The organism is Cupriavidus sp. MPR-AND1C (assembly GCF_058809705.1).
On sequence record NZ_JBXASU010000026.1, the window covers coordinates 1 to 88425 of the forward strand.

At 66.2% G+C, this 88425-nt stretch carries 70 protein-coding genes, 2 tRNA genes and 1 pseudogene; 31 read left to right on the plus strand and 42 right to left on the minus strand.

Annotated elements, in window-relative coordinates; genetic code table 11:
• Nucleotides 1–338: 338 nt before the first annotated feature.
• The 13 genes from AC1RWI_RS16075 to AC1RWI_RS16135 all read right to left on the minus strand — a co-directional run bounded on the left by AC1RWI_RS16075 (nucleotide 339) and on the right by AC1RWI_RS16135 (nucleotide 14961).
• The gene (locus AC1RWI_RS16075) at nucleotides 339–1175 is read right to left on the minus strand and encodes a shikimate dehydrogenase family protein (RefSeq protein ID WP_043352931.1); all 837 of its coding nucleotides are present in this window, start codon (nucleotides 1173–1175) and stop codon (nucleotides 339–341) included.
• A 105-nt stretch (nucleotides 1176–1280) separates the two neighbouring features.
• The gene (gabD, locus tag AC1RWI_RS16080) at nucleotides 1281–2729 is read right to left on the minus strand and encodes an NADP-dependent succinate-semialdehyde dehydrogenase (protein WP_043352934.1); all 1449 of its coding nucleotides are present in this window, start codon (nucleotides 2727–2729) and stop codon (nucleotides 1281–1283) included.
• A 139-nt stretch (nucleotides 2730–2868) separates the two neighbouring features.
• The gene (locus AC1RWI_RS16085; protein WP_043352936.1) at nucleotides 2869–3609 is read right to left on the minus strand and encodes an SDR family NAD(P)-dependent oxidoreductase; all 741 of its coding nucleotides are present in this window, start codon (nucleotides 3607–3609) and stop codon (nucleotides 2869–2871) included.
• 14 nt (nucleotides 3610–3623) lie between these two features.
• Nucleotides 3624–5024 carry a dihydrolipoyl dehydrogenase gene (lpdA, locus tag AC1RWI_RS16090; protein WP_043352937.1) on the minus strand — a complete coding sequence of 467 codons (1401 nt, stop codon included), beginning with the start codon at nucleotides 5022–5024 and terminating at the stop codon, nucleotides 3624–3626.
• A 10-nt stretch (nucleotides 5025–5034) separates the two neighbouring features.
• Entirely contained in the window at nucleotides 5035–6267 is a 1233-nt protein-coding gene (locus AC1RWI_RS16095) for a pyruvate dehydrogenase complex dihydrolipoamide acetyltransferase (RefSeq protein ID WP_492867413.1), read from the minus strand.
• A gap of 1 nt (nucleotide 6268) precedes the next feature.
• Nucleotides 6269–6757, minus strand: a complete 489-nt coding sequence (locus AC1RWI_RS16100; protein ID WP_492867415.1) for a VOC family protein — start codon at nucleotides 6755–6757, stop codon at nucleotides 6269–6271.
• Between the two features lie 45 nt (nucleotides 6758–6802).
• Nucleotides 6803–8992 carry an alpha-ketoacid dehydrogenase subunit alpha/beta gene (locus AC1RWI_RS16105; protein ID WP_492867417.1) on the minus strand — a complete coding sequence of 730 codons (2190 nt, stop codon included), beginning with the start codon at nucleotides 8990–8992 and terminating at the stop codon, nucleotides 6803–6805.
• A 58-nt stretch (nucleotides 8993–9050) separates the two neighbouring features.
• Nucleotides 9051–9875, minus strand: coding sequence for an SDR family NAD(P)-dependent oxidoreductase (locus tag AC1RWI_RS16110; protein WP_492867419.1), 825 nt, complete (start codon nucleotides 9873–9875; stop codon nucleotides 9051–9053).
• Complete coding sequence (locus AC1RWI_RS16115; RefSeq protein WP_043352949.1) at nucleotides 9872–10606, minus strand: ABC transporter ATP-binding protein; 735 nt, start codon at nucleotides 10604–10606, stop codon at nucleotides 9872–9874. The genes AC1RWI_RS16110 and AC1RWI_RS16115 overlap by 4 nt, the downstream gene beginning before the upstream one ends.
• Nucleotides 10603–11361: an ABC transporter ATP-binding protein gene (locus AC1RWI_RS16120; protein WP_043352950.1), complete on the minus strand. Its 759-nt coding sequence runs from the start codon at nucleotides 11359–11361 to the stop codon at nucleotides 10603–10605. The genes AC1RWI_RS16115 and AC1RWI_RS16120 overlap by 4 nt, the downstream gene beginning before the upstream one ends.
• A complete protein-coding gene (locus AC1RWI_RS16125; RefSeq protein ID WP_492867422.1) occupies nucleotides 11358–12653 on the minus strand; it encodes a branched-chain amino acid ABC transporter permease in 1296 nt (431 codons plus the stop codon). The genes AC1RWI_RS16120 and AC1RWI_RS16125 overlap by 4 nt, the downstream gene beginning before the upstream one ends.
• A 2-nt stretch (nucleotides 12654–12655) precedes the next feature.
• Nucleotides 12656–13597: a branched-chain amino acid ABC transporter permease gene (locus tag AC1RWI_RS16130; protein WP_492867424.1), complete on the minus strand. Its 942-nt coding sequence runs from the start codon at nucleotides 13595–13597 to the stop codon at nucleotides 12656–12658.
• 116 nt (nucleotides 13598–13713) lie between these two features.
• Nucleotides 13714–14961 carry a branched-chain amino acid ABC transporter substrate-binding protein gene (locus AC1RWI_RS16135; protein ID WP_492867426.1) on the minus strand — a complete coding sequence of 416 codons (1248 nt, stop codon included), beginning with the start codon at nucleotides 14959–14961 and terminating at the stop codon, nucleotides 13714–13716.
• 426 nt (nucleotides 14962–15387) lie between these two features.
• Here AC1RWI_RS16135 and AC1RWI_RS16140 point away from each other — a divergent pair, with 426 nt between their 5' ends.
• Entirely contained in the window at nucleotides 15388–16092 is a 705-nt protein-coding gene (locus AC1RWI_RS16140) for a FadR/GntR family transcriptional regulator (RefSeq protein ID WP_492867504.1), read from the plus strand.
• Nucleotides 16093–16170: 78 nt separating this feature from the next.
• On the opposite strand, the gene AC1RWI_RS16145 is transcribed toward AC1RWI_RS16140, so the two are convergent.
• A complete protein-coding gene (locus AC1RWI_RS16145; RefSeq protein WP_144409918.1) occupies nucleotides 16171–16728 on the minus strand; it encodes a hypothetical protein in 558 nt (185 codons plus the stop codon).
• 87 nt (nucleotides 16729–16815) lie between these two features.
• Nucleotides 16816–17730, minus strand: a complete 915-nt coding sequence (locus AC1RWI_RS16150; protein ID WP_043352959.1) for a LysR family transcriptional regulator — start codon at nucleotides 17728–17730, stop codon at nucleotides 16816–16818.
• Between the two features lie 116 nt (nucleotides 17731–17846).
• Between AC1RWI_RS16150 and AC1RWI_RS16155 the strand changes: the two genes are divergently transcribed.
• The 6 genes and pseudogenes from AC1RWI_RS16155 to AC1RWI_RS16180 all read left to right on the plus strand — a co-directional run.
• Nucleotides 17847–18968 (plus strand): muconate/chloromuconate family cycloisomerase, encoded by a 1122-nt coding sequence (locus AC1RWI_RS16155; RefSeq protein ID WP_043352961.1) that lies wholly within the window; start codon nucleotides 17847–17849, stop codon nucleotides 18966–18968.
• 37 nt (nucleotides 18969–19005) lie between these two features.
• On the plus strand, nucleotides 19006–19284 hold the full coding sequence (gene catC, locus AC1RWI_RS16160; protein ID WP_043352963.1) for a muconolactone Delta-isomerase: 279 nt from the start codon (nucleotides 19006–19008) through the stop codon (nucleotides 19282–19284).
• 103 nt (nucleotides 19285–19387) lie between these two features.
• The gene (locus AC1RWI_RS16165) at nucleotides 19388–20374 is read left to right on the plus strand and encodes a tripartite tricarboxylate transporter substrate binding protein (RefSeq protein WP_492867429.1); all 987 of its coding nucleotides are present in this window, start codon (nucleotides 19388–19390) and stop codon (nucleotides 20372–20374) included.
• Nucleotides 20375–20381: 7 nt separating this feature from the next.
• Nucleotides 20382–21170, plus strand: a complete 789-nt coding sequence (pcaD, locus tag AC1RWI_RS16170; protein WP_492867431.1) for a 3-oxoadipate enol-lactonase — start codon at nucleotides 20382–20384, stop codon at nucleotides 21168–21170.
• A 117-nt stretch (nucleotides 21171–21287) separates the two neighbouring features.
• Nucleotides 21288–21554 (plus strand): FitA-like ribbon-helix-helix domain-containing protein, encoded by a 267-nt coding sequence (locus AC1RWI_RS16175; protein WP_492867433.1) that lies wholly within the window; start codon nucleotides 21288–21290, stop codon nucleotides 21552–21554.
• A 9-nt stretch (nucleotides 21555–21563) separates the two neighbouring features.
• A pseudogene (locus AC1RWI_RS16180) lies at nucleotides 21564–21683 on the plus strand (VapC toxin family PIN domain ribonuclease); the annotation flags it as partial.
• 13 nt (nucleotides 21684–21696) lie between these two features.
• Here AC1RWI_RS16180 and AC1RWI_RS16185 read toward each other — a convergent pair.
• Together AC1RWI_RS16185 and AC1RWI_RS16190 are read right to left on the minus strand one after the other, a co-directional pair.
• Nucleotides 21697–22542, minus strand: a complete 846-nt coding sequence (locus AC1RWI_RS16185) for a DUF3047 domain-containing protein (protein WP_236702146.1) — start codon at nucleotides 22540–22542, stop codon at nucleotides 21697–21699.
• 119 nt (nucleotides 22543–22661) lie between these two features.
• Nucleotides 22662–23405 carry an SDR family oxidoreductase gene (locus AC1RWI_RS16190; protein WP_492867435.1) on the minus strand — a complete coding sequence of 248 codons (744 nt, stop codon included), beginning with the start codon at nucleotides 23403–23405 and terminating at the stop codon, nucleotides 22662–22664.
• Between the two features lie 177 nt (nucleotides 23406–23582).
• On the opposite strand from AC1RWI_RS16190, the gene AC1RWI_RS16195 reads away from it, so the two are divergent.
• A complete protein-coding gene (locus tag AC1RWI_RS16195) occupies nucleotides 23583–24506 on the plus strand; it encodes a LysR family transcriptional regulator (RefSeq protein WP_492867437.1) in 924 nt (307 codons plus the stop codon).
• A 14-nt stretch (nucleotides 24507–24520) separates the two neighbouring features.
• Here AC1RWI_RS16195 and AC1RWI_RS16200 read toward each other — a convergent pair whose 3' ends face one another.
• The 6 genes from AC1RWI_RS16200 to AC1RWI_RS16225 form a co-directional block, all read right to left on the minus strand.
• A complete protein-coding gene (locus tag AC1RWI_RS16200; protein WP_492867439.1) occupies nucleotides 24521–24703 on the minus strand; it encodes a hypothetical protein in 183 nt (60 codons plus the stop codon).
• A gap of 79 nt (nucleotides 24704–24782) precedes the next feature.
• Entirely contained in the window at nucleotides 24783–27878 is a 3096-nt protein-coding gene (locus AC1RWI_RS16205; protein WP_492867441.1) for an efflux RND transporter permease subunit, read from the minus strand.
• A gap of 1 nt (nucleotide 27879) precedes the next feature.
• A complete protein-coding gene (locus AC1RWI_RS16210; protein WP_052494851.1) occupies nucleotides 27880–29061 on the minus strand; it encodes an efflux RND transporter periplasmic adaptor subunit in 1182 nt (393 codons plus the stop codon).
• A 21-nt stretch (nucleotides 29062–29082) separates the two neighbouring features.
• On the minus strand, nucleotides 29083–30333 hold the full coding sequence (locus AC1RWI_RS16215; RefSeq protein WP_236702147.1) for a TolC family protein: 1251 nt from the start codon (nucleotides 30331–30333) through the stop codon (nucleotides 29083–29085).
• 624 nt (nucleotides 30334–30957) lie between these two features.
• Nucleotides 30958–31644, minus strand: coding sequence for a DUF746 domain-containing protein (locus AC1RWI_RS16220; RefSeq protein ID WP_492867443.1), 687 nt, complete (start codon nucleotides 31642–31644; stop codon nucleotides 30958–30960).
• A gap of 158 nt (nucleotides 31645–31802) precedes the next feature.
• On the minus strand, nucleotides 31803–32408 hold the full coding sequence (locus AC1RWI_RS16225) for a response regulator transcription factor (protein WP_492867445.1): 606 nt from the start codon (nucleotides 32406–32408) through the stop codon (nucleotides 31803–31805).
• A gap of 80 nt (nucleotides 32409–32488) precedes the next feature.
• Between AC1RWI_RS16225 and AC1RWI_RS16230 the strand changes: the two genes are divergently transcribed.
• Complete coding sequence (locus AC1RWI_RS16230; RefSeq protein WP_082055040.1) at nucleotides 32489–34126, plus strand: sensor histidine kinase; 1638 nt, start codon at nucleotides 32489–32491, stop codon at nucleotides 34124–34126.
• A 193-nt stretch (nucleotides 34127–34319) separates the two neighbouring features.
• On the opposite strand, the gene AC1RWI_RS16235 is transcribed toward AC1RWI_RS16230, so the two are convergent.
• From AC1RWI_RS16235 to AC1RWI_RS16245, 3 genes are all read right to left on the minus strand, one after another.
• A tRNA-Asp gene (locus AC1RWI_RS16235) sits at nucleotides 34320–34396 on the minus strand.
• Between the two features lie 78 nt (nucleotides 34397–34474).
• Nucleotides 34475–34550 (minus strand) — tRNA-Glu (locus tag AC1RWI_RS16240).
• Nucleotides 34551–34759: 209 nt separating this feature from the next.
• A complete protein-coding gene (locus AC1RWI_RS16245) occupies nucleotides 34760–35161 on the minus strand; it encodes a hypothetical protein (RefSeq protein ID WP_043352981.1) in 402 nt (133 codons plus the stop codon).
• A 168-nt stretch (nucleotides 35162–35329) separates the two neighbouring features.
• Here AC1RWI_RS16245 and AC1RWI_RS16250 point away from each other — a divergent pair, with 168 nt between their 5' ends.
• A complete protein-coding gene (locus AC1RWI_RS16250) occupies nucleotides 35330–35857 on the plus strand; it encodes a metal-dependent hydrolase (RefSeq protein WP_492867448.1) in 528 nt (175 codons plus the stop codon).
• A 170-nt stretch (nucleotides 35858–36027) separates the two neighbouring features.
• Here the strand turns inward: AC1RWI_RS16250 and AC1RWI_RS16255 are convergent, their stop codons facing one another.
• The 4 genes from AC1RWI_RS16255 to AC1RWI_RS16270 form a co-directional block, all read right to left on the minus strand.
• Entirely contained in the window at nucleotides 36028–36861 is an 834-nt protein-coding gene (locus AC1RWI_RS16255) for a hypothetical protein (protein WP_492867450.1), read from the minus strand.
• A 253-nt stretch (nucleotides 36862–37114) separates the two neighbouring features.
• Nucleotides 37115–38521: an MFS transporter gene (locus AC1RWI_RS16260; protein ID WP_052494852.1), complete on the minus strand. Its 1407-nt coding sequence runs from the start codon at nucleotides 38519–38521 to the stop codon at nucleotides 37115–37117.
• A 98-nt stretch (nucleotides 38522–38619) separates the two neighbouring features.
• Complete coding sequence (gene pobA / locus AC1RWI_RS16265; protein WP_043352988.1) at nucleotides 38620–39789, minus strand: 4-hydroxybenzoate 3-monooxygenase; 1170 nt, start codon at nucleotides 39787–39789, stop codon at nucleotides 38620–38622.
• 290 nt (nucleotides 39790–40079) lie between these two features.
• The gene (locus AC1RWI_RS16270) at nucleotides 40080–40370 is read right to left on the minus strand and encodes a hypothetical protein (RefSeq protein ID WP_043352991.1); all 291 of its coding nucleotides are present in this window, start codon (nucleotides 40368–40370) and stop codon (nucleotides 40080–40082) included.
• A gap of 627 nt (nucleotides 40371–40997) precedes the next feature.
• Here AC1RWI_RS16270 and AC1RWI_RS16275 point away from each other — a divergent pair.
• Nucleotides 40998–42731, plus strand: coding sequence for a M14 family metallopeptidase (locus AC1RWI_RS16275; protein ID WP_492867454.1), 1734 nt, complete (start codon nucleotides 40998–41000; stop codon nucleotides 42729–42731).
• Nucleotides 42732–42750: 19 nt separating this feature from the next.
• Here the strand turns inward: AC1RWI_RS16275 and AC1RWI_RS16280 are convergent, their stop codons facing one another.
• The 3 genes from AC1RWI_RS16280 to AC1RWI_RS16290 form a co-directional block, all read right to left on the minus strand.
• A complete protein-coding gene (locus tag AC1RWI_RS16280) occupies nucleotides 42751–42951 on the minus strand; it encodes a hypothetical protein (protein ID WP_043352996.1) in 201 nt (66 codons plus the stop codon).
• A 195-nt stretch (nucleotides 42952–43146) separates the two neighbouring features.
• Nucleotides 43147–44064: a cysteine synthase A gene (cysK, locus tag AC1RWI_RS16285; protein WP_043352998.1), complete on the minus strand. Its 918-nt coding sequence runs from the start codon at nucleotides 44062–44064 to the stop codon at nucleotides 43147–43149.
• A gap of 126 nt (nucleotides 44065–44190) precedes the next feature.
• Nucleotides 44191–45402 carry a GGDEF domain-containing protein gene (locus AC1RWI_RS16290; RefSeq protein ID WP_492867457.1) on the minus strand — a complete coding sequence of 404 codons (1212 nt, stop codon included), beginning with the start codon at nucleotides 45400–45402 and terminating at the stop codon, nucleotides 44191–44193.
• Nucleotides 45403–46337: 935 nt separating this feature from the next.
• Here AC1RWI_RS16290 and AC1RWI_RS16295 point away from each other — a divergent pair.
• From AC1RWI_RS16295 to AC1RWI_RS16340, 10 genes are all read left to right on the plus strand, one after another.
• Nucleotides 46338–49211 (plus strand): bifunctional glycoside hydrolase/polysaccharide deacetylase family protein, encoded by a 2874-nt coding sequence (locus AC1RWI_RS16295; RefSeq protein ID WP_492867459.1) that lies wholly within the window; start codon nucleotides 46338–46340, stop codon nucleotides 49209–49211.
• The gene (locus tag AC1RWI_RS16300; protein WP_492867461.1) at nucleotides 49174–53394 is read left to right on the plus strand and encodes a tetratricopeptide repeat protein; all 4221 of its coding nucleotides are present in this window, start codon (nucleotides 49174–49176) and stop codon (nucleotides 53392–53394) included. Before AC1RWI_RS16295 ends, AC1RWI_RS16300 begins: the two co-directional genes overlap by 38 nt.
• Before the next feature lie 59 nt (nucleotides 53395–53453).
• On the plus strand, nucleotides 53454–54011 hold the full coding sequence (locus tag AC1RWI_RS16305; RefSeq protein ID WP_043353005.1) for a transporter: 558 nt from the start codon (nucleotides 53454–53456) through the stop codon (nucleotides 54009–54011).
• 13 nt (nucleotides 54012–54024) lie between these two features.
• Nucleotides 54025–55470 carry a PelD GGDEF domain-containing protein gene (locus AC1RWI_RS16310; protein ID WP_043353008.1) on the plus strand — a complete coding sequence of 482 codons (1446 nt, stop codon included), beginning with the start codon at nucleotides 54025–54027 and terminating at the stop codon, nucleotides 55468–55470.
• Nucleotides 55463–56449, plus strand: a complete 987-nt coding sequence (locus AC1RWI_RS16315) for a tetratricopeptide repeat protein (RefSeq protein ID WP_043357583.1) — start codon at nucleotides 55463–55465, stop codon at nucleotides 56447–56449. The genes AC1RWI_RS16310 and AC1RWI_RS16315 overlap by 8 nt, the downstream gene beginning before the upstream one ends.
• Nucleotides 56446–58047: a GT4 family glycosyltransferase PelF gene (gene pelF, locus AC1RWI_RS16320; protein WP_492867464.1), complete on the plus strand. Its 1602-nt coding sequence runs from the start codon at nucleotides 56446–56448 to the stop codon at nucleotides 58045–58047. Before AC1RWI_RS16315 ends, pelF begins: the two co-directional genes overlap by 4 nt.
• A 1-nt stretch (nucleotide 58048) precedes the next feature.
• On the plus strand, nucleotides 58049–59419 hold the full coding sequence (gene pelG, locus AC1RWI_RS16325) for an exopolysaccharide Pel transporter PelG (protein ID WP_492867466.1): 1371 nt from the start codon (nucleotides 58049–58051) through the stop codon (nucleotides 59417–59419).
• Nucleotides 59420–59620: 201 nt separating this feature from the next.
• Nucleotides 59621–60385 carry a response regulator transcription factor gene (locus AC1RWI_RS16330; RefSeq protein WP_492867468.1) on the plus strand — a complete coding sequence of 255 codons (765 nt, stop codon included), beginning with the start codon at nucleotides 59621–59623 and terminating at the stop codon, nucleotides 60383–60385.
• A 43-nt stretch (nucleotides 60386–60428) separates the two neighbouring features.
• Entirely contained in the window at nucleotides 60429–62105 is a 1677-nt protein-coding gene (locus tag AC1RWI_RS16335) for a FecR domain-containing protein (protein WP_492867470.1), read from the plus strand.
• A gap of 46 nt (nucleotides 62106–62151) precedes the next feature.
• A complete protein-coding gene (locus tag AC1RWI_RS16340; RefSeq protein ID WP_492867506.1) occupies nucleotides 62152–64515 on the plus strand; it encodes a CHASE2 domain-containing protein in 2364 nt (787 codons plus the stop codon).
• Nucleotides 64516–64530: 15 nt separating this feature from the next.
• Here the strand turns inward: AC1RWI_RS16340 and AC1RWI_RS16345 are convergent, their stop codons facing one another.
• Nucleotides 64531–64743, minus strand: coding sequence for a hypothetical protein (locus AC1RWI_RS16345; protein ID WP_236702151.1), 213 nt, complete (start codon nucleotides 64741–64743; stop codon nucleotides 64531–64533).
• A gap of 229 nt (nucleotides 64744–64972) precedes the next feature.
• On the opposite strand from AC1RWI_RS16345, the gene AC1RWI_RS16350 reads away from it, so the two are divergent.
• Nucleotides 64973–65950 (plus strand): helix-turn-helix domain-containing protein, encoded by a 978-nt coding sequence (locus AC1RWI_RS16350; RefSeq protein WP_492867472.1) that lies wholly within the window; start codon nucleotides 64973–64975, stop codon nucleotides 65948–65950.
• 170 nt (nucleotides 65951–66120) lie between these two features.
• On the opposite strand, the gene tssE is transcribed toward AC1RWI_RS16350, so the two are convergent.
• The 8 genes from tssE to tssB all read right to left on the minus strand — a co-directional run bounded on the left by tssE (nucleotide 66121) and on the right by tssB (nucleotide 75808).
• Nucleotides 66121–66555, minus strand: coding sequence for a type VI secretion system baseplate subunit TssE (gene tssE / locus AC1RWI_RS16355; protein ID WP_492867474.1), 435 nt, complete (start codon nucleotides 66553–66555; stop codon nucleotides 66121–66123).
• Nucleotides 66552–69275 (minus strand): type VI secretion system ATPase TssH, encoded by a 2724-nt coding sequence (gene tssH / locus AC1RWI_RS16360; RefSeq protein ID WP_492867476.1) that lies wholly within the window; start codon nucleotides 69273–69275, stop codon nucleotides 66552–66554. The genes tssE and tssH overlap by 4 nt, the downstream gene beginning before the upstream one ends.
• Before the next feature lie 100 nt (nucleotides 69276–69375).
• On the minus strand, nucleotides 69376–69861 hold the full coding sequence (locus tag AC1RWI_RS16365; protein ID WP_043353024.1) for an Hcp family type VI secretion system effector: 486 nt from the start codon (nucleotides 69859–69861) through the stop codon (nucleotides 69376–69378).
• Nucleotides 69862–69876: 15 nt separating this feature from the next.
• The gene (locus AC1RWI_RS16370) at nucleotides 69877–71592 is read right to left on the minus strand and encodes an OmpA family protein (RefSeq protein ID WP_492867478.1); all 1716 of its coding nucleotides are present in this window, start codon (nucleotides 71590–71592) and stop codon (nucleotides 69877–69879) included.
• 11 nt (nucleotides 71593–71603) lie between these two features.
• Nucleotides 71604–72257, minus strand: coding sequence for a DotU family type IV/VI secretion system protein (locus tag AC1RWI_RS16375; protein ID WP_492867480.1), 654 nt, complete (start codon nucleotides 72255–72257; stop codon nucleotides 71604–71606).
• A complete protein-coding gene (tssK, locus tag AC1RWI_RS16380; protein ID WP_492867508.1) occupies nucleotides 72254–73600 on the minus strand; it encodes a type VI secretion system baseplate subunit TssK in 1347 nt (448 codons plus the stop codon). Before tssK ends, AC1RWI_RS16375 begins: the two co-directional genes overlap by 4 nt.
• Nucleotides 73601–73719: 119 nt before the next feature.
• Nucleotides 73720–75267, minus strand: coding sequence for a type VI secretion system contractile sheath large subunit (tssC, locus tag AC1RWI_RS16385; RefSeq protein ID WP_492867482.1), 1548 nt, complete (start codon nucleotides 75265–75267; stop codon nucleotides 73720–73722).
• A 25-nt stretch (nucleotides 75268–75292) separates the two neighbouring features.
• The gene (tssB, locus tag AC1RWI_RS16390) at nucleotides 75293–75808 is read right to left on the minus strand and encodes a type VI secretion system contractile sheath small subunit (RefSeq protein WP_492867484.1); all 516 of its coding nucleotides are present in this window, start codon (nucleotides 75806–75808) and stop codon (nucleotides 75293–75295) included.
• Between the two features lie 233 nt (nucleotides 75809–76041).
• Between tssB and AC1RWI_RS16395 the strand changes: the two genes are divergently transcribed.
• From AC1RWI_RS16395 to AC1RWI_RS16435, 9 genes are all read left to right on the plus strand, one after another.
• Nucleotides 76042–78522: a type VI secretion system Vgr family protein gene (locus AC1RWI_RS16395; protein ID WP_492867486.1), complete on the plus strand. Its 2481-nt coding sequence runs from the start codon at nucleotides 76042–76044 to the stop codon at nucleotides 78520–78522.
• A 93-nt stretch (nucleotides 78523–78615) separates the two neighbouring features.
• On the plus strand, nucleotides 78616–79884 hold the full coding sequence (locus tag AC1RWI_RS16400) for a hypothetical protein (protein ID WP_492867488.1): 1269 nt from the start codon (nucleotides 78616–78618) through the stop codon (nucleotides 79882–79884).
• A gap of 86 nt (nucleotides 79885–79970) precedes the next feature.
• Nucleotides 79971–81851, plus strand: coding sequence for an esterase/lipase family protein (locus AC1RWI_RS16405; protein ID WP_492867490.1), 1881 nt, complete (start codon nucleotides 79971–79973; stop codon nucleotides 81849–81851).
• Complete coding sequence (locus tag AC1RWI_RS16410) at nucleotides 81848–82954, plus strand: T6SS immunity protein Tli4 family protein (RefSeq protein ID WP_492867492.1); 1107 nt, start codon at nucleotides 81848–81850, stop codon at nucleotides 82952–82954. Before AC1RWI_RS16405 ends, AC1RWI_RS16410 begins: the two co-directional genes overlap by 4 nt.
• A gap of 110 nt (nucleotides 82955–83064) precedes the next feature.
• Nucleotides 83065–84072, plus strand: coding sequence for a T6SS immunity protein Tli4 family protein (locus tag AC1RWI_RS16415; RefSeq protein ID WP_492867494.1), 1008 nt, complete (start codon nucleotides 83065–83067; stop codon nucleotides 84070–84072).
• 110 nt (nucleotides 84073–84182) lie between these two features.
• Nucleotides 84183–85187, plus strand: coding sequence for a T6SS immunity protein Tli4 family protein (locus tag AC1RWI_RS16420; RefSeq protein WP_492867496.1), 1005 nt, complete (start codon nucleotides 84183–84185; stop codon nucleotides 85185–85187).
• A 110-nt stretch (nucleotides 85188–85297) separates the two neighbouring features.
• Complete coding sequence (locus AC1RWI_RS16425) at nucleotides 85298–86299, plus strand: T6SS immunity protein Tli4 family protein (RefSeq protein ID WP_492867498.1); 1002 nt, start codon at nucleotides 85298–85300, stop codon at nucleotides 86297–86299.
• Between the two features lie 117 nt (nucleotides 86300–86416).
• Nucleotides 86417–86704, plus strand: coding sequence for a PAAR domain-containing protein (locus AC1RWI_RS16430; protein ID WP_492867500.1), 288 nt, complete (start codon nucleotides 86417–86419; stop codon nucleotides 86702–86704).
• A 105-nt stretch (nucleotides 86705–86809) separates the two neighbouring features.
• A partial coding sequence (locus AC1RWI_RS16435) for an ImcF-related family protein (RefSeq protein ID WP_492867502.1) occupies nucleotides 86810–88425 on the plus strand: 1616 nt, incomplete at its 3' end.

Below are 88425 nucleotides of genomic sequence, written 5' to 3' on the forward strand. Positions count from 1 at the left end.
CGCATCGCCTTAAGGCGATACTCAGACATGGGTCCCTCTTTTCCGCTCTTTTTGGCTGCCGACGAGGCGCCCCATACGGCCTGTACACCTTGACGGCTCGCTTCGCATCGCGGGTTGGTGTGGCCCGCCCCTCGGGCGCTCCGCACGGCTACACCGAATCGGCGTCTGGCGGCAGCGCTCTTGCTTTCGTCCTCGGATATCGCGCGTTTGGGCTTTCGCGCGGGGCGGTATCTGCCGGCGCGCCACCGTTTGCTATCCACCGGCTTGCTCCCCTCTCCCGCTTGCGGGAGAGGGGCGGGGGGAGAGGGCGGGCGTTCGTTATGCCGCCGTGCTCGTGCTCAGTCCGCCGGCCCCAGGATCCGTTCGACAAACTCCGGTGCCAGCGCAACGCCAAGGAAGCGCGCGATCTCCACGATCTGCCCATACAGCATCCATTGACCGTGATGCACCGCGCAGCCGCGTTCGCGCGCGGCCTTCAGCAGCGGGGTATCGCCATCGCGGATCACCGCCTCGCAGACCAGCGTGCCTGCGCCTAGTTGCTCGGCGGGGAGCGGTGTGGCGTCGGTATCGCGCAAGCCGAGCGCGGTGGCGTTGACGACCACGTCGAAGCCGGCGGGGTTGTTATCGCCGGCGCGGATCGAGACGGTCGGCAGCACGGCTTTCAGGCTCGCGGCCAGTTCTTCGGCCTTGTCGGCGGAGCGGTTGTAGATGACCAGTTCGGCCGGCTGCTCGCGCGCCATGGCGTAGGCCATCGACTTGCCGGCGCCGCCGGCGCCAAGCTGCAGCACGCGCTTGCCAGACAGGCTGTGGCCGCGTTCACGCAGGCCGGCGACGAAGCCGTCGCCATCAAAGTTGCCGCCGACCCAAAAGCCTTTCTGGCGGTCGAAGCGCATCGCATTGACGGAGCCGAGCAGGCGCGCGGCATCGGTCAGTTCGCCACAGATGGCCACCACCGCCTCCTTGTGCGGCATGGTGACGACGAGGCCTTGCAGGTTTTGCGCGGCCGGCGCGCCGGCGAGGAATGTCTGCAATTGCGCCGCATCCACATGAAAGGGCACGCACACGGCGTTCAGGCCCTGGCGGGCGACCGAGGCATTGAAGAGTTGCGGCGTGCGCACGTGCGCGATGGGGGCGGCGATGATGCCGACAAGCTGGGTATTGCCATCGATCTGCATTGCGGGATTCCGGGTGACGTGGAAGTGGGCGAGGGAGAGGCGAGACGGAGAAAAGGAAGCGGGAGGCGGGACGGATGCGCGCCGTCCCGCGGGCATGGCGATGGCTCAGATGCCGGCCATGCAGGTGTATTTGATGACCAGATAGTCCTCGATGCCGTAGTGCGAGCCTTCGCGGCCCACGCCCGATTGCTTGACGCCGCCGAAGGGCGCCACCTCGTTCGAGATCAGGCCGGTGTTGACGCCGACCATGCCGTACTCCAGCCGCTCGGAAACGCGCCACACGCGGCCGAGATCGCGGGCGTAGAAATAGCTCGCCAGGCCGAATTCCGTGTCGTTGGCCATGGCGACGACTTCGTCCTCGGTCTCGAAGCGGAACAGCGGCGCGAGCGGGCCGAAGGTTTCTTCACGCGCGACCAGCATGCCGGGCGTCACGTCGGCCAGCACGGTAGGCTCGAAGAACGATTGCCCGAGCGCGTGACGCTTGCCGCCTTGCAGCACGCGCGCGCCCTTGGAGATCGCGTCGGTGATATGTTCCTCGACCTTGGTCACGGCCTTGCCGTCGATCAGCGGTCCGATGCGCACGCCGTCTTCCATGCCGTTGCCCACCTTCAGCGCGCGTACCGCCGCGACCAGCTTTTCGGCGAAGGCGTCATAGACCTTGCTGTGCACGTAGAGGCGGTTGGCGCAGACGCAGGTCTGTCCCGCGTTGCGGTACTTGGACACGATGGCGCCTTCGACGGCGGCATCCAGGTCGGCATCCTCGAACACGATGAAGGGCGCGTTGCCGCCCAGCTCCATCGAGACCTTCTTGATGGTGGACGCCGTCTGCGCCATCAGGGTACGGCCGACTTCCGTCGAGCCGGTAAAGGTGAGCTTGCGCACCAGCGGGTTGCTGCTGAGCTCGCCGCCGATGGCGGCGGCCGAGCCGGTGACGACCGACAGCACGCCTGCGGGAATGCCGGCGCGTTCCGCCAGCGCCACCATCGCCAGCGCGGTCAGCGGGGTTTGCGAGGCGGGCTTGACCACCATCGTGCAACCTGCCGCCAGCGCCGGGCCGGCCTTGCGCGTGATCATGGCCGCGGGAAAATTCCACGGCGTGATGGCCGCGCACACGCCCACCGGTTCCTTGGTGACGACGATGCGCTGGTTGCTGACCGGTGCGGGGATGGTCTCGCCGTAGACGCGTTTGCCTTCTTCGGCGAACCACTCGATGAACGAGGCCGCGTAGCCGATCTCGCCGCGGGCTTCGGCAAAGGGCTTGCCTTGCTCGGCGGTCATGATGCGGGCGAGGTCGTCCTGGTTCGCCAGCAGCAGTTCGAACCACTTGCGCAGCAGCGCGGAGCGTTCCTTGGCGGTACGCGCGCGCCAGGCCGGCAGGGCGCGGTTGGCGGCCTCGATGGCCTGGCGCGTTTCGTCGGCGCCCAGCAGCGGCACCTGGCCGACGCGCTCACCGGTGGCGGGATTGGTCACGTCGATATGACGCTGCGCATCGGTCCAGCGGCCATCGATATAGCACTGCTGGCGCAGCAAGGAGGGGTCTTGGAGTTGCAACATGGTCTGGTTCCGGTTCCGTAGCGATGTTGGGGGGATTCGGCGCAGCGCCGCTGACGGCAGGTTAGCAGGATCCGGCGATCTCGTTTGGCCGCCGGAGGGATGATCAAGCCGCGATTCAAGCCGCGATTCAACCTGCGATTCAACCCGCGATATACAGCCCGCCATTGACGTGCAGCACCTCGCCGGTGACAAAGCTGGCCGCATCGCTGCACAGGAAGCCGATGGCGGTGGCGATCTCGCGGGGGTGGCCGAGGCGCTTGAGCGGTGTCTGCTCGACGGAGTCGGCGCCGCGTTTCTGGATCAGCTCGGTGGTCATCGGTGTCTCGATCACGCCCGGCGATACAGCATTGACGCGGGTGCGCGGCCCGAGTTCCCGCGCCAGGCTGCGGGTGAGGCTGAGCAGGCCACCCTTGGAGGCCGAATAGTGCGCATTGTAGTAAGCGCCCCGGTGCGCCGCCACCGACGTCAGGTTGACGATGGCGCTGTTCTCGCGCAGCGCGGGAATGGCGCGGCGCACAAGATAGAACACGCCATCGAGATTGATCGACAGCGTCTGCCGCCATTGCGCGTCGCTCATCTCGGCCACTGGCTGGGCCTGGTACAAGCCTGCCGACGGCACCAGGAAATCGATGCCGCCGAAGCGCGCCTGCGCGAGCGCCACGGCGCGCTCGCAATCGTCGGGGCTGGCGGCGTCCATGCGCATCGTGGCGATGCGCTCACCGCTCGGGTCCAGCTCGCGGGCAAATCCGGCGACGCCGGCTTCGTCCAGATCCGTCAGTACCAGGTTGGCGCCTTGCGCCAGGAACAGTTTGGCCGTCTCACGGCCGATGCCGCCGTTGGCCCCGGTCAGCAGCAGCGTGCGTTGATCGAAGTTGTACATGTTGTCTCCCGTGTTCAGATATGCAGTGCGCGCCCGTAGGCCGCGAGCACGGCTTCGTGCATGGCCTCGGACATGGTCGGGTGCGGCAGGACAGCGGCCATCAGGTCGGCCTCGGTGGTCTCCAGCGTCTGCGCGATGGCGTAGCCCTGGATCATCTCGGTGACCTCGTCGCCCACCATATGGGCGCCGAGCAGTTCGCCGCTGCCTGCGTCGAACACTACCTTCACCAGGCCGGCAGTGCTGCCCATGGCAATGGCCTTGCCGTTGCCGGCGAAAGGGAACTTGCCGACCTTGACGGGATGGCCGCGCTCCCTGGCCTGTGCCTCGGTGAGTCCCACGCTCGCCACTTGTGGATGGCTGTAGGTGCAGGCCGGAATTCGTGTGGCATCGAGCGCATGCGGATGCAGCCCGGCAATCCGCTCCACGCAGATCACGCCTTCGTGGCTGGCCTTGTGCGCCAGCCACGGCGGGCCCGCCACGTCGCCGATGGCATACACGCCGGGCTCATCGGTGCGGCCGAAGCCGTCGGTGACGATATGCGTCTTCTCGACCTTGACGGCGGTCCGCTCCAGGCCGAGGTCTTCCACGTTGCCGACAATGCCTGCGGCCACCAGCACGACGTCGACGTCGACTCTCGCGCCGCCGGACTTGCCGCCTTGCAGCTCGATGGACCAGCCCTGCCCCTTGCGCTCAGCGCTCTGGATGCCGGTGCCCGTATGCAGCACGATGCCTTCCCGGGTCAGGCTGCTTGCCACCTGCGCGCAGATGTCGGCATCTTCCACCGGCAGGATGCGCTGCGCCATCTCCACCACCGTCACCTCGGCACCCACCGCGCGATAGAAGCTGGCGAACTCGATGCCGATGGCACCGGCGCCAACGATCAGCATGCGCTTTGGCACCACGGGCGGCGCCAGCGCGTCGCGATAGGTCCAGACCGTCTTGCCGTCCGCCGGCAGCGCGGGCAGCTGGCGGGCGCGTGCGCCGGTGGCGAGCAGGATGTGGGCGGACGACACGATGCGCGTCTTGCCATCCGTCGCGGTGACTTCTAGCTTGCCCTTGCCCGCCAGCCGTCCGTGGCCGTTGAGCACGGTCACGCCGTTCTTCTTCATCAGGTGGGCCACGCCCTTGTTGAGCTGCGCGGCCACCGCGCGGGAGCGGGCCACCATGGCCGGCAGGTCGGCGGTGGGCGGCGCGGCATGCACACCGTAGGCCGCTGCGTCCTTGACCAGCCGCAGCACATCGGCGCTGCGCAACAGCGCTTTGGTGGGAATGCAGCCCCAGTTCAGGCAGATCCCGCCCAGGTGCGCTTTCTCGACCAGCGCGGTTTTCATGCCTAGCTGCGTGGCGCGGATGGCGGCCACGTAGCCGCCCGGGCCGCCGCCCACGACGATCAGGTCAAATGAGGAGTTCGCCACGTCATGGTCCTTAGATCAGCATCGACAAGGGGTTTTCAAGCAGGCGCTTGAACGCGGCCAGCCATTGGGCGGCCAGCGCGCCGTCGATGGCGCGGTGGTCCACCGAGAGCGTGCAGCGCATGACCTGCCCGGCCTTCAGCGCGCCGCCTTCCACCACCGGCACTGCTTGCGTGGCGCCCACGGCAAGGATGGCGGCCTGCGGCGGATTGATGATGGCGGAGAACTCGGACACGCCGAACATGCCCAGGTTGCTCACGCTGAAGCTGCCCCCCTGGTACTCCTCGGGGCGCAGCTGCGAAGCGCGCGCACGCGTGGCCAGGTCGGCGATTTCGGCGCTGATGACGGACAGCGGCTTCGTATCGGCAGCGCGCACGATGGGGGTGATCAAGCCGGCGTCCGTGGCTACCGCTACCGCGATATCGGCCTGCGGATACTGGCGCATCGCCGTATCGGTCCAGCCCACGTTGGCCGCCGGCACCTCACGCAAGGCGACCGCGACGGCGCGCACGATGAAGTCGTTGACCGAGATCTTGCGCGGCGCATTCGCGTTTATCTGCGCGCGCAGCGCCAGCAAGGGCTCCATGCGGCAATCCGCCGTGAGGTAGAAATGCGGGATGGTGGCCTTGCTCTCGCTCAGCCGGCGCGCGATGGTGCGGCGCATATTACTGTGCGGGATTTCGGTGAATGCATCGCTGGCCTGGGCTTGCGGCGCGGCGGGGCGCGCAACGGCAGGTGCGCTGGCAGCGGCCGCAGCGGTGGCGGCCTGCTCGATATCGCGCTTGACGATGCGGCCATTGGGCCCGCTGCCGCGCAATGCCGCCAGGTCCAGTCCGCGCTGCGCCGCCAGGCGGCGGGCCAGCGGGCTGGCGAAGATGCGTGTGGCTTGCGCCGAGGCGGCTTTGGCAGCCACCATGGCCTGGCCAGCGGATTCCGCCTTGGCCGGCGGCACTTGCGCGCCGCCACCCGCCGCCGCGATCAGCGCATCGATATCCGCGCTGGTTTCGCCATTGACCAGCAGCACGCCGATGGGCGCGCCCACTTCCACGTCCTGGCCGGCCGCCACCAGGCGGCGGGCGAGCACGCCGGCCGAATCGGCATTGAGCTCGACCACGGCCTTGTCGGTTTCGATTTCGGCGATGCACTCGCCCACGGCAATCGTATCGCCTTCGTTCTTGGTCCACGCTTGCAGCGTGGCCTGGGTGGCATTGGCCGCCACCTCGGGCATGCGTAGCAGGGTGGCCATGTCAGGCAGTCCTCGGCTGTTGCAGGTCGGGGCGATAAGCCGCGATATCCGCGTACTGCACGATCTCGAGCACGTTGCCTTCGGGGTCGCGGCAGAACGCCAGGTAGGTGCCGGGGCGCACTTCGATGCGCTGCGGGCCGGTCAGGAACTCCACGTCGGCAGCGAGCAGCTTGTCGACGGTGGCCTGGATGTCGTCCACGATAAACGTGAGGTAGGTGGCGTTGGCCTTGTCGAGGATGTACTCGGGCGCTGCCGCAGGTGCGGGCGCTTGCACCGGGGCCAGCAGCTTGATGCGCTCGCCATGGTTCGTCTGCAGGCGCACGGCGGTATAGCCGCCGGCGTGCATGGCGGCCTGCACGGCGCTTGCCGCAGGCACGGCCACTTCGCTGACGAAGGCGAAGCCCAGCACCTGCTCGTAGAAGTGGCGCATGCGGGGCAGGTCGCGCACGGCGATGCCGACCTCCAGGGGAACAATCATGTTCAGGGTCATTGGTATTCCTTGGGTTCGTTCAGTTGGCCAGGCGGGCTTCCGGACTCACGCCGCGCCCTTGTCGCGCATCACCTGGCGCAGGCCCTCGGCCACTTCCTCGGTGCGGGCGGCGGCGGCGCGCTCCAGCACCTTGGAGATGCTCGGCGCGGCTTCGGCGCCGGTCACGCGCTGCACGGGCTGGTCCAGCCAGTCGAAGTAGCGGCGCTGGATCTCGTCGGCCAGCCATCCGCCGTAGGAGGTGCCCCGCGCGCCTTGTTCCACGATCAATACGTTGTTGGTCTTCCTTACGCTCTGCGCGATGGTGTCCCAGTCAATGCTGGCGCGGTCCAGCCAGCGCAGGTCGATCACCTCGGCGTCGATGCCGGTCTGCTCCACCGCTTCGAGCGAGTGGCCGACCATCGACAGGTACGTGATGACCGTGACGTCGCTGCCGCCGCGGCGCACCGCCGCCTTGCCCACCGGCAGGTGATAGTCAAAGTCATCCACGGGGCCCACGCCCGAGGCGTTGTACAGGTCCACATGCTCGATCACCAGCACCGGGTCCTTGCACGCCAGCGCGGTGTTCATCAGGCCCACGTAGTCGAACGGCGTGGAAGGCGCCACGATGCGCCAGCCCGGGTTGGTGGCGAAGATGCCGGCCGGGTCCATCGAGTGCTGCGAGCCATAGCCCGTGCCCATCGCCACCTTGGTGCGCAGCACCAGCGGCACGTCGCTCTCGCCGCCGAACATGTGGCGCGCCTTGCCGATCTGGTTGAAGACCTGGTCGGCCGCCACCCACATGAAGTCCGGGTACATGAATTCCACTACCGGCTTGTAGCGGCCATCCAGCGCCAGCCCGCCACCCAGGCCCACGAACGCGTTCTCGCTGATCGGCGTGCCCAGCACGCGGTCCGGGAAGTTGTCGCGCAGGCCGCGCGTGGCGCCGTTGGTGCCGCCCTTGAGGCGGTGCACGTCCTCGCCCATCACCACCACCGACGGATCGGTCTGCATGCGCCGTTGCATGACGTCCGCCACCACGTCGATGAATTTGCGCTGGTCCAGCTTGCCGCAGAAGCCGGCCTCCTCCTCGCAGCGCAGGCCTGCCAGCTCGCTCAGGTCGCCACGGATGCCCACATCGCGGAAGTCCGGGCTCGGCCACAGCTCAGGCCGGATGCGGCGCTTGCCCGGCTTGCCGGAAGGATCGGCTTCGGTCAGTGCGGCCATCGCGTCGCGCATGGCTTGCTTGATGCGCTCACGCAGCGCGGCGACGTCGTCGGCGCTGATCAGGCCGCGCGCCTGCATGCGGCGCGCCATCAGTTCGAGCGGGTCGCGCGCGCGCCATTGCTGCTCTTCGTCCTTGCTGCGGTAACCGAAGGCGCTCCCCGGGAAGGGGCCGTTCTGGTGGAAGAAGCGGTAGAGATCGGCTTCGATGATCGTGGGGCCCTTGCCGGCGCGCATGTGCGCGAGCGCTTCGCGCGTGGCCAGGTACACCGCCAGCGGGTCCATGCCATCGACCTTCCAGCTCGGGATATTGAAGCCCATGCCGCGCGCGGACAGGCGCGGCTCGGCGGTGGACTCTTCCACCGTGGTGGAGACGGCGTAGCGGTTGTTCTCGATAAAGAAGCACAGCGGCAGCTTCCACGCGGCGGCCAGGTTCATGGTCTCCAGCACCGAGCCGATATTGACCGCGCCGTCGCCGAAGTAGGTGATGGCGACCGCATCCGTGCCGGCATGCCGGTGCGACCACGCCGCGCCCGCGGCCATGGGCACGCCGCCGCCCACGATGGCATTGGTGCCCAGCGCGCCGGCTTCGGCCCATTGCAGGTGCATGGAGCCGCCACGGCCTTTGCAATAGCCCTGCGCCAACCCCAGGATTTCCGCCAGCGTGCGTTGCAGCAGCGTTTGCACGTCCGCCGGCAGCGGCGCGCGCGGGTCGATGCCGTTGGGCGCGAGGTAGCCCAGCGCCTTGGAGATGAACTGGTGATGCCCGCGATGCGAGCCATTGATCTGGTCCGCGCCGGTCAGCGCCACGATGGAGCCGGCGGCGCCGCCTTCCTGCCCGATGCTGGAGTGCGCCGGGCCGTGGACCAGGCCTTCGGCGGCGAGTTCGAGCACGGCTTCCTCGAAGCCGCGGATCAGGTGCAGGTGGCTCAGCAGGGTGCCGAGCAGGGCCGGGTCGGCCTTGGCCCAGTCTTCATCGGTGGTGCGCAGTTCCACCCATTCGGCGGCGGGGCGCAGGGCGCTACGTTCAGACATTTGAGAATCCTTGATTACCGTTCGATGGTGCTTTCAATCGTGTTGGGGGACTGCGTGCTCAGAAACCGTCGGCGGTCCAGCCGCCATCGGAGACCAGCGCATGGCCGGTGATGAACGCGGCCGAGTCCGAGGCCAGGAAGAGGGCGACTTCCGCCATCTCCTCAGGTGCGCCAAAGCGGCGCAGCGGCGTGCGTGCCAGCAGCGCCTCGCCGTCGATGGCCTTGCTGGCCAGCAGCGTTTCCATCAGCGCGGTGCTGGTGTAGCCTGGGCAGACCGCGTTTACGCGGATGTTGTACTCGGCCCATTCCGCCGCCAGCGACTTGGTCAGCGACACCACGCCAGCCTTGGCGGCGCAGTACGCCAGGCGCCGTGCGGACGAGGCCAGGCCCCACATCGACGCGGTGCTCAGGATGGAGCCGCCGCCCTGGCGCACCATGCGGCGCGCCGCCGCCTGCGTGCAGAAGAACACGCCGGAGAGGTCGATATCGATGGCGCGGCGCCAGTCGTCGGGGGTCAGTTCCAGCGACGGCTTGTTCATCGAGATGCCGGCGTTGTTGAGCAGGATGTCGATGCGGCCGAAGCGGGCCTCGGTGGCGGCGCAGGCTTGTTCCACGGCCTCGGGGTCGGTGATCGAAGCCTTCACGATATCGACCTGCACTTCCGGGTAAGCCGCTTCCAGCTCCGCCTTGGCGCTGGCGAGTCCTTGCGCATCCAGGTCCAGCAGCATCAGGCGCGCGCCGTGCCGGGCAAAGCCGTGCGCCATCGCGCGGCCGATGCCGCTGGCGCCGCCGGTGTTGAGCACGACCTTGCCGGCCAGGCCGGGGTAGCTGGCGCGCGCAAAGGGCTGCGCGTTCGGGTATCCAATAGGCAAAGAGGTGCTCATACGGCTAACCAGTCCTTCAGAAGTTGGGTATTGGAGGTGAGTTGTTCGGGCGTGCCTTCAAAGACGATGCGGCCGTGGCCCATCACGCAGACGCGGCTCGATACCTTCAGCGCGATGGCGAGCTTTTGCTCCACCAGCACCACCGAGACGCCCCGGCGGTGAATGTCCTGGATGGCCTCGCCGACGACCGTCACGATCTTTGGCGCGAGGCCTTCGGTGGGCTCGTCGATCAGGATCACCAAGGGGTTGCCCAGCAGCGAGCGGCACATGGTCAGCATCTGCTGCTCGCCGCCGGAAAGACTGCCGGCCTTGGTGTTGCGGCGCTCCTTGAGGCGCGGGAAGTAATCGAACATCTGCTCGAAGGTCCATTGCGGCGCGCCTTCGGTGGCGCGCTGCTCGCCCATGCGCAGGTTTTCGTCCACGGTCAGGTTGGCGAAGACCTCGCGCTCTTCCGGCACATAGGCAATGCCGCGCCGGCAGATCGCATACGATTGCGCGCCGGCCAGATCGCGCCCGCGTAGCCTGATGTGGCCAGCGCTTGGCGGCACCAGGCCCATGATGGCCTTGAGCGTGGTGGAGCGGCCCGAGCCGTTGCGGCCCAGCAGGCTTACCACTTCGGCCCGCCCGACGTGGAAATCCACGCCGTGCAGGATGTGGCTCTTGCCGTAGTGCGCGTGCAGTCCTTGCACGCTCAGCAGCGCATCGGCGCCTTGTATGGACTGCGCGCTCATACCGTGACCTCCTCGCCCAGATAGGCTTCCTTGACGCGTGCGTTGTTGCGGATCTCGTCGGGCGTGCCGGTGGCGACGATCTCGCCGTAGACCAGCACGCTGATGCGGTCGCTGAGCGAGAACACCACGTCCATGTCGTGCTCCACGATCAGCAGCGTGCGGCCCTGCGCGATCTCGCGGATCAGGCCGGCGGTGTAGTCGGTTTCCTCCTGCGACATGCCCGCCATCGGCTCGTCGAGCATGATGACCTTCGGGTCCGAGGCCAGCGTCATGGCGATCTCCAGCGAGCGCTGCTCCGAATACGACAGCTCGCCGGCGATGGTTTGCGCGCGCCCGGCCAGCCGCACCTGTTCGAGCAGGTGCTGGGTCTCGTCGCGCACGGCACGCACCTTGTGGGCGAACTTCCACAGCGTGTATTGCAGGCCGTGGCGCCGCATCACGGCCAGGCGCAGGTTCTCGAAAACCGTGAGGCCCGCGAAGATATTGGTGATCTGGAACGAGCGCGCCAGGCCGCGATGGTTGATGCTCTGCGGCGACAGGCCATGGATCGGCTCGCCGTTGAGCAGGATCTCGCCCTTGCTCAGGGGCAGGCGCCCGGAGATCAGGTGGAACAGGGTGGACTTGCCGGCGCCGTTCGGGCCGATCAGCGCGTGGCGTTCACCGCTGACGAGATCGAGGTCCACGCCGCGGATGATGTCGACGTCACCGAAGGATTTGCGCAGTCCGCGCAGGGAGAGCATCGCTTGCGTGTTCATGCCGGTTTCCTCCGGACGTTGGTGGCCGTGGTGGCGGGGGCGTCGATGGCGGCGGTGGTGTCCTTCAGGTGCAGCCAGCGGCCGTTGGCCAGGCGGGCCGTGGCGATGCCGGCCACCAGCAGCGCCGCGGGCGCCAGCCAGGTCAGCGGCGAGATGGGATCCCACTCGCGCCCAAACAGCGCAATCGCGGGCCAGCCTCCACCATTCAGGGCAGCCATGGAGCGGTAGTCTTGCGAGAAGAAGCGCTGCAGCATCTCCACCGTGAATACCGTGCCGCCTGCGAGCAGCAACGTGCCGATGACGAACGCCAGCGCTATCGGCAGCAGCGCACGCAGGCCATAGGTCTTGCTGTGCGTGGCGAAGGACTTGATCAGCCCGGCGAGGCCCGTCGGCAAGAACATCATCACCAGCACGAACACGATGCCCTGGTACAGCAGCCACGAGCGCGTCAGGTCCGATACCGCATAGCCGAAGAAGGTCATCACCGCCGCGCCCAGTGCCGGGCCGAGGAAGATCTTTACGCCGCCGATATAGCTGTTGAGCACCACCGCGGCGGAGGCGGATGACTCGAACACGACGTAGTTGGCCGCCTCCATGTTGAGTGCCTGCAGCGCGCCGGCGATGCCAGCGAACATGGCCGAGACGGCAAACACCAGCACGCCGAGGCGGTGCGTGTCATAGCCGAGAAAGCGCAGGCGGTTGGCGTTCTCCCGCAGGCCCAGCGTCAGGCGGCCCACCGGAGTCAGCGTGAACAGGTACAGCAGCGCCAGCGACAGCAGCACCCAGAACAGGGTCAGGTAGTAGACCTGGTTGCTGCCGCCGAAGGCGAGGCCCCATGCCGGCATGCGCATGGTGGACAGGCCTGCTTCGCCGCCGAACCAGCCCTTCAGGTGCGGCGCCAGCGAGTGCAGCAGTTCGGCCAGCGCCAGCGTGATCATGGCGAAGTAGACGCCGGTACGCTTGGTGGCGAACCAGCCGGCGGCCAGGCCGGCAACCAGGCCCATGGCGCCGCCGGCCAGCGGCAACAGCGGCGTGGGCAGCAGGCCGTTGCCGCCGAAGGCGTTCATGGCGTGCACGGTGGCAAAGCTGCCAATGCCGAAGTACGCCGCATGGCCAAACGACAGCATGCCGCCCTGGCCGCTGAGCAGGTTGAACGAGGCCGCGAACAGCACCGCGATCAGCATCTGGATGGATGCGTTGACCAGCGATTGCGACAGCACCATCGGCAGCGCCAGCAGTGCGCCCGTGCCGAGCAGCAGCAAGGTCTTCTGCGTGTTGGAGAGCTTGGTCATGGTTACTCCTTCTCGCCCATCAAGCCCGACGGACGGACCAGCAAGATCAGCAGCATCAGCGCGAACGGGATCGTCCCGGCCAGGCTGGAGAGTTTCAGGGTCATCAGCCCTCCGGCTTCCTCGGCCCAGGCGCCCGCCCCGGCCAGGGCCAGCAGGTCGGCCAGGCTGCGATCGATGCCGACCGAGAACGACGTGATCAGCCCGATCAGCAGCGAGGCGAGCATGGCGCCCTCCAGCGAGCCCAGGCCGCCCACTACCACCACGACGAAGACCATCACGCCGAGTTCCAGCGCCATGTTCGGGTTGGTGGTGTAGAACGCGCCCGCCACCGCGCCGGCCAGGCCCGCCAGCGCCGCGCCGATGCCGAACACGCCCATGAAGACCAGCGGCACGTTGTGGCCCAGCGCCTCGGCCATGCGCGGCTTGTAGATCGCCGAGCGCACCACGATGCCGACCCGGGTGCGCGTGAGCAGGAGGTAGATCACGGCGAACATGGCCACGGCGATGCCGCCCATGAACACGCGATAGAAGGGGTAGGAGGACACGCCCAGGCGGAAGGCCGCGAAGTCCAGCGACGCCGGGAGGCGGTAGTCCACCGGGAAGTTGCCGAAGAACAGCTTGATCAGCTCGGCAATGATGAAGGACAGGCCGAAGGTCAGCAGCAGTTCGTGCGCGTGGCCGTGGTGATGGACGCGGCGCAGGAAGAACCGCTCCACCGCCACCCCGACCAGTCCGACCAGGACCGGCGAAACCACGATGGCCGGCCAGAAGCCGATCGTGCCTTGCAGCGCATAGGCAAAGTAGGCGCCCAGCATGTAGAACGACGCATGGGCGAAGTTGAGCACGCCCATCATGCCGAAGATGAGGGTCAGGCCAGCGGAGACCATGAACAGCAGCAGGCCGTAGATGGTGCCGTTGAGCAATGAGACGACGAGGTATTCCATGAGGCTTCCTTGGAACGAGCCTGTGCGGCCAACTGGCGCATGGCCGTACTTGCCGGCGCCCGCGCCGCGGCGGCGCGAGCGTGGCTGATGTTGCTAGGGTGGCTTGGACAGGGGAATCAGCTGGGGCGCTGCATCTTGCAGCTGGCCTGAGGTGGCGTGGCGGCCTCGGCGGCGGAGAAGGTCTTGACCGGCTTGAAGCCCATGTCGGTACCGTCGACCTTGAACCTGGCGTCCTTGGCGACCACGGATACCACCATCGGCAGCAGCACCTGGTGATCGGCGGCGCGCATGCTCATCTCGCCCAGCGGCGATCCGACCTTGGCGGTTTCGAGCGCCTTGGCCAGTGCGCTGGTGTTGAGCTTGCCGCCTTCCGGCTTCACGGTCTTGAGCGCCTCGCCCAGCATCTGCACCGCGAACACCGTCTGTGGCTCGATGTAGGCGGGCATATGGCCCTGCCTGGCCTTGAAGTCGCTGGCAAAGCGCTCACTGTCGGCGCCACCCGCCTCGGCATTGAAGGGGTGGGCAACATAGTGGCCCAGCGCCACGTCGGCGGCGTTGCCGATATTGCCCGGCTGGTCGAGGAACACGGTGGCGAAGCGCGTCTTCAGGCCGGCCGCCTTGCTGGCCTTCATCAACAGCAGCAGGTCGTTGGACCAGTTGCCGGTGATCACGCTGTCTGCCTTGGCAGCAGCGATCTTGGCGACGTAAGGCGAGAAGTCCTGCACCTTGTTGACGTCATGCAGCGTCTTTTCCACCACCGTGTAGCCGCCGGCGGCGGCGTAGTCGCCGATGGCCTTTTCCATGTCGATGCCCCAGGAGTAATTCTGGTTGATCGAGTACACGCGGGTGCCCAGCGCGCGGAGCGGCTTCATCGCACCGACCAGCGCCTTGACGCGGATCTGCGCATTGGTGGCGAACTTGAAATGGTAGAAGTGGCACTTCTCGCCGGTCAGCTCCATCGCCTCGCCGCCGACGTTCATGAACAGGATTTCCTTGCCCGGATTGCGCAGGTTGAACTTGCGCACGTCCTCGGTGATCTGGCCGGACACGGCCGACGACGAGCCTTGCATGACGATCTGGGCGCCATCGGCAACGGCCGCCTTCAGCTTGTCCGCCGCGCCTGCGGGGCCGCCCTGGTTGTCGTACTCCACCAGTTGGAGCGGCTCGCCGTTCCAGCCGCCGGTGGCGTTGATCTTGTCGATCGCATAGCGCGCCGCTGCGCGGAACATCAGGCCGGTGGATGCCTGCGGGCCGGACAGCGTCTCGACCAGCGCAATCTTCACCGGCGCCGCCGATGCCGTGCCCGCCAGCACGGAGAGTGCCGCGGCTGCGAACAAAGGACGGGTAATGCGGCTACCGCTCATGGGTGTCTCCTGGCTATTGTTTGGGTTCATCTGGCGGGCGCCGAAACCGGCCCGCCATAGTGGTCTGACCTGTAGTTAAAGTGGTCTGACAGGTTTACTATAGGGAGATGGGCGGCGGTCGTCAACGGCGACTTGCGCGCCATGCGGGTTTCTACTGAGCGTCCGATCGGACGTGTATCCGCGTGGCGGAACGAGGGGCTTATACCGTTGTGGAGCTTGGCTTACGGACGAATAACGGATGCCGGCGCCGCTTCGTGCTGGTACATTCCACACGTTTCATGCGCGCTAAGACGTGCTACATTGACCTGTAAGACCAATTTAAGATCGAGCGCCAGCCAGAGGCTGGCTGGCGCCAGGGAGCCCGTATTGAACAAGACCGTGCCCGGTGCCGCGGCGCCGCCGCCCACCCAGCGCCCGGAGGGAACCATGTTCCATCCCGAGCCCAGACACCTGCCGGACGAAATCGCCAGGCGCCTGATCCAGGCGATCCAGGCGGGCGAGTTCGCCGTGGGCGACCGCCTGCCCAGCGAGCGCTTGCTGTGCGAGCAGTTCTCGGTCAGCCGCGCGGTGGTGCGCGAGGCCCTGTCGCAGCTCAAGTCGGAGGGGCTGGTTGCGCCCAAGGCCGGCAGCGGTGTGTTCGTGACCGAGCGCAGCCAGCGCCAGGCGTTTCGCATGCAGGATGTGGCCATCGACGAGAAAGACTCGCTGGCCATGGTGATGGAACTGCTGGTGACAATCGAAGTGGCGGCCACCAGGTTCGCGGCCATGCGCCGCACACCGGAAGACCTCAAGCGGATCCGGCGCGCGCTGATCGGCATGGAGTACGAGATCGCCAACGACAGGTTGGGCGATGAAGAGGACTTCGCCTTTCACCAGGCCATTGTCGAGGCGACGCACAACCCGCACTTCCAGGCCTTGAGCGAACACCTGGAGCACGGCGCGCGGCGCGTGATCCGGCAGGCGAGGAGCAATACCAAGAGCCATCACGCGGACATGGTCGAGGCCGTGCAGGAAGAGCACAAGACCATCTACGTCGCGATCGCGGCGGGCGATCCCGAGCGCGCGGCGCAGGCGGCGGAAACCCACCTTCGCAACGCCGCCAAGCGGCTGAACATGTACCTCAAGGGGTGACAGGCGGGATGACGGGCGGGGTGACCGGCAAGCGCCGATGGGCAGTCCGCGTTCTAGTCCCGCCTGGGCTTGCCTGACTTATTCCAGCCCGGCCGGGCCCAACTGGAAGCGCTGGCTCAACCGCTCGCCGCTGGCTAGCAAAACGCTCACTTCCACCCCCGATGCCATCGTCTGGCAGGCCGCGCGGCTGGTGCCGGAGACCGACACGCTGGCACCCTGCGGGCAAACGCACACGGCATGCCCCTGGCCCTCGGTATCGACCGTGACCGCACCGTAGCCGGCCCGCATCGACAGGCCGGACGCCTGGCGCCAGGTCCATGCGCACGGGGGCACAGAGGCGGTAATGTCGGTGCCGTCGCCCCGCAGCACCGCGGCGGTGGCGGTGACCCGGGGCACACCGGGCGTCAGCGGCGTGTCGGCGTAGGTGAGTTGCAGGCGCAAGGCGCAGTCCGGCGCCAGGGCGGAGGTAGCGTTGCGCGTCGTGGGCGGTTGGAGCAAGGTGAGTGCTACCTCACCTTGCTCGCCGCGCCAGACCTTGCGCAGCGTGTCCCCGCACGCTTTTAGCAGCGCAATGAGCAGGCCGCCTGGCCGTGGCGCGGCGCGGCCCGATAGTGACCCTGAGTGCATCGATGGCACGATTTCCCCGTATCCTTTTTATAAAGGCACTCTACAAACCGAGCGGCCTTCGCGCATCACCCATTCATGGGATGCCACCGGGTTTTCTCATGGCCGGCGCGGGATTTCGGCCGATGGCGGTGTCCCGGCCAGTTCGCCGACGCGCCTGACCACCTCGGCCAGTAATGCCGAGCTGTCGTCGCTGCGATAGCTCATCATCACCGGCGAGGTAAAGCCGGGTGCATCAATCGGCACGTAGGCCACATCGTCGCGGTGCAGGCGCTGCACCGATGCCGGCACCAGGCAGATCCCAAGCCCCGCAGCCACGAGGCCGATGGCGGTCTGCAGCTCATTGGCCTCCTGCGCCACGCGCAACTGCAGGCCCTGCGTGCGGAACAGCGCCAGCACGTGGTCGGCGTAGCTGGGGCGGGGCCGCGCCGGGTAGAGCACGAAGGGGTGGGCCGCCAGTTGCGCCGGCGTCATGGGCGGGCCAGCAAGCGCCGGGTGGCCGCTGGGCACGGCGGCCACCAGCGTTTCGGCCATGACCACCGTGCGGGTGATGGCCGGGTCGTCCAGCACGATGCGGCCGAAGCCGATATCGATGCGCCCGGCTTTCAGCGCTTCCAGCTGCTGTACGGTGGTCAGCTCCGACAAGCCCACCTCCAGCGCCGCATCGGAGCCCCGCACCAGCCGGATCAGTTCCGGCAGGAAGCCATAGAGCACCGATGGCACGAAGCCGATGCCGAACCAGCGCTTTTCATTGCGGCCGATGCGCCGCGTGCCTTCCACCATCTCGTCGATGCGCTGGTTGAGCTGCAGCGACTGCTCCAGCAGGAAGCGGCCGGCCTCGGTCAGCCGCACCGCGCGCGAGGAACGGTCCAGCAGCACGGTGCCGATTTCGTCCTCCAGCTGGCGGATCTGGCGCGACAGCGGCGGCTGGGCGATATGCAGGCGCTCAGCCGCGCGGGTGAAGTTGAGTTCGGCCGCAACGGCCTGGAAATAACGCAGGTGACGTAGCTCCATGACCTCGTCCTTTCATACTTTAAAGGTATTGATCGGGACATACTCGGTCTTGGACACCCTGGATGTCAAGCCACATACTGCTTCTCAACGTATTCCATACTTGGCAGACCCCCAGCATGAAAGCAACCGTCACCTCCGTCGAAGCCATCCTGGTCGACTTGCCCACCATCCGGGCGCACCAGCTTGCCATGACCACCATGCAGCGCCAGACCCTGGTGATCGTGCGGCTGCGTTGCAGCGACGGCATCGAGGGGATTGGCGAAGCCACCACCATCGGCGGCCTGAGCTACGGCGACGAAAGCCCCGAGGGCATCAAGCTGACCATCGATACCTACCTGGCGCCTGCACTGGCCGGCATCGATGCGTGCAATATCCACGCCGCCATGCAGCGCCTGGCTTCGGTGGCGCGGGGAAATCGCTTCGCCAAGTCGGCGCTGGAGTCCGCGCTGCTCGATGCGCAAGGCAAGCGCCTGGGCCTGCCCCTGTCCGAGTTGCTGGGCGGCGCGGTGCGGCCGAACCTGGCCTGCCTGTGGACGCTCGCCAGCGGAGACACCGGCCGCGATATCGAAGAAGCCGAAACCCTGCTGGCCGAGCGCCGCCACAACACCTTCAAGCTCAAGATCGGCCGTCGCAGCGTGCGCGATGACGTGGCCCATGTGTCCGCCATCAAGCGCGCGCTGGGCGACCGTGCCCGCGTGACCGTGGACGTCAACCAGGCCTGGAACGAAGCCGATGCCGCCACCGGCATCGCCATGCTGGAAGCCGCCGGCATCGATCTCGTCGAGCAGCCCGTGCCGCGCGAGCAGCGTGGCGCGCTGGCCCGGCTGGCGGCACGCTTCGTGGTGCCGGTGATGGCCGATGAGGCCGTGTGCGGCCCCGAGGATGCGATGGAACTGGCGCGCATCGCGGGCGCGGACGTGTTCGCGCTGAAGATCTCCAAGTCCGGCGGCATCTTCGAGATGCTGCGCACAGCGGCGGTAGGCGACGCGGCCGGCATCGCGTTGTACGGCGGCACCATGCTGGAAGGCAGCGTGGGCACCATCGCCGCTGCCCACGGCTTTGCCACGCTGCCGCGGCTGGCCTGGGGCACCGAGCTGTTCGGCCCGCTGCTTCTCAAGGATGATGTGGTGACGGCGCGCCCCGAGTACCGTGACTTTGCCTTGCACCTGCCGGTTGGCCCGGGGCTTGGCCTGACGCTGGACGAAGACAAGCTGGCCCACTACCGCCGCGCCGCCTGAGGCGCTGCCCAAGCAAACCTAGACCGAGGATTCAAGCATGTTGTTTCTGGTGAGAATGGACGTAAAGATGCCGGCAGACATGCCGCCCGCGCAGGCCGACGAGATCAAGGCGCGCGAGAAGGCGTACTCGCAGGACCTGCAGCGCCAGGGCAAGTGGCCGCATCTGTGGCGCGTGGTGGGCGAGTACGCCAACTACAGCGTGTTCGATGCCGAGTCCAACGACGAACTGCACACCATGCTCTCCAGCCTGCCGCTGTTCCCGTACATGGAAATCCATGTCACGCCGCTGGCCAAGCACCCGTCGTCGATCAAGTAAGCGGGCCGGCTCGCCGTTACCCTGAATACCGCAGCGGCCCCCGATGGCCGCTTTCCAACACCAAAACCAACACCAACTCCGAATCCATTTGGAGGAGACTCTGATGCGCTTGCCATTCCTGCGCGCCTGGGCCGCCTGCGCCTGTGCGCTGGCCACCCTGGCCGTGCTGCCATCCGGCGCCCACGCCGACACCTATCCCGATCACCCGATCCGCTGGGTCGTGCCATTCCCCGCGGGCGGCGCGATGGACAATATCGCCCGCACGCTGGGCGAGGAAATGTCGAGGAGCCTGGGCCAGTCCATCGTGGTGGAAAACCGCCCCGGCGCCGGTGGCAATATCGGCGCCGAGATGGTGGCGCGCTCGCCCGCGGATGGCTACACGCTGATCATTGTCGCCAACGGCATGGCGGTGAACCCCGCGCTGTACGGCCGCCTCAGCTACGACCCGGTGAGGGATTTCGCGCCGGTCTCGCTCCTGGCTGTGGTGCCTAACGTGCTGGTCACCAGCAAGGCCAAGAAGCTGCCCGCCACGGTGCCCGACCTGATCGCCGCGGCGCGCGCCACGCCGGACAAGTACACCTATGCCTCCGCCGGCAACGGCACTTCGATCCACCTGGCCGGCGAACTGTTCACTTCGCTCACCGGCGTCAAGATGCTCCACGTGCCCTACAAGGGCAGCGGCCCGGCCATGACGGACCTGCTGGGCGGCCAGGTTGACTATATGTTCGACAGCATCACCTCGGCCAAGCCGCATATCGACTCCGGCAAGCTCACGCCCATCGCGGTGACCACCGCCAAGCGCTCGTCGACGCTGCCGAACGTGCCGACCCTGGCCGAAGCCGGCGTCAAGGGCTATGACCTGTCGCCATGGTTCGCCGCCTTCGTCCCGGCCAAGACGCCGCCCGCCGTGGTCGCACGCCTGAACCAGGCCATGGTGGACGCGCTGGCCAAGCCGTCGGTGCGTACCCGCCTGGCCGCCATCGGCGCCGAGCCGATCGGCAGCACGCCCGCGCAATTGGGCAAGCACCTCGCTGCCGAAACCGATAAATGGGGCAAGCTGATCCGCGAACGCGGCATCCGCGCGGACTGAGAACGCCATGACCACTGCATTGCACCAAGGCATCGCGCTGCATTACGAGATCGAGGGGGCGCCCAACGCGCCCGTGCTGGTCATGTCCAACTCGCTGGGCACGGACATGCAGATGTGGGCGCCGCAGATGGATAGCCTGCTGCCGCGCTTTCGCGTGCTGCGCTACGACACCCGTGGCCACGGGGGCTCCGGCCTGCCGTCCCCGGCCGCGGCGCCGTTCGGGTTTGCCGAACTCGGCCAGGACGTGCTGGCCATCATGGATCACGCCGGCATCCAGCGCGCGCATTTTTGCGGACTGTCGATGGGCGGCATGACCGGCATGTGGCTGGCGGCCAATCACCCCGAGCGTTTCGACCGCTTCGTGCTGGCCAATACCGCCGCCCTCATCGGCCCGGCCAGCGGCTGGGACACGCGCATCCAGACGGTACGCAGCCAGGGCATGGCCGCCATCGTCGATGCGGTGCTGGCGCGCTGGTTCAGCGCCGCCTGGCTGGCCGGCAACGCTGCGCGCATCACGCCGGTGCGCCAGATGCTGCTGGACGCATCGCCCGAAGGCTACACCGCCAACTGCGCCGCCGTGCGCGACGCCGACCTGCGCGCGCAGCTGCAGCGTATCGCCAGCCCGGTGCTGGTGATTGCCGGCACGCATGACCTGGCCACCACGCCGGCGCAAGGTCGCGAAGTGGCGCAAGGGATTGCCGGGGCGCGCTACATGGAGCTGGACGGCGCCCACTTGTCGAACTGGGAGCAGCCGGAGGGGTTTGCGCAGGCGGTTTGCGGGTTCCTGGCAGGTTGAGGCGGATGGCTCACTCGTACTGCAGAGGTGTCATTGCGATGCGATCCATGATTGCATCGTAACGACATCAATGCTATCAATGCTATCGTTTTTGGATGGCATCGTAGGAGGACGATCATGGCAAATCTGCTGGTTCGAGGGATTGATGAAGCGCTGGTACAGCGGCTGCGTGAGCAGGCTGCCACACACGGTCGCAGCGCTGAGGCCGAGCACCGTGAAATTCTTGCGCGGGCGTTGCACACGACCAGGCGCAAGCGCTTTGCCGAGGTGTTGGAAAGCATGCCGGATGTCGGCGAGGACAGCGATTTCGAGCGCGTCGATCAGCCGGGCGGGGCCGCGCATGTATTTGATCGGACAATGACACCAATGTCATCAGTGAGATGAGGAAGCGCGGAGCATGCCTTGGACAAACTGATCGCGGCGACGGCGCTGATTCACAACCTCACCGTGGTGACGCGCAACGTTAGCGATTTTGCCGATACCGGGGTGCGTGTTCTGAACCCCTTTGAATGACTGGCAGGCGACGCTACTTCGCCGCCCCGAACCGTATATCCCCATACCAGGCACGCGCGTTCCCGCCCGTGTTGTCGGTATCGGTGAGCAGGCCGTAGGCGGTCAGCTTGCCGGGCTTCTCCTTGAAGGCATGCTCGAAATCCTGCTCCACGTTGCGGCTCAGCGTGAGCCACTTGCCGGCGGCGTCGGCTCCGCCTGACACCACGATCATCTTGACCCGCGAGGTGTGGGGGTTGTCGATGACCGTGCCGACCGGCGCGGTGTTGGACCAGATGTACATCAGCGTGGCATAGGGCAGTTCCTCGCCCGCCAGCGCCTTGGCCAGCTTGATGGCCGTGCGCTCGCCCAGCGATAGCTTGTCCGTATCTCCATCGAACATGAACACCAGGCGCGCCGGCGCGTCTTCCATGGCGGCGACGCTGTTGTCGGCCGCATCGATCGCGTGTTCCACCTTCCAGCGCCAGCTGACCTGCGGGGTGGCCTCCAGGTCCAGGTTGTTGCCCTTGTGCATCAGCGCGGAGGCGGAGGCGGCCGCGTCGGCTTCGAGCACCGTGGCGTGGTCCTGCGCCACCAGGCTGTAGTGGGTCGACGCCTTGCCGTGCGCCACCGGCAGGTTCTTCCACCCGGCCGGCAACGGGCCGCCGGGCGTGCCGGCGGAGAAGGCGGCGCCGGGGGCGGCCGCCGGCGCCGATGCTGCCGATGCCTGCGCTTGGGCCGGCGCAGCGTGCGCGAGCAGCAGGCCGCAGGCTAGCAGGGTGGCCAGCACGTGCGCGCGAGGCGCCAGCGAGCGGGGGGAATGCGTCAAAGCCGGATGGGGGATCATGATCGATTGCCCGATGGTCGCGATGGTCGCCGTCATTGTTCTTATTGTCTCCATTGTAGGAAGCGGCCCGGGCCTTTGAGCGCGCGACATGTTGCCGTTCGCGGCAGCGGCCGCCCCTGCCGGCCAGGGCGCTGCCCGCCGGCTTCAGCCAGCGCTCAGGCCATGCCGCCGTTGGCGCGCAGGATCTGGCCGTTGACCCAGCCGGCATCGGCGCCGGCGAGCAAGGCGACGACGCAGGCGATGTCTTCCGGCTGGCCCAGGCGTTGCAGCGGGGGCATCTTGGCGAATGCCTGGATCTGCGCTTCGGTCTTGCCGTCGAGGAACAGCGAGGTAGCGATCGGGCCGGGAGCCACGGCGTTGACCGTGATGTTGCGGCCGCGCAGTTCCTTGGCGAACACGTGCGTGAACGCCTCCACCGCTGCCTTGGTGGCGTTGTAGACGGCATAGCCGGGCATGTTCAGCGCCAGCGTGGTGCTGGAGACATTGACGATGCGCCCGCCATCCGCAAGCCGCGTGGCGGCTTCGCGCAGGGTGTTGAAGGTGCCGCGCACGTTGATGCCAAAGGCCTGTTCATAGAGCGCGTCGCTGGTGTCGGCCAGCGGCACCGTCTTGAGCACGCCAGCGTTGTTGACCAGCACGTTCACCTTGCCCAGTTGCTGCTCGGTGATCTCGAACAGGCGGCGCACATCGTCGGCCTTGGACACATCGGCCTGCACTGCGATGGCCGACCCGCCAGCGGCCTTCAGCTCGGCCACGAGAGCATCGGCCTGGGCCGCGCCGGCCGCGTAGTTGATGGCGACGGCGAAACCATCCTGCGCCAGGCGCCTGGCAACGGCGGCACCGATGCCGCGGGATGCGCCCGTGACGATGGCGACTTGGGTGGGGTTGGCGTTGTTCATGATCCGTTTCTTTTCAGGTGGTGGGTTGGTGGGGCGGTGGGTAGGTTGGTGAAACGGATCATGGATCATTCCTGTGCAAAGATAATTGTTGGTATTTTGATATCATTGCTCCGTTTGTATTAACAATAGGGCGCCCCAGGGTCTTTCATTGCCCACTCCGGCCCCGTTCAGCGACGCATGGACCGATTCCAGGAAATGCAGGCCTTCGTGCGCATCGCCGAGCGCCAGAGCTTCACCCAGGCCTCCGAGGATCTCCAGATCCCGCGCGCCACCATCACCAACCTGATCAAGCGCATGGAACAGCGGCTCGGCGCCCGGCTGCTGGAGCGCACCACCCGCACAGTGCGGCTCACGCACGACGGCGAAGCGCACTACCGGCGCTGCGTGCGCCTGATAGCCGACCTGGAAGAAGCGGAGGGGTCATTCCGGGATACCGCGCCCAAGGGCCTGCTGCGCGTGAACCTGCAGGGGACACTGGCCCGGCATTTCGTGGTGCCGGCGCTGCCGGATTTCCTGGCGCTCTATCCCGAGCTGGAAATCCATATTGGCGAGGACGACCGGCTGGTCGACCTGGTGCGCGAGGGAATCGATTGCGTGCTGCGCGCGGGCAACCTGCAGGATTCGTCGATGGTGGGTCGGCGGGTTGCGCTGCTGGAGCAGGTGACCGTGGCCAGCCCCGCGTACCTGGCCCGCCATGGCGAACCGGCGGATCTTGATGCATTGTCGGCGCACCGCGCGGTCAACTACATCTCCAGCAGCACCGGCAAGCCGGTACCGCTGGAGTTCACGGTTGCTGGCCGCGTGACGGCCGTGCAACTGGCGACTGCCATTTCGGTCACCGGCGCCGATCTCTACACCGGCGCCGCGGTGGCCGGACTGGGGCTGGTCCAGGTGCCGCGCTATCGGGTGGCGGGAGCGTTGCGCCAGGGCCGCTTGCAGGTCGTGCTGGCGGACCTGCCGCCGCCGCCGATGCCGGTGTCGGTGCTGTATTCGCAGAACCGCCAGCTATCGTCGCGGGTGCGGGTGTTCGTGCAGTGGTTGCGCGATGTGTTCGCGGCAGGCGCCGATGGGAACGAAGGCTTGATTCCTGTCGGCGCCTGAGGCGTGCCGGCCGGTTATTTCCGCACGTTGGACGGCAGCACCGAGTTCCGGCTGGACTGCTTGGCGGATTGCCCTGACTGCGCCGACTGCCCCTTGCCACTGGCCGACGACTTCGGCGCCGCGGCGCCGGCAACCCCGATGCCGGCGCAAAGCAGGATGGCGAGCAGTGCCGCCGGTGCATTCTTTCGCATGTTCATGATGGACTCCCGTTGCGTGGCCGGTCCGCCCGGGGCGTGCCGGCCACTGGTTGGTTCAGGTTCAGGTTCAAATTCCGGCTCAGATGCCTTCGGGCGGCGTCAGCGAGGCCGCGTCCGGGCCGCCCTTGCGCCCGCGATGGCGGTTGACCCAGGAGAACACCACCGGAAGCACCAGCAGCGTCAGCAGCGTGGTGGTCACCATGCCGCCCACGATCACCAGCGCCAGCGGGCGTTGCGCCTCCGAGCCGATGCCGTGCGACAGCGCCGCCGGCAACAGCCCCAGGCCAGCCAGCATGGCCGTCATCACCACCGGGCGCAGGCGCAGCGCCGCGCCCTCGACCACGGCTGCATGCAGATCGTCGGACTGCGCCAGCCGGTTGACGTAGGAGATCAGGATCACCCCGTCCTGGATCGCGATGCCGAACAGCGACAAGAAGCCGATGCCCGCCGAGATCGATAGGGTCTCTCCCGCGATATGCAGCGCCAGCAAGCCGCCGATGGCCGCGAATGGCACGTTCAGCACCACCATCAGCGCATCCTTGAAGTTGCCGAAGGTGCTGTACAGCAGCAGGAAGATTACCAGGATGGTCAGCGGCACGATCACCGCCAGCTTCTTCTGCGCGATCTTCATCTGGTTGAACTGGCCATCCCAGAAGATGCTGTAGCCTGCCGGCAGCGTCACCGCCTTGCCCACCTTGTCCTGCGCCTCGGCCACCGCGCTGCCAAGATCCCGTCCGCGCACGCCGAACTTGATGGCGATATAGCGCTTGCCGGTCTCGCGGTAGACAAAGAACGGCCCGTCGGTGGCTTCCACCTTGGCCACCATCGACAGCGGAATGCGCTGGCCGTCCGGCGTATCCACCAGCAAGCGGTTGATGACATCCGGGTTGTTGCGCGCCTGGTCGTTGAGCCGCACCGACAGGCCGAAGGTCTTCTCGCCTTCCAGGATGTTGGTGACCGCATCGCCGCCGATTGCAAACTGCACGGCGGACTGGATGTCGCTCACATTCATGCCGAAGCGCGCGCTCTTCTCGCGGTCCACCGTGATGTTCAGCGTGGGCTGGCCGAGTTCCTTGAAGATGCCGACGTCAGCCAGGCCCGGCACCTTCTTCAGGATGGACTCGACCTCCTTGGCCTTGTCCTGCAGCGTCACCAGGTCGGAGCCGTAGATCTTCACCGAGTTCTCGCCCTTGACCCCGGACAGCGCCTCGTTCACATTGTCCTGGATGTACTGCGAGAAGTTGTACTCGATGCCCGGGATACGATCCAGGTGCCTGGACAGGCGTTCCACCACCTGCTGCTTGGTCGCGCCCTTGGGCCAGTCGGCCGGGGGCTTGAAGTACAGCGCGTATTCCTGGTTGAACACGCCGGTGGAGTCAGTGCCGTCGTCCGGTCGGCCAATCTGCACCGACACGGTCTTCACCTCGGGCTGCTGGCGGAAGAAGCCGCGCAGGTCGCGTGCGACGGAGGCCGAGTAGTCGAGATCCACGGTGTTGGGCAGCGTGATGCGCAGCCACAGGTTGTTCTCCTCCAGCGTGGGCAGGAACTCGGTGCCGAGGTAGCGCGAGCTGTACAGCGTGCCGGCCAGGCCGATGAATGCGGCCAGGAACACCAGGCCGGGCTTTTTCAGCAGCTTGCGTAGCAGCGGCTTGTAGGCGCTCAGGATGATGGCAATGAATTTCGGCGAGTGCGGCCGCAGCGAGCCGCGGAACACAAAGGATGTCACCGCCGGCACGAAGGTCAGCGCCAGCACGATCGAGGCCAGCAGCGCGAAGCCCATGGTGAAGGCCATCGGCTTGAAGATGATGCCTTCCACCCCGCCCATGAAGAACAGCGGCGAGTAGGCCACGATGATGATGCCGGTGGAGAAGATCATGGCGCGCTGGACCTCGCTGGTGGCCCTGACGATGCCATCCTCCACGTTGGTCTCGCCCTCCTCCAGGTGGCGCATGATGTTCTCCATTACGATCACCGCCGCATCCACGATCAGCCCGAAATCGATCGCCCCTAGCGAGATCAGGTTGGCCGGCACCTTGAAGTGGGCCATGTTGATGAACGACACGCACAGCGCCAGCGGGATCACCGCCGCCACCACCGCCGCGGCGCGGAAGCTGCCGAGGAAGATGAACAGCACGATCAGCACCAGCGAGATACCGACGAACAGCGCATGCTCGACGGTACCCATGGTGATGTCGAGCAGGTTCTGCCGGTCATAGAAGGTCTTGACCTCGATGCCCTTCGGCAGCACGTTCTGGTTGATGTCGGCGATCTTGTCGCGCACCCGCGCCAGGACCTCGGTGGCGTTCTCGTCGCGCTTCATCAGCACGATGCCTTCGACGATATCGTCGTGCTGGTCGAACTGCACCATGCCCAGGCGCGGCGTGTTGCCCACCCGCACCTCGGCGATATCGCGCACCCGCACCGGCACGCCGTTGGACACCGACACGGTGACGTTGCGGATGTCGTCGAGCGTTTGCAGCAGGCCCACGCCGCGCACCACGAACTGCTGCTCGCCGGCCTTCATCAGGCCGCCGCCGGCGTTGGCGTTGGCATTCGACACCGCATCCACCACCTGCTTGAGCGAGAGCCCATAGGCCTGCAGCTTCTCCGGCGTCGGCACGATCTGGTATTGCTTGACCTTGCCGCCAAAGGCGGTGATGTCGGCCACGCCCGGGACGTGCTTGATCTCCTTGTAGACGTTGTAGTCCTGGTAGGTCTTCAGCGTGGTCACGTCGATGCCGTCGGCCTCGATCCGGTAGCGCAGGATTTCGCCGGTGGCGTCGCCGTCCGGCGACAGGTTGGGCTGCACGCCCGGCGGCAGGTTGGCTTGTGACAGGTAGGTGACGAAGTTCTGGCGGGCCTTGAAGTTATCCACGCCCTCCTTGAACTTGACGGTCACAACAGACAGCCCGAACAGCGAGACCGAGCGGAAGGACTGCACGTCGGGCACGCTGGCCAGCGCGTTCTCCACCGGAATCGTGATCTGCTGCTCGACCTCCACCGTGCTGCGGCCAGGCCATTGCGTAATAGCCTGCACCGTGACCGGCGCCACGCCCGGGTACGCCTGCAGCGGCAGCTGCAGGAAGCTCAGCACGCCGGCCGCCAGCAGGCCAACGGCCAGGAAGACGATCACCAGGCGCCGCTTGAGGATGCTCTTGATTGGCGAGAAGACCATCTCAGGCCTCCTGCTTGAGCAGCATTTCGTTGAGCAGCATGCCGCCTTGCGTCACCACCCGCACCGACGCGCCGGCCGGCACGCCTTCGGTCACCTGGAAGGTGCCGTCGCTGCGCGGCGTGCCCTGCACAGCCACGCGCTCGATGTGCTTGTCGTCCGGCTGCGTCATCAGGTAGAGCTTGCCCTGGTCCTTGACGATGGCCGATTGCGGCACCACCAGCGCCTGCGCGCTGCCGGTGACGATGCGCGCGGTGGCGTACATCTCCGGCTTGAGCGTGCCGTCCGGGTTGGGCACATCGCAGCGTACCTGCAGCGTGTGCGTATCGGCGTCGACATTGGGCGCGATAAAGCTGACGCGCCCGCGGTAGTGCCGGCCCGGGTAGGCCGGGGTCTCGATCTCGATGACCTGGCCCAGGCGCACGTTCTTGATGTCGTTCTCGTACAGGTTGCCGGTGAACCAGATCGAGCGGGTGTCGATGATGCTCATCAGCGAGTCGCCGACATTGAGGTAAGAGCCGGGGTCCATGTCGCGCTTGACGATGGTGCCGCCGATCGGCGCGCGGATGGTCAGCGTGTCGGAGGCCACACCGCGCTCGCGGATGCGGGCGATGTCCTCGGTGGTCGCGCCCAGCACGCGCAGCTTGTTCTCGGAGGATTGCATGGTCAGGCGGGCATCGTCCACCAGTTCCTTCAGGTCGCTGTTGCTGAGCGTCTTGAAAGCATTGTGCGAGAGCAGGAATTCGTTCTGCGCGGAGATGTACTCGGGCGAGTACAGCTCGGCCAGCGGCTGGCCGGCATGCACCACGGCCCCCTCGAACACCAGGATGCGCTCGACGCGGCCGGCCACGCGGGCCGAGGCCAGCTTGGCCTGCTGCACGTTGTAGGCCAGCTTGCCGGGTGTGGGCGTATCGACCGTCACCGCCTGCGTGCTGAACACCGCGGACTTGACCGCGTTCGGGTCGAAGCCGCCTTCGGGCAGCGTCAGCAGCGACGGCACGCGGCGCGGCTTCGCCGCCTCGGGCTTGGCGTAGGGCGCGGCCATGCCGGCCTTGCCGGCTTGCTCCGCCTGTTGTGCCTGCTGTGCGTGTTCAGCCTGTTGGGACTGGGCCCAGTACTTCCCGCCCCAGATACCGCCGGCCAGGACCACCACAAAGCCAGCGCCGATCATCAGATTCTTGTTCATAGGTTCAAGGCCTTGCGGCCATCAGAATTTGTCCCGGCCCACCGCGGCGGCGAGCGTGTAGTAAGCCTGGCGCGCCTCGGACTCGGCCTGCGTCACCGCCAGTTCCGCGTTCTTGAGCGCGGAGCTGGCGGTCAGCAGGTCGGTGAAGGCGGCATTGTTGTTGGCATAGTTGGTGAAGGCCATCTTGTAAGCGGTCATGGCCTCAGGCAGTTGCCGCTGGCGCAGGAACTCGGCCTGGTTCACCGACTGGCGCAGGTTGTTGTGCGCGGTATCCACCGCCAGCAGCGTCTGCTGGCGCACCGACTGGTCATTGGCGTCGGACGCCACCTTGTTGGCCACGGCTTCATCCACGCCGTACTTCTCCTTTGTGAAGAAGAACAGCGGGATGATCACGTCGAACTCGATGCCGTAGCTGGCCGGCTTGAAGCCCAGCGGCGGGTTGTTGCCATTGAAGGTGCCGATGATCTGGAAGTCAGGCAGGTAGGCCTTGCGGGCCAGGCGCACGCCCTTCTCGGCCGCTTCCACCAGGAAGCGCGAGGCCCGCACATTGGGATGCTCGCGCAGGGCCATGTCTTCCAGCTCGGGCAGCGGTGTGGGCGGCAGGCGCACCGCGCTGGCATCGGGGCGCAGCTCCAGCGGGAACTCGGGATTCTTGCCGATCAGCGTGTTGATGGTCTTGAGCGCGTTGTCATACTGGCGCTCCAGGCCAAACGTGTCGTTCTGCGCGCTGCTCTGCGCCACCTGGGCATTGAGGTAGTCCACATAGCCCGCCGCGTTGTTGGCGTAGCGGATGCGCGCCACCTGCTTGACCTGCTCCAGCCGCTTGAGATTGAGGCGCAGCACATCGAGCTGCGCCTTCTGCGCCAGCGCCTGGAAGTAGGTCGTGCTCAACTGCGCGTAGAGCTGCAAGTACAGCGCGTCGCGTTGCGCGTCGATCGATTCGGCTTGCGTGTTGGCGATATCGGCGGCCAGCGCCTTCTTGCCGGGGAACGGGATCGACTGCGTGAGCGTGTAGCTGAAGCTCTCGGCGCGCGCCAGCGCCAGCGGGCTGTTCTTGGGCAGGTTGCCCCAGATAAAGCCCACCTGCGGGTTGTTCGGCGCGGCGATCTGCGGCACGGTGGCCTTGGCCGCCATATAGAGCGAGCGGGCCTGGATCAGTTGCGGGTTGCTGGCGCGCAACTCCTCCGACAGCTCCCACAATGAGAACCCGGGGCCAACGAGGCCCTTTGTCTTCTCTTCGGCACTCAGCGTGGCCGCTGGCGTGGCGCTCACCCCAGCGCCGCGCGGCGCTGCCTGATCCCACCCGCTGGCCGGCGCTTTGCCCGCAGCAGGCGCATTCTGCACAGGCGGAACAAGCGGGACCGGATCGGTATCTCCGCTCAGTTGAACACCCCATGCGACCCGAGCCGAAAAGACCAGGATGACGGCTGCTCCAACTTTTCTGTTAGTTGGTTTTTTAATCATAAACACTCCCATCGCTACTTGTAGCAGTTATGACAGGACAAACTTTCAATTGCCCTTCCAGAACATTGCAAATGGCTTTCGGAAATTTAGGGGATTACCCGCGTGGGGAATTGGAGATTGGAGCCCAGCGTCGATAATTCCACAGGGCGATAGCAGAATCGCTATCTTAACCATCAGGATCGCCATGTCACGCCGCAAGCCGGTCGGCGCGCGCTGCCCCATAAAATGGGCGAAATGCAGGAAGTGGCCGGGACTATCTATTCCATGGGACGCTTTGTGTTCGGCGTGAGAAATAAATAGATGGCCGTATTTAAATGAAATAGGATAACCACATCGAAATCAATATGGATTGATCGATGTTATTGCTGGTTAAATCAGGTCCAGGGCCGTGAAAAAAAGATCCTGCCTTTCCCTTGTCTGGTCTATTCCGCGCTAGTGCGCCGTCTGTTCGCATAGCGGGCACACCCGGATCAACAAGGGTGCGTTTTCCATTTCGGCGAGCGCATCGCTATCGTCGGAGGCGACGGTGCACTTGCATTTGCGCGCCGCGCTTGCGGGCGCGCCGCGGGCGTTCGCCGGCAGTACGGCGTAACGAACGCCGAGCTGCACGCGCCGCTCCCAGTCGCCTTGCGGATCCAGCGTCAGCAGCCACAAGCGGGTCTGGATCGACCAATGCCTGACGGTTTCACTTTTGATCCCCAGGCGCCGCGCCGCCTCTGCGACCGACATCTGCTGGGAGGCCAGGTTGAAGAAGGCTTCCGCCTTGTCCTCCAGCCTGAGCCGCGCCATGGGCGTGCCGGTGAGCCGGCTGAAGCGCTGGCGGCAACCGGCGCAATGAAAGAGCGGCAGGCTGCTGCCATCGGTACCGTCATAGGTCGACTTGCCGGCCCGGCAGCGCGGGCATTGCGGCGGCCGCTGGCTGGCGCTGTGCAGCCTGCGCCATGCGGACAGCAGGAACGCTGTCAGGTCGGCATCGCAGACGCCCGCCGCGCCGCTCGCCCGCACATGGATCAGCGTCGTGGCACGGCGCAGGTCGTCCGCATGGGGATACACGTTCGCGCGGCTGGCGGTGGGATCGACCTCGGCTCGCGTAGGTCGTTGCTGCTGAAATCTGCTCATATCGTCGGCGCGGGTAGATCCGGCCGTGACGCCGTGGACCCCGGGGCTGGCGCCCTGGTCGTAAAATCCCGCTAACCCGTGCTCCGGGAGCGATGAAATTGCGCCGATTCTATGTGGATTGGCCGCCGCCGAGTACTGTGATTGATCACAGTAGGACTCTAGGGCTTGATGATGCCGGCGGACGCGGCCTTGACGACCGCTTCGATGCGGGTGGCGACGCCAAGTTTCTGGCGGGCGTTGTCAATGTGGAAGTCGACCGTGCGCTTGGACAGGCCCAGGATGGTAGCGATCTCGCCCGAGGTCTTGCCGCGCGCCGACCAAGCCAGCGCTTCCACCTCGCGCTCGCTGAGCTGCACGGCCGGCAGCCCCGGGCGTGTGCGCGCAACGCGCGCGAGGCGAGCCTCGACAATGCTGGACAATATGTCGAAATCGACCGGTTTGGTCACATAGTCGTCGGCTCCGAGCCTGCGCCCCCTGAGTTCGGCCTCGCGCTGCGCCAGCGCCGTGAGGAACACGAAGGGCATGTCGGCAAAGCGCGGCGCCAGCGCGGTGATCTTCTCCAGCAGTTCGAAGCCCGTCATCACTGGCATACTCACGTCGCAAAGGACTAGGTCCGGCGTGTCGCGCAGAATGGCGGCAAAACCTTGCTGGCCGTCGTGTGCGATGCTCACGGCAAAGCCCCGCTCGATCAACTCTTCGGCGATCAGCGCGGCCGTTTCGGCATCGTCCTCGATGCAGAGGATCTTCCGGCGGGCATCGGTCATGGTGGTCCTTGGTGGCGGCGGCTAGCCGCGTCTTGCGGCCCGCCGAGGTACAGCGTAGCGAAATTCAGGATAAAAGTCTTATGAATCACTCGATTCGTCCGGCGCCCGCCAGCCGGCGAGTGCGTCGCGGCCTGGGGCGGCGCCTGGTCGGGCTGCCGGATTCAGTGCCCATGCTCAGGCCGATTCGCGTCCGGCTGTCGCTTGTGTTCGTGCTGTTCCTGCTGCTGGTGGTGGGGGTGGGCCTGTTCGGCATCAACCGGCTCAGCAACTTTCACAGCGTGTCGGCGCAGATCAGCGGCCGCTGGCTGCTGAGCAACCGCATCCTGGGCGACCTCAACAATTATATTTCGGACTACCGCGCGTTCGAGGGCGACGCGCTGATCGCGACGACGCGCGCCGACCTGCGCGCGGCCGAGGGGCAGATCAGCAGGCTGGACGATGTGATCAAGGAGGTCGAGGCCCGCTATGGCAAGATCGAGCACGATCCGGCCGAGCTGGCGCTCTACGAACAGTTCATGGCGCAGTGGTCGGCTTACCGGCAACTGGTCGATCGCGTGGTCTCGCTGGCCCACCAGAAGGACACGACGCAGGCCGTGGCGCTTTATCGCGGCGAGTCGCGCCGCGCCTTCGAGCAGGCCAACGGCACGCTGGGCGTGCTGACCGAGCGCAACGTCGTCGGCGCCGCGCAGGCAACCGAGCGCGAGGCGGATGCCTATCACGAGGCCCGGCAACTGATTGCCGGCGCCATCCTGGTGTCGGGCTTCCTCGTGATCGCGGCGGTGATCTATCTGGTCAGGGCCGTGTCGAATCCCATCGCGGGGCTGGTCGAGCGCATGCACCGCATCATGGACAACGATCCTCACGTGGAGATCCCCGGCGCCGGGCGCAAGGATGAGATCGGTGAAATCGCCCGCGCCGTGGTGCGCTTTCGCGACAACACGATCGAACTGGAGCGCAGCAAGGCGGCGCTGGCCGCCCAGACCACGATGCTGCTGGACACGCTGGAAAACGAGCGGCGACTGGCGGTGCTCCAGCGCAATTTCGTCTCGATGGCCTCGCACGAGTTTCGCACGCCGCTCAATGTGATCGACGGCCATGCGCAGCGGCTCATGCGCATGAAGGAGGCGCCCACCGCCGAAGTCCTCGGTGAGCGCTGTGGGCGGATCCGCGTTGCCGTGCGGCGCATGACCAACCTGATCGACCACCTGCTCGATACCTCGCAACTGCTGGACGGCGGGCGTCTCGCCACGCTGCAAGGCGTCGACTTTTCACTGACCCTGCTGATGCACGAAGTCTGCGAGATGCACCGCGAGAGTTCCCCCACGGCCGTCATCGAGGAGATCGTCGAGCCTGGCGTGAATGAGATCTTCCATGGCGACGCCAAGCTGCTGTTCCAGGCCTTCAGCAACCTGGTTGGCAACGCGATCAAGTATTCGCCCGCAGGCACCCCGGTCACCGTGCATGTTTCCGGCGGCGCCGACATGATCCGCGTGTCCGTGTCCGATCGTGGCCTGGGCATCCCGGACAAGGACCGCGAGCACATCTTCGAGCGCTTTGTGCGCGGCGGCAATGTCGCCGGCACGGCAGGCGCGGGCGTTGGCCTGTACCTGGTCAAGCTGGCAGTCGATCTGCACCAGGGCGAGGTCCTGGTTACCAGCAAGGAAGGGCAGGGGTCGAGCTTCGTGGTCCGGCTGCCGCGCGTGGCGGCAGCGGGCTGAAGGCTTGGGCTGGCGTGGAGTGAGTCGCTTAGCCTGTTTCGCCGGCACAGGCGCTATCGCTGCGCGCAGGCGCCGGGCGGCGCATTCAATCGCAACTCGCGCCGGGTGCCGCATCAAGGGCAGGTATTCCAGGCCTGGAATAAAAAAAGGCTTGCTGCTATTTCGATAGCAGCAAGCCCTTACATATACTGACTGGCGGAGTGGACGGGACTCGAACCCGCGACCCCCGGCGTGACAGGCCGGTATTCTAACCAACTGAACTACCACTCCGCAGTGGCTGTGGAACCCGCTTGTCGCGGTTTCCGACGCTCGTGTTGAGGCTGCGCTTGGTGGCGTTGCTCTCGAAACTGGCGTCCCCAAGGGGATTCGAACCCCTGTACTCACCGTGAAAGGGTGATGTCCTAGGCCTCTAGACGATGGGGACTTAGACTTGCTCGCTACGTCATTTGCATTTCGTGTCGCGAGGGGCGCGATTATAGCGCCCTTTTTTTGCGATGGGAAGCCCCTGTTTATTCTCCCTCGCAAATCGTCAAACGGCGCGCATCGCCTAGCCATATTTGCCAGGACAGGGACAGGGGCAGGGCCGCGATGCTGTCCATGCGGGATCGCCTGCGTTTCGCGTTGACTCTCACGTCATTGGCGCCGCCGCTCGCGCATGGGGCCGTCGGCGTCGATGCTGCCGCCCGCGCTAAGCGGCCCATCGACGTTGACCGGCCCGTTGACCAGCATGTTGCCTTCCACCACCAAGGGTCCGTGCACGGTGAGCGGGCCGTGAAACACCTTTTGCCGCCCTGCGCCAGGCGGCTGTCCATAAACCGGTGGGCGATTGGCAAACCAGGCTGCGGTCAGCGGGCCGTGCGCAAGGACACTGCCGTCCACGGTCAGCGTGCCATGAACGGTGAGGGGGCCTTCCACCACCAGCGAGCCGCCGATGGTGAGCGGCCCGGATTCCACCGGCTGGCCATGTGCCGCCGCGGCTAGCCACAGGGATGCCGCCAGGATTGCGCGGGCCTGCCGGGCAGTTTGCGATCTCATGACCCGCTCCCAAGGTGCGCGGCGCGTTTGCCGCAAGCAGCTTCCAACTTAGTGCGCGCGGTGGATACGTGCAAGCCGAACCCGGGCTCCGAGCGCTGTTCTTTTGCGGTGCGATCTGCCACCATTGCGCCCCTTCATTTCATGGCCCCGGATGGGCGCATCAACGTAATGGCTTCCAGCAAAGCACACCATGCCACCGGATGGGCGGCAGGCCTCGCCGCCGCCGCGGTAGTCGCCAAGTCCGGTGCCGGCGGCCCGTATCACATGGCCGCGGTGCTTGCTTTTTTTGGGGGCGTGGCCGGCGGCGGCGCGCCTGACTGGCTGGAGGTCGCCTGGTGGTCCGGATCCCGCCGGCTGTGGATCACACACCGTACCTGGACGCACTGGGGCATCGCCTGGCTGGCGCTGCTGGTGTTCGCGCACCGCGCCCTGGGCGCGCATGCGCTGGCCGCGCCGGCGTTCGGGTTTGCCTGTGGCGGGCTGATGCACTTGCTGGCCGATTGGCCCAACCCACTCGGCGTGCCCTGGATTCTCGGGCGGCATTCGCTGAACTGGTGGAAGAGCGGACGCTGCGACCTGCTGGTGGTCGCGGCTTCGTGGATGGGCGCACTGGCGTTGTCGCGGCACGTGTGGTTCCACGGCACGCATGGGCTGGACTTGTTCCAGTACCTGCGGGCCTGGCACCTGCGGGTCTGAGCGCCTGAGCGAGCGCACAAAAAAAGAGGCGGCCACAAGGGGCCGCCGATCGGGAATGTCGAGGGAGGCAATTCCCTCACAGAAGACTAACGGCGCGCCAAAGTGCGACATGAACCCCACCGACGTGGGGTGATGATTTCGGCATATCGAGAGGTGGCCGGCGGCCGGCTTCAAGCCTCCAGGCAGGTCGCCGCCGTGCCCGGCTGGCTCGCGCCCGCGTCATGCCGGCTTTGCCGGCGCACTGCCGCCACCAGTTCGTCATGCGCGGCGTCGAGCCATGCGGTGCGATGGCGCACGGGGTCTCGCGGGGAGAGTGCATCGACGCTGACCTCGCGCAGGAAGTACTTCACCATGCTGCCCGCGCGCGCGGGCACGGGCATCATGCCCAGCAGTTGCCGGCGCTGCAGCAGGCCACGGTCAGCGGCATGGCCCAGCGCGGACCACGCGGTACGCCCCAGCGCCAGGTAGAGCGTCTGGTCATCCATCTGCCCGAGCGCGCCGAGGAACAGGTTCTCGAACACCCTGCGCAGCATCGGCACCGCCAGCAGTTCTTCCAGGTCGCCATCGAAGGCCAGGCCGCGCCGCGTGGTGGCATAGGGCAGCAAGGCCAGCGGCTGCAGCCGCTCGAAGCCTTCGTCCCACAGCGCCGCGGCGCCGGGCAGGCCGACCAGTTGCGCGATGCCGAAGTGATCCAGCATGCGAATCAGGTTGGGCCGCACGAGCGGGCCGCCGAGTTCCACGCGCCGTTTGTTCTCGCGCTGGATGGTGCGCCCGGGCGCATGCCGCTGCAGCAGGCTCTCGGTCAGCTCCGCCGCCAGCTGCACGTGGGTGTGCCCGGGCGTGGTGCTTACCAATGCCAGCCGCGCGCGCTCATGGCTGTGCTCGAACGGCACGTAGCACATCGCGTAGATGCCATCGCGAGCCACCAGCACAGGTTTGTCGATCACGGCTGCCGCCGTCGCGCGCCGGATGCGCGCGCAGTACTCTTCCAGGTAATTCGCCAAAATGTCCCCGCCTCACCACGATTTCTCTCTGGTACAGCCGCCCTGTAGCCGGGCTTACCTTTGCTAGCATGGTAGGCGCAGGCCGCACGGCAGGCAAAGCGGGCGGTGCCGCTTCCTGCCTGTAGCAACACAGGGTGTGTGGGCCAGCGAACCAATCGCGCCGGTACACCATCCCAATGAAGGATGGACGCAACCGGGTTACCCAGGCACTCATGGCGACGCTGGATCGATGGTTTGAGGGGTGGCGCGGCGATCAGTGCGCGGCATCGTGCTGGCCAACGGCAGGCCGCACAGCGGCGCGTGGCCGTGCCGAGGCGATCAGCAGCGCGGCGGTCGCAACAAAGGCGGGCAGCGAGAGCAGGCCGAATATCTTGCCAAAGCTCCATCCCAATCCCAGGATCTGCGCGCCCAGCAGCGCGCCGGCGATGCCGCCAAAGCGTCCAATGCCCAGCATCCAGGCCACGCCCGTGGCCCGGCATTGCGTGGGATAGAAGCCGGCGGCCAGCGTAGGCATGGAGGATTGCGCGCCGTTCATGCAGGTGCCGGCGGCAAACACCAGCACGCCGAGCAGGAACACATCCCCGGCGCCGTGGCCCACCGCATAGACCAGCGCGCCAGTCAGCGCGTAGGTGCCGGCCACGATGCGCCACGGATGGCCGCGGTCCATCAGCCAGCCCACGGTCAGCGTACCGATGCCACCGCCCAGCGGGAACAGGGCGGTGATGAGCGCGGCCTTCTCGATCGGGTAGCCCGCGTCGGCGAACAGCGTCGGCAGCCAGCTTGTCAGCAGGTAGAAGATCAGCAGTCCCATGAAGTACGTGGTCCACAGCAACACGGTGCCGCTGCGGAACTGCGGCATCAGGATGGTGCGCAGCGAGGAAGCGCCGGTGGGCGCGGCCTCTTGCACATGAAAGCGCTCGTCTGCGCGCAGTACGCCCGGGTGGACCTTGGACAACGCGGCGGCGATGCGCGCGTCCGGGGCCTTGCGCGCCACCAGGAAACGCACGGACTCCGGCAGGAAAAGGATCAGCAGCACGGCCAGCAGCAGCGGCGCCACGCCGCCCACCAGCAGCACCGAATGCCAGCCATAGTGCGGAATCAGCCAGGCTGCGGCAAAGCCGCCGGCCGAGGAGCCCAGCGTAAAGCCGCAGAACATGGCGTTGACCGCCAGCGAGCGGCGCCGCGTGGGCGCGTACTCCGACATCAGCGTGACCGCGTTCGGCATGGCTGCGCCCAGGCCGAGGCCAGTCAGGAAACGCAGCACCGTGAGCGCTTCGAGCGAGCTCGCGAAGGCCGAGGCCACGCTCCAGCCGCCGAAGCACAGCACCGAGCCGACCAGCACGCCCTTGCGGCCAAAGCGGTCGGCCAGCGGCCCTGCCACCAGCGCGCCGGCAGCCAGGCCGAACAAGGCCGCGCTCATCACCGGCCCGAGATGGGCGCGGCTGACGCCCCATTCCTTGGCCAGCATTGGCGCGATAAAGCCGATCGCCGCGGTGTCGAAGCCATCGGCCGCGACAATCAGGAAGCAAAGGATCAGGATGATCCACTGGAAGCGCGAGAACGGCTGGCTGTCGATGAACTGCTGGACGTCGATGCTGGTGCCGGGACGGCGCGCACGGTCAGGGGATGCGGCCGGCTGGCCGCTGTTTGGGGGCGTCATGGTGCGGGTCTCCTGCTATGCCGCTCGTTGGCGGCGAATGCTCTGGTTTTCCTGGTGTTTCAAGGCTTGCCGCGTGGCCGCGCGCGTATTCAGCGCATTCAATACGGCAGGCCGACGTAGTTCTCCGCCAGCGACATCTGGGCGGCGCGCGAGCCAGCGAGGTAATCCAGTTCGGCCTGCTGGATGCGCAGCGCGAAGTCATCGGCATCGGGGAAGCGATGCAGGAGCGATGTCATCCACCACGAGAAGCGCTCCGCCTTCCAGACCCGGCGCAGGCATTTCTGCGAGTACGCGTCCAGCTCGCTGGCATCGTCGCGCAGGTAGCGCGCGATCAGGCCGTCGGCCAGGTAGAGGACATCGCTGGCGGCCAGGTTCAGGCCCTTGGCGCCGGTTGGCGGCACGATATGCGCGGCGTCGCCCGCCAGGAACAGGTTGCCGAAGCGCATCGGCTCGCACACAAAGCTGCGCAGCGGCGCGATGCTTTTTTCGATGCTCGCGCCCGTCACCAGCGCCTCGGCGGCGCTAGTATCGAGCCGGCTGCGCAGTTCGTCCCAGAAGCGTTGATCGGACCAGTCCTCGACCCGTTCGTCGGCGCTCACCTGCACGTAATAGCGGCTGCGCGTGAGCGAGCGCATGCTGCACAGCGCGAAGCCGCGCTCGTGGCTGGCGTAAATGAGTTCATTGGCCACCGGCGGCGTGTCGGCGAGCACGCCGAGCCAGCCAAAGGGATAGACCCGCTCGAAGATGCGCCTGGACGGCTCGGGCACGCTGCGCCGCGTGACGCCATGAAAGCCGTCGCAGCCAGCGATGAAATCGCAGCGCAGTTCGTACTGCTGGCCGCCCTTGCGATACCGCACCATGGGCGTGGCCGTATCGAAGTCGTGCACGCTGACGTCTTGCGCGTCGTAGATGGTGACGGCATTGCCGGCTTGCCGGGCGGCCATCAGGTCGCGCGTGACCTCAGTCTGGCCGTAGACCGTGACCGAGCGGCCGATCAGCGCGTGGAAGTCGATGCGGTGGCGCTCGCCGCCATAGGACAGTTCGATGCCATGGTGAACCAGGCCGTCGTGCTGCAGGCGCTGCGCCACGCCAGCGCGCTCCAGCGCATCGGCGGTCACGCTTTCAAGGATGCCGGCGCGGATACGGCCGAGGATGTAGTCGGGGCTGCGTTGCTCGACGATAACCGCATCGATGCCCGCCTTGGCGAGCAGTTGCCCTAGCAGCAAGCCGGCGGGGCCGGCGCCGATGATGGCGACTTGTGTGCGCATCGTGTGTCTCCTGGTGCGGGGTGGGGGCTGTTATTGAACGTAACCATTGAACGTAACAATAGCGGCGCCAGGGACGGGAGGGAATAGACGGAACGAACCATCAACAGGACAAAACGAACATCCATATCCGGTGCGGAATGTGCAGGAATATCCCGGTGATGTTGGGGGAAACCCTAGGTTTTTGACTGGATTTTTGCTGGATTTGCGATATTTTCCAGCGTGCGCGGCGACGCGTCCGAGCGCGCCGTCCGCGCGCGACAGCCTTCACATTCCATACATGTCGAAGCGCTTCAACGGCCCGCGCGCTGTTCCTTGCGGCACGCCTTGCAGATGTGTTCAAGCCCGTCCTGGCGGCGCGTGTCCCGCGCGAAGAACTCGCCGTCGGCCGGCCAGTGCTCTGCGCAATGGCGGCACAGCTTGAGCGGGCCGATATCCGACATCAGTACGTCGCCAGCGGTGACGTTGGCCTGCGCGGCGCGAGCGTGGCGCGCGGGGCTTGTGCGCGGTGATGGCGTGTCTTGCATGGCGCTTGCGGTGAAGGTGCCGTGGTTCTCGCGCGGCTGGGCGGCGTGATCGTACATGGTCTCTCCTTGCCTGGAAAATGGCGGAAATGGGCCAGTGATGGTCGGGGCGCGCGGCCGTATCCGGCTGCGCCGATGAAATACCCCGTTACGAAATGGCGCGTGGTTGATGCTCCGATGGCTTGGGCAATCGATGGCCGAGCGGTGCGATGCCCGCCCGTGCGCCAGCGTGGCTTACTGGGACAACATGCCCGAGCAGGCCATCAGCAGCCAACCGATGGCGGCACAGCCACCCAGCCAGCCGAGCAGCACCAGCACGATGGTGGACCACTTCATCGGGGCCGCCGCGCGTGCGCGGCAGGAAGTCGGGTTGCGTGAGAAAGGGAGCGGCTCATGCGTACTTTCCTTGGAGTGGCAAGACAAGGCTTGCTCAAGGGGGGCAGCTTAGCGATCCTGTGACGTCAATGTATGTCCGGGTTGTAAGAAAATGTGCACGAGCAAATGTGCTGCGGCCCGGCATCGCCTGCGAACGCCTTTGCCGTCTGGCGCCACGACTGGAGCGCGCGAGGCAAGCGCCCGGGAAGGTGCCTTCCCGGGCAGCCGGGGGCGTTCGCGCGGGCAATCGGGAGCCTGCCTATAATGCCGGATCCGACACCCATCGCGCCGCGCGCGGCGCCAAGGCCAGCCATGACGATCCTGCTCGATACCTCCATCCCGCACACACTGGATACCCTGGTTGAGCGCGTTGCGGCGATGCCCGGCGTACAGGTGCAAGCCTGGGTCTTCGACGACGTCGCCACGCGCCGCGCGGCCGAACAGCGGCTTGCCGCCGCCGGCGTGCAGGCGGCGATCCACAGCGCTTACAAGCCACTGCTGCATTTCTTCCTCGACGCGTTGGCGCTGGAACACGATGGCGGCCGCCTCGCCGCCGCGGGCGAGATTTCCGTGCGCCTGCCCGCGGCCACAACGGCGGGACAGTCGCAGCGCTTCCGGCTTGAAGCCTATCCGCTTGCCGGCATGCTGCCGCAAGGCAGCCTTCGCCTGAGCGAAGGCGACGACGAACGCCACTACGTCGTCGGGCTGGATGGCATTGCCCACCGCGTGTTCGTGCCGCTCGCGGCCTCCGGCGCGCCGTGCGGGTGGCTGCGTCTGTCGCGCGATGGCGCCGTGCTGGAGGACGGCCCGCTCGCCACCGAGTACGAACTGGCATTCGCCGCCGCCATGGATGCGATCCGCGGCCATGCCTGGGGCCGGCAGGGACCCTATTTCGATGTGCTTCGCATCGCCATCGACACGGGTGGCATCGAGCGCTGGCTGTCCTATCAGGACGAATGCATCAGCACGCGCGAGGCCCTGCACGAGGACCTGTATTTCTCCATTCTGGAGTTCTTCCAGGATCGCGCCGGCTTGCCGCGTGGCGATCGCACCTTGCAGCCCGGCCAGATCGTGCCCGAGGTCCGCCACGCGCAGGGGGCCACGCGGGTGCGGGTGGCATTGCTGCCGCACCCGCATGTCGCGGCAGTGACGCCGGCTGACGCGGCTGCGGCCCCGCTGTCCCCGAGTGCGCTTGCCGGGCTCTCGCAGCCCCTGACGCCAGAGGCGGTAGCCATCGAGATGCAGGCGTTGGGCGGCAAGCGCTTCAGCGTGCTTTCCACGCAGGGGCGCATGGTCCACGGCACCCACATCGAAGGTTCGCTGCCCGGGCTGGTGATTTCCGGTGGCCAGCATGCCAACGAAACGTCCGGCGTGGTGGGGGCGCTGCGCGCGGCGCATGCGCTCAAGCAGCGGCCGCATGCGCACTTTGCCCTGATTGCCTTGGAGAACCCGGACGGCGCGGCCTTGCATGTGCAGTTGCGCGAGGACAATCCGCGCCATATGTCGCATGCCGCGCGTTACACCGCGCTGGGCGATGACCTGGAGGCACGTACGGCGCCGCCCTTCGTGGAAAAAGCGGCCCGGCTGGAAGCCATCGAGCGCACTGGCGCCGGGTTGCACATGAGCCTGCACGGCTACCCCGCCCACGAATGGACGCGGCCACTCACCGGCTACGTGCCGCCGGGCTTCGAGACCTGGACCATTCCCAAGGGCTTTTTCCTGATCCTGCGCCACCACGCCGGGCGCAATGGCATGGCGTTCATGCAGGCGCTGACTGCGCAACTGGCGGCTTCGCCGGATCTGGCTGCGTTCAACGCCCGCCAGCTGGCGACCTGGGGCAACCACGCCGGCGAGGTGCCGTTCCCGGTGCTAAACGGCATTCCCTGCATGATCTTCGAGGATTCCCGGTCAACGGTGCCGTTCACGCTGGTCACCGAATTTCCGGACCAGACGGTTTATGGCGATGCGTTTCGCCTGGCGCACACCACCCAGATGCGGGCAGTGCTGGCGGCGGCGGAGCTGTATTGGGCGGGTTTGCTGGGTTGAGGGAGCGCGCCGCGCGCCTTTAGTGGATCGTGCGTGTCACCTTGGCGTGCGGCACCTCTGCCGCCGCCGTGTTTTCGGGCGTTGCGCCTTCATCCTGCTCGATCATGGTGGCCGCGAGGCTGAGCGCAGCCTGCATCTCTTCGTGCGACAGACCGGAAGATAGCGCAAGCCGCACCGCCAGGGACGCCAGTCGGGCGACTTCATAACTCGGGATGCTCATCTCAGCTCCTTGTCCTCGTGTCAATGCCTGTGTCAACGTCATGGCAAGCCCTGCCGCGCCGGGCGGCGGGGCCGCTGGCGCGCCATCCAGGCGGATTCGGCCGCCGACGCATGCTTGCGCCGGCGCCTGTCAATCTCCAGTATGGTCCACGGCGAGCTTCGCCGCCCGAAGAGAATCCAGCAATGCTGCGTGGCCTCAGGCGGGCAGGAAGCCTTCCACGGTGAGATAGCGCTCGCCGGTGTCGTAGTTGAAGCCCAGCACGGTGGCGCCGGCCGGCAGATCCGGCAGTTTTTGTGCGATCGCGGCCAGGGTGGCACCCGACGAAATGCCGACCAGCATGCCCTCCTCGCGCGCGGCGCGGCGCGCCATTTCGCGTGCCGGCTCGGCGTCGACCTGGATCACGCCATCGAGCAGGGCGGTATCCAGGTTGCGAGGGATGAAGCCGGCGCCTATGCCCTGGATCGGGTGTGGCGCGGGCGCGCCGCCGGAAATGACCGGCGAGGCGACCGGCTCGACGGCGTAGACCTTCAGCGCGGGCCACTTCTGCTTGAGCACGCGGGCGCAGCCGGTGATATGCCCGCCCGTGCCCACGCCGGTGACCAGGGCGTCGATGCCCTGCGGGAAGTCCGCCAGGATTTCGAGCGCGGTGGTGTTGACGTGGGCCTCGATATTGGCGGGATTCTCGAATTGCTGCGGCATCCAGGCGCCCGGCGTGGCCGCCACCAGTTCTTCGGCGCGGGCAATGGCGCCCTTCATGCCCTTTTCGCGCGGGGTCAGGTCAAAGGTGGCGCCATAGGCCAGCATCAGGCGGCGGCGTTCCACCGACATGCTGTCCGGCATCACCAGCACCAGCTTGTAGCCCTTGACCGCCGCCACCATGGCCAGGCCGATCCCGGTATTGCCCGAGGTGGGCTCGATGATGGTGCCGCCCGGCTTGAGCACGCCGGATTGCTCGGCCGCCTCGACCATCGACAGCGCAATGCGGTCCTTGATGGAGCCTCCCGGGTTGGCGCGCTCGGACTTGATCCAGACCTGATGGGTATCGCCAAAGAGCCGCTGAACCCGGATATGGGGCGTATTGCCAATGGTCTGCAGGATGTTGTCGGCCTTCATTCAGTATCTCCAGGGATGGTTTCGAACCGGACTGGCAAACGGGTCCGGACAAGCATGCACTGGAGGATTCTAGCGGGCGGCGCGTCGACGATGCGATTTCCCCGTCATATTGGCGTACGCCAACGCCTAGTGGCAGGCCTTGGCGCGTGCGGGCAGGCAGCGCGCCGGCAGCGCTTCCAGCTCGGAGGCGAGCACGACCCGGCCCCGGCCACGCCGCTTGGCTTCATACAAGGCGCGGTCCGCGCTGCCAAACAGTTTGTCCCAGGTGGCGGCCCCACCGTCCTCGCGCTCGCGGGTCTGCGCAACGCCGATGCTGGCGCTGGCGAATCCACCAAGCTCGTTTGGCAATGCGATGGCGCGGATACCACGCAGGATGCGGTTGGCCAGCAGGAGGGCATCGGCTTCGGTGGTATGCGGGCAAAGCACGCAGAACTCCTCACCACCGTAGCGGCCCGCGAGGTCCGCGCTGCGGTGCGCTTCCTGCAGGACGCGGCCGATCTGCTGCAGGACGCGGTCGCCGGCGCGGTGGCCACTGCTATCGTTGATGTACTTGAAGCGGTCGATGTCGATCACCAGGCAGCTCAGCGGATGGCCGTGGCGGTTGAATTCCGCGGCCAGCACCATCGCCGCGCCATCCATGGCACCGCGGTTCAGCAGCCCCGTCAATGCATCGAGGCGTGCCTGCTTCTCCTGTTTGGCCAGCATGGCTTCCATGGTCATCAAGGTGAAGCCCGCCAGGCCCGCGAGGATCGCAACAAGGGCGGGCAGCAGGCGCAGCTGGAGCAAGGCCTCGGCACTCAGGGCCGGCACCGGGGCGCCGGCTTCCAGCACCGCATACAGCCCGCAGCATTGCGCCAGCAGTTGCACGCTGCAAGCGGCAAGCACCAGCGGGCGGCTGCGGCGGGTCAGCGCGAGCCGGCGCTGCAGCAGGCAGGCCAGGGTGAAGCCGGCGGTGATGGCTGCCACCACGTAGCCGGTGACTTCGGCCAGGCGGCTGCCGCTGCCTAGCACAGCGGCGGCCAGCACGGCAGAGATGGCAAGCACGCCGGCAGTGAGCGGCGCGGGTGCCGAAGGGCGGTCACCGGTCAGTGATACGCCGCGATGGGTCAGCAACTGGGCGGCCACGCTCAGGGCGGGCGCCGCCAGCAGGAACCAGGCGGGCCCGCCGCGCGCGTCGATCACCAACAGGCCCGCGGCGCAGGCCAGCACCTGGCCGGCGACCCATGCGCGGCCCACGGCGCTATGGCGCAAAGCCAGCATCAGGGCCGCGAGGATGATTTGCGTGGCGGTGAACAGGACAAGCAGTGCCATCACGGCAGTGCCCTCATCTGACTGCATGAGATTCCCATCGAGTTCGGCGCAGCATCGCCGCGCGGGAGTTTGCCTTCGAAGGTGGGTTCGCACGTATTGCGTATTGCGTACTGCGTGGAGCCCGTGCGTGAGCCAGCGCGTGAGCCAGCGCGTGACTTGCGACATTCCCGAATGCGGCGTCCGGCCGGTGCTTGTCCGGGTCCGTTCCTGCCGAGGTGAAGATGTTTTTTGTTTGAGAAAATTCTACACAGCGCCGCGCTGGAAGTGCCCCGTATTCGCGGCGCGTGACAATTGTTGACATTGGACTCAAAGCGCGTGATCTACCATTCGCTTTGCTCGCAGCGCGGGTCGCCGCGGACCGTTGTATTCCGGCCCCAGCCATTGCGCGATTCCTTGTTTTCGTATCCTCAGAGCACGACAGTGTCGAGTTTGCGCCACGTACTGTGATACTTTGTCGATTCGGAAAACTACAAAAATGCGGAAAGTGCCGAGACAACAATCAGCTTGCCAGGCACCGAAGCCCCTGGCGCCGCCAGGTCCGGCGGGTGCCATCGGCGCCTTCGCCGCGTTCGAAACCCGGGCGTTGGCGCTAACCAGCTTCTGTGACACGGGCATGCATTGGCACTAGTGCATGTTTCCTAGTCCTAAATGCTTATAGGCACGATGACGCGCATGCTTCAGAATTCTCGCCGATAGTGCTTAAATGCGCACTTTGAGCTTGGCCTGCGGGGGACTGCCTGAGAGATCGGGCGGCGCAGGTGGAAGTGGATGGAATCAGCCATACCGGGAATGCATCGTCTGGCGCCATCAAGCGCGACCAGCATGTTGGAGGCAAGCCAAGCGAGCTCTTCCGGGATTATAAAAATATGAAAAAAAATAGGGGTCAGCAAGTGAATTTGTTGCGATTGGACGGTGTCGCGCGCCGCGTGGCAGGCCTGCGTCAGGCAAGCCGGGGCGTGCCGATGACAAGAGCATGGCTTGGCGCACTGCTGGCCGTGTTTGCAGCCTGGCTATGCCCGGCGCAGGCGCAGGCGCAGGCACTGGCCACCACCGGCTCGCGCGCACCGAACATCGCCTTCCACTACGGCAGCAAGCCGCCGGTGGACGCTCTGCAGGCGTTTGATGTCGCCGTGGTCGAGCCCGACAGCGGCTTCGATCCGCGCACCGCAGCCACGCCCAATACGCAATGGTTCTCCTACGTCAGCATTGGCGAGGTCGCACCGTCGCGCGCCTACCTGAAAGACATTCCCAAGGCCTGGCTGATCGGCAACAACGACGCCTGGGGCGCTCGCGTGGTCGACCAGGCCGCCGAGGGCTGGCCCGCCTTCTTCGTGGAAAAGGTCATCGCCCCGCTGTGGCAGCGCGGCTATCGCGGCTTCTTCCTCGACACGCTCGACTCCTACCAGCTCAAAGCCAGGACGGACGCCGAGCGCGCCCGCCAGGAGGCCGGCATGGTGGCGGTGATCCGGGCCATCAAGGCACGCTATCCCGAGGCCAAGCTGATCTTCAACCGCGGCTTCGAGATCCTGCCGCAGGTCAACCAACTGGCGTACGCGGTCGCGTTTGAATCGCTTTACCGCGGCTGGGACCAGGGCGGCAAGCGTTACACCGAAATAAGCGAGGCCGATCGCAACTGGCTGCTCGGCCAGGCCCGAACGATCCGCGAGCAGTACCACTTGCCGGTGATCTCGATCGATTACTGCCCGGCCGCCGAGCGCAAGTGCGCGCGCGATACCGCCGCGCAGATCCGCGCGCTGGACATCATCCCTTACGTGGCCGACCCTGGCCTGCAGACGGTTGGGATCGGCAACATCGAGGTGATGCCGCGCCGGGTGCTGGTGGTGCAGGACCGCGAGCCGGGCGTCTCGATCGACGACTCGGCCGGCGTGCGCTTCGTCTCCATGCCGCTGAACTACCTGGGCTATCGCGTGGACTTCGCCGAAGCCAGCCAGCCGCTGCCGGAGATCGGCCCGGACCGCTACGCTGGCGTGGTGATCTGGATGGCTGGCAACGTGCGCGACCAGCCCGGGCGTTTCTTCAGCTGGGTGCAGCGCAATATCGACCAGGGCGTGCCGGTGGTGTTCCTGAACGATTTCGGCGCGCGCATGAACGGAGCGCTGGCATCGAGCCTGCAGCTCAAATCGGTCAAGGGCAAGATCGGCGTCAAGGCGGACGTGGTGTCGAAGGACCCGATGATGGGCTTCGAGATGCCTGTGGCGCCGGACCGCACGCAGGCAGCGCCGGTCCAGGTGGGCGATGGCCCGGGCTTTCGCTCCCTGCTGCGCCTGAATTCGGGCACGCTGACCTATGACGCTGCCGCGATCACTCCCTGGGGCGGCTACGTACTCGGGCCTTACGCCGTGCGGCAAAGCGCCAACGACCAGGACCGCTGGGTGGTGCAGCCGTTGTCCTTCCTGCGCGAAGCGCTGCGCCTGCCGGCCATGCCGGTGCCGGATGTCACGACGGAAAACGGACGTCGCCTGCTGACCGTGCACGTGGACGGCGACGGCTTTGCCTCCCGTGCCGAGATTCCCGGTGGCGGTTTTTCCGGTGAAGTCCTGTTTCGCGAGATCTGGGACCGCTATCGCCTGCCGATGACGATGTCGATCATCCAGGGCGAAGTCGCCAGCGACGGCATGTATCCCAAGCTGACCGCGCAGCTCGAGCCGATTGCCCGCAAGATCTTCGCGCAGCCCTATGTCGAGGTGGCGAGCCACACCTTCTCGCATCCTTTCGAGTGGGGCCGCACGGTGCCCGGCGGCACGCACTCGGAGAATGCCACCGAAGGCGACGACGACTTCCACCTGGCGATTCCCGGCTACACGATGGACCTGAAGCGCGAGATCGGCGGCTCGATCGACTATATCAACCGCACCCTGGCGCCCCCCGGCAAGCCGGTCAGCATGCTGCTGTGGTCGGGCGACTGCCAGCCGCCTGCCGAGGCCATCAAGCTGACCGACCAGGCCGGCGTGCTCAACATGAACGGCGGCGATACGCTGATCACGCGCAGCAACCCGACCTGGACCGCGATTTCGCCGATCGGCGTGAACAAGGGCGACGGCACCTTCCAGATCTTCGCGCCGAACCAGAACGAGAACGTCTACACCAACCTCTGGCATGGCCCGTACTACGGCTTCGAGCGCGTGATCGAAACCTTCGAGCTGACCGACCGGCCGTATCGCTTCAAGTCGGTCAACATCTACTATCACAACTATTCCGGCACCAAGGCCGCCTCGCTCAAGGCACTGCGCAAGGTCTATGACTACGTGCTGAGCCAGCCGCTGATGCCGGTGCATGCCACCGACTACGTGCGCAAGGTGATCGACTGGCAAGGCATGGCGGTGGCCCGCGAGCTGGGTGGCGACGCCACGCAGCCGGCCTCCTGGATCGTGCGCGGCGACGCCAGCCTGCGCAACGTGCGCTGGACCGGCGCGGACCTGCCCGACGTGGCCGGCTCGCAAGGCGTCACCGGCACCTCGCCGGCACCCGGCGGCGGTGTCTACGTGCACCTGGCCGATGGCGCCTCGCGCATCGTGATGCGCGCCCCGAACGCAGCTAGCGCCGCGGCTGCCTCCGGCCCCGAGATCGCCGAGGCCAGCGGCTTCGTGCGCAACTGGCAGCGCACCGGCCAGGGCAGCGCACAGCGCATCCGTTTTGATTTCAGCGGCTACTTCAAGCCATTCTTCCGCCTCGCCGGCGCGGACCGTTGCCGGATCGCCATCGATGGCAAGCCGGTGCAGGGCGTGCAGGAGCGCGGCACGCTGCGTTTCGACACCACTCCCGTTCCCAATCCCGACAATGCCAAGCAAAGCGTCGAAATCACCTGCGCCGCCTGAGCGCGAGCGGCTCCTGCCGCCAGCGTTCGTGCTGACCTTCACCGCCATGGTGGGGATCGGCCTGGCGCTGATGTTCCCGCGCGAAACCTTGCGCGAACGCCTGCTGGGAGAAGGCCGGGCAGTGGACGGCCTCAGCATGGCCTACCTGGAAGCCTGGTGGCGCGCCACGCCCGGCGACAGCGGCTTCGCGGCGGTGCTGGCCGAGCAATATGCGCGCACGGGCCGGCTGGATGAGGCCGAGGCCATGCTGTCCCGGCTGGAGGCGCGCTATGCGGCCAGTTCTGCGGCTGGTTCCGCGGCCAGCCCGCAAGGGCCGGTGCGCAACGCCAACGCCGCCGACGCCGAGCTGTCCGGCCAGATCCTGCGTACCCGCATCGAGATCGCGCAGCAGCGCGCGTTTGCGGCGTTGCCGAACACCCCGGAGCGCGAGCACTACGTCGAAAAGCTCGGCGGGCTGCTCGACCAGGCGTTGACCATGAAGTGGAACCGCACCGATCTGGAAGAGCTGGCCACCACCGCGCGCTCGATCAACGCGCTCAAGCCGGCACAGGTGTTCTACCAGGCGCTGGCCAAGAGCGACCCTGCCCGCGCGGCGCTTTGGAATGCGCAGGCTGCGTCGGCGGCGCTCGCGGGCGGCGACTACCAGCAGGCGGCCGACGCGCTGTTTGCCGCGCAGTCCCGCGCCACCGATCCGGCCGAACAGCGCCGCCTCTACCTGGCCGCGCTCAAGACGCTGCAGTCCGGCAACGCGCTTGACAAAGCGCTGGCCCAGGCCGAGCAGCATGGCGGCAAGCTGCTGGAGAACGCTGAAGTCCTGCGTTACCTGACCAAGCTGGCGCTGGCCGCCAACCGCCCCGAGCAGGCCGCGCGCTATGTGCAGCGGCTGCTGCGCCTGCCGCCGAGCTTGCAGCCCGTGCCCGAAGGCGCCTCGCTGCAACGCGCCGAAGTGCGCCGCGTGGCGGCCACCGAGCCATGGGCCGCGCGGGGCGTGATCTTCCTTGACGGCCCGCGTGGCCTGGCCTTGCGCCGCGCCATGGGCGACGCTGCGATGCCCCGCCTGCGCCGCGTGGCGGATACCTCAGGCGCTGGCACATCCGCTTCTGCGGCGGCGGGCCAAGCCCGCGCCGCCTCCGCAGCTTCGGCAGCACCAGCGCCGGTGGCCGCCCCTGCCGGCGCCCCCACCGCGGCCGAGCGCGCCTTCAATGCCGACGACTACGAACTCGCGTTCCAGGTATTCCTGGCCGCCGGCAAGCTTGACGACGCGCAGCGCGTAGCCGAGACCGCCGTGCGGCGCCAGCCCGGCGCGGCGCGCTGGCGCGAGCGCCTGGCCCAGGTCGCCGAGTGGAATCGCCAGCCCACGGTAGCGCTCAAGAGCTGGCTGGAATATGCCCAGGCCAGCAATGACGAGACCGCCTGGAAGGCCGTGCTGCGCCTGGCGCCCGGCCTGAACGACGATCGCGCCTACCTGGCCGCGCTGCGCCACCGCGCCGGCACGGGCGATCTCGCCACCGTCGACCAGGTGGTCGCCACCTACGAACGGCTGGGCGAGCCCGAGGAAGGCCTGGCCTTCCTGCAAAGCCTGAGCCACGGCCCGAACGCGCGCCCGATCATGGAGCGCCAGGCGGAGCTGGCCGAGCGCGCCGGCAAGGATGCCCGTGCCTTCGCGCTTTACACCGAGCTGCAGCAGCGCTTTGGCCCGCGCCCGCAGTACGCGCTCAGGCAAGCCAACCTCCTCTATGTGCGCGGCAAGCTGGTTGAAGCCCTTGAGGCCATGGTGCCGTCCATGCGCACCGCGCGTTCCACCGACATCGAATTCTGGCGCACGCTGACCGAGCTGGCGCGCCTGAACCAGCGCAGCGACCTGCTCGAGCAAGGCTACCGGCAACTGATGCTGGCCATGGCCGAGACGCATGACAACCACTGCATGGCCATGCCTCCCGGCGCAGGCCGCAACGACTGCCTGGCCGAAGTGCGCGATACCGAGGAATCGGACTTCTCGAACCTGATGGACTTCTACGATAGCTCGCCTATCGATGCCGGGCGCATTGCGCAAGCGAGCTGGCACAAGGGCGGCAAGCTGGTGTCGCTCGAGCTTGCCATCAATTACTACACCCGCGCCCGTGCTTACGGCCGCGTTGCCACGTTGCTGCAGGGCATGACCCCTGCCCAGTTGAAGCAGGCCGAGCAATCCAGCCGCTTCCTGGCCATGCGCGCCGAGTACCAGCGCGCCCGTGGCGAGCGCGAACTGGCCCTGGCCGACCTGCGCCGCGCCGCCAGCATGCCCGACGCCGGTAGCGAGACGCTGGCCGCGCTGATGTGGGCGCTGGTCGATCTCGGCTCGGATACCGAAGTGCGCGCCATGATGCTGCGCCTGAAGGGCGAGGCCGAGGGCAACCCGGATTTGTGGGGTGCCTTCGCCGCCGGCAGCATGCGCTTCCAGGACGGCCGCACCGCGCTGCATTACCTGCGCAAGATGGCCGACGGCAAGAGCGCCGATCCGCTCTGGCTGGGCCTTGCCGCCGATGCCTACGACGCCATCGGCCAGACCAGCACCGGGTGGCGCCTGCGTCGGCAGGCCTGGGTCGACCTGCACAAGGACCAGTCCGCGGCCGGGCGCCGCGCCTCGGATCCCCGCAGCATGGATCCGGCCGCCGAGGAGGAGGACGCCCAGGGCGGCCCCGCCCCGGCTGAGCTGCGGCGCCAGACGGTGGCGCTCGGGCAGATCTTTGCCTCGGGCGATGTGTCCCAGCGCCTGGTGATCGAGATGCTGCGCGGCGACCGCACCGTGATGGCTGGCACCAATGCCGCGAACTGGACCGGTCCTGCCAATCCGGTGTCGCGGCTGGGGGAGATTCCCGGCCTGCCGGCGCTCGATCCCAAGACACCGCCGGGCGTGGCGCAACGCGAAGCGCGCCAGCAGGCCGTGGTCTCGTCCGCCGCCAAGGAAGTGGCGCTGGCCTGGGCCCTGTCGAACGAATCCAACGAACTGGCGCGTGCCTGGCTGGCCCGCCAATATGCCCGCCAGTTGCTGCGCCCGGCGTATGCCGAGATCACGCTGGCGCTGGCCAACCAGGACCTGGCCGCACTCGACCGTGTGCTGGAGCGCCAGGCTGGCCGCATTCCGGTGGACAACCAGATCGAAGCCAACGTGCAGCTCGACCGGCTCGGCGCCGCGCAGACGCTGGCCTACGAAACCCAGGAGACCACCCGCACCGACGACAGCCTGCAGGAAACCCTGCAGGACGCGCTGCTGTTCAACGCGCAAGCCATCGAGCCACGCGTGACGTACCAGCGCCAGAGCCCGCTGAGCTACTTCGACTACAGCCTGGCTGGCGGCGTGCGCCTGTGGGATGGCTACGACCTCAACCTGCGCGGCGCCTGGCGCACCCAGCACAGCGTGGACCAGACCCAGCTCACCGGCGTGCCCTCGTCCGACAAGCGAGGCGAGCTGTCGCTCGGCTACCGCGACCAGCACCTGCGCTGGCGCCTCGGCGTGGGCCGGCGCGACGGCCTGGATAGCGTGACCACCGCGCGCTTTACCGGTGAGTGGCGCGAGACCAGCCGCTTGAGCTTCACCACGCTGGCCGGCCTCAACCAGAGCGCCGACGAATCGGCGGCGCTGCGGGTCGGCGGCGTCAAGGATGTGCTCGGCCTGGGCGCGACCTACAACTTCAGCCTGCGCGAATTTGCCGGCGCTCGCATCGAGTACGACCGTTTCCGCGGCCAGGACGGCTCGCAGCTGGGCCACGGCCTGGTGTACGACCTGGAGCTGGGCTACCGCATCCGCACCGCGTACCCGGACTACACGGTGCGCCTGGTCGGCACCCATGCCACCTACAACGCGCGCGGCGGCACGCTCAGCAACAAGCTGGCCACGCTGGTGCCTGCCGATGACGAGGCCACGCCGGGCTTCTACATGCCCCAGGGCTTTACCCAGGCCGGCGTGACGTTCGGCTTCGGCACCGAGCTGATCGACGACTACACGCACAAGTGGCGGCCGTTTGCCGAAATCGGCCTGCTGCACGACACCCGCGCCGGGCAGAACTTCCGGGCGCAACTGGGCGTGGCCGGCAAGGTGTTCGGCAACGACCACCTGTCCATGTACGTGCAGCACGAAACCGCGGCGCGCAATGGCGGCACGCCGCTGACCGAAGTGGGCGTTCGGTACAGATGGCTTTTTTAATCCGGGCGGGCACGCGAGCGTGCCGGTTCACTGTATGCAATCGAGAAGGGGAGAGAGTCATGAAAACAACTAGCACGAAGCAGAACCGCGCAGCACGACTGCTGGGCTGGTGCGGTGCGCTGGGCGCAGCGCTGTGGCTGGCCGGATGCGCGGTGACCGATATTGGTCGCGCCCCCGCGCTGCCGGCCGGTGAGTCGGTGGCGATTTTACCGATCGTCAACTACACCGAGACGCCGCAAGCAGGCTTGCGCGCCGAGGCGATCGCGGAAAGCCTGCTGAAGACAGGCGGCATTGCCAACGTCAAGCGCTATCCCGCCAACCTGAACCCGGAAACGCTGTTCGAGCCGGCCGAGCGCGAGTCGGTGGGCAAGGCGCTTGAGTGGGCACGTACCCAGAAGATGCGCTACGCCCTCACCGGCGCGGTGCAGGAATGGCGCTACAAGGTGGGCGTGGATGGCGAGCCCGCCGTGGGCATCTCGCTGAAACTGCTGGACGTGAGCACGGGCGAAGCCGTCTGGTCCGCCACCGGCAGCGACAGTGGCTGGAGCCGCGAGTCGCTGTCGGGCACCGCGCAAAAGTTGCTGCGCCGCCTGCTGGCGCCGCTGCGCCAGGGTTGAACCGCGGGAGAGCATGATCGTGGCCAATACAGCCGACAAGATACGGGAAGGACAGGGCATTGGCGCGGGCGGCCGCTATTTGCGGTTGCTCGCGCCCGCCACGAGCGGACCGGTCTCTGCGGTCGAGCTGGTGGTGACGATGGCGCTGGCGATGGGGCTGGGATACCTGCTCCTGCCCAACAACCCCCTGCTGCTGGGACTGGGCTTTCCCTGGGCATGGCTGCTGCCGGTCATCCTGGCGCTGCGCTACGGCACGCTGATTGGCGTGGGCAGCGTGCTGATGATGCTGGGCGGCTGGTTCTTCTTCCACCAGATCGGTGCCCAGCCGGGTGCGTTCCCGCGCCTGTTCTTCCTGGGTGGGCTGCTCATGGTGCTGGTTGCCGGGCAGTTCGGCGATGTCTGGGGCACAAGGCTGGCGCGCGCGCGCGCCGTCAACCGCTACCTCGAAGAGCGCCTTGCGGCCCTGACCAAGAACCACTACCTGCTGCGCGTGTCCCATGCGCGGCTGGAGAACGACCTGCTGGCCAAGCCCACCACGCTGCGCGACACGCTGTCGCAGATGCGCGCGGTGACGCTGGAAGATGCGGCACAGGGTGGCGTGCTGGTTGGCGCGCGCCCCATGCTGCAAGTGGTGGCGCAGGCGTGCCAGCTTGAAGCCGCCGCGCTCTACGCGGTCGATGGCGAGACGGTATCCGCCACGGCGTCGGCGCAGATCGGCCCGGCATTCGAGTTCGATCCCGACGATGTGCTGGTGCGCCACTGCCTGGAGACGCGCCAGCTGGCGCACCTGCAGGCCGATGGGTTGTCGCGCCAGTCGCCGGACCATCCGCAGACCCGCTATGTGGCGGTGGCACCGGTGCTGTCCGGGGCCGACAAGCTGGTGGGCCTGCTGGTGGTCGAGCGCATGCCGTTCCTGTCGCTCAGCTACGAGAACCTCCAGTTGCTGATGGTGCTGATGGGCTATTACGCCGATGGCATCGAGCACGCCGCGTCCACGCGCGCCATCGCGGCCGCGATTCCCGGCTGCCCGTATGAATTCGCGCTGGACTACGCCCGCCTGTCGCGCCTGCGCCGCGACACTGGCATCGACAGCACGATCGTGGCGCTGGTGTTCGATCTCGACGAATCGCGCGACGCACTGTTCAACCAGGTCATCCGCAGCCGCCGCGCGCTCGACGTGGCCTGGCCGCTGACCAGCGCGCACCAGCGGGCCCTGCTCACCTTGATGCCGCTGTCGGGCAACGAGGCGGCGTCGGCCTACCTGGTGCGCATTGAAGACATGCTGCGGGCCCAGTTCGGCACCGATTTCGAAGCGGCGCGCATCGGCGTGCATACGCTGGCCGTGCCCGCCAGCGCGCCGGTCGAGCCGCTGATCCGCCTGCTGCATCGTTGCCATGTGGATGTTCAGCCAGCGCCGGTACCGGTGCCGGTGGCACTAGGCGAGGTTGGCCGTGGGTAAGCTCGGCATCGGCGGCATCGCCGCGCAAATCGCCGCCCTGGCGCTGCTGGCTCGCGCCGGTACCAGCACCGCGTTGCTGCTGACTTTCCTGTTGATGCAGGGGCTCGCCGCGGCGATGATCGCGATGGTGCTGTGGCGCTTGCTGCCCCGGCGTTTTCGCGTGCCGTTCGCGTGGAGCTATGGCTACCTCTTTGTATTCTGCTTCCTGGTGCCGCTGGCCGGCGGCATGATCTGCGTCGGCAGCCTGCTGATCGCGCGCTTCTTCCCGGGACGCCGTCCCACGGCCGGTATTGGCCTGGTCGGGCTGCCGGTGTTCGTCACCCACCTGATCTCGCGCGTGACCCACGGCGGCGGCGCGCGCTTGCGCGCCCAGTTGGGCAACACGCGCGCGCCGTTGCCCGAGCGCATGACCGCGCTGGTGGCCATGCAGTCGATGCCGGCGCGCGCCTCGGGCCCGGTGCTGCGCGACCTGCTGGCCGACAGTGCTGATGACGTGCGCCTGCTGGCCTACGGCATGCTGGACGGCGCGGAGAAGCAACTGACGCAGAAAATCCTTGCCGAGCTGCCGCGACTGGAAGCTGCGCAGGACGATCGCGAGCGCGGCGAGATCAACAAGCGCCTGGCCGACCTGTACTGGGAGCTGATCTACCAGAACCTGGTGCAAGGCGACGTCTATCGCTACACCGCGGACCAGGTGGAGCGCCACGCGCGCGCCGCGCTGGAGTTCGATTCCGACCAGGCTGGCTTGTGGTACATGCGTGGCCGCCTGGCCCTGACCCGCGAGGAGCCCGCGCAAGCGCGCGGGTGGCTGCAGCGGGCCGAGGCGCTTGGCTTTGCGCGCGAGCGCACGCTGCCGCTGCTGGCCGAAGCCGCCTATCTGGAGCGCGACTACGCCGCCGTGCGCGCCATCTTGCTGTCATTCGACAGCCCATCGCCGCTGCCACTGGTACGGCCCCTGCTGCGTTACTGGCAATCATGAGCGATACCTCTTTGCCCCGCGCCGACTCGGCCGATGTGGCCCTGCTGCTGGAGGGCACCTTTCCGTATGTGAGCGGCGGGGTGTCGAGCTGGGTCAACCAGATGATCCGGGCGTTTCCGGACGTCCGCTTCGCCATCGTCTTCATCGGCAGCCGCCGCGAGGATTACGGCGACATGGTCTACGCGCTGCCCGACAACGTCGTGCACCTGGAAACGCATTTTCTCTACGATTTCCCGCCGCCTCCGTTGGTGCATGGCAGCGACGGCGACCCCGTCACCTTCGCCGCCTCGGCGCAGTTGCACGAGGCGCTGCGCCAGCCAGGCCGAGAGCAGGAAGCCGGCGAGCTGATCCGCGAGCTGATGCCCGAGCTGACCGATGGCGGCAGCCTGTCGGAAGATGCGTTCCTCTACAGCCGCAACGCGTGGCGGACCATCACCGAGCAGTATCGCCAGTACTGCACGGACCCGTCCTTCACCGACTACTTCTGGACCGTGCGCATCATGCACAAGCCCCTGTGGCAGCTCGCGCGCATTGCCGAAGGGCTGATCCCGGCCAAGGTCTACCACACGGTGTCCACCGGCTATGCCGGCTTCCTCGGCGCCATGCTGCACTACCGCACGGGACGCCCCTTGCTGGTGTCCGAGCACGGCATCTATACCAAGGAACGCAAGATCGACCTGTTCCAGAGCCAGTGGATACGCGACAACCGCAACGTGTTCGAGCGCGACATCTCGCAGATCAGCTATTTCCGCGAGCTGTGGGTGCGCTTCTTTGAGACGCTGGGCCGCGTCTGCTACGACGCCGGCGACACCATCGTCGCGCTCTACGAAGGCAACCGCCTGCGCCAGGTCACGGATGGCGCCCGCGCTGAGCGGACCCGCAATATTCCCAACGGCATCAATCTGCCGCGGCTGGCCGCGCTGCGTGCGCAGCGCGCACCCGGCGTGCCCCCGGTGCTGTGCCTGATCGGCCGCGTGGTGCCGATCAAGGATATCAAGACGTTTATCCGCGCCATGCTGACCGTGGTGCGGCAATATCCCGATGCCCAGGGCTGGATCGCCGGCCCGGAAGACGAAGATCCGGAATACGCGCGCGAATGCCGCAGCCTGGCCGAAAGCCTGGGCCTGGCCGACAAGGTGAAGTTCCTGGGCTTCCAGCGCATTGATGAACTGCTGCCCAAGGTCGGCGTGCTGGTGCTCAGCTCCATCAGCGAGGCGTTGCCGCTGGTAGTGCTGGAAGGCTTTGCCGCCGGCGTGCCATGCGTGACCACCGATGTTGGCTCATGCCGGCAACTGATCTTCGGCCTGCCCGGCGAGGATGCGGCGCTAGGCGCGGCGGGCGACGTGGTGCGCATCGCCGACCCGGCCGCGCTGGCCGGCAAGGCGATCGGCCTGCTGGGCTCGCCCGACGCATGGCATGCCGCGCAGCAGGCCGGCATCCGGCGCGTGGAGCGGTATTACACGCAGGAGATGATGGTGGGCAGCTACCGTGAGCTGTACACGCGCCTGATGGCGCAGCCACGGGTGGAATCGTCCGCCGGCGGATCCCCCGCCAAGGCGGCGCAGGCCGCTGGCTGTCCCATGAAGGGAGGTCGCTGAGATGGCGGGGATTGGATTCGAACTTCGCAAGATGCTGCGGCGGGACAACCTGTCGGGCATGCTCGGCGCGTACGCCTATGCGGGCATCATCAGCTCCGGGCCGTGGGTCCTGTCGATCGTCGGCATCTTGCTGATCGGCGTGCTCAGCCTGCCGTTCGTGGTGCCGGGCAGCCTGGTGACGCAGTTCCAGGTCTCGGTGACCTACCTGATTGCGGTCAGCCTGATCCTGACCGGGCCGATGCAGCTGGCTTTTACCCGCTTTACGTCGGACCGCCTGTTCGAGAAGCGCGATAGCCTGGTGCTGTCGAACTATCACGCGGTGGCCATGCTGGTCACGGTGCTGTCGGGCGCCATCGGCATCGGCTGCGCGCTGTTTGCGTTCCCGGAGCAGTCGGTGCTGTACCGGTTGCTGATGACCGCGGGCTTCGTGGTCATGAGCAACATCTGGATTGCGGTGATTTTCCTCACGGGCATGAAGCAGTACAAGGCCATCGTCTGGACCTTCCTGCTGGGCTATACGCTGACCGTGGTGGCGGCGCTGGCGTTGCGCAGCTATGGCGTGGAGGGCCTGCTGCTGGGGTTTGTCGCCGGCCAGCTGAGCTTGCTGAGCGCCATGGTGGTGCTGATCTACCGCAACTACACCAGCCAGCGGTTCATGTCGTTCGAGGTGTTCCAGCGGCGCTATGCCTACCCGAGCCTGATGCTGATCGGGCTGCTTTACAACCTTGGCATCTGGCTCGACAAGTTCATGTTCTGGTACTCGCCGTCCACGGGGCAGCAAGTCATCGGGCCGCTGCACGCGTCGATCATCTACGACATCCCGGTGTTCCTGGCCTACCTGGCGATCATCCCGGGCATGGCGGTGTTCCTGGTGCGCATCGAGACCGATTTCGTCGAGTATTACGACGCCTTCTACAACGCGGTGCGCGGCGGCAGCTCGCTCGAGCATATCGAGGATATGCGCAACACCATGGTGCAGACGATCCGGCTGGGACTGTACGAGATCGTCAAGGTGCAGGCCATTGCGGCGCTGGTGCTGTTTGTCGTGGGCAGGTTCGTGCTGGCGGCGCTCGGCATCTCAGAGCTCTACCTGCCGCTGCTGTACGTGGACGTGATCGGCGCCAGCCTGCAGGTGGTGCTGCTCGGGGTGCTCAATATCTACTTCTACCTCGACCGCCGGCGGGAAGTGCTGCTGCTCAGCGGCTTGTTTGTGATCCTCAACCTGGCGTTCACCGCCGTGACCCTGCAACTGGGACCGGCCTGGTATGGCTACGGCTTCGCGGTATCATTGCTGATGGTGGTGGCCCTGGCGATCTACCTGCTCGACCGCAAGCTGGACCGCCTCGAGTACGAAACCTACATGCTGCAGTAACGGCGCGCGCGCCGGCTTTCTTGCCGGCGCGCTGCAATACCCTCCCGCGCCGTCCTTGGCGCGGCGACGCCGGATTCTGTACCATTCCCCTTTTGCGTACCTGGCGCCCGGCCTGCCCGGGTATTTCGCGTTGCCTTTGCGGCGGCGCAGGAAGCGCGCGGTGGCATCTGGAAGAGAAGACGTGGCAAGCATGAGGTAAGTATGAGAATCGCTTCGGTGGAAGACGACAAGAGCCAGTCCGAGCTGATCCAGCAGATCCTGGTCTCGGCCGGCCATGAGTGCGAGTGCTTCGCCAGTGGCAGCACGTTCCTGCGGGCCCTGCGCGAGCAAGCGTTCGACCTGCTGGTGGTGGACTGGCAACTGCCCGATACCAGCGGCCTTGAGGTGGTGACCTGGGTGCGCCAGAACTCCGGGCGCAATCCCCCCATCCTGTTCCTGACCAGCCGCTCGCAGGAAGAGGACATCGTCGTCGGGCTGGGCGCGGGCGCCGACGACTACATGATCAAGCCGATCCGCCGCGCCGAGCTGGTGGCGCGCGTATCCGCGTTGCTGCGCCGCACGTATCCGCAGGCGCAGCAGGACAGCGCGCTGATCCGGGTGGGCAACTACGCTGTCGATCCGCAGGCGCGCACCGTGACCTGTGGCGGGAGCCGGGTGGACGTGTCGCCGCGCGAGTTCGACCTGGCGTTGTTCCTGTTCCGCAACCTGGGGCGCCTGGTGTCGCGCGAGGTGGTCGAGCAAGCCGTGTGGGGCCGCGCGATCGGTGTCGGCTCGCGCACGCTCGATACCCATATCTCGCGGCTGCGGATCAAGCTGGCATTGCGGCCCGAGAACGGTGTGCGCCTGACTTCCGTGTATGCCCACGGTTACCGCTTCGAAGCCGCGGGCGACGGGGATAACCAGGGCCTGCAGGATTCACAGCATTCGCAGGATCAACAGGGTATGCAGGACAAGCAGGAAGACTGAGTTTATGAAGCGGTTCGATATGGCAGCAGGCAGGAATGCAGGCATGGCAGGGCACTCGCGCGCGGCATGCACGATGGGCGCGCTCGGCATGGCCGGATTGGTTGGCGTGCTTGGTGCCGTATGGTCCGCCAGCGCCGCGGCGCAGGCTGCAGGCGCCGAGGGCGCCAACTTTATCTACCAGGTGCGTCCGGGCGACACGCTGATTGGCGTGGCGGACCGCTTCATGGTCAACCCCGCCGGCTGGCGCGAACTGCAGGCATTGAACAAGGTGGCCGATCCTTACCGGCTGCCGCCCGGCATGCGCCTGCGCATCCCGCTGGCGCGCATCCCGGTGACCGACGGCACCGCCCGCGTGGTCTTCGTAACGGGCCCGGCGAGCGCCGATGGCCGCACGTTGCAGGCTGGCATGGCGTTGCGCGAAGGCGCCCGCATCGAGACCGGCGCCGGCGGCACCGTCACCATGGAACTGGGTGACGGCTCACGCGTGACGTTGCCGCCGGCGACAGCCGTGGAAGTCAAGCGGCTGCGCGCGTTCGCCCGCACGGGCCTGACCGACGCCGTGATCGGTATCGGCCAGGGCGAGGTGGAGTCCCGCGTGGCGCCGCGCGGCACCGGCGTGGGGCGGTTCGAGATCCGTACCCCGTCGCTGGTGACCGGCGTGCGCGGCACGCGCTTTCGCGTGGGCACTGAGGACGGCGCCAGCCAGAGCGCCGTGCTCGAAGGCCAGGTGCAGGCCCGCGCGCGCGGCGGCCAGCAAGCGGTAGTGAATGCCGGCTACGGCGTCAGCGCATCGGCCGCGGGCACCCTGGCGCGGCCCGCCGCACTGCTGCCGGCGCCGGCGCTGATGCCGCTGCCCCAGCCGCTGCTGGCAAGCCATGCCACCGTGCGCTGGGGGCCGGTTGCGCGCGCCGCCAGCTACCGCGTGGTGGTCTCGCGCGATGCCGCCCAGACGGAGTTGCTGTCCTCCCAGGCCGTGGAGGGCACGCAGGCTGCGCTCCAGGACCTGCCCGAGGGTGAGCTCTACGTGGGCGTGAGCGCGCTCGATGCCCGGCACCTTGGCGGCGCGGGCGCGGTGATGCCGTTCGTGGTGCGCCTGAATCCGCCCGCGCCTTTTACGCTGGCGCCCGAGCGCGATGGCGCCGCCTACGGCGAGACGCCGATGTTTACCTGGGCCGAAGTCGCCGACGCGGCGCAATATGAATTCGAAGTGGCGGCCAATGCGGACTTCACGCAAGGCCTCCTGCAGGCGCGCGGCACGGTGCCTTCGGCCAGCCAGGCGCTTGCGCCCGGGCGCTGGTGGTGGCGTGTGCGCTCGGTCGATGCAGGCGGGCAGCCTGGCCCCTGGAGCGAGCCGGTGGAGTTCGCGCTGGAGCCGTCGCCGCCGCAGCCGCGCCTGGAAGACGATGGCGGCGACGCCTTGCGGCTCGCATGGCCGGCCGCCGGCGGAGCCAGCGCTAATGGCGCGGCGCAAGCCTACCGCGTGCAGATGGCATCCGACGCCCCCTTTACGCAGATCGTCGCCGACGTCAGCACCGAGACCAATGCGGCCCGCCTGCCGCGGCCCGGCAGCGGCACGTATTTTGTGCGGGTGGCTCGCCAGGATCCGGGCCGCGCGCCGCATTTCTCAGCGCCCCAGCGTATCGAGGTGGTGCAGTACGTGCGCGATTCGCAGGGCCAGCCCGTGAGCGCCGGCTCACGCTGGCTCAATCGTGCCAACTAGCCTGGCGCAACTCGCCGCGCGCGCACTGGGCCGGGTGCCCGCACGCATGATGGCCGGCTACCAGCGCCGCACGCTGGTTGAATGGAGCCTGTTGACGGCCGCCGTGCTGGCGCTGGTGGCGGCGTGCGCCGTGCTGGGTTGGAGCGAACGCGCCGACAAGGCGGTCTACGACCTGTCGGTCGCGGCCCAGCATCACGCGCCCGGCGACGAGATCGTGATCGTCGCCATCGACGACCCCAGCATCTCCGCCATTGGCCGCTGGCCCTGGCGCCGCTGGGTGCTGGCCGACCTGATCGACCGCATTGCCGCCGACGCGCCTCGCGTGATCGGGGTCGACGTGATTCTCTCCGAGCCGGACGCCTTGCATCCCGAGGACGACCGCGCGCTGGCAGGCAGCATGGCGCGCGCCGGCAACGTCGTGCTGCCCGCGCTGGCCGAAGCGGGGCGTGACGGCTTGCTGGTGCGCTATCCGCTGACGGGCCTGGGCAGCGAGGTGGGGCACATCAATATCGCGGTGGATCTCGACGGCATTGCCCGCCAGGTGTTCCTGCAGGAAGGGCTGCCGGGCCGCCAGCTCAATCATTTCTCGGCCGCGATGGTCGGCTTCGGCAAGCCGCCGCGGCCGGTGCCCGCCTACCGTCACGACGGCCCCGAGGATGACCGCGGCGCCGATGGCTGGACCCGGGACTACCGGCTGCGCATTCCGTTTGCCGGGCCGCCGGGGACGTTCCGGCAGGTCTCGGTACTCGATGTGCTGGGTGGAACGTTGCCGCGCGACTTCTTCCGCGGCAAGTCCGTGCTGGTAGGCGCCACGGCGAGCGGGCTGGGCGACGTGTTCCCCACGCCGGTATCGCGCAACGGCCACGGCATGAGCGGCGTGGAAATCATCGCCAACGCCATGCAGACGCTGCAGCGCGACACGGCCATCGTCACCCTGCCGGCGCCCTGGTTCTGGCTGTGCACGTTGTTGCCAGTGTTGCTGGCGAGCCTGGCCTCGCTGACGCTGACGCCGCGCAACGCGCTGCTGGTCACGGTAGTGCTGCTGGCCGGCACGCTGGCCGCCAGCCTGCTGCTGGTCGTATTAGGCCACTTCTGGTTCGCGCCGGCCAGCGCCGTGCTGGGTTGCAGCCTGCTCTACCCGCTGTGGAGCTGGCGGCGCCAGGAAGCGGCGCTGCAGTTCCTCACCGACGAGCTTGCACAGCTCGAGCAAGAGCCTGGCCTGCTGGCCATGCCCGCCGGCGAGGGCGAGGTGGGCAGCAAATCGGGCAGCAAATCGGGCCGCAACCTCGATACCCGCATGCGTGCGGTCTACCGCATGACCACGCGTCTGCGGGACATGCGGCAATTCCTGGCGGACGGGCTCGAAGGCCTGCCCGAAGCCACCGTGATCTGCGATCGCGGTGGCCGCGTGCTGCTTGCCAACCGGCGTGGCCTGCTGCTGGCGCCGCGCACGCTCGGGCCGCTGGGCGACATGAACGCACCGCGCCCCGGCATTCGCGAACTGATCAACGAGGTATTCGTCCAGCCCAAGGCCGGGCTGGACTACTGGGACCAGTTGCGCAGCGTCTATGTCGAGGCCGACGCCGCGCACCCGGTGCAGGCGCCGCCCGGGGTGGAGCTGGAAGCGCGCGACGAACACCCGATGCTGCTGCGCGGCGCGCCGCTGCGCAGCGACACCGGCGGTGTCGCCGGCCTGATCGTCAGCGTCATCGATATCACCCAGGTGCGCATGGCCGAGCGGCGCCGCGAGGAGTCCCTGCGCTTCATCTCGCACGACATGCGGTCCCCGCAGTCCTCCATCCTTGCCCTGATCGACCTGCAGAACGAGCCTGGCCGGGCGCTGCCCGAGGCAACCCTGCTGGCCCGCATCGGCGAGCACGCCAACCGCACGCTGGAACTCGCGGACGACTTTATCCGGCTGGCCCGTGCGGAAGCGACGCACCTCAACTTCATCGAGGTCGACCTGGCCGGCGTGGTGCTGGACGCCACCGACGAGCTATGGGCGCTGGCCAGCGCCGCACGGATCGAACTGAAGGTGGAAGTCGACGTGGAAGAGGAGCAGTCGCAGCTGCTGGCCGAGCCGGTGCTGCTGGTGCGGGCGATTGCCAACCTGGTGAGCAATGCCATCAAGTTCAGTCCGCCCCAAACGACCGTGACGGTACGCCTGTATCGCGTGCCGCAGGGGCTGGCGATCGATGTGGCGGACCAGGGCCGGGGCATCGCCGAGCAAGACCAGGGCCGCCTGTTCCAGCCCTTCGCGCGGCTGCGCGACACCGAGCAGGATGCGCCCGCCGGCAGCGGGTTGGGGCTGGTGTTCGTCAAGACCGTGGTGGAGCGTCACGGCGGAGAGATCAAGCTGACCAGCGCCGCGGGTGCCGGCGCCACCTTCACGATCTTCCTGCCCTGCTGATCCGCTCGCGGGCGCTCAGCGCGATGCGCGCGTGACCGCTGGTAGCCCAGCCTGGCCTGCGGTGGTGACGGTGGCCGTGGCGCGGCTGTCCATCTGGCGGATCTTGCGCGCCGCGCGCTGCTCGTTGCCGTCCTGCAGCGTCACGCACAGCACGGTGACGAGCGCGAACGCCACCATGCAAAGCGCAACGTAGCCCAGCAACCTGTACCGTTCGGATCGCGATCCCATATCTCAGCCTGCCATGAATAGCGCAGCATTCTATGGCGAGGCCGCGTCGGCTACTGTCAACAAATGCAAGGACGCTCACCCAGGCGCCGCCGGACCTGCTGCGCCGCGCATCGACGCTTGCCTGGCCTGGCGATACAATCATCGCGCAGTGCCTGCACAAGAGCCCTGGCGCGCCGGGCCACGCCCACCCGCCGCCGATGGTGTCAATCGCCCCAACAGGCCGCCACCGATGCACAGAAACACCGAGTCCCTCGACACAGGCGCCAGCGGGCGCCCGGTACGCCACCTGGTTGCCACCGAGGCCGCCATGGCGGCAGCGGGCCTGGACGGCTGGCAGCAGCGCTACCAGCAACTCACGCCCGGGCATTTTCTTGCGCAAGTGCAGCAGGCTACCTATGGCGACGTCCACGTCTTCCGTGAACGCACCAACCAGGCGTTGCTGGAGGAGGGCGAAGCACGGCGCGGCTATCTTTCCATCGCCTTGCCCCACCGCGAGTGTGCCGATGGCTGGTTCTCCGGCTACCGGATGAGCGGCGACACCGTGCTGCGCGCCGGCAACGGCCAGCCGCTGGCCATGCGCACCCCGCCATCGCTGGACCTGCTCGGCGTGACGTTGCCGCTGCCCGCGCTGCAACGCGTGATGGAGCGCGAGGGGGTTCCGGAGCTGATCGCGCGCTTGCAGCCGGCCACGGAGGTGCGGCGCGCCGCGTCCGAGGATTTCCGGGCGGCGATGCTGGCGGTGCTGGCTGCGTCAGCCATGCAGAGCGAAGTATTCAACCAGCGCTTTGTCGAGAGCGCCATGCGCGATGCGTTGCTGATGGCGGTGGTGTCCACCCTGACGCATGACATCGGGGATGTCCTGCTGCCTACGCCGCCTGCGCGGCGGCGGCTGGTCGCACAGGCGTATGAGATGGTGCGCGCTGCGCCCGAGGCGCCCTGGAGTGTTCTGGTTCTGTGTGAACGGCTTGGGGTTTCAAGGCGCACGCTGCAATACAGCTTCAATGAAGTCACCGGGTTGGCGCCGCTGGAGTTTGTTCGGGCTTTGCGGATGAATGGGGTGAGGCAGGCGTTGGGTGGACGGCAGGCGCAGGAGCCGGTGGGCGTGGTGGCGGCACGGTGGGGGTTTAATCATCTGCCGCGGTTCGCTGCGCAGTATCGGGCGTTTTTTGGGGAGTTGCCATCGGCGACCGCGGGCGGGGGGAGGTGAGTCGTTGATCGGGTTGAGGGAACCGTAACAGGAACCGGAACCGGAACCGGGCTGGGCTGGAACCGCACGATGCCATCGGCCGTGGTGCGATTGCCTCTGACGGCTGTCATGCTCGTGGCCAGGATTCCATGACAGGCCGCCATGGCTCGCTCGATTGCTCGCTCGATCACTCACTCACGGTCACGCTCGGCTTTCAGCAGCTTGAGGCGCGTCTGCCCATCGGGCGTGAAGTGGGTGCCGAATCGCACCAGCCCGGCCTGATGCAGCTGACAGCTCATGGTAAAGCTGAGCAACATGCCCGGTTCGGTTTCTTCGATCGCGATGTCGATGGATTTCAGCCTCGGCTCATAGCGCAGCAGCGTCGTTTCTATTTCGCGCTTGAGCGTGTGCGCCGACGCGGGCAGATGCCGGTAGATCCTGGACAGGTCGCCAAGCCCATAATCCGGCAGATGCGCCAGGCTGCCGCGACGGCTGTTGAGGATGCGCTGGATATTGTCCCGCACGGACAGGAACGTCTGCGTCTGCGCATCGAAATCGTGTACGGCCACGCCATTCGCAAAGAATCCCGTCACCGCTTCAAAGAGGCCCGGCCCGCCCCGTGTCACGCGCCGGCCCCGGTTGCCGTTGCCGGCTCCTCGAACTCCAGGCCGATACCATCGCCCTCGGAGAATGACAGGTGAATCGATGCCGGTGCCTGCTGGCCTGACATGCGCACCAGCAGCTCACGCGACAGTACCGGCAGGATCTGCTGATCGAGCAGCGTGTCGATATTGCGGGCGCCTGAGTCGGGCAGCAGGCAGGCTCGCACCAGTTCGTCCACCAGCGTGTCGCCGCACCGCAGCGGCACGCCAAAGCGGCGCGCGATGCGCTCAGCCACCTTGCCGAGCTTCATCCGCACGATCATTGCCATGGCGTGGGCCGACAGCGGGCGGTAGACAATGGTCTGGAAGCGTGCCAGCAGTGCCGGCTGGAAGTGGTCGATCAGCATCGGGCGGATCGCCTCCATCAGCGTGCCGGTGGCGAGCTCGGCGCCAGCTGTGACGGCGGCGTCCGTGGCCGCCAGAATCTGCTCGCTGCCGAGATTCGAGGTCATCAGGATGACGGTATTGCGGAAGTCGATCACCCGGCCTTCGCCGTCGCGCATGAAACCGCGATCGAAGACCTGGTAGAACAAGTTCAGTACGTCGCGGTGCGCCTTCTCGACCTCGTCAAGCAGGATGACGCTGTAGGGCCGCTGACGGACCGCTTCGGTCAGGACGCCACCTTCCCCGTAGCCGACATACCCCGGCGGCGAACCCTTCAGCTGCGAGACGGTGTGGGCTTCCTGGTATTCGGACAGGTTGATGGTGACAAGCGAACGCTCGCCGCCGAACATCAGGTCGGCCAACGCGCGTGCCGTTTCGGTCTTGCCCACGCCCGAAGGCCCCACCAGCAGGAACACGCCCAGCGGCGCCTCCTCGGATTTGAGTCCCGCCTTGGCGGCCCGCAAGCTCTTGCTGAGCGCGGCCAGCGCCTCGTCCTGGCCGACCACGATATGCCCCAAACGCGCCTCCAGCGCCAGCAACGTGGCCAGCTCGCTGGACAGCAGGCTGTCGACCGGAACCCCTGTCCAGTCGGCAATCACCTGTGCAATGGCAGTCTCGTCCACTTCCGCGTGGATCAGCGCGGCCTGGCCGTGCCTGGTCAGCATCTCGTGGGCGGCCTGGATCGATGGCGTCAGATCCCGCCGTGCCGACTCGTCGGCGGCGGCTTGCCATTGCGCACGCAACGCGATCAATGTCTCGGCAGCCCCCTTCTGTTCGGCAAAGGCGCGTTCAAACTGTTCGAGCTCAATGGCGAGCGCAGCCAGCCGGGCATCGATGGCCGCCAGTCGTTTGCCGACATCCGCGCCGATGGCCCCCTGGTCGTGCAGCAGGGCAGTCCGCTCGACCTCCAGTGCCGCGCGTTGCGCCTCGCGCGAGGAGATGGCGACCGGCGTGGCCTCCAGGCTCATGCGCACGCGGGCAGCGGCGGTGTCGAGCAGATCGACGGCCTTGTCCGGCAACTGGCGTCCGCTCAGATAGCGGCGCGACAGCCGCACGGCGGCAGCGATGGCCGCATCGGTGATGTGTACGCCGTGGTGCTGTGCATACCGCTCCTTCAGGCCGCGCAGCATCAGGCAGGCGCCGTCGTCGTCGGGCTCGTCGACCTTCACCATCTGGAAGCGCCGCTCCAGCGCGGCGTCGCGTTCGAAGTACTGCTTGTATTCGGACCACGTCGTCGCCGCGATCGTGCGCAGTTCGCCGCGCGCCAGGGCGGGCTTGAGCAGGTTGGCGGCATCGGCGCCGCCCGCGGTGTTGCCCGCACCGATCAGCGTGTGGGCCTCATCAATGAAAAGCAGCACCGGCGTTGGCGATTGCTGCACGGCCTCGATCACGTTCCTGAGGCGCTGTTCGAATTCGCCCTTGACGCCGGCGCCGGCCTGCAGAAGGCCCAGGTCCAGCGTCAGCACGCTGACGTTCTGTATGACCGCCGGGACATTCCCTTGCGCGATGTTGAGCGCAAGGCCTTCGACCAGCGCCGTCTTGCCCACGCCAGGCTCGCCAACCAGGATCGGGTTGTTCTTGCGCCGCCGCGCCAGGATGTCGACCATCTGGCGAATCTCGGCGTCGCGGCCAAAGACGGGATCGATCTTGCCGTCGCGGGCCTTCTGGGTAACGTCGGTCGTGAAGCGGGCCAGCGCCGATGCATCGGCCTGACCGGGCATCGACCGGGTCGGGGCGGGCGCGGCGGGAGTGACTGGCACTGACGACAGCGGGGCGCAATCCGGCCTGGCCGGCTCGCCGGCGCCGCGAGCGGCTGCCTCGGTCGAGATCTTGTCGAGTTCGTGCATCAACCGCTCGATCTGGACGGCGGAGACGCTCAACAGCGGCCAGGCGCCGGGCGCCCGCAGCAGGTGTGGCGTTTCGGCCAGCGCGGCCAGCAGGTGAGCGGAGCGGATTGACGTGGATTCTCCCGGCGTCGCGGCTTCCAGCGATGCGCGCATCCATGCGGCCTCCAGCCACTGTCCGAGGCGTTGCGACAGGCCAGGCTTGCCCCGCAGGTCATGCGGCAGGCGGTCGATGGCGGCGAGCAGCCCGTTCCAGATGCCGTCCACATCGAGTTCATAGCGCCGCAGGATTGCCAGCAGATCGCCGTCGCCCAGCTCCAGCAGCTTGATCAGCCAGTGTTCGACCTCGATGTCCCGGTGGGCGCGTGTTTCGCAGAGGCTGGCGGCGTCGGCCAGGGCACGGGCGCAATGGTCGTTGAGACGACGCAGGAACGCAGAGAGGTCGCGGGCGGTCATGGAGGAGAAGGGGGACGCGGGGTGAAGGGAGGAGTGCGCGGTCCCTGTCCCGGGTCCGCGCGAGATGGCAGGCCGGCGCGGACGCCGGCCGGGGCGCGTGTTACGAGCGCTCGTTCCAGCTGTCGGCGTGGATGATGTTGCCGTCCTTGTACGACCAGGTAATCTTTTCGTAGCGCAACTCGATGTCTTCGAGGTGGTTGTGCTTCTCGAAGGCCGGGTTCTTGATATCCAGCATCTTCGGCGTGACGCCGACCACCTTCACGTTCTCGAGTTTGGTGTTGAAGTACTCCTTTTCCTTGCCGGCGTCGTCGATCTTGTACCACTTGATCTCGACCGACTTCAGGGTCTGGCCGCTGGTAACCGCCTTGTACAGGTACGGTGTCGACGCATCGGTTTCCTTGGTAAACACCACCGGCTTGTGCACGCGCGTGCCAGTCAGCTTGCCGGTATTGGAATCCGTCGGAATGCTGACGGCGTGATCGAAGGCGACCACCTCCACGCTGCCTTCGCGGCCATTGACCGTGACCGAGCCCTTGATATCGGCGCCGCCATCGTCCTTGATCCACATGTATGCGGGAATTGCCATTTCTTCTTTCTCCTTCTACTGGAATGAACAGGCCGGATGGCCCAAAGTTGTCCGGTTGTCACGGTCACCGTCGCGACAATCGGGGACGAGCGTGATCTCGACACGTCGGTTGGCGGCACGCCCCGCGTCGGTATCGTTGGCGGCCTTGGGACGGGTATCGCCATAGCCTTGAATCGCAAACCGGGTCGGCGGCAAGCCGGCCGCATCGGCCAGCCAGTCACGCACTGACGCCGCGCGGGCCTCGGAGAGCTTGAGGTTGCTGCGAGGATTGCCGGCGGCGTCGGTGTGCCCGGCCACCAGCACGCGCTTGTGCGGGTGGGCCTTGATCATCTCCAGCGCGCCGATCAGCACGCGATTCGAGCCGGGATTGAGCACCGCGCTGCCGCTCTTGAAGAGCGACAGGCTGTCCAGTTCGATGGTTGACGGCGGCGGCGGCGGCGGTTGATACGCGGCGATCAGGGCATGGAGCGACGTCAGCAAGCCGGCGCCGCGATAGAAACCCAGGCCAAGGCGCAGTGGCACGCCGACGCGCGCGTATCGAGCGAGTTCGTCGCGATCGCGCTTGATGGCCTGCAGCGCATCGACACGGGCGGCGTCATGCTCCGGTCCAATGGCGCGATAGCGCGCCATATCGTCCGCGACGCGCGCGACCAGCGCGCGGTTCTGCCAGGCGGAAGCCGCCGCGGCGGCGCAGAAGGCCAGCGCGAGCCAGGCAAAGGCGTGGGCAATGGCGCGTGGAAGCGCTCGCCGCACGGGCTGCAGGGCGATGCCCCGGATCAGGGCATCCGGCAGCGGGTAGCGCGCACGGTGGCCGGCCTTGGCGGTGCGGGTAAGCGCGGTCGCCTGCTCGATGAAGCGGGCATACAAGGAATCCACGGCGGGGACGCCCTCGGTGGCGGTCACGCCGAATGCCGCCACGTGCACCCGACGGCTGCCGCGTTGGTTATCGAGCAGCGCAGGGAGCAAGGCGCCGCAGGCCCAGCGCGCCAGGGCATCGAGCCGCGCGGCGCGGTGCATGCGGGCCTCGCGATCCGCTGGCAGCGCGGCCCGCCCGTACTGCAGGACGAGCGCGGCAATCTGGGCCGGCAGCGTATCGCCTTGCAGTATCTCGGTGCCGGAGACGCCAAACCACGGACCATCTTCCGGGGCGCTGTCGCCTCGGGTGGCTTCTTCCGCGTACACGGCGACGCAGACCGGCAGGCCGTAGCCAACCCCACGGCTGGCCTCGCCAATGGCCGAGCGCCAACGCCGAAGCCCGGCGTTCAGCGCGGCCGCGTCGCGGGCCTGGTCGGCGCCAATCAGGTAGGCGATGGCATCCGGTCCCTGCCCCGCGCGCCAGCGCTTGAGCGCGTCAGCCACGTGTGCCAGCCGGGCCGGGTCGTCCACGCGGACCCAAATTGCAGCGTCCGTGATTCGGACCAGATCCTCGCCGAATGCCAGCGGCGGGGCGCCCGAGGCGTCCCCGATGGCCAACACCAGCGGCGTATTGCGCCGGATACCATGGAGCAGTCCATGCAGCGATGCATCGATGGCTTGCAGTACCGGTTGCGAAGCGCTCTGCCGTGCACGCACCCGCCGCGTGGCAACGATGATCGCGAGCAGCGCCAGCCCGATCGTGAAGGCCGCGAGCAGCAGGTTCCATGTCGCCGGCCATGGCGAGCTGAGCGCCAGCCAAGCCAGCGCGAGCGCTGCGATCCAGCCGATGAGTGTGCGGTAGGGGTAGCCGGTCACGAATACCCTTTTCAGCCGGCGAGCGGCACGATCGCTGCGGCTAGCCACCGGTCCAGCGCGCGGTAGACGAGGCCCGCGCCGACGCAGGAGATCGTGATCCAGGCGAGCGGCGACAGATGAGCGCACCATCGATGCGCTTTGCCGTCCGTCACCAGCACCGGGCCGTCCGGCTTGCGCCATCCGGCACGATCCATCCGTTCATCGATGGCCTGCATCAGCGCGAGGCGTTCGCGGGCGCCATTCAGCGCAAACCTGCCCTGGAAGCCCAGACCCAATGTCGCGTAGAAGACGATGAGCAGCGGCAGCACCGGCTTGGCCTCGCCCAGGCGCCGCTCGATGCGAGCGATCAGCGCTTGCCCGGCATCGTGGCTGCGGAACTCCCGCACCTGCAGGGGCTCGCGTTCCCACGCGCCGCGATCGTCGTCGGGCAGCCTGCACAGCGCGACTTCGTCCAGCAAAGCGCATTGGGCATAGACGGCGTCCTCGACGACGTCGGCCGGCAGGCCGGCAGCCGAGAGCTCCTCACGCAGGCGAGACACCTGCCCGAGGCACAATGACTGGAAGGCTTTGAAGCCCATGGGTTTCGTATCGTCTGTGAGTTCAGTGACGGTCAGGGCCGTATCGCGCAAGGCGAGCGGCAGCATCGAGGTGGAGAAGGTTGTCATGCCGGCAGTACTGCGAAGAGTTCAAGTGATACGTCCGGCAGCGAACCGGGAACGTAGAACTGACAGGCTCGCGCCGCCAGCATGCGCTTGAATGCGGGGTGCGCGCTGTCGAGCGCGAAATACTGGTTCTCGATGCGCACGGGGATAGCCGCGGGCAGGCGCGACATCGGCCGCAGCGGGACGCCGGGCAGCGCGGAATTGACGATCTGCTCGACTTCGTCCGGCGCACCTGCCTTACACAGACGCGGCAACTGTTCGAGCAGCGCGTGGGCGGGGACGCCCGCCCGGACGGACAGGTAGTACTCGGCGCCTTCGACCAGGCGCTCGTCGAGGATCTTGCCGACCCACACGGTGGGCCGCAAGCGCTCCAGCGTAACCGGGACCACCCGTGACGGGATCACCGTGTCGAGGAGGGTACGAATCAGCGACTCCAGTTCCGCGAACACGGGTTCCGGCGCGAGGTGGTCGTAAGGCGGGATGGCGCGCAGGGTCTCCGTGGTGGAAAACGTCAGCAGCGACCCGGCCAGACGCGCGAGGATGCCATAGAGCCGCTCCGGGTGCTGCTGCGGCTCGGCGCACAGGCGAGCCAGCTCCGGCCAGGTACTGTTGACGCTGTGCAGCAGCCAGAACAACGCCACATCGGCAACCGCGAAATCCGCAATCTGGTCGGACCGCTCGCGACGGCGCACGGACAGGCTCGCGCTTTTGGCGCTCAGAATCTCGGAGAGCCGCTTCATGCGCTCGGTGAGCCGCTCGCTTGCCGACAGGAAGAGGCAGGGCGGCACAAAGGCCGGATCGTGCTCGAAGCGCCCCTGGGGCGTGCGCACCAGCTGAGCGACCGGGCAGGTCACATAATCCACGTGCGATTCGAAATCGAACAGCAGCGCCACCGCGTGCCGCTCAACGCTGATCTCTTCCTTGCCTGCCCCATGCAGGTCGGCGACTTCCAGATACTCGCGCGCGAATCGGCGCGGCCGGTCGGGCCGCTCTCCAGCCTCGACGCAGTTGCCGCCTTGCGCGTCCATCAGCGGCAGGCCGATCTGCACGACCACGGTGTCGATGTGCGCCGGCACGTCGCGCAGGTCGCGTGTGGCGGGTGTGCGGTCCGCCGTCTCGGTGTCGATCACCGTGCCGTCCGGCAGGCGCAGGGCCAGGGAACTCACCACCAGACGATGAATGGACAAAGCCTGCAGGTCAAAGGCGACGCGAACAGTACCCCATGGATCGGGGCTGGCAAGGCGCGCGACGCACTCGTCGGCATACCGGTCCCACAGTGCCTGTTGCTGGAAATGCTGCGGGGTCATGAAAATGCCCTGCGTCCACAGCGGTCTGGTTATCTTCATCGTGATCGGCCGTTGCGCGGAAAGGCCCTTTCCGCATGGGAGCGCCACACGGTGGCTGTCGAGCCAGCGTGCAGCGGCGCTACGTCATGGCAGCGCTAATCGAGACTGATCGTGGCCGATCAGTTCTTCGCTTTCGGCATCTGCGACACGAGCGACAGGTTGATGTCCATGCCTTCAATCTGGAAGTGCGGCACGATGAACAGCTTGATGCGGAAGAAGCCCGGGTTGTCCTCGATATCCTCGACAATCACCTTGGCCTCCCGCAGCGGATGGGAAGCCTGCAACTCATCGCCCGGATCGGTCATCTCGGTCACGAGCGTCTTGACCCAGGTGTTCAGCTCCAGCTCCAGCAGGCGGCGATCCTTGGTGGTGCCGATGTTCTCGCGCTGAATCAGCTTCAGGTAGTGGGCAATCCGCGAGAGCAGGAAGATGTACGGCAGGCGCGCATTGACGCGGCTGTTGGCCGTGGCTTCCTTGGTGTCGTAGAGCGCCGGCTTCTGGGCCGAATGGGCGGAGAAGAAGCACGCGAAGTCATGGTTCTTGTAGTAGGACAGCGGGATGAAACCCAGATTGGCGAACTCGAACTCGCGCGTTTCCGGGATCAGCACCTCGGTCGGGATCTTGGCCTGGTTGCCCGTGCCCAGGTCATAAAGGTGGATCGGCAGGTCCTCGACCAGGCCGCCGGCCTGCGGGCCGCGAATCTGTACGCACCAGCCGTTCTTGATGAAGCTCTGCACCATGTTCGCGGCGAACGCGAACGAAGCATTGGCCCACAGATAGCGGGTGTGATCCGGGCCCTTGACCGCCTCGGTGTAATTGAAGGCGCGCACCGGCACGGTCTCCGGCCCATAGGGCAGCCGCGCCAGGAAATTCGGCAGCGTCAGGCCGATATAGCGGGCATCGTCCGACTCGCGGAAGCTCTTCCACTTCAGGTACTCGGCGCGATCGAAGTAGTTGCCGATGTCGCGGATGCTGGCCACCTCTTCCATCGACTCCTTGCCGAAGAAGGCCGGCGAGACGGAGCCGATGAACGGCATATGCGCCGCGGCGGAGACCTTGGAGATATTGCGCAGCAGGGCGATATCCTGCGGGCCGCGGCCGAACGCGTAGTTGGAGATGATCGAGCCGATCGGCTCGCCCCCCGGCGTGTCGTATTCCTGGATGTAGGTGTGCAGGTACAGGCCGCTCTGGATGATCTCGGGGGTATCCTCGAAATCCTGGCGCAACGCGTCTTTCGAGGCGTCCAGCACCTCGATCCTGACGTTCTTGCGGAAGTCGGTACGATCGACAAGGAACTTGAGCCCGCGCCAGGCCGATTCGATCTGCTGGAACGTCTCGTTATGCATGATCGCGTCCAGCTGTCGGCTGATCTGCTGGTCAAGGTGCTCGATATGGAAATCAAGCAAGCTCTTGTCGAGACGGTCCACCTGCTGCGACGAGTCCTGGATCATCTTCAGGAACACGTTCATCGCCTGGGCGACGCGTTCATCCAGCGACGATTCGGCGAGCGCGTCGGCGCTCCGGAAAGACTCCACCGGGCGCGTGGCCTTGACCGGTGTCAGGTTGATTTTCTCGCACAGGGACTCGTAGACGCTCTTGCCGGGTGCATCCAGGACCGCGGTGTCCGCTTCGCTATTGGCGCGTGCGGCGATTTCATGCTTTGCCATGGGATTCATTCCTCAAGGAAGACGTTTATTGGGCGGACGATGAAGCCGGCGCGCCTTCGCCGATCTTCTGCAGATCGGCGCGCAGGCGCTCGGACAAGGCCGGGTCCTTGAGGATCTTTTCCAGTTCGCGGCGGAACATCGCGTTGTCGAGCAGGTTCGACTTCAGGTCGCGCAGCAGATTGCGGGCCGCCATCAGCGCGCGCAACTCGGGCACCTTCCCGGCGACGACTTCCGGCTTGAAGTCGTCCATCGAGCGGAAGTCCAGGTCAACCGGCAGCTCGGTGCCGTCGCCGACCAGGGTGTTCTCGACGGCGATCCTAGCCTTCGGGTTGAAGTCGGCGAGGACCGAATTGAAGTTGTTCTTGTTGATGGACACCTTCTCACGCTCGGCGAGCGCCCGCGTGTCCTGACCGTTGCTGTAGTCGCCCATCACCAGCAGCTTGAGCGGCAGTTCGACCTTCTTCTGCGCGCCACCGGTGTGCAGGTCGAGCTTGATATTGACCCGTGCCTTAGGCACTTCGTTCTGGAAACTCTCAGCCATCGTTTGTTCCTTTCTTGTCTCTGATTTGAACGCTCTTCAGTTCTTGCGGCAACGATCAGTAAGGCAGCCAGTCGGCATTAGTAGCATGGAGCCCTATGCGAGATAAATAGGACAAGTACGAATTTTCTCAAAAAGTGGCATTTTTTTAGAAATCGTAAAAATAACATTTATGGCGATGTGAGATCCGTTTAGAGTCCTGCGTCAGGGTCGATCAAGCTGACAACGGAGAAGACATGGGCGCTATCGACGAATTCGATGCATACGATGCCTACGGCGCAAGGATACCCAGGCACCAGGCCTACCATCTGGACGTCCCTCGCGCGGCCAGCGCGGCGGAACTGTCGATGGTGTCGTTCGAAGCGGTCGAGCGCTTGGGAGAGCTCTACACCGTCACCATCCGGCTAACCCACCCGCTGGAACTCGACCGGGCCGAATACCTCAACCGGGATGCCACCTTCGTGATTGACCCCGGCGACGGCAGCGAACCGCGCCGATTCGCGGGGTGGATCTCGGCGTTCTCGCGCACGAAGCGCACGCGCGATTTCTTCGCCTACGAGATCGTGCTCCGGCCACTGGCCGCGCGGCTCGAGCTCGTGCGGACCACGCGCATCTACCAGAACAAGACAGCCCCCGAGATCATCGAGGCTATCCTGCGCCGGCACGATCTCCGGGGCCACCAGTTTCGCCTCAAGCTGCGCCGCAAATACACCCAGCACAAGTTCCGCTTCCAGTACCAGCTATCCGACTGGGAATATGTCCAGTTGCTGATGCGCCAGGAAGGGCTGTATTGCTACTTCGTCCCGGGAAAGTTCGGCGAGATGATCGTCTTCGGCGACGACATCGACCACTACGTCTACCAGCCAGAGCTGCGCGTGCCCTATCGCGAGACCGCCGGGCTGGAAGCCGGCATCGAGGCGGTATCCGACATCCAGGTGCACGCCAGGACCGTGCCCGAATCGGTCCTGGTCGCCGACTACAACCCGGATCAGGCGTGGGAACCCATCAAGGGCGAGGCCAACGTCGCGCGCAAGGACAAGACAACCTACGGCCAGCAGTATATCTACGGCACGCATCATCTGGACACGGCCGAGGCGAAGTGGGAGGCGCAGCTGCGCCACGAGGCCCTGCTGGCCGGCCAGCTGATCTATGCGGGCGAGAGCAACGTGCTCAGACTGCACTCCGGCGGCATCCTGCGCATGGAGGAGCCATTGGCCGAAGCCCCCAACGGGCAGGTCATCACCGAAGTCATCCACACCGGGGGGCGCGACGCGGCTTACCGCAACACCTACAAGGCCATCCCGTCGGACCGGCGCTTTCGCCTGCCGCTGGACGAGGAAAACTGGCCGAAGATAACGGGCACGCTGAGCGCGCGCATCACCTCGCCCAACCAATACAAGCACGCGTACCTGACCAAAGCGGGCCACTACATCGTCCGCTTCGATTTTGATTTTGAGCCCTGGCCCAAGGGCATGGAAAGTGCGGCCATCCCCCTGGCAAAGCCGTTTGCCGGCGGCCTGCAAACCGGGTTCCACTTCCCGCTCATCGACGGCACCGAAGTCGCCATTGCCTTTCGCGACGGCAACCCGAACAAGCCCTATATCGCGCACGCGCTGCATAACAGCCGGCAGGAGGACCTGATTACCACGCAGGACCGGTGGCAGTCGCGCAATCTCATCGAGACGCAGAGCCGCAGCAAAATCCAGATTGAAGACTGGGAGGACGAGGAACACGTCCATATTTCCACTGAGCATTCGGGCAAAAGCCAGCTGACCCTGGGGCATATGGTCACGGCCAAGCGCCAGAAGCGCGGTGAAGGCTTTGAGCTGCGCACCTCTGGCTGGGGTGCGATCCGGGGCGGCAATGGGGTGTTGATTTCGGCGGATGACCAGCCGAATGCCGGTGGACAGCAGCTCGATATGGAGGCTGCGCAGAACCTGCTGCAGCAAGCCCTCCAGCTGAGCGAAGCGCTGGCCTCGGCTGCCAATGCGGCGCAAGCGGTGGCCGCGGACTACAACCGGCAGAAAGCCCTGCTCAGCGATACGCTGACGGCGCTGAACAAGGCCGGGATACTTGCCAGCGCACCGGCGGGCATCGCGCTGGCCTCGGGCTCCGACTTGCAACTGACGGCCGCCCAGAACCTGATCGCCACCGCTGGCGGTCATGCCGACATCAGCGTGCTCAAGCGTTTCACGGTTGCGGCAGGCGAACGGATATCCATGTTCGCGCAGAAGCTCGGCATCAAGCTGTTTGCGGCAAAGGGCAAGGTCGAGATCCAGGCCCAGAGCGACGAGATGCGCTTGCTGTCGGACAAGAACATGACGATCAGCAGTGCAAACGGGCGCGTCGTGATCGAGGCCAGGGAGGAACTGCTGCTCAAGTGTGGTGGCTCCTATCTTCGCCTGTCGTCCACGGGCATCGAGGATGGCACGCGCGGGGACCGGACCATCAAGTCGGCTGCGTTCAGCCGTCAGGGGCCCACGTCACTGGCTCAGCATATGAATAGTCTTGCGACGACGGCGTTTAACGATCCCTACGTCCTTCGGAACAAGGTCACTGGCGAAGTGCTCAAGCACCAGTCCTACGAGATCGTGCGTGAAGACGGCACCCGTATCAAGGGCATGACCGATGCCATGGGTCGGACCGCACTGCAGAATAGCCACGATGTCGAAACCGTCGTGATTCGCGTGTTGGACAACCGGGGGGCATCGGCATGATACCCGAAGGCACTCTCTTCCTCGGCGGAGCCGGGGCAGTTCATGGCCGACCGTATCGAGGTGACGCTTCTCATGCGGTGATGGAGGTGCGCCATGGCCGTTGATTTTTCGCTGCTTCCCGCTGAGGAGCCGGCATCGCATCCCCCGCCATCGCGGCTCGTCTGGACTGTTGCCTTCTTCCTGATGGTCCTGGCCGGCCTGTTTGCCGTGCTCTTCTTCTGGCCGAAGGACATGCCCACCCATACGTGGAAGTTCTGGGCATCTCTCGTCCTGTTCCCGGTGGGTATCCCCGCATGGATCGTCTTGCGCCGGTACAGCGTCTATGAGGGCCGAGAACTGGACACAGCGCTGCACAATGAAGCGGTTCAGGCCTTCAATGAGAGCGTGTTCAGCGCGGCAAGCATTCCACTGTCGGTGATCGCCGCCGCTCACCGGTTCTCGGCAGATCGCGAACAAAGTGCCACGGAAGCGGTCAGGCAGGGCAGCGTTGCCCTGCGCACGCAGGCCCCGATCGCGCGGGACGGCGAGCCTGTCAAAGCCCGCTGGCTCGTCGTGCCCGGCATGAAGGTTACGTCCGGCACGATGGAAGATGACCGCAACCGTCGTCGCCACGTGATGACGTGGCTGTTTGGTGAGCTGCTCGATCAACTATCGCCACGCATTCAGGCACTCCCTGTCCGAGTCCCGCTGACGGTGCGCCTCTGCCTATCAAACGGGCTCACTCGCGAGGAGAACGAGGCGCTATGGCAGGCGTGTTGGCATGCGCGGTCGCTTCGACAGGCAGAGCTAGCCCCGGCCACGGAGTCCCCGGCGGACCTCATGATGATCGACAACTGGCTGGACGAGATCCTTGGGGGCGAACACCTGCACGTCATGCTGATCGTCGCCGCTCAGCTGCATCCATTGCTTGCGGGGACGCCGCCGCCGGGCACGGCGGAAGCTGGCGCGGCGTTGCTGCTGGCGCCGCAGACGCCGGCATTCAAGCACGGGATGCAACGCATAGCCCATCTGCACCGCCCGGTGCAAGGCTTGCTCGAACTGCCAGGTGACGCGCTTTCCCACGCCATGCAGTGGGCCGGCGTACCTGCGCAGCAAATCGCCGGCGGCTGGCAAACCGGCCTTGATGCGACGCAAACCGGCGTATTGCGCGAGCCGTCAAAGCAGCTTGGCCTGACAGCGCGCCCTACCGATCTCGATCAAACCGTCGGGTACGCCGGCGCTGCCGCCCCCTGGCTGGCGGCAGCCTGTGCGGCTTCGTCGCTTGGCGGGTCAAGTGGCGCGCAGATCGTACTCGCCGGTCAGGAAAAACACCTCCATTGCGCAATATTGAAGCACGCGAACCATGAAGACAACGCGCGCTGATCTTCAGGTGGAGGATTGTGTGACGGTCCCCGGACTGGCACGTCATTCCAGCGCTTTGCCAACCAAGCAGACCCAGGAGCAGCCCTATGAGCAGCAGCACCCCTGACGTGAATCCGCTCGCACAAGACCATGAGGACGCAACGGTCCCCGACGCCGGACACGGAAGTGACGACGTCGTCCGGCTTGCCGGTGGGTTCGACCTGGATGGCGTGGCCTGCGCGCGCGCAGTGCTCACGCCGGATAGCGACCAGCGTCGCAAGGAAATAAGCTTTGATCCGCGTTCGCCCATTCCGGTCATCTTCCTGCCTGGCGTGATGGGCTCGCTGCTGGCCAACAAGGACACCGGTGAAGAAGTGTGGTACCCGCCCAATATGGATGGCTTTTTTTCGGGTGCTGCGGGTCTGGTTTCTGTTATTGCAGGCTGGTTCGCCAGCGCCGCCGGGCGCGCCAGGCGCTTCGACCCGATTCCGGCCGTGGTCGATCCCCGCGGTCCGGTCAAAGTCGGCAACAGCGGCTTGAGCGAGAAGGAAGCAAGGCGGCGGGGCTGGAGCACGGTGCACCGCTGGAGTTATCAGGGCACGCTGGCCTGGCTGGAGTACACGCTCAACCACCCCATGCTCGATGGCAAGCTCCATGGCGAATGGGCGCACGGCGATGCAAAGGGCAAGAAGGCCGCGCTGAAAGCCGTGCTTGGCACACACCCATCCGATTACGGCGCCCATGGTCCTGGCGGACCGATTGACGCGTGCTCCGACGTGTTCAAGTCACTGGTCAGTTACCGCTATCCCGTCTACGCCATTGGCTACAACTTCCTGCAATCGAATCAGGTCTCGGGCCAGCAAGTGCTGGACGGCATGGATTTCAAGGATCCCGAAAGCCAGGAGGTCACGCGCATCATGGGCATCCGGGAGATCTGCCGGGAAAACCGGACGGACAAGGCCATCATCATCACGCACTCGATGGGCGGCCTGGTGGCGCGCATGGCCTCGCAATTCTGCGGCGGCGCCAACGACATGCTCGGCGTGATCCACGGCGCGCAACCCGCCACCGGGGCGCCGCTGTTTGCCAAACGGTTCCGCACGGGGGGAGAGGGTTTCACCAACGAGAGCCTGATGGGCCGCGACGCGGCCGAGTTCGTGGCGATTGCCAGTAACGCGGAAGGTCCGATGGAGTTGTCGCCGATGCCGGACTACCACGATCGCAAGCCGTGGTGGATCTTTGTGGACAAGTCCGGCAAAGAACGCATGGCCTTGCCCAAGCAAAGCGCGCTGGACGAACTCTACATCAACGACGCGTGGTACGCCTTGTTGCCCGATAGTGCCTTGCTGGACCCGGCAGGGATCGTGAAGAGGCGACTGGAAAAGGAGATGGATTCTTCCACTGTGCATGAACACTTTAAAAAAATGATGAGTAATGTAGTGGAACGGCAAAATAATCTAATCAACAACTACCACCCCAACACCTATGCGCTGTTCGGAGACGGCGCGCTCAATCCGCAACGCTCCGATGGCAAGCAGGAGTCGCCCAAGCTCGAGTTCAGCGAGCCGGAGACGAGCCTGCAAACCTGGGGCAGGGTGGTGTGGCAGGGCGATCTTCCCGCAGGTGTCGGGGAAGCTGAGCTAAAAGCCGCCAAGCGGGTGGGCGACGATCAACAGGGCGTACTCAAGATCGTGGTCGGGGGAAGAACGGTCACGCTCACCGTGCAACAACAAGCGGTCGCGCCAAAACCGGGGGAGAAGGACAACGGCATCATCCCGGGCGATGGCACCGTGCCGGCATGGTCCGCCGCGGCGCAAGGCCGCGGGTTGATCCCAGCTCTGTCTGAAAGAAAAGCCACGGGCGTGCAGATGGCCTTTGTGCAAGGCGGCTACGAGCATCAGAAGTGCTTCGACCATCCCTGGACGCGCTGGGCCACCCTGTACAGCGTGGCGCAGATCGCGCACAGCACCAAGGCAGCCTCCCAATGAATCCCAATCCGATCCCTTCGCGCGTGCTGCGCGCGGCCCTCTTCCTGTCGATCTGCAGCCTGTCCGCCTGCGTGCGGACGGTTGCCGTGGAGCCCGTAATGACCAACAACCCCTTGCTTGCCGATTCGCGTCCGTGGTGCATTGGCCGACTTGTGATGGATCGCCCTGCGCGTAGCGGAATCAGTTATGAGAGGTACGAATACTGGGGCAACAAGATTGATATTGCCCGAGATATCAGCCCGGGAACGTTCCGGTACCGAGTCGATCCACGCGAGAGCGAGTTGCGAGCCAGCAAGCGAATCATATCCATCCCGCTTACCGATGAGATGATGAGAAAGGGAGACAACGGTCTTCATAAGAGCGATGTTCCCTGGCTGGAGCAAGCCGTCTCGCCCACACCCAGTTCTCGGTTGTTGATTTTCAAAACGAAGGTGAGGGAGGATTACCCTTTCAGCGCCGAGGGCTATGTGCTCGCCGGCAGCACGATGCTGACCATGAAGTTCGACGTTCAGCGCAGCAGCGGGATACAGAAGGTCACGCAACGCTCAACCGATGTTTACCAAAACATCACTTACCGCGATGACTGGACGGTTCCCACGGAGCGCGGCTTTTGCATTCCGGGTGCGCTGATCGGCGGGCCTTCGCGCAACAGCGAACTGGCCGAGCAAACCATCGTCCTGCAACCCGGCCGAGCGTCCGCGTTCGTCCTGAAGATGCGCGATGCGGTGGATGTGGATCAGCAATCGTCGCTGCTCAAGACCCTGCCCGATCTACGCCGGCGGTTGGGCGGGCAAGGCAGCGTCCAGATTGTGCGCGAAGGCAAGCGCCAGGTCGCGGGCATGGAGGCCGAGGAAGTGCTGTTTTCCATCAGGGACGGTGGGAGCCAGCTATTCCGCTTCTACCTTTTGGCGCCGGGCAATCCCGATTCAGTAGCGCAGCCGCACACCGAGATCCAACTGAGGCTGGGAAGTGCACTGACGGATGCTGACAAGGATCGCGGCGTGAAGCCGGAAGCCGTGTCTTCGCTCGTCGATGAGGCCGGCGCAATCCAGGCGTGGGATGCGCTGCTCAACAGCATGCGTCTGCGCCCCGGGGCCATGTAATGACGAGTGACAGCCAACATCGGGCGTTTCGCAGGGGCGGGCTGCTGGTGGGGTTCCTGCTCGCGCTGAGCCTGTCCGCCTGCGTGCGGACGGTTGCCGTGGAGCCCGTAATGACCAACAACCCCTTGCTTGTCGATCCGCGTCCGTGGTGCATTGGCCGACTTGTGATGGATCGCCCTGCGCGTAGCGGAATCAGCTATGAGAAATACGAGTACTGGGGCGACGACATTGAAATTTCCCGAGATGTCAGCCCCGGAACGTTCCGGTACCGAGTCGACACGCGCGAAAGCGAGTTGCGAGCCAAGAGACGTACCACCTCCATTTCCTCATACAAGGAAATGCTGGCAAAGGGCTTAAAGTCCATGATCGTGGAGACCGACATTCCTTTGCTGGAGCAAGCCGTCTCGCCCACAACCAATTCTCGGTTGTTGATTTTCAAGGGCCTGGCGGAAGAGGATTACCCTTTCAGCGCCGAGGGCTATGTGCTGGCCGGCAGCACGATGCTGACCATGAAGTCCGACGTTCAGCGCAGCAGCGGGATACAGAAGTTCACGCAACTCACAACCGATGAATACCAAAATATCACTTACCGCGATGACTGGACGGTTCCCACGGAACGCGGCTTTTGCATTCCGGGTGCGCTGATCGGCGGGCCTTCGCGCAACAGCGAACTGGCCGAGCAAACCATTGTGCTGCAACCCGACCGACCTTCCGCGTTCGTTATCAAGATGCGCGATGCGGTGGATGTGGATCAGCAATCGTCGCTGCTCAAGACCCTGCCCGATCTCCGCCGGCAGTTGCGCGGGCAAGGCAGCGTCCGGATTCTGCGCGAGGGCAAGCGCCAGGTTGCGGGCATGGAGGCCGAGGAAGTGCTGTTTTCCATCAGGGATGGTGGGAGCCAGCTATACCGCTTCTACCTTCTTGCGCCAGGGGTTCACCATTCGATGGCGCAGCCGCACACCGAGATCCAGTTGATGCTGGGGGATGCACTGACCGATGCGGACAAGGATGACGGGGTGAAGCCGGAAGAAGTGTCTTCGCTCGTCGATGAGGCCGGCGCGATCCAGGCGTGGGATGCGCTGCTCAACAGCATGCGTCTGCGCCCCGGGGCCATGTAATGACGAGTGAGAGCCAACATCGGGCGTTTCGCAGGGGCGAGCTGCTGGTGGGGTTCCTGCTCGCGCTGAGCCTGTCCGCCTGCGTGCGGACGGTTGCCGTGGAGCCCGTAATGACCAACAACCCCTTGCTTGCCGATTCGCGTCCGTGGTGCATTGGCCGACTTGTGATGGATCGCCCCGCGCGTAGCGGAATCAGTTATGAAAAATACGAGTACTGGGGCGACGACATTGAAATTGCCAGAGATGTCAGCCCGGGAACGTTCCGGCACAAGGTCGATACGCGCGAAAGCGAGTTGCGAGCCAGCAAGCGAATCCTATCCGTCCCGCTCACCGATGAGATGATGAGAAAGGGAGACAACGGCCTTCACAAGAGCGATGTTCCCTGGCTGGAGCAAGCCGTCTCGCCCACACCCAATTCTCGGTTGTTGATTTTCAAAACGAAGGTGAGAGAGGATTACCCTTTCAGCGCCGAGGGCTATGTGCTGGCCGGCAGCACGATGCTGACCATGAAGTCCGACGTTCAGCGCAGCAGCGGGATACAGAAGTTCACGCAACTCACAACCGATGAATACCAAAATATCACTTACCGCGATGACTGGACGGTTCCCACGGAACGCGGCTTTTGCATTCCGGGTGCGCTGATCGGCGGGCCTTCGCGCAACAGCGAACTGGCCGAGCAAACCATCGTCCTGCAACCCGGCCGAGCGTCCGCGTTCGTCCTGAAGATGCGAGATGCGGTGGATGTGGATCAGCAATCGTCGCTGCTCAAGACCCTGCCCGATCTACGCCGGCGGTTGGGCGGGCAAGGCAGCGTCCAGATTGTGCGCGAAGGCAAGCGCCAGGTCGCGGGCATGGAGGCCGAGGAAGTGCTGTTTTCCATCAGGGATGGTGGGAGCCAGCTATACCGCTTCTACCTTCTTGCGCCAGGGGTTCACCATTCGATGGCGCAGCCGCACACCGAGATCCAACTGAGGCTGGGAAGTGCACTGACGGATGCTGACAAGGATCGCGGCGTGAAGCCGGAAGAAGTGTCTTCGCTCGTCGATGAGGCCGGCGCGATCCAGGCGTGGGATGCGCTGCTCAACAGCATGCGTCTGCGCCCCGGGGCCATGTAATGACGAGTGACAGCCAACATCGGGCGTTTCGCAGGGGCGGGCTGCTGGTGGGGTTCCTGCTCGTGCTGAGCCTGTCCGCCTGCGTGCGGACGGTTGCCGTGGAGCCCGTAATGACCAACAACCCCTTGCTCGCCGATTCGCGTCCGTGGTGCATTGGCCGACTTGTAATGGATCGCCCTGCGCGTAGCGGAATCAGCTATGAGAGATACGAATACTGGGGCGACAAGATTGATATTGCCAAAGATGTCAGCTTGGGAACGTTCCAGCACAGCGTTGATGTGCGCGAAAGCGAGTTGCGAGCCAACAAGCGAATCTTATCCATGCCGCTCACCGATGAAATGATGAAAAAGGGGGGCAACGGTCTTCATAAGAGCGATGTTCCTTGGCTGGAGCAAGCCGTTTCGCCCACACCCAATTCACGCCTGTTGATTTTTAAAGACCTTGGGAGAGTGGACTACTCCTTTACCGCCGAGGGTTACGTGCTAGCCGGCAGCACGATGCTGACCATGAAGTCCCGCGTTAGTGGCAGTGAGGTGCAGAAGTTCACGCAGCTCACAACGGATGTACACAAAAATATCACTTACCGCGATGACTGGACGGTTCCCACGGAACGCGGCTTTTGCATTCCGGGTGCGCTGATCGGCGGGCTTTCGCGCAACAGCGAACTGGCCGAGCAAACCATTGTGCTGCAATCCGACCGACCTTCCGCGTTCGTTATCAAGATGCGCGATGCGGTGGATGTGGATCAGCAATCGTCGCTGCTCAAGACCCTGCCTGATTTACGCCGGCAGCTGCGCGGGCAGGGCAGCGTCCGGATTCTGCGTGAAGGCAAGCGCCAGGTCGCGGGCATGGAGGCGGAAGAAGTGCTGTTTTCCATCAGGGACGGTGGGAGTCAGCTATACCGCTTCTACCTTCTGGCGCCGGGCAATCCCGATTCAGTAGCGCAGCCGCACACCGAAATCCAGTTGATGCTGGGGGATGCACTGACCGATGCGGATAAGGATGACGGGGTGAAGCCGGAAGAAGTGTCTTCGCTCGTCGATGAGGCCGGGGCGATCCAGGCGTGGGATGCGCTGCTCAACAGCATGCGTTTGCGACCGGGAGCGATGTGATGCGTCGTCACGGAAAACCGGAGCACCGGATTGACGCCGCCAAGGCTGGCAAACGGCAATCGGTCTGGTATGCAGCGCATCCTTCAAAACCTTTAAAACCGTGAGAGCGGCATTGCAATGAGGCGTTACGACATTTTAAAGGGTGACTCGACAACGGCCGGTGGCATTGTCGAGGGCGGTGACACCAACGATCGGGTGGGGGGTCGCGAACAAGCTTATGAAGGCGATCCTGTATGGTGCCCGGCCTGCAACTCAATGGGAAGGATTGTGTGTGAGGGGCCGCGTCAGTCGATGAGGGGCGAGGACGGGCGTGAAGCCGCGTTGAGCGATGACCTGTGCGTTTGCCGCTGCACCACGAGTCCGCGCCTTGTGCCATCCCAATACACCTCGTACACGGACGCTTGATGCATCGGGGGCGCATGTCGTCCGCTTTCATCATCACGAAGCGCTGCTGGTACGGGCCATGGGCATTTGCATGAAAAAGTTTGGGAAGCCATGAAGAAACTACGGATGGATCTGCTATCCCTGCTAGTGCTTGCACTCCTCGCAGGCGGAGGCATCGTGATCTGGGGGGAGCGCCTTGGCATCAAGACACCCGAGGAAAGAGGGATATGGTTGTCTGTGGCGGCATGCTGCACGATGGCGCTGGCCATCATCGTGTCCTTTGACCGCCTGGGCCGCTGGTCGGATGCGATGCGCACGCTTGGGAAATGGCTTGGCATTCGCCGCCCCGAAATGGCTGGCACCACCCAGGCGATCGTGCTCGCCGCGGATGCGCCGGCAAAGGCGGCTTCGAGGGGGGGCGAACCACTTCGCCAAACCTTGAAGCAACAACACGGCCTGCGCTGGCGCTACCGCCAGCCCTGGCTGCTCCTCACCGGCGACGACGCCGCCATCGCCCGGCTCCTGCCCGAACTGGCGGAACAAGGCTGGCTCATCACCCCCGACGCGGTGTTGCTATGGAGCAAGACCGGCAAGGAGGGCTGGCCGGAGGCCGACTGGCTCAAGCAGCTCTACCGACTACGCCGCCGCCGTCCGGTGGATGCGGTGATTCTCACAACGGACAGTGCCACGGATCTGCAGGCGCAGCGCCGCGGCGCCCATCCCGATGGAATGCGCCTGGCGCGCATCGCCGAGTTGCTGCGCTGGTCCGCCCCGGTCTACCTGCTGGATGTGGCGCAGGCGAGAACAGTGGCCCACGGCCTCATGCCGGTCATCGCTTGCGAGCTGCCGCGCCAGGCGGACGCGGATGCCATCGAGGGCGCGTTGCGCACGCTGCGCGAGCAGCTGGCGCAGCGCCTCGTCGTGCAACTGAAGGACGGCAACCGCGACCGCTATATGGGAGAGCTTTCCCAGCGGCTCGACACCCGCGGCAAAGCGCTCGCCGACTGGATCGCCGGACTGGGGGGGCGGCAGCGCTGGCGTATCGCCGTGGACGGCATCGTCTTTGCGCCGTATCCCCGGCCTGTCGCCGGTGACGCGGACGTGCAGAGCAGCATCGACCTGCCGCTGTGGCACTACCTGGGCGAAGCCGCCCGCCGCCGGCCGGGGCGGCGCGTTGGCTGGCACCCGGTCACGGTGTCCGCCATCGTGGGCCTGACGGCCATCGGCCTGTGGAGCGCCGGCATGCTGGTGTCCGGCGTGGTGAACAGCCGGGACATGCACGCCGCCCGGCAATCCGTGGACGACTTCCAGTCGGCGCCCAACCCGGCGGCCCGCCTGCGCGCGCTCATCGCCTTGCAGCAGCAGATCGAGCGCTACGAGTACCGCACCCAGCATCACACGCCGCTCGCGACCCGCTTTGGCCTGAATCGCGATCCGGCGGTCCTCGCCGCGCTGTGGAAGCCTTACGCGCAGGCCAGCCGCGAACTGCTGGTCGCGCCCGTGCAGCGGGATCTGGAGGCGTCGCTGGTGGATCTCGCGCAACTGCGCACCACGGTGCTGGATGCGGCCACCAACCGGGTGGCGCTGAGCGGCCATGAGGCGCTCAAGACCTACCTGATGCTGGCCAACCCCGAGCGCGCCGAGCCGGCCTTCCTGGCCCCGCAGCTGGTGCGGCACTGGTCCACCGATGCCCGGATCACCCCGGGCGAGCGGCAGGACCTTGCCGAGCGCTTGCTCACCTT

Bases quoted from the DNA above. Each gene is read 5' to 3' on its own strand.
- AC1RWI_RS16075 (WP_043352931.1), bottom strand. From the start codon at position 1,175: ATGCAGATCGATGGCAATACCCAGCTTGTCGGCATCATCGCCGCCCCC.
- gabD (WP_043352934.1), bottom strand. From the start codon at position 2,729: ATGTTGCAACTCCAAGACCCCTCCTTGCTGCGCCAGCAGTGCTATATC.
- AC1RWI_RS16085 (WP_043352936.1), bottom strand. From the start codon at position 3,609: ATGTACAACTTCGATCAACGCACGCTGCTGCTGACCGGGGCCAACGGC.
- AC1RWI_RS16095 (WP_492867413.1), bottom strand. From the start codon at position 6,267: ATGGCCACCCTGCTACGCATGCCCGAGGTGGCGGCCAATGCCACCCAG.
- AC1RWI_RS16100 (WP_492867415.1), bottom strand. From the start codon at position 6,757: ATGACCCTGAACATGATTGTTCCCCTGGAGGTCGGCATCGCCGTGCGC.
- AC1RWI_RS16105 (WP_492867417.1), bottom strand. From the start codon at position 8,992: ATGTCTGAACGTAGCGCCCTGCGCCCCGCCGCCGAATGGGTGGAACTG.
- AC1RWI_RS16110 (WP_492867419.1), bottom strand. From the start codon at position 9,875: ATGAGCACCTCTTTGCCTATTGGATACCCGAACGCGCAGCCCTTTGCG.
- AC1RWI_RS16115 (WP_043352949.1), bottom strand. From the start codon at position 10,606: ATGAGCGCGCAGTCCATACAAGGCGCCGATGCGCTGCTGAGCGTGCAA.
- AC1RWI_RS16120 (WP_043352950.1), bottom strand. From the start codon at position 11,361: ATGAACACGCAAGCGATGCTCTCCCTGCGCGGACTGCGCAAATCCTTC.
- AC1RWI_RS16125 (WP_492867422.1), bottom strand. From the start codon at position 12,653: ATGACCAAGCTCTCCAACACGCAGAAGACCTTGCTGCTGCTCGGCACG.
- AC1RWI_RS16130 (WP_492867424.1), bottom strand. From the start codon at position 13,597: ATGGAATACCTCGTCGTCTCATTGCTCAACGGCACCATCTACGGCCTG.
- AC1RWI_RS16135 (WP_492867426.1), bottom strand. From the start codon at position 14,961: ATGAGCGGTAGCCGCATTACCCGTCCTTTGTTCGCAGCCGCGGCACTC.
- AC1RWI_RS16140 (WP_492867504.1), top strand. From the start codon at position 15,388: ATGTTCCATCCCGAGCCCAGACACCTGCCGGACGAAATCGCCAGGCGC.
- AC1RWI_RS16150 (WP_043352959.1), bottom strand. From the start codon at position 17,730: ATGGAGCTACGTCACCTGCGTTATTTCCAGGCCGTTGCGGCCGAACTC.
- AC1RWI_RS16155 (WP_043352961.1), top strand. From the start codon at position 17,847: ATGAAAGCAACCGTCACCTCCGTCGAAGCCATCCTGGTCGACTTGCCC.
- catC (WP_043352963.1), top strand. From the start codon at position 19,006: ATGTTGTTTCTGGTGAGAATGGACGTAAAGATGCCGGCAGACATGCCG.
- AC1RWI_RS16165 (WP_492867429.1), top strand. From the start codon at position 19,388: ATGCGCTTGCCATTCCTGCGCGCCTGGGCCGCCTGCGCCTGTGCGCTG.
- pcaD (WP_492867431.1), top strand. From the start codon at position 20,382: ATGACCACTGCATTGCACCAAGGCATCGCGCTGCATTACGAGATCGAG.
- AC1RWI_RS16175 (WP_492867433.1), top strand. From the start codon at position 21,288: ATGGCAAATCTGCTGGTTCGAGGGATTGATGAAGCGCTGGTACAGCGG.
- AC1RWI_RS16185 (WP_236702146.1), bottom strand. From the start codon at position 22,542: ATGACGGCGACCATCGCGACCATCGGGCAATCGATCATGATCCCCCAT.
- AC1RWI_RS16190 (WP_492867435.1), bottom strand. From the start codon at position 23,405: ATGAACAACGCCAACCCCACCCAAGTCGCCATCGTCACGGGCGCATCC.
- AC1RWI_RS16195 (WP_492867437.1), top strand. From the start codon at position 23,583: ATGGACCGATTCCAGGAAATGCAGGCCTTCGTGCGCATCGCCGAGCGC.
- AC1RWI_RS16200 (WP_492867439.1), bottom strand. From the start codon at position 24,703: ATGAACATGCGAAAGAATGCACCGGCGGCACTGCTCGCCATCCTGCTT.
- AC1RWI_RS16205 (WP_492867441.1), bottom strand. From the start codon at position 27,878: ATGGTCTTCTCGCCAATCAAGAGCATCCTCAAGCGGCGCCTGGTGATC.
- AC1RWI_RS16210 (WP_052494851.1), bottom strand. From the start codon at position 29,061: ATGAACAAGAATCTGATGATCGGCGCTGGCTTTGTGGTGGTCCTGGCC.
- AC1RWI_RS16220 (WP_492867443.1), bottom strand. From the start codon at position 31,644: ATGAGCAGATTTCAGCAGCAACGACCTACGCGAGCCGAGGTCGATCCC.
- AC1RWI_RS16225 (WP_492867445.1), bottom strand. From the start codon at position 32,408: ATGACCGATGCCCGCCGGAAGATCCTCTGCATCGAGGACGATGCCGAA.
- AC1RWI_RS16230 (WP_082055040.1), top strand. From the start codon at position 32,489: ATGAATCACTCGATTCGTCCGGCGCCCGCCAGCCGGCGAGTGCGTCGC.
- AC1RWI_RS16245 (WP_043352981.1), bottom strand. From the start codon at position 35,161: ATGAGATCGCAAACTGCCCGGCAGGCCCGCGCAATCCTGGCGGCATCC.
- AC1RWI_RS16250 (WP_492867448.1), top strand. From the start codon at position 35,330: ATGGCTTCCAGCAAAGCACACCATGCCACCGGATGGGCGGCAGGCCTC.
- AC1RWI_RS16260 (WP_052494852.1), bottom strand. From the start codon at position 38,521: ATGACGCCCCCAAACAGCGGCCAGCCGGCCGCATCCCCTGACCGTGCG.
- pobA (WP_043352988.1), bottom strand. From the start codon at position 39,789: ATGCGCACACAAGTCGCCATCATCGGCGCCGGCCCCGCCGGCTTGCTG.
- AC1RWI_RS16270 (WP_043352991.1), bottom strand. From the start codon at position 40,370: ATGTACGATCACGCCGCCCAGCCGCGCGAGAACCACGGCACCTTCACC.
- AC1RWI_RS16275 (WP_492867454.1), top strand. From the start codon at position 40,998: ATGACGATCCTGCTCGATACCTCCATCCCGCACACACTGGATACCCTG.
- AC1RWI_RS16280 (WP_043352996.1), bottom strand. From the start codon at position 42,951: ATGAGCATCCCGAGTTATGAAGTCGCCCGACTGGCGTCCCTGGCGGTG.
- cysK (WP_043352998.1), bottom strand. From the start codon at position 44,064: ATGAAGGCCGACAACATCCTGCAGACCATTGGCAATACGCCCCATATC.
- AC1RWI_RS16290 (WP_492867457.1), bottom strand. From the start codon at position 45,402: ATGCAGTCAGATGAGGGCACTGCCGTGATGGCACTGCTTGTCCTGTTC.
- AC1RWI_RS16295 (WP_492867459.1), top strand. From the start codon at position 46,338: ATGACAAGAGCATGGCTTGGCGCACTGCTGGCCGTGTTTGCAGCCTGG.
- AC1RWI_RS16300 (WP_492867461.1), top strand. From the start codon at position 49,174: ATGCCAAGCAAAGCGTCGAAATCACCTGCGCCGCCTGAGCGCGAGCGG.
- AC1RWI_RS16305 (WP_043353005.1), top strand. From the start codon at position 53,454: ATGAAAACAACTAGCACGAAGCAGAACCGCGCAGCACGACTGCTGGGC.
- AC1RWI_RS16310 (WP_043353008.1), top strand. From the start codon at position 54,025: ATGATCGTGGCCAATACAGCCGACAAGATACGGGAAGGACAGGGCATT.
- pelF (WP_492867464.1), top strand. From the start codon at position 56,446: ATGAGCGATACCTCTTTGCCCCGCGCCGACTCGGCCGATGTGGCCCTG.
- pelG (WP_492867466.1), top strand. From the start codon at position 58,049: ATGGCGGGGATTGGATTCGAACTTCGCAAGATGCTGCGGCGGGACAAC.
- AC1RWI_RS16330 (WP_492867468.1), top strand. From the start codon at position 59,621: ATGAGAATCGCTTCGGTGGAAGACGACAAGAGCCAGTCCGAGCTGATC.
- AC1RWI_RS16335 (WP_492867470.1), top strand. From the start codon at position 60,429: ATGGCAGGGCACTCGCGCGCGGCATGCACGATGGGCGCGCTCGGCATG.
- AC1RWI_RS16340 (WP_492867506.1), top strand. From the start codon at position 62,152: ATGATGGCCGGCTACCAGCGCCGCACGCTGGTTGAATGGAGCCTGTTG.
- AC1RWI_RS16345 (WP_236702151.1), bottom strand. From the start codon at position 64,743: ATGGGATCGCGATCCGAACGGTACAGGTTGCTGGGCTACGTTGCGCTT.
- AC1RWI_RS16350 (WP_492867472.1), top strand. From the start codon at position 64,973: ATGCACAGAAACACCGAGTCCCTCGACACAGGCGCCAGCGGGCGCCCG.
- tssH (WP_492867476.1), bottom strand. From the start codon at position 69,275: ATGACCGCCCGCGACCTCTCTGCGTTCCTGCGTCGTCTCAACGACCAT.
- AC1RWI_RS16365 (WP_043353024.1), bottom strand. From the start codon at position 69,861: ATGGCAATTCCCGCATACATGTGGATCAAGGACGATGGCGGCGCCGAT.
- AC1RWI_RS16375 (WP_492867480.1), bottom strand. From the start codon at position 72,257: ATGACAACCTTCTCCACCTCGATGCTGCCGCTCGCCTTGCGCGATACG.
- tssK (WP_492867508.1), bottom strand. From the start codon at position 73,600: ATGAAGATAACCAGACCGCTGTGGACGCAGGGCATTTTCATGACCCCG.
- tssC (WP_492867482.1), bottom strand. From the start codon at position 75,267: ATGGCAAAGCATGAAATCGCCGCACGCGCCAATAGCGAAGCGGACACC.
- tssB (WP_492867484.1), bottom strand. From the start codon at position 75,808: ATGGCTGAGAGTTTCCAGAACGAAGTGCCTAAGGCACGGGTCAATATC.
- AC1RWI_RS16395 (WP_492867486.1), top strand. From the start codon at position 76,042: ATGGGCGCTATCGACGAATTCGATGCATACGATGCCTACGGCGCAAGG.
- AC1RWI_RS16400 (WP_492867488.1), top strand. From the start codon at position 78,616: ATGGCCGTTGATTTTTCGCTGCTTCCCGCTGAGGAGCCGGCATCGCAT.
- AC1RWI_RS16405 (WP_492867490.1), top strand. From the start codon at position 79,971: ATGAGCAGCAGCACCCCTGACGTGAATCCGCTCGCACAAGACCATGAG.
- AC1RWI_RS16410 (WP_492867492.1), top strand. From the start codon at position 81,848: ATGAATCCCAATCCGATCCCTTCGCGCGTGCTGCGCGCGGCCCTCTTC.
- AC1RWI_RS16415 (WP_492867494.1), top strand. From the start codon at position 83,065: ATGACCAACAACCCCTTGCTTGTCGATCCGCGTCCGTGGTGCATTGGC.
- AC1RWI_RS16420 (WP_492867496.1), top strand. From the start codon at position 84,183: ATGACCAACAACCCCTTGCTTGCCGATTCGCGTCCGTGGTGCATTGGC.
- AC1RWI_RS16425 (WP_492867498.1), top strand. From the start codon at position 85,298: ATGACCAACAACCCCTTGCTCGCCGATTCGCGTCCGTGGTGCATTGGC.
- AC1RWI_RS16430 (WP_492867500.1), top strand. From the start codon at position 86,417: ATGAGGCGTTACGACATTTTAAAGGGTGACTCGACAACGGCCGGTGGC.